Annotated in this window: 104 protein-coding genes and 5 pseudogenes (1 of these 109 only partly in view); 49 read left to right on the forward strand and 60 right to left on the reverse strand. The window is 71.3% G+C overall.

From position 1 onward, the window contains the following. Positions 1–302 precede the first annotated feature (302 nt). Both ABZ396_RS33275 and ABZ396_RS33280 read right to left on the reverse strand, forming a co-directional pair. The gene (locus ABZ396_RS33275) at positions 303–965 is read right to left on the reverse strand and encodes a response regulator transcription factor (RefSeq protein WP_123973178.1); all 663 of its coding nucleotides are present in this window, start codon (positions 963–965) and stop codon (positions 303–305) included. 301 nt (positions 966–1,266) lie between these two features. Further along, a complete protein-coding gene (locus ABZ396_RS33280) occupies positions 1,267–1,938 on the reverse strand; it encodes a DUF3000 domain-containing protein (protein WP_358925919.1) in 672 nt (223 codons plus the stop codon). Between the two features lie 129 nt (positions 1,939–2,067). On the opposite strand from ABZ396_RS33280, the gene hemE reads away from it, so the two are divergent. Continuing rightward, positions 2,068–3,135, forward strand: a complete 1,068-nt coding sequence (gene hemE, locus ABZ396_RS33285; protein ID WP_358925917.1) for a uroporphyrinogen decarboxylase — start codon at positions 2,068–2,070, stop codon at positions 3,133–3,135. A gap of 9 nt (positions 3,136–3,144) precedes the next feature. Here the strand turns inward: hemE and ABZ396_RS33290 are convergent, their stop codons facing one another. After that, positions 3,145–3,969, reverse strand: a complete 825-nt coding sequence (locus ABZ396_RS33290) for a rhomboid family intramembrane serine protease (RefSeq protein ID WP_358925916.1) — start codon at positions 3,967–3,969, stop codon at positions 3,145–3,147. A gap of 118 nt (positions 3,970–4,087) precedes the next feature. Here ABZ396_RS33290 and ABZ396_RS33295 point away from each other — a divergent pair, with 118 nt between their 5' ends. Continuing rightward, positions 4,088–4,396: a hypothetical protein gene (locus ABZ396_RS33295; RefSeq protein WP_358925915.1), complete on the forward strand. Its 309-nt coding sequence runs from the start codon at positions 4,088–4,090 to the stop codon at positions 4,394–4,396. 54 nt (positions 4,397–4,450) lie between these two features. Here the strand turns inward: ABZ396_RS33295 and ABZ396_RS33300 are convergent, their stop codons facing one another. Continuing rightward, entirely contained in the window at positions 4,451–5,842 is a 1,392-nt protein-coding gene (locus ABZ396_RS33300; RefSeq protein ID WP_358925913.1) for an FAD-dependent oxidoreductase, read from the reverse strand. Between the two features lie 37 nt (positions 5,843–5,879). Next, positions 5,880–6,782 carry a DUF4349 domain-containing protein gene (locus ABZ396_RS33305; RefSeq protein WP_358925911.1) on the reverse strand — a complete coding sequence of 301 codons (903 nt, stop codon included), beginning with the start codon at positions 6,780–6,782 and terminating at the stop codon, positions 5,880–5,882. Positions 6,783–6,936: 154 nt separating this feature from the next. Here ABZ396_RS33305 and hemG point away from each other — a divergent pair, with 154 nt between their 5' ends. Then, positions 6,937–8,442 carry a protoporphyrinogen oxidase gene (hemG, locus tag ABZ396_RS33310; protein WP_358925909.1) on the forward strand — a complete coding sequence of 502 codons (1,506 nt, stop codon included), beginning with the start codon at positions 6,937–6,939 and terminating at the stop codon, positions 8,440–8,442. A gap of 5 nt (positions 8,443–8,447) precedes the next feature. Then, entirely contained in the window at positions 8,448–9,179 is a 732-nt protein-coding gene (gene hemQ, locus ABZ396_RS33315) for a hydrogen peroxide-dependent heme synthase (RefSeq protein WP_358925907.1), read from the forward strand. 6 nt (positions 9,180–9,185) lie between these two features. Here hemQ and ABZ396_RS33320 read toward each other — a convergent pair whose 3' ends face one another. The 6 genes from ABZ396_RS33320 to ABZ396_RS33345 all read right to left on the reverse strand — a co-directional run bounded on the left by ABZ396_RS33320 (position 9,186) and on the right by ABZ396_RS33345 (position 15,892). After that, entirely contained in the window at positions 9,186–10,835 is a 1,650-nt protein-coding gene (locus ABZ396_RS33320) for an alpha/beta hydrolase (protein ID WP_358925906.1), read from the reverse strand. Between the two features lie 153 nt (positions 10,836–10,988). After that, complete coding sequence (locus ABZ396_RS33325) at positions 10,989–11,768, reverse strand: TIGR04222 domain-containing membrane protein (RefSeq protein ID WP_358925905.1); 780 nt, start codon at positions 11,766–11,768, stop codon at positions 10,989–10,991. A 96-nt stretch (positions 11,769–11,864) separates the two neighbouring features. Then, positions 11,865–12,653, reverse strand: coding sequence for a DUF4142 domain-containing protein (locus ABZ396_RS33330; RefSeq protein ID WP_358925904.1), 789 nt, complete (start codon positions 12,651–12,653; stop codon positions 11,865–11,867). Positions 12,654–12,883: 230 nt separating this feature from the next. Beyond that, the gene (locus tag ABZ396_RS33335) at positions 12,884–14,167 is read right to left on the reverse strand and encodes a DUF692 domain-containing protein (protein WP_358925902.1); all 1,284 of its coding nucleotides are present in this window, start codon (positions 14,165–14,167) and stop codon (positions 12,884–12,886) included. A 122-nt stretch (positions 14,168–14,289) separates the two neighbouring features. Further along, positions 14,290–15,072, reverse strand: coding sequence for a DUF4142 domain-containing protein (locus tag ABZ396_RS33340; protein WP_358925900.1), 783 nt, complete (start codon positions 15,070–15,072; stop codon positions 14,290–14,292). Positions 15,073–15,175: 103 nt separating this feature from the next. Then, positions 15,176–15,892 carry a peptidyl-tRNA hydrolase gene (locus ABZ396_RS33345; protein ID WP_358925898.1) on the reverse strand — a complete coding sequence of 239 codons (717 nt, stop codon included), beginning with the start codon at positions 15,890–15,892 and terminating at the stop codon, positions 15,176–15,178. A 33-nt stretch (positions 15,893–15,925) separates the two neighbouring features. Here ABZ396_RS33345 and ABZ396_RS33350 point away from each other — a divergent pair. Continuing rightward, a pseudogene (locus ABZ396_RS33350) lies at positions 15,926–16,018 on the forward strand (ABC transporter ATP-binding protein); the annotation flags it as partial. Positions 16,019–16,098: 80 nt separating this feature from the next. On the opposite strand, the gene ABZ396_RS33355 reads toward ABZ396_RS33350, so the two are convergent. The 8 genes and pseudogenes from ABZ396_RS33355 to zapE all read right to left on the reverse strand — a co-directional run bounded on the left by ABZ396_RS33355 (position 16,099) and on the right by zapE (position 22,300). Continuing rightward, positions 16,099–16,281: a hypothetical protein gene (locus ABZ396_RS33355; RefSeq protein ID WP_358925896.1), complete on the reverse strand. Its 183-nt coding sequence runs from the start codon at positions 16,279–16,281 to the stop codon at positions 16,099–16,101. Between the two features lie 18 nt (positions 16,282–16,299). Beyond that, complete coding sequence (locus ABZ396_RS33360; RefSeq protein ID WP_358925894.1) at positions 16,300–17,121, reverse strand: polysaccharide deacetylase family protein; 822 nt, start codon at positions 17,119–17,121, stop codon at positions 16,300–16,302. Between the two features lie 128 nt (positions 17,122–17,249). Then, a pseudogene (locus ABZ396_RS33365) lies at positions 17,250–17,384 on the reverse strand (polyphosphate kinase 2 family protein); the annotation flags it as partial. A 27-nt stretch (positions 17,385–17,411) separates the two neighbouring features. Then, a complete protein-coding gene (locus tag ABZ396_RS33370; protein ID WP_358925892.1) occupies positions 17,412–18,296 on the reverse strand; it encodes a slipin family protein in 885 nt (294 codons plus the stop codon). A gap of 175 nt (positions 18,297–18,471) precedes the next feature. Next, the gene (locus ABZ396_RS33375) at positions 18,472–19,926 is read right to left on the reverse strand and encodes a SulP family inorganic anion transporter (RefSeq protein ID WP_358925890.1); all 1,455 of its coding nucleotides are present in this window, start codon (positions 19,924–19,926) and stop codon (positions 18,472–18,474) included. An 8-nt stretch (positions 19,927–19,934) separates the two neighbouring features. After that, positions 19,935–20,513, reverse strand: a complete 579-nt coding sequence (locus ABZ396_RS33380) for a carbonic anhydrase (RefSeq protein WP_358925888.1) — start codon at positions 20,511–20,513, stop codon at positions 19,935–19,937. A gap of 91 nt (positions 20,514–20,604) precedes the next feature. Continuing rightward, complete coding sequence (locus ABZ396_RS33385) at positions 20,605–21,000, reverse strand: hypothetical protein (RefSeq protein WP_358925886.1); 396 nt, start codon at positions 20,998–21,000, stop codon at positions 20,605–20,607. 193 nt (positions 21,001–21,193) lie between these two features. Beyond that, entirely contained in the window at positions 21,194–22,300 is a 1,107-nt protein-coding gene (gene zapE, locus ABZ396_RS33390; protein ID WP_358925885.1) for a cell division protein ZapE, read from the reverse strand. 37 nt (positions 22,301–22,337) lie between these two features. Here zapE and ABZ396_RS33395 point away from each other — a divergent pair, with 37 nt between their 5' ends. The 5 genes from ABZ396_RS33395 (at position 22,338) to ABZ396_RS33415 (ending at position 27,527) form a co-directional block, all read left to right on the forward strand. After that, complete coding sequence (locus tag ABZ396_RS33395; RefSeq protein ID WP_358925883.1) at positions 22,338–23,204, forward strand: pyrimidine reductase family protein; 867 nt, start codon at positions 22,338–22,340, stop codon at positions 23,202–23,204. A 153-nt stretch (positions 23,205–23,357) separates the two neighbouring features. Then, a complete protein-coding gene (locus ABZ396_RS33400) occupies positions 23,358–23,831 on the forward strand; it encodes an indole-3-glycerol phosphate synthase (RefSeq protein ID WP_358925881.1) in 474 nt (157 codons plus the stop codon). 177 nt (positions 23,832–24,008) lie between these two features. Continuing rightward, positions 24,009–25,397 (forward strand): UDP-N-acetylmuramate--L-alanine ligase, encoded by a 1,389-nt coding sequence (murC, locus tag ABZ396_RS33405; protein WP_358925879.1) that lies wholly within the window; start codon positions 24,009–24,011, stop codon positions 25,395–25,397. A 13-nt stretch (positions 25,398–25,410) separates the two neighbouring features. Then, positions 25,411–25,818, forward strand: a complete 408-nt coding sequence (msrB, locus tag ABZ396_RS33410; RefSeq protein WP_358925877.1) for a peptide-methionine (R)-S-oxide reductase MsrB — start codon at positions 25,411–25,413, stop codon at positions 25,816–25,818. Between the two features lie 422 nt (positions 25,819–26,240). Further along, positions 26,241–27,527, forward strand: coding sequence for a PP2C family protein-serine/threonine phosphatase (locus ABZ396_RS33415; RefSeq protein WP_358925875.1), 1,287 nt, complete (start codon positions 26,241–26,243; stop codon positions 27,525–27,527). Between the two features lie 410 nt (positions 27,528–27,937). Here ABZ396_RS33415 and ABZ396_RS33420 read toward each other — a convergent pair whose 3' ends face one another. Next, positions 27,938–29,350 carry a HAMP domain-containing sensor histidine kinase gene (locus ABZ396_RS33420; protein WP_358925873.1) on the reverse strand — a complete coding sequence of 471 codons (1,413 nt, stop codon included), beginning with the start codon at positions 29,348–29,350 and terminating at the stop codon, positions 27,938–27,940. Between the two features lie 47 nt (positions 29,351–29,397). Next, entirely contained in the window at positions 29,398–30,093 is a 696-nt protein-coding gene (locus tag ABZ396_RS33425) for a response regulator transcription factor (protein ID WP_358925922.1), read from the reverse strand. 108 nt (positions 30,094–30,201) lie between these two features. On the opposite strand from ABZ396_RS33425, the pseudogene ABZ396_RS33430 reads away from it, so the two are divergent. From ABZ396_RS33430 to ABZ396_RS33445, 4 genes and pseudogenes are all read left to right on the forward strand, one after another. After that, positions 30,202–30,432, forward strand: a pseudogene (locus ABZ396_RS33430) (FAD:protein FMN transferase); the annotation flags it as partial. A 218-nt stretch (positions 30,433–30,650) separates the two neighbouring features. Continuing rightward, complete coding sequence (locus ABZ396_RS33435; protein WP_358925872.1) at positions 30,651–31,781, forward strand: ABC transporter ATP-binding protein; 1,131 nt, start codon at positions 30,651–30,653, stop codon at positions 31,779–31,781. Beyond that, positions 31,778–32,428, forward strand: a complete 651-nt coding sequence (locus ABZ396_RS33440; RefSeq protein WP_358925870.1) for an ABC transporter permease subunit — start codon at positions 31,778–31,780, stop codon at positions 32,426–32,428. The genes ABZ396_RS33435 and ABZ396_RS33440 overlap by 4 nt, the downstream gene beginning before the upstream one ends. Further along, positions 32,425–33,093 (forward strand): ABC transporter permease, encoded by a 669-nt coding sequence (locus ABZ396_RS33445; protein ID WP_358925868.1) that lies wholly within the window; start codon positions 32,425–32,427, stop codon positions 33,091–33,093. Before ABZ396_RS33440 ends, ABZ396_RS33445 begins: the two co-directional genes overlap by 4 nt. Before the next feature lie 61 nt (positions 33,094–33,154). Here the strand turns inward: ABZ396_RS33445 and ABZ396_RS33450 are convergent, their stop codons facing one another. From ABZ396_RS33450 to ABZ396_RS33465, 4 genes are read right to left on the reverse strand one after another with little or no spacing between them, the layout of a single operon-like run. Further along, positions 33,155–33,751: an ATP/GTP-binding protein gene (locus ABZ396_RS33450; RefSeq protein WP_358925866.1), complete on the reverse strand. Its 597-nt coding sequence runs from the start codon at positions 33,749–33,751 to the stop codon at positions 33,155–33,157. Then, entirely contained in the window at positions 33,738–34,148 is a 411-nt protein-coding gene (locus ABZ396_RS33455; protein WP_358925864.1) for a DUF742 domain-containing protein, read from the reverse strand. The genes ABZ396_RS33450 and ABZ396_RS33455 overlap by 14 nt, the downstream gene beginning before the upstream one ends. A gap of 34 nt (positions 34,149–34,182) precedes the next feature. Beyond that, positions 34,183–34,662 carry a roadblock/LC7 domain-containing protein gene (locus ABZ396_RS33460; protein ID WP_358925862.1) on the reverse strand — a complete coding sequence of 160 codons (480 nt, stop codon included), beginning with the start codon at positions 34,660–34,662 and terminating at the stop codon, positions 34,183–34,185. Continuing rightward, entirely contained in the window at positions 34,659–37,088 is a 2,430-nt protein-coding gene (locus ABZ396_RS33465; RefSeq protein ID WP_359186588.1) for a sensor histidine kinase, read from the reverse strand. Before ABZ396_RS33465 ends, ABZ396_RS33460 begins: the two co-directional genes overlap by 4 nt. A gap of 321 nt (positions 37,089–37,409) precedes the next feature. Here ABZ396_RS33465 and ABZ396_RS33470 point away from each other — a divergent pair, with 321 nt between their 5' ends. Both ABZ396_RS33470 and ABZ396_RS33475 read left to right on the forward strand, forming a co-directional pair. After that, positions 37,410–38,369 (forward strand): ABC transporter substrate-binding protein, encoded by a 960-nt coding sequence (locus ABZ396_RS33470; protein WP_358923004.1) that lies wholly within the window; start codon positions 37,410–37,412, stop codon positions 38,367–38,369. Positions 38,370–38,437: 68 nt separating this feature from the next. Then, on the forward strand, positions 38,438–39,871 hold the full coding sequence (locus ABZ396_RS33475) for an aromatic amino acid ammonia-lyase (RefSeq protein WP_358923002.1): 1,434 nt from the start codon (positions 38,438–38,440) through the stop codon (positions 39,869–39,871). 68 nt (positions 39,872–39,939) lie between these two features. Here ABZ396_RS33475 and ABZ396_RS33480 read toward each other — a convergent pair whose 3' ends face one another. Further along, positions 39,940–40,395, reverse strand: a complete 456-nt coding sequence (locus ABZ396_RS33480) for a TerB family tellurite resistance protein (protein WP_358923000.1) — start codon at positions 40,393–40,395, stop codon at positions 39,940–39,942. Positions 40,396–40,566: 171 nt separating this feature from the next. Between ABZ396_RS33480 and ABZ396_RS33485 the strand changes: the two genes are divergently transcribed. The 3 genes from ABZ396_RS33485 (at position 40,567) to tatA (ending at position 43,822) form a co-directional block, all read left to right on the forward strand. Then, positions 40,567–40,929 (forward strand): metalloregulator ArsR/SmtB family transcription factor, encoded by a 363-nt coding sequence (locus ABZ396_RS33485; protein ID WP_358922998.1) that lies wholly within the window; start codon positions 40,567–40,569, stop codon positions 40,927–40,929. Next, the gene (gene mgtA / locus ABZ396_RS33490) at positions 40,919–43,417 is read left to right on the forward strand and encodes a magnesium-translocating P-type ATPase (RefSeq protein WP_358922996.1); all 2,499 of its coding nucleotides are present in this window, start codon (positions 40,919–40,921) and stop codon (positions 43,415–43,417) included. Before ABZ396_RS33485 ends, mgtA begins: the two co-directional genes overlap by 11 nt. A 141-nt stretch (positions 43,418–43,558) precedes the next feature. Further along, a complete protein-coding gene (gene tatA, locus ABZ396_RS33495; protein ID WP_358922994.1) occupies positions 43,559–43,822 on the forward strand; it encodes a Sec-independent protein translocase subunit TatA in 264 nt (87 codons plus the stop codon). 8 nt (positions 43,823–43,830) lie between these two features. On the opposite strand, the gene ABZ396_RS33500 is transcribed toward tatA, so the two are convergent. The 3 genes from ABZ396_RS33500 to ABZ396_RS33510 all read right to left on the reverse strand — a co-directional run bounded on the left by ABZ396_RS33500 (position 43,831) and on the right by ABZ396_RS33510 (position 46,124). Continuing rightward, a complete protein-coding gene (locus ABZ396_RS33500; RefSeq protein WP_358922992.1) occupies positions 43,831–44,790 on the reverse strand; it encodes a sporulation protein in 960 nt (319 codons plus the stop codon). 192 nt (positions 44,791–44,982) lie between these two features. Then, the gene (locus ABZ396_RS33505) at positions 44,983–45,423 is read right to left on the reverse strand and encodes a DUF6114 domain-containing protein (RefSeq protein ID WP_358922990.1); all 441 of its coding nucleotides are present in this window, start codon (positions 45,421–45,423) and stop codon (positions 44,983–44,985) included. Continuing rightward, on the reverse strand, positions 45,420–46,124 hold the full coding sequence (locus tag ABZ396_RS33510; protein WP_358922988.1) for a DUF6230 family protein: 705 nt from the start codon (positions 46,122–46,124) through the stop codon (positions 45,420–45,422). Before ABZ396_RS33510 ends, ABZ396_RS33505 begins: the two co-directional genes overlap by 4 nt. Positions 46,125–46,731: 607 nt before the next feature. Here ABZ396_RS33510 and ABZ396_RS33515 point away from each other — a divergent pair. Then, positions 46,732–47,382 carry a Tat pathway signal sequence domain protein gene (locus ABZ396_RS33515; RefSeq protein WP_358922986.1) on the forward strand — a complete coding sequence of 217 codons (651 nt, stop codon included), beginning with the start codon at positions 46,732–46,734 and terminating at the stop codon, positions 47,380–47,382. 17 nt (positions 47,383–47,399) lie between these two features. Here the strand turns inward: ABZ396_RS33515 and ABZ396_RS33520 are convergent, their stop codons facing one another. Continuing rightward, on the reverse strand, positions 47,400–48,326 hold the full coding sequence (locus ABZ396_RS33520; RefSeq protein ID WP_358922985.1) for a lytic polysaccharide monooxygenase: 927 nt from the start codon (positions 48,324–48,326) through the stop codon (positions 47,400–47,402). Between the two features lie 428 nt (positions 48,327–48,754). On the opposite strand from ABZ396_RS33520, the gene ABZ396_RS33525 reads away from it, so the two are divergent. Together ABZ396_RS33525 and ABZ396_RS33530 are read left to right on the forward strand one after the other, a co-directional pair. Next, entirely contained in the window at positions 48,755–49,402 is a 648-nt protein-coding gene (locus ABZ396_RS33525) for a ScbR family autoregulator-binding transcription factor (protein ID WP_358922983.1), read from the forward strand. A gap of 53 nt (positions 49,403–49,455) precedes the next feature. Beyond that, on the forward strand, positions 49,456–50,607 hold the full coding sequence (locus ABZ396_RS33530) for a damage-control phosphatase ARMT1 family protein (RefSeq protein ID WP_358922981.1): 1,152 nt from the start codon (positions 49,456–49,458) through the stop codon (positions 50,605–50,607). On the opposite strand, the pseudogene ABZ396_RS33535 reads toward ABZ396_RS33530, so the two are convergent. Then, positions 50,579–50,938: pseudogene (locus tag ABZ396_RS33535) on the reverse strand (cytochrome P450); the annotation flags it as partial. The gene ABZ396_RS33530 and the pseudogene ABZ396_RS33535 overlap by 29 nt on opposite strands. A gap of 310 nt (positions 50,939–51,248) precedes the next feature. On the opposite strand from ABZ396_RS33535, the gene rox reads away from it, so the two are divergent. The 5 genes from rox (at position 51,249) to ABZ396_RS33560 (ending at position 58,732) form a co-directional block, all read left to right on the forward strand. Further along, the gene (rox, locus tag ABZ396_RS33540) at positions 51,249–52,697 is read left to right on the forward strand and encodes a rifampin monooxygenase (RefSeq protein ID WP_358922980.1); all 1,449 of its coding nucleotides are present in this window, start codon (positions 51,249–51,251) and stop codon (positions 52,695–52,697) included. A gap of 155 nt (positions 52,698–52,852) precedes the next feature. Continuing rightward, positions 52,853–55,015 carry a germacradienol/geosmin synthase Cyc2 gene (gene cyc2 / locus ABZ396_RS33545; protein WP_358922978.1) on the forward strand — a complete coding sequence of 721 codons (2,163 nt, stop codon included), beginning with the start codon at positions 52,853–52,855 and terminating at the stop codon, positions 55,013–55,015. A gap of 810 nt (positions 55,016–55,825) precedes the next feature. Next, positions 55,826–56,380 carry a PDZ domain-containing protein gene (locus ABZ396_RS33550; RefSeq protein ID WP_358922976.1) on the forward strand — a complete coding sequence of 185 codons (555 nt, stop codon included), beginning with the start codon at positions 55,826–55,828 and terminating at the stop codon, positions 56,378–56,380. Between the two features lie 216 nt (positions 56,381–56,596). Beyond that, positions 56,597–57,724, forward strand: a complete 1,128-nt coding sequence (locus tag ABZ396_RS33555) for an aminopeptidase P family protein (protein WP_358922974.1) — start codon at positions 56,597–56,599, stop codon at positions 57,722–57,724. 63 nt (positions 57,725–57,787) lie between these two features. Continuing rightward, on the forward strand, positions 57,788–58,732 hold the full coding sequence (locus tag ABZ396_RS33560; RefSeq protein WP_358922972.1) for an aminoglycoside phosphotransferase family protein: 945 nt from the start codon (positions 57,788–57,790) through the stop codon (positions 58,730–58,732). 114 nt (positions 58,733–58,846) lie between these two features. Here ABZ396_RS33560 and treZ read toward each other — a convergent pair whose 3' ends face one another. After that, positions 58,847–60,592 (reverse strand): malto-oligosyltrehalose trehalohydrolase, encoded by a 1,746-nt coding sequence (gene treZ, locus ABZ396_RS33565; protein WP_358922970.1) that lies wholly within the window; start codon positions 60,590–60,592, stop codon positions 58,847–58,849. Between the two features lie 176 nt (positions 60,593–60,768). On the opposite strand from treZ, the gene ABZ396_RS33570 reads away from it, so the two are divergent. The 3 genes from ABZ396_RS33570 to ABZ396_RS33580 all read left to right on the forward strand — a co-directional run bounded on the left by ABZ396_RS33570 (position 60,769) and on the right by ABZ396_RS33580 (position 63,214). Next, complete coding sequence (locus ABZ396_RS33570; RefSeq protein WP_358922968.1) at positions 60,769–61,320, forward strand: DUF1707 and FHA domain-containing protein; 552 nt, start codon at positions 60,769–60,771, stop codon at positions 61,318–61,320. A gap of 155 nt (positions 61,321–61,475) precedes the next feature. Next, positions 61,476–62,801, forward strand: a complete 1,326-nt coding sequence (locus ABZ396_RS33575; RefSeq protein WP_358922967.1) for a M14 family zinc carboxypeptidase — start codon at positions 61,476–61,478, stop codon at positions 62,799–62,801. Further along, complete coding sequence (locus ABZ396_RS33580; protein WP_358922965.1) at positions 62,798–63,214, forward strand: SSI family serine proteinase inhibitor; 417 nt, start codon at positions 62,798–62,800, stop codon at positions 63,212–63,214. Before ABZ396_RS33575 ends, ABZ396_RS33580 begins: the two co-directional genes overlap by 4 nt. 55 nt (positions 63,215–63,269) lie before the next feature. On the opposite strand, the gene ABZ396_RS33585 is transcribed toward ABZ396_RS33580, so the two are convergent. The 3 genes from ABZ396_RS33585 to glgX all read right to left on the reverse strand — a co-directional run bounded on the left by ABZ396_RS33585 (position 63,270) and on the right by glgX (position 69,421). Next, entirely contained in the window at positions 63,270–64,520 is a 1,251-nt protein-coding gene (locus ABZ396_RS33585; protein WP_358922963.1) for a M14 family zinc carboxypeptidase, read from the reverse strand. Positions 64,521–64,823: 303 nt separating this feature from the next. Next, positions 64,824–67,193 (reverse strand): malto-oligosyltrehalose synthase, encoded by a 2,370-nt coding sequence (gene treY, locus ABZ396_RS33590; protein ID WP_358922962.1) that lies wholly within the window; start codon positions 67,191–67,193, stop codon positions 64,824–64,826. A 119-nt stretch (positions 67,194–67,312) separates the two neighbouring features. Continuing rightward, entirely contained in the window at positions 67,313–69,421 is a 2,109-nt protein-coding gene (glgX, locus tag ABZ396_RS33595) for a glycogen debranching protein GlgX (RefSeq protein ID WP_358922961.1), read from the reverse strand. 196 nt (positions 69,422–69,617) lie between these two features. Here glgX and ABZ396_RS33600 point away from each other — a divergent pair, with 196 nt between their 5' ends. The 4 genes from ABZ396_RS33600 (at position 69,618) to ABZ396_RS33615 (ending at position 73,986) form a co-directional block, all read left to right on the forward strand. Next, positions 69,618–70,433, forward strand: coding sequence for a Tat pathway signal sequence domain protein (locus ABZ396_RS33600; RefSeq protein ID WP_358922959.1), 816 nt, complete (start codon positions 69,618–69,620; stop codon positions 70,431–70,433). Between the two features lie 66 nt (positions 70,434–70,499). Next, the gene (locus ABZ396_RS33605) at positions 70,500–71,816 is read left to right on the forward strand and encodes a copper amine oxidase (protein WP_358922957.1); all 1,317 of its coding nucleotides are present in this window, start codon (positions 70,500–70,502) and stop codon (positions 71,814–71,816) included. Between the two features lie 103 nt (positions 71,817–71,919). After that, positions 71,920–73,161, forward strand: coding sequence for an SAV2148 family HEPN domain-containing protein (locus ABZ396_RS33610; RefSeq protein ID WP_358922955.1), 1,242 nt, complete (start codon positions 71,920–71,922; stop codon positions 73,159–73,161). A 102-nt stretch (positions 73,162–73,263) separates the two neighbouring features. Next, on the forward strand, positions 73,264–73,986 hold the full coding sequence (locus tag ABZ396_RS33615; RefSeq protein ID WP_358922953.1) for a 3'-5' exonuclease: 723 nt from the start codon (positions 73,264–73,266) through the stop codon (positions 73,984–73,986). Between the two features lie 31 nt (positions 73,987–74,017). Here ABZ396_RS33615 and ABZ396_RS33620 read toward each other — a convergent pair whose 3' ends face one another. Further along, on the reverse strand, positions 74,018–74,881 hold the full coding sequence (locus tag ABZ396_RS33620) for an aminoglycoside phosphotransferase family protein (RefSeq protein WP_358922951.1): 864 nt from the start codon (positions 74,879–74,881) through the stop codon (positions 74,018–74,020). A gap of 193 nt (positions 74,882–75,074) precedes the next feature. On the opposite strand from ABZ396_RS33620, the gene ABZ396_RS33625 reads away from it, so the two are divergent. The 3 genes from ABZ396_RS33625 to ABZ396_RS33635 are packed head-to-tail and all read left to right on the forward strand — an operon-like array spanning position 75,075 to position 78,099. Further along, a complete protein-coding gene (locus tag ABZ396_RS33625; RefSeq protein WP_358923007.1) occupies positions 75,075–75,989 on the forward strand; it encodes a sugar ABC transporter permease in 915 nt (304 codons plus the stop codon). Further along, complete coding sequence (locus ABZ396_RS33630; RefSeq protein WP_358922949.1) at positions 75,986–76,819, forward strand: carbohydrate ABC transporter permease; 834 nt, start codon at positions 75,986–75,988, stop codon at positions 76,817–76,819. Before ABZ396_RS33625 ends, ABZ396_RS33630 begins: the two co-directional genes overlap by 4 nt. Further along, a complete protein-coding gene (locus ABZ396_RS33635) occupies positions 76,819–78,099 on the forward strand; it encodes a sugar ABC transporter substrate-binding protein (protein WP_358922948.1) in 1,281 nt (426 codons plus the stop codon). The genes ABZ396_RS33630 and ABZ396_RS33635 overlap by 1 nt, the downstream gene beginning before the upstream one ends. Positions 78,100–78,246: 147 nt before the next feature. Here the strand turns inward: ABZ396_RS33635 and ABZ396_RS33640 are convergent, their stop codons facing one another. Next, entirely contained in the window at positions 78,247–78,420 is a 174-nt protein-coding gene (locus tag ABZ396_RS33640) for a hypothetical protein (RefSeq protein ID WP_358923009.1), read from the reverse strand. 642 nt (positions 78,421–79,062) lie between these two features. Here ABZ396_RS33640 and ABZ396_RS33645 point away from each other — a divergent pair. Continuing rightward, complete coding sequence (locus tag ABZ396_RS33645) at positions 79,063–79,614, forward strand: DUF1697 domain-containing protein (protein ID WP_358922946.1); 552 nt, start codon at positions 79,063–79,065, stop codon at positions 79,612–79,614. 284 nt (positions 79,615–79,898) lie between these two features. On the opposite strand, the gene ABZ396_RS33650 is transcribed toward ABZ396_RS33645, so the two are convergent. The 15 genes from ABZ396_RS33650 to ABZ396_RS33720 form a co-directional block, all read right to left on the reverse strand. After that, complete coding sequence (locus ABZ396_RS33650; RefSeq protein WP_358922944.1) at positions 79,899–80,636, reverse strand: sirohydrochlorin chelatase; 738 nt, start codon at positions 80,634–80,636, stop codon at positions 79,899–79,901. 8 nt (positions 80,637–80,644) lie between these two features. Further along, positions 80,645–81,523: an ABC transporter permease gene (locus tag ABZ396_RS33655; RefSeq protein WP_358922942.1), complete on the reverse strand. Its 879-nt coding sequence runs from the start codon at positions 81,521–81,523 to the stop codon at positions 80,645–80,647. Then, positions 81,510–82,295 carry an ABC transporter ATP-binding protein gene (locus tag ABZ396_RS33660; protein WP_358922940.1) on the reverse strand — a complete coding sequence of 262 codons (786 nt, stop codon included), beginning with the start codon at positions 82,293–82,295 and terminating at the stop codon, positions 81,510–81,512. The genes ABZ396_RS33655 and ABZ396_RS33660 overlap by 14 nt, the downstream gene beginning before the upstream one ends. 35 nt (positions 82,296–82,330) lie before the next feature. Beyond that, positions 82,331–83,434, reverse strand: coding sequence for an aliphatic sulfonate ABC transporter substrate-binding protein (locus tag ABZ396_RS33665; RefSeq protein ID WP_358922938.1), 1,104 nt, complete (start codon positions 83,432–83,434; stop codon positions 82,331–82,333). 222 nt (positions 83,435–83,656) lie between these two features. Next, positions 83,657–84,994 (reverse strand): GTP-binding protein, encoded by a 1,338-nt coding sequence (locus ABZ396_RS33670; protein WP_358922936.1) that lies wholly within the window; start codon positions 84,992–84,994, stop codon positions 83,657–83,659. Between the two features lie 2 nt (positions 84,995–84,996). After that, a complete protein-coding gene (gene cysD, locus ABZ396_RS33675; RefSeq protein WP_358922934.1) occupies positions 84,997–85,935 on the reverse strand; it encodes a sulfate adenylyltransferase subunit CysD in 939 nt (312 codons plus the stop codon). Next, positions 85,932–86,564 carry an adenylyl-sulfate kinase gene (cysC, locus tag ABZ396_RS33680; RefSeq protein ID WP_358922933.1) on the reverse strand — a complete coding sequence of 211 codons (633 nt, stop codon included), beginning with the start codon at positions 86,562–86,564 and terminating at the stop codon, positions 85,932–85,934. Before cysC ends, cysD begins: the two co-directional genes overlap by 4 nt. Continuing rightward, on the reverse strand, positions 86,561–87,280 hold the full coding sequence (locus ABZ396_RS33685) for a phosphoadenylyl-sulfate reductase (RefSeq protein WP_358922931.1): 720 nt from the start codon (positions 87,278–87,280) through the stop codon (positions 86,561–86,563). The genes cysC and ABZ396_RS33685 overlap by 4 nt, the downstream gene beginning before the upstream one ends. Beyond that, positions 87,277–87,456: a hypothetical protein gene (locus ABZ396_RS33690; protein ID WP_358922929.1), complete on the reverse strand. Its 180-nt coding sequence runs from the start codon at positions 87,454–87,456 to the stop codon at positions 87,277–87,279. Before ABZ396_RS33690 ends, ABZ396_RS33685 begins: the two co-directional genes overlap by 4 nt. Further along, positions 87,453–89,150 (reverse strand): nitrite/sulfite reductase, encoded by a 1,698-nt coding sequence (locus ABZ396_RS33695; RefSeq protein WP_358922928.1) that lies wholly within the window; start codon positions 89,148–89,150, stop codon positions 87,453–87,455. Before ABZ396_RS33695 ends, ABZ396_RS33690 begins: the two co-directional genes overlap by 4 nt. A gap of 127 nt (positions 89,151–89,277) precedes the next feature. Beyond that, positions 89,278–89,361 (reverse strand): putative leader peptide, encoded by an 84-nt coding sequence (locus tag ABZ396_RS33700; RefSeq protein ID WP_309500612.1) that lies wholly within the window; start codon positions 89,359–89,361, stop codon positions 89,278–89,280. Positions 89,362–89,453: 92 nt separating this feature from the next. Beyond that, a complete protein-coding gene (locus ABZ396_RS33705; RefSeq protein ID WP_358922926.1) occupies positions 89,454–90,044 on the reverse strand; it encodes a GNAT family N-acetyltransferase in 591 nt (196 codons plus the stop codon). 43 nt (positions 90,045–90,087) lie between these two features. Continuing rightward, on the reverse strand, positions 90,088–91,422 hold the full coding sequence (locus ABZ396_RS33710) for a hypothetical protein (RefSeq protein ID WP_358922924.1): 1,335 nt from the start codon (positions 91,420–91,422) through the stop codon (positions 90,088–90,090). A gap of 184 nt (positions 91,423–91,606) precedes the next feature. Then, entirely contained in the window at positions 91,607–92,884 is a 1,278-nt protein-coding gene (locus ABZ396_RS33715; protein ID WP_358922923.1) for a GAF domain-containing protein, read from the reverse strand. 297 nt (positions 92,885–93,181) lie between these two features. Continuing rightward, positions 93,182–94,825, reverse strand: a complete 1,644-nt coding sequence (locus ABZ396_RS33720) for an acyl-CoA dehydrogenase family protein (protein ID WP_358922922.1) — start codon at positions 94,823–94,825, stop codon at positions 93,182–93,184. 150 nt (positions 94,826–94,975) lie between these two features. On the opposite strand from ABZ396_RS33720, the gene ABZ396_RS33725 reads away from it, so the two are divergent. The 3 genes and pseudogenes from ABZ396_RS33725 to ABZ396_RS33735 all read left to right on the forward strand — a co-directional run bounded on the left by ABZ396_RS33725 (position 94,976) and on the right by ABZ396_RS33735 (position 97,565). Then, positions 94,976–96,112 (forward strand): YihY/virulence factor BrkB family protein, encoded by a 1,137-nt coding sequence (locus tag ABZ396_RS33725; protein WP_358922920.1) that lies wholly within the window; start codon positions 94,976–94,978, stop codon positions 96,110–96,112. Between the two features lie 371 nt (positions 96,113–96,483). Next, a pseudogene (locus ABZ396_RS33730) lies at positions 96,484–96,786 on the forward strand (AraC family transcriptional regulator); the annotation flags it as partial. Positions 96,787–96,893: 107 nt separating this feature from the next. Next, positions 96,894–97,565: a helix-turn-helix domain-containing protein gene (locus ABZ396_RS33735; RefSeq protein ID WP_358922918.1), complete on the forward strand. Its 672-nt coding sequence runs from the start codon at positions 96,894–96,896 to the stop codon at positions 97,563–97,565. Here the strand turns inward: ABZ396_RS33735 and ABZ396_RS33740 are convergent. Both ABZ396_RS33740 and ABZ396_RS33745 read right to left on the reverse strand, forming a co-directional pair. Then, entirely contained in the window at positions 97,554–97,949 is a 396-nt protein-coding gene (locus tag ABZ396_RS33740; RefSeq protein WP_358922916.1) for a VOC family protein, read from the reverse strand. The genes ABZ396_RS33735 and ABZ396_RS33740 overlap by 12 nt on opposite strands. A gap of 51 nt (positions 97,950–98,000) precedes the next feature. Then, positions 98,001–98,633, reverse strand: coding sequence for a VOC family protein (locus tag ABZ396_RS33745; RefSeq protein ID WP_358922914.1), 633 nt, complete (start codon positions 98,631–98,633; stop codon positions 98,001–98,003). Positions 98,634–98,729: 96 nt separating this feature from the next. Between ABZ396_RS33745 and ABZ396_RS33750 the strand changes: the two genes are divergently transcribed. The 3 genes from ABZ396_RS33750 to ABZ396_RS33760 all read left to right on the forward strand — a co-directional run bounded on the left by ABZ396_RS33750 (position 98,730) and on the right by ABZ396_RS33760 (position 100,339). After that, entirely contained in the window at positions 98,730–99,272 is a 543-nt protein-coding gene (locus tag ABZ396_RS33750) for a membrane lipoprotein (RefSeq protein WP_358922913.1), read from the forward strand. A gap of 31 nt (positions 99,273–99,303) precedes the next feature. Then, positions 99,304–99,954, forward strand: coding sequence for a ThuA domain-containing protein (locus ABZ396_RS33755; protein ID WP_358922911.1), 651 nt, complete (start codon positions 99,304–99,306; stop codon positions 99,952–99,954). Positions 99,955–100,030: 76 nt separating this feature from the next. Further along, complete coding sequence (locus tag ABZ396_RS33760; protein ID WP_358922909.1) at positions 100,031–100,339, forward strand: hypothetical protein; 309 nt, start codon at positions 100,031–100,033, stop codon at positions 100,337–100,339. A gap of 62 nt (positions 100,340–100,401) precedes the next feature. Here the strand turns inward: ABZ396_RS33760 and ABZ396_RS33765 are convergent, their stop codons facing one another. The 6 genes from ABZ396_RS33765 to ABZ396_RS33790 all read right to left on the reverse strand — a co-directional run bounded on the left by ABZ396_RS33765 (position 100,402) and on the right by ABZ396_RS33790 (position 106,683). Beyond that, positions 100,402–100,605, reverse strand: a complete 204-nt coding sequence (locus tag ABZ396_RS33765; protein ID WP_358926846.1) for a hypothetical protein — start codon at positions 100,603–100,605, stop codon at positions 100,402–100,404. Positions 100,606–100,634: 29 nt separating this feature from the next. Beyond that, positions 100,635–101,699, reverse strand: coding sequence for a substrate-binding domain-containing protein (locus ABZ396_RS33770; RefSeq protein ID WP_358926847.1), 1,065 nt, complete (start codon positions 101,697–101,699; stop codon positions 100,635–100,637). Between the two features lie 221 nt (positions 101,700–101,920). Then, positions 101,921–103,558, reverse strand: coding sequence for a family 43 glycosylhydrolase (locus ABZ396_RS33775; protein WP_358926848.1), 1,638 nt, complete (start codon positions 103,556–103,558; stop codon positions 101,921–101,923). Beyond that, positions 103,555–104,460 carry a carbohydrate ABC transporter permease gene (locus ABZ396_RS33780; RefSeq protein ID WP_358926849.1) on the reverse strand — a complete coding sequence of 302 codons (906 nt, stop codon included), beginning with the start codon at positions 104,458–104,460 and terminating at the stop codon, positions 103,555–103,557. The genes ABZ396_RS33775 and ABZ396_RS33780 overlap by 4 nt, the downstream gene beginning before the upstream one ends. Further along, on the reverse strand, positions 104,460–105,344 hold the full coding sequence (locus ABZ396_RS33785; protein ID WP_358926850.1) for a sugar ABC transporter permease: 885 nt from the start codon (positions 105,342–105,344) through the stop codon (positions 104,460–104,462). The genes ABZ396_RS33780 and ABZ396_RS33785 overlap by 1 nt, the downstream gene beginning before the upstream one ends. Positions 105,345–105,354: 10 nt before the next feature. Then, the gene (locus tag ABZ396_RS33790) at positions 105,355–106,683 is read right to left on the reverse strand and encodes an extracellular solute-binding protein (protein WP_358926851.1); all 1,329 of its coding nucleotides are present in this window, start codon (positions 106,681–106,683) and stop codon (positions 105,355–105,357) included. A 332-nt stretch (positions 106,684–107,015) separates the two neighbouring features. Here ABZ396_RS33790 and ABZ396_RS33795 point away from each other — a divergent pair, with 332 nt between their 5' ends. The 5 genes in view from ABZ396_RS33795 to ABZ396_RS33815 are tightly spaced (at most 47 nt apart) and all read left to right on the forward strand, a layout consistent with a single transcriptional unit that may run on beyond the window. After that, on the forward strand, positions 107,016–108,359 hold the full coding sequence (locus tag ABZ396_RS33795; RefSeq protein WP_358926852.1) for an extracellular solute-binding protein: 1,344 nt from the start codon (positions 107,016–107,018) through the stop codon (positions 108,357–108,359). After that, positions 108,356–109,336, forward strand: a complete 981-nt coding sequence (locus ABZ396_RS33800; RefSeq protein WP_358926853.1) for a sugar ABC transporter permease — start codon at positions 108,356–108,358, stop codon at positions 109,334–109,336. The genes ABZ396_RS33795 and ABZ396_RS33800 overlap by 4 nt, the downstream gene beginning before the upstream one ends. Next, on the forward strand, positions 109,333–110,184 hold the full coding sequence (locus tag ABZ396_RS33805; RefSeq protein ID WP_358926854.1) for a carbohydrate ABC transporter permease: 852 nt from the start codon (positions 109,333–109,335) through the stop codon (positions 110,182–110,184). The genes ABZ396_RS33800 and ABZ396_RS33805 overlap by 4 nt, the downstream gene beginning before the upstream one ends. 47 nt (positions 110,185–110,231) lie before the next feature. Continuing rightward, positions 110,232–111,755 (forward strand): glycosyl hydrolase family 28 protein, encoded by a 1,524-nt coding sequence (locus ABZ396_RS33810; protein ID WP_358926855.1) that lies wholly within the window; start codon positions 110,232–110,234, stop codon positions 111,753–111,755. Then, on the forward strand, positions 111,752–112,230 hold the 5' end (the start) of the coding sequence (locus ABZ396_RS33815; protein ID WP_358926856.1) for an alginate lyase family protein. It continues 2,635 nt past the right edge of the window; only the first 479 of its 3,114 coding nucleotides appear in the window; its start codon is at positions 111,752–111,754; its stop codon lies beyond the right edge, outside the window. Before ABZ396_RS33810 ends, ABZ396_RS33815 begins: the two co-directional genes overlap by 4 nt.

The following is a 112,230-nucleotide window of genomic DNA, read 5'->3' on the forward strand; positions in this document are numbered from 1 at the left end:
GTGGTGCGATTTCATTTGTGGGCGGCGGTCTGTTGGGGGTCGCCCAACTCTCCGGGTTATCTTGTGGGGCCGGGCGCCCGTCGACGGAACGTTCCGTCGACGGGCGCCGGAGGGTCGTAAACCAGTCAGTTCGGTGAAAGACCAGGTCCACGAACGGGGGACAACCGGGGGATGACGCGACAGTGGACCAGCGGCCGATCCGGTTCACGTCGGTGAACGCACGACCGGTCGGTGACCGACCAGTCAGTAGCCGACGAACGGTGACTGACCGATCGGTGGACGGCCGGTCAGTTGACGACCGGTCAGTGGATGATGCCGGTGCGCAGGGCGACGGCGACCATCCCGGCACGGTCGCCGGTGCCGAGCTTGCGGGCGATACGGGCGAGGTGGCTCTTGACTGTGAGTGCGGACAGACCCATGGAGACGCCGATCGCCTTGTTCGACTGGCCCTCCGCGACCAGCCGGAGCACCTCGACCTCACGGCCGGAGAGCTCGCGGTAGCCGCCCGGGTGACTCGGGGCACCCGGGGGGCGGCGGTGCATACGGGCGGCGGCGGAGCCGATGGGGGCGGCGCCCGGTCGGGTGGGGAGCCCGATGTTGGTGCGGGTGCCGGTGACGACGTAGCCCTTGACCCCGCCGGCCAGGGCGTTGCGCACGGCGCCGATGTCGTCGGCGGCGGACAGCGCCAGGCCGTTGGGCCAGCCCGCGGCGCGGGTCTCCGACAGGAGGGTCAGGCCGGAGCCGTCGGGGAGGTGGACGTCGGCGACGCAGATGTCGCGGGGGTTGCCGATGCGGGGACGAGCCTCCGCGATGGACGAGGCTTCGATGACATCGCGCACGCCGAGCGCCCACAGGTGGCGGGTGACGGTGGAGCGGACACGCGGGTCGGCCACGACCACCATGGCGGTGGGCTTGTTCGGGCGGTAGGCGACCAGGCTTGCGGGCTGCTCGAGGAGAACGGACACCAGGCCTCCTGGGGTGGGGGACGGGGCCGGCTTGTGGGGGAAGAAGCCGGGACGAACCGTGCTTTCAAGGTCACAGTCGTCTTCGGCACCAAACCCGTCCGCCTTTAGAGAATGATCACGATCTGGTGAGTAACAATACGTGCAATTCGGACACGCGATCGATCATCCGAAGATCGAATCGGTTCGGGCCGTTGTCGTACGGGACTGAAAGTGGCCGTATCGACAAAGAGATGGTCAATGAAGGGTGAGTCGACGGGACCCGGGTGGACGGGTCCTCGATCAATGACGGAAGAGAGAGCGCCTAGCGTGCCTGCGGGTCGCGGCGCTGCGGCAGCGTGACCACCGAGGCGTCGCCGGGGGCGGCCGGCGGCAGTCCCGCGATCTGCGCCAGCAGGTCGCACCACGAGGCGAGGTGCCCGGCGGTGTCCGGGACCCCGGCGCGGCCCTCCCGGGGCGTCCAGGAAGCCCGGATCTCGATCTGCGAGGCGGCGGGGCGCTCGGACAGCCCGCCGAAGTAGTGCGAACTCGCCCGTGTGACGGTCCCGCTCGGCTCCCCGTACGACAGGCCGCGCGCCTGGAGTGCGCCGGTGAGCCACGACCAGCAGACCTCCGGCAGCAGCGGATCGGCCGCCATCTCCGGCTCCAGCTCCGCGCGCACCAGCGTGACCAGCCGGAACGTCCCATGCCAGGCGTCGTGCCCGGCCGGGTCGTGCAGCAGTACCAGACGGCCGTCGGCGAGGTCCTGCTCGCCGTCGACCACCGCCGCCTCCACGGCGTACGCGAACGGGGCGAGACGCTGCGGGGCGGGTGTCGGCTCCACCTCGACCTGCGGCCGCAGCCGTGCGCCGCGCAGCGCGTCGACCGCGGCCCGGAAGGCCGGCGGCGCCGTACTCCCCGTATGTCCTTCGCCCTCCCCGGTGCCCTTCTCCTCGCCCATCCCGCCGTCCGACAGTCGTCCCTGAGCCGCAGCCATGCGGGGAAGAGTAAGGGGAACGACGCCTTCGTGCAGGGAGAGACACCACCTACCCCACCCGAGGCCCCGGCCGAGGCGCCACACGGGCCGCGGCCACGCCGGCTTCGGGCGCGTGCGAGACTTGCCGTCGTGAGTGCGAACGGAAGCCCCACGGGCCAGCAGCCGACAGCGACGTACGACAGTGCCTTCCTGAAGGCGTGCAGGCGTGAATCCGTGCCGCACACCCCCGTGTGGTTCATGCGGCAGGCCGGGCGCTCGCTGCCGGAGTACCGCAAGGTGCGCGAGGGCATCCCGATGCTGGAGTCGTGCACGCGACCCGAGCTGGTCGCCGAGATCACGCTCCAGCCCGTCCGTCGGCACAACGTGGACGCGGCGGTCTACTACAGCGACATCGTCGTCCCGCTCAAGGCCATCGGCGTCGAACTCGACATCAAGCCCGGCGTCGGCCCGGTCGTCGAGCACCCGGTCCGCAGTCGCGCCGACCTCGCCCAGCTCCGCGACCTCACCCCCGAGGACGTCTCCTATGTCACCGAGGCGATCGGCCTGCTCACCCGCGAGCTCGGCCCGACCCCGCTGATCGGCTTCGCGGGCGCCCCGTTCACCCTCGCGAGCTATCTCGTCGAGGGCGGCCCCTCGCGCACGTACGAGAACGCCAAGGCGATGATGTTCGGCGACCCCGAGCTCTGGGCCGACCTGCTCGACCGCCTCGCCGACATCACGGCCGCGTTTCTCAGGGTCCAGATCGAGGCCGGCGCCTCGGCCGTCCAGCTCTTCGACTCCTGGGCCGGCGCGCTGGCCCCCGCCGACTACCGGCGCTCGGTGCTGCCCGCCTCCGCGAAGGTCTTCGAGGCCGTCTCCGGGTACGGCGTCCCGCTCATCCACTTCGGCGTCGGCACCGGTGAGCTGCTGAACCTGATGGGCGAGGCCGGCGCGGACGTCGTCGGCGTCGACTGGCGCGTCCCGCTCGACGAGGCCGCCCGGCGCGTCGGCCCCGGCAAGGCGCTCCAGGGCAACCTCGACCCGACCGTCCTGTTCGCCGGCACGGAGGCCGTCGAGGCCAAGACGCGCGAGGTGATCGACGCGGCCGCCGGTCTCGAAGGCCATGTCTTCAACCTCGGCCACGGCGTGATGCCGTCCACCGACCCGGACGCGCTGACCCGGCTGGTCGAGTACGTCCACACCGAGACGGCCCGCTGACCCGGTCCGCTACCAGGTGTGCCGGGGCCGGGCCCGCCTGCCGAACAGCAGGCGGCGCGGTTCCGGCGGCGGGGGGGTGCCCGGCTTGAGCGGCCAGGCCAGCAGCATGCCCACGAGGAAGCCGACGATATGCGCCGCGTACGCCACGGTGCCGGCGTCGGAGACGCCCTCGCCGGACGAGTACACGGCCTGCAGCACGAACCAGAACCCCAGCACCAGCCAGGCCGGCAGCCGCAGCGGCAGGAAGATCAGGAACGGGACCAGTACCCAGACCCTGGCCTTCGGATAGAGGACGAGATAGGCGCCCAGGACGCCGGCGATCGCGCCGGACGCGCCGATCAGCGGGTCCCCCGAGGTGGGGTTGAGGAGCGCGAAGCCGTAGCCGGCCGCGTAGCCGCAGACGACGTAGAAGAGGAAGTACCGGATGTGGCCCATCCGGTCCTCGACGTTGTTGCCGAAGATCAGCAGGAACAGCATGTTGCCCAGCAGGTGCAGCCAGCTGCCGTGCACGAACATCGCCGTGAACACGGAGAGCTCCGGCGACTTGTCGTAGGAGGGCGGGCCGACGACACAGCCGGGGCCGTTCTGGCCGATGCCCACCTGGCCCGTCGGGACCAGCTGAGGTGCCTGATGGTGGATCAGCTCTCGGGGGACCGCGGCGTAGTGCTCCATGAAGGCCTGCAGATGGCACAGCTGCGCCAGGTCGCTGCCGCCCGTCAGGGAACCGGCCATGCCGGGCGTGAGGAGGAACACGAGCACGTTCGCGGCGATGAGCGCGTACGTCACGTACGGCGTGCGACGCACCGGGTTCACGTCATGGACAGGGATGACCACAGCTGACTAGTGCCCAGGGAGGGGGCGGCCGAAGCACGGGCGACCTGGTGAACGTCCGCACGCGCCGGTGCGTATGTCCTTGTGACCGACGAGCTTCAGGCGACGTGAGGATCAGGCGATGAACGAGCGGATTGCTTCTCAGGGAGTCCCTCCCATGCAGGCCCTGCCGGACGGTGAGGCGGAGATCTCCCTTGTCGTGCGTCTTCCCTGGGAGGACGTGGCACGGCTCGGTCAGGAGGCGGGGCGGCTGGCGGCGCAGATGCAGCGGCCGGTGACGCTGGACGAGGCCGTGAGCAACCGGCTGCGGTCGACTCGGCCGGTGGCCGCGCACGCCCGGCCGGGGGCGGAGCAGGCGGCCGTGGCCGCTGCGGCTGCGCCGGGCGGTGCCGGGGTGACCTCGTTGCCGCGGATCAGCGGGACGGCTTGAGAACGCGTCGCGGGGGCGCGGGTGCGGGCGCGCTGTGGCTGGTCGCACCCCCTGTCAGGAAGTCCCGTCGCGTACCTTCGTGGCCGCCTTCCTCGCCGCGACCAGTACCGGGTCCCACACGGGTGAGAACGGCGGTGCGTAACCCAGGTCCAGGGCCGTCATCTGTTCCACCGTCATCTCCGCCGTCAGGGCCACGGCCGCGATGTCGACCCGCTTGCCCGCGCCCTCCCGCCCGACGATCTGCACGCCCAAAAGGCGGCCGGTCCGGCGTTCCGCGAGCATCTTGACCGTCATCGGGTTCGCGCCGGGGTAGTAGCCGGCGCGGCTCGTGGACTCGATGGTGACCGTTTCGAACTGGAGGCCCACGCGCAGGGCGTCCTTCTCGCGCAGGCCGGTGCGGGCGATCTCCAGGTCGCAGACCTTGCTCACCGCCGTGCCGACGACCCCCGGGAAGGTTGCGTATCCGCCGCCCACGTTGGTGCCGATGACCTGGCCGTGCTTGTTGGCGTGGGTGCCCAGCGGGACGTACTGCTCCTGGCCCGAGACCAGGTTCAGGACCTCCACGCAGTCGCCGCCCGCCCAGATGTCCTCGTGACCGCGCACCCGCATCGCCAGGTCGGTCAACAGGCCCCCACGGCGGCCCAGGGGCAGGCCCGCCGCCGCGGCGAGGTGCGTCTCCGGGCGCACGCCGATGCCCAGGACCACCACGTCCGCCGGGTACTCGCCGTCCTCCGTGGCCACCGCGCGGACCCTGCCGTCGTGGCCGGTGAGCAGCTTGGTGACCTCGGCGTCGTTGACCATGGTGATACCGAGGCCCGCCATCGCCTCGTGCACCAGGCGGCCCATGTCCGGGTCGAGCGTGGACATGGGCTCGCTGCCGCGGTTGACGACCGTCACCTCGTAGCCCCGGTTGATCATCGCCTCGGCCATCTCGACGCCGATGTAGCCGGCGCCGACGACCACCGCGCGACGGCCACGCGTGCGTGCCAGCGTGTCGAGCAGGGCCTGACCGTCGTCGAGGGTCTGCACGCCGTGCACCCCCGGCGCGTCCGTGCCCGGCATGTCGGGGCGGATCGGGCGGGCGCCGGTCGCGATGACGAGCTTGTCGTACGACGTCCAGGACTCGGCGCCGGAATCGACGTCACGCGCGCGTACCCGCTTGCCCGCCACGTCGATCTCCATGACCTCCGTGCGCATCCGCAGATCGATCTCCCGCGACCGGTGCTCCTCGGGCGTGCGGGCGATCAGATGGGCCCGTTCCTCCACGTCACCGCCGACCCAGTAGGGGATGCCGCACGCCGAGTAGGAGCTGAAGTGGCCGCGTTCGAAGGCCACGATCTCCAGCTCCTGCGGTCCCCGCAGCCGGCGCGCCTGGGACGCCGCGGACATTCCCGCGGCGTCCCCGCCGATCACGACCAGTCGTTCCCGTCCACCGCTCATGTCCATGCGAACACGCTACGGGGCGACGGAATTTCGGGTTTGCTCAGGTCTCACTGCCAGGTAGACGGCTTTCACCGCCGGGCGTGCGGCGCCGGCGTACCACCCGCCACCACAGGAACGCGACAAGGGCCGCGAGCGCCGCGAACGGCAGGGCCGCGCCCAGCGCCAAGGCGATCCAGCGCAGCATGGTGACGAAGACATGCCAGCCGCCGGACAGCGCGTCCACGAACCCCGGCGTGTCGTCCTTCGCGGCCTTCACCACCGGCGTCTGGGTGAGCGACAGCGTGATGGTGGCCAGGCCGGTGCGGTCCTTCAGGGACGCCTGCTGCGCGAGCAGCGCCTCCAGGTCGGCCTCCCGGCCGCTCAACTCCCCTTCCAGGGTGACCACGTCACTGAGCCTGGTCGCCCGGTCCATCAGCTCGCGGACTCGGGCCACACTGGCCCGCTGCGACTTGATGCGGCTGTCCACGTCCACCACCTGGTCGGTGACGTCCTGTGCCTTCGCGGTGCGGTCGAGCAGCTTGCCCGCTCCCTGGAGGCCGGTGAGCACCTCGTCGTACCTCTCGGTGGGCACACGTAGCACCACCCGGGTGCGCTCGTGGCCCTGGGAGTCGCGGGTGGTGGTCTCGTCACCGACGTAGCCGCCGGCGTTCCCGGCCGTGGTGCGGGCCTCGTCGAGGGCCTTGGGCACGTCCTTGACCTGCACGGTCAGGGAGGCGGTGCGGATGATGTGGCCGGCGGTGAGGTCGGGGGTCTTCTTCTCCGTCCTCCTGCCGCCGCTGTCCTTGGCGCCTGCCGACCCCGCCGCCTCCTGGGCCGCGCCGCCCGCGTTGGCCTGGGCGTCGCCGGCGGAGCTGCTGGAGCTGTCGTCGGCGCTGCATCCGGTGAGGACGAGCGCGGCGGCGAGCAGGACGCCGGCGAGGACGGGTCGTACGGGATGTCGCATGGTTCCCCCCGAGGGTTGTGACGACTGACGCTCCTTCGACGCCGGGGCGGGGCAGGACGTTTGACCGGGACGGTTCCGATGCGGTCACGGTCCGGACGCGCCCCGGTCACCGGGCCGGGGCGGGTGTGTCAGTGGGGTCTGAGAGAGTGGGGTCATGAGCGCAACGGGTGCGGGCACCGGGCAGGTCGTCGTCATCGGAGCCGGGATCGCGGGGCTGGCCGCGGCTCACCGGCTGCTGGAGCGTGGCGTGCGCGTGACCGTGCTGGAGGCCTCGGAGAGAGTCGGCGGCAAGCTGCTGCCCGGCGAGATCGCGGGCGTGCGGGTCGACCTGGGCGCGGAGTCGATGCTGGCCCGCCGGCCCGAGGCGGTCGCCCTCGCGCGCGAGGTGGGGCTGGACGGCCGGCTTCAGCCGCCCGCCACCGCCACGGCCTCGATCTGGACCAGGGGCGCCCTGCGCCCCATGCCCAAGGGCCATGTCATGGGCGTCCCCGGCACCGCCGCCGCCCTGTCCGGCGTGCTGTCCGAGGAGGGCCTCGCCCGCGTCGAGCGCGACGCCGACCTGCCCCGCACGGAGATCGGCGACGACGTGGCGGTGGGGGAGTACGTGGCCGGGCGGCTGGGCCGGGAGGTCGTCGACCGGCTGGTCGAGCCCCTGCTCGGCGGGGTCTACGCGGGCGACGCGTACCGCATCTCGATGCGCTCGGCGGTCCCGCAGCTCTACCAGGCCGCCAGGACGCACGACTCGCTGACGGAGGCCGTCCGCGAGATCCAGGCCAAGGCGGCCGCGAGTCAGCAGACCGGGCCGGTCTTCATGGGCATCGAGGGCGGCGTCGGCACCCTGCCGCTCGCGGTGGCCGAATCGGTGCGGGCGCGCGGGGGCGAGATCGCCACCGGCACGCCCGTGACCGAACTGCGCAGGGTGGGACCGGACCGGGGCGCCGTCGGCGGCCCGAGTTCGGCGGAGCCGGGCCACCCGCACACCGCGTGGCGGGTCGTCGCCGGTGACCGTGTGCTGCGCGCGGACGCCGTGATCGTCGCCGCTCCGGCCCCTGTGGCCGCCGCCCTCCTGCGCGCCGAGGCGCCCGCCGCGGCGGCCGAACTGGCCGCCGTCGAGTACGCCTCGATGGCCCTGATCACCCTGGCCTACCGCCGTGTCGACCTCGCCCTCCCCGAGGGCAGCGGCTTCCTGGTGCCGCCCGTCGACGGCCGCACCATCAAGGCCTCCACCTTCGCCTCCCAGAAGTGGGGCTGGACCGCCGACGAGGACCCGGACGTCGTCGTCCTGCGCACCTCGGTCGGGCGGTACGGCGAGAGCGAGATCCTCCGGCGCGACGACGCCGACCTCGTGGACCTCTCCCGCCACGACCTGCGCGAGGCCACCGGTCTCGACGCGGCGCCCGTCGCCACCCGCGTCACCCGCTGGACCGACGGCCTGCCCCAGTACCCCGTCGGCCACTACGCGCGCGTGGCCCGCGTCCGCGAGCACATCGCCAAGCTCCCGGGCCTGGCGGTCTGCGGCGCGCAGTACGACGGTGTGGGCATCCCCGCCTGCATCGCGAGCGCCTACGCGGCGGTCGACCAGCTGGGCGGTGACCTGGCGGCCGTGCGGGGCCTCACCGCCAACCCGGTGCAGAGCCTGCACGGCGGAGCGGGAGAATAAGGACCATGAGTGACGACGCCCCCACCACCGCCCCCGAGCGGATCCCGAACAAGGGCAAGCTGGCCAAGGACCTCAACGAGGTCATCCGCTACACCCTGTGGTCGGTCTTCAAGCTGAAGGACGTGCTGCCCGAGGACCGCGCGGGCTACGCCGACGAGGTCCAGGCCCTGTTCGACGAGCTCGCCGCCAAGGACGTGACCGTCCGTGGCACCTACGACGTCTCCGGTCTGCGCGCCGACGCCGATGTGATGATCTGGTGGCACGCCGAGGACAGCGACCAGCTCCAGGAGGCGTACAACCTCTTCCGCCGTACCAGGCTGGGCCGCGCCCTCAGCCCGGTCTGGTCGAACATGGCACTGCACCGCCCCGCCGAGTTCAACCGCTCGCACATCCCGGCCTTCCTCGCCGACGAGACGCCGCGCAACTACGTCAGCGTGTATCCGTTCGTGCGCTCGTACGACTGGTACCTGCTGCCCGACGAGGACCGCCGCCGGATGCTCGCCGACCACGGCAAGATGGCCCGCGGCTACCCGGACGTCCGCGCCAACACCGTCGCCTCGTTCTCGCTCGGTGACTACGAGTGGATCCTGGCCTTCGAGGCCGACGAGCTGTACCGCATCGTCGACCTCATGCGCCATCTGCGGGCTTCCGAGGCCCGCCGGCACGTCCGCGAGGAGGTCCCGTTCTTCACGGGCCGCCGCAAGGACGTCGCGGAACTGGTCGCGGGCCTCGCCTGACGAAGCTCAGCGCTGGTCGGCCTTGCCCTTCAGGGAGTCCCGCAGCTTCTTCTTCTGCTGCTGGGCGTGGCCGGCCGGCGCCGCCGGCTTCGGCTCAGGGTGCCCCGCGCAGGACGCCCGCCGCTCCGGGAGCCGGCCCTCCAGCAGGTAGGCGTCCAGATAGCCGTTGACGCACTTGTTGGGGCCGCCCCCGACGCCATGGGTGCCCGCGTCCCGCTCGGTCACGAGCACCGACCCGGCGAGACGCCGGTGCATCTCCAGCGCGCCCGCGTACGGCGTGGCCGCGTCCCGCTCCGCCTGCAGGATCAGCGTCGGCGGCAGCTCGCCTGGCCCGGTCCGCACGTCCAGGGCCTTCTGCCGGGGCACCGGCCAGTAGGCGCACGGCAGGTTCATGAAGGCGTTGTCCCAGGTCTCGAACGGCGCCACCCGCGCGAGCCGGGTGTTGTCCCGGTCCCAGGTCTTCCAGTCCGTGGGCCAGGCCGCGTCGTTGCACTCGACGGCCGTGTAGACCGCGTTGCCGTTCTCCGCGGCGGCGGCCGTCCCCGGCGTGGGCGCCGCCAGCCGGACCAGCGGCTTCGCGTCCCCCTTCAGATACTTCGACAGGGCCTCAGCGCGGCTCGGCCAGTAGTCGTCGTAGTACCCGGCCGTCAGGAACGCGCCCTGCAACTGCCCCGGCCCGACCTTCCCGCCGGCCGCCTTCTTGGCCAGCCGCCTGCTCGCCCGGTCGTAACTCGCCTGCACCTTCGCGGCCGTGGCACCGAGCCCGTACACGTCGTCGTGCCGGGCGATCCACTCCCGGTAGTCCGCCCAGCGGCTCTCGAACGCGGCCGACTGCTCCAGGTTGTCGCGGTACCAGATCTGCGCCGGGTCCGGGTTCACCGCCGAGTCCAGCACCATCCGCCGTACGTGCGAGGGGAACAGGGTGGCGTACAGCGCGCCGAAGTAGGTGCCGTAGGAGGCGCCCATGAAGGTCAGCCGGTTCTCGCCGAGCGCGGCGCGCAGCACGTCCAGGTCACGGGCGTTGTTGAGCGAGGTGTAGTGCCTCAGCCTGTTCCCGGACCGCCTGAGACAGCCGCGCGCGTACGCCTTCGCCTCCGCGATCCGGGCTTTCTTGTACGACGCCGAGGGGTGCAGCGGCGACGGGGAGGGCGCCTTGAAGAAACGCTTCGGTTCCACGCAGGACAGCGGCGCCGAACGGTCCACCCCGCGCGGGGCGTAGCCGACCAGGTCGTAGGCGGCGGCGATGCGCTTCCACTCGGGGAGTACGCCGACCATCGGGAAGTCCATGCCGGAGGCACCGGGTCCGCCCGGGTTGTAGACCAGGCTGCCCTGCCGGGGCACCTTGCGCTTGCTGTTGTGCGGGTCCTTGTGGGTGGCCCGCACCCGGCTGACGGTCAGTCTGATCTGCTTGCCGTCCGGATGCGCGTAGTCCAGCGGGACGCTCAGCGTGCCGCACTGGAAGGAGCTCGGGAAGCCCAGGCCGGCGGCGCACTTGCCGAAGTCGATGCCCTCCGCGCGCGCCCGTGCGGCGGCCACGGCGGTACCGCGAGGTTCGGCCGCCGCGTCCGGGACGCGGGGGGCGCTCCCGGCCGGGGCGGCTGCCAGGGTGGTCAGAATCAGGGACCCGGCTGCCGAATACAGGGCGGGGGCTCTCATGGCGTATCCCTTCGGTGCGGTCGCTGCGTGGCGCGGCAGCAACGGCACCGCAGCGACTGCACGGCAGCAATAAAAGGGATATTTCGACCGGTTGTCGGCGAAGGCAAGCACCAACGGCCGGTGTCGGCGCCAATGCCCCCTATACGCCCCCGTTCACTCCCGCGGGAGCTGGTCCCGGTGTGCGAAGGCCGCACGCAGCTCCGGTTCACCGATCGCACGGATGCCGCGTACGGCGACGGAGGTCAGGAGCGAGTGGTCGTCGGCCGCGCGGTTCGCCCGCCGGTGCAGCACGTCCAGCAGCCGCTGCCCGGCCGGGGAGGCCCAGCGCGCGTACGGGTGCACCTCGACCCGGGCGATGGCCAGACAGCTCAGCGTCAGGGTGAGGGGCAGCGCGAACCACACGGCGACCAGGTCGCGAGACATCTCGGTCGGGGCGGGCAGCACGAGGGCGGCCGCCCCCAGGCCGAACACGGCGAGTGCGGCGCCCCGGACCTGGCGCACGCCCGACGCGACCGTCGTACGCGCCGCCGCGTCCGGCACCGCGAGCCCCGCCCGCACCAGCCCCTCGCCGAGACTCCGCACGGCGTCCGCGTCGGCCGCCGCCGACCGCACCGGCGCTATCCGCGACTGCCCATCGGGCCCGATGGCACCTATCACCGAACGCTCCATCTCGTCCCGCCCGCGTGGGTCCACGACGGTGGCCCAGCCGGTGTGGGCGAGCAGCAGCCGCCGTTGGCGGGCCATGGACACCAGGGTCAGATCGGCGACCCGCGCGGGCCCGCCGGACAGGAACGCGGCCTCGTAGAGCGTCAGATCGTGTCCTCGGCCCGCGTCCGTGTCGGTGGCCGCCGTGCGTACGGCGGCCAGGCACAGCCGAGTGCAGGCGGTGCCGGCGACGGCCCAGGCCAGGAGCAGGAGAAGGACCCAGAACATGACGTGTTTCTATGCCAGGGGCTTGGGAAACGCCATGCCCTGTTCATATTCCGGACCGAGTGTTGTCGGTCTGTGACGTTCCGTTTCCCGCGCAGGTCAAGGGCTGTTGGGCGGCGGCGGGCTGGAAGCGGCGGGCGGCAGCGTGTACGTCAGGGACGGCGACGGTGTCGGTGACGGCAGGACCGGGGTCGCGTCGCTCGGCGCGAAGACCGGCGGCGGGGCGGCGGGGGAGGGGGTGGCCGCCAACTGCTGCGCCAGCGTGGAGAAGTCGACATACCCCGTCGCCTCCAGGACCTTGATGTGGTCCAGGACGGTGGTGTTGGCGTCGTCGGCGAGCTCGCGGACCAGCGTGTTCTGAGTGCCGGCGCGGACCTGGGCGACGACGGAGAAGACCCGGCCGTGGGCCAGCCGTACGAGGTTCGCGAACTGCCGGTCGAAGTCCTGACCCTGGGCCGCGCTCAGCGTGGCGAGCCACTGTTGCTGCTGGTCGTCGGGCTGGTTGGGAAGCGGCACGCCGAGCTGGGTGGCGACGTTGCGGACGTGCGCGTCGAGGGCGGCGTGACCGTCGACGAGGTGCTGTCCGGCGGTCCGTACGGCCTGGGTGGTGCCCTTCTGCTCCGCCATCTCCCCGGCCGGCAGCTCCCAGAGCCCGGCGAGGCGCACCTTGACGATGAAGTCCCGGTCCGGTCCGGACAGCGGGCCGTAGCGGGTCGACACGGTATGGGAGCTCAGCACGTTCACCGCGCCGGTCGGGTCCGAGCGGTCGGCGTACGACCAGATCGGGAAGACCAGGGCGGCGAGGGTCGCCGCGAGACAGGTGATGATCAGCCCGGTACCGCTGAATACGCCTCGGCCTTGGACGGGGGGTCGGGGACGCGCTCGCATGATGCCTCCTGCACCGCACGCCGGGAGGGTACGTTCGGGCGCGGGCTTGGCATATTACCGAGGGCATGTGGCGGGGGGCCGGGCCGAGGGTGTGGTAAGGCTTCGGCCGGATGCCGGATGCCGGATGCCGGATGCCGGATGCCGGATGCCGGATGTGGTGTGTGGGGCGTGTGCGGCTGGTCACGTGGTTCCCCGCGCCCCTTACGGGGTGCCGCCCGGCCGTGTCCCGTTCAACCCCGCCGCAGCAACGCCCTCCGCACGACCGACCGCCGGGGTGCCGGCCCCGCCCGGTCCAGCCACCACTCCTCCAGCCGTCGCTGAGACGTCCTGTCCCCGGGCCGTCCGTCCCTCAGCAACCGCGCCGCGAAGTCCAGCGCGTCCCGCCGATACCCCTCGGCCATCGGCCGCTGCTGGGCGTACGCCAGGAACGCCGGCCGATACGCGTCCCCCAGGATCTCCGGCAACTCCGGCGCCACCTTCGCCACCACATCCGCCCGCTTGGACGCCAGCGCCCGCGCCTGCACCCCCATCCGCACCCGGTCGAACCCCTCCGGCACCGGCGTCCCCGCGACCAGCGACGACAGCACTGCGGCCTGTGCCAACCCGACCCGCTGCCGCGTGGCGTCGGTCACTTCGGAGGTGGCCGGCTCCGCCGAGGGCCGCAATCCGCCGCCGGTCACCGCGCCGCCCGCCGCCACCGCGCCCCGGATCGCCGCCAGCTCCCGCTCCAGTTCGGCCGGTTCGGGGAAGTTGTCGTCCCGCTCCAGCAGCACACCCGGCGGCGTGACCCGGGACGCGAGGTCGGTCAGGATGTCCAGGACCGCCGGGGGCACCGGGTGGGCGTGGCTGTCGTGCCAGACGCCGTCCCGCTCGAAGCCGCCCGCGACATGGACATAGGCGATGGCCTCGACGGGCAGTCCGGCGAGCGCCTTGGCCGGGTCCTCACCGCGGTTGACGTGGTTGGTGTGCAGGTTCGCCACGTCGATCAGCAGCCGTACCCCGGTACGGTCGACGAGGTCGTACAGGAACTGCCCCTCGGTCATCTCCTCGCCCGGCCAGCAGATGAGCGCGGCGATGTTCTCGACGGCGAGCGGCACGGGCAGCGAGGCCTGCGCGATACGGATGTTCTCGCAGAGGACGTCGAGGGCGTCCCGGGTGCGCGGCACGGGGAGGAGATGGCCCGCCTCCATGAGCGGCGAGGCCGTCAGCGGGCCGCCCGCGCGGACGAACGCGATGTGCTCGGTGACCAGCGGCGAGCCGAGGGCCTCCACCCGCTCGGCGAGGGCGGCGAGCCGCCCCTGGTCCGGCCGGCCCGCGTCGCCGAGGCCCAGGGAGACACCGTGCGGTACGACCGTCACCCCGCGCTCGCGCAGCCGCCGAAGCGACTCGGGGAGGTGACCCGGGCAGGTGTTCTCGGCCACGACCTCGACCCAGTCGATACCCGGCATGCGTTCCACGGCGTCCGCGATCTCCGGCCGCCAGCCGATGCCCGTGCCCAGCCGCTCCAGGGTCATGGTCCTCCCCCTCCTTCACCGATTGACGGGGGTATGGCCCCGGGGCGCGTCCGTGAACCGCATTGCCTGCCGCTTCAGAGCAACATTTGAGGTTCGGGCCCGCGCCCCGGGGAGCTGACCGGCTATCCGCCCACCGAGTCCACCGGTTCCGGGCGCGCGGTGTTCACCGTGCCCGGCGCGCCGGGCGAAGGCCTGGACGTGGCCCGCATGTCGCTGTCGGCCTGCGCGGCCGGCGCGGAGGGCGCCACCTGCCCAGGGACCGGGGCGGCCGGGCCGGTCGGGCTCGCCGTGGTGGAGTTGGCGATCTCGTTGGCGATGGCGTCGAAGTCGACCTTCCCGGTCTTCTCCAGGACGGTGATGTGGTCCAGCACGGTCTGGTTGGTGTCCGAGGCCAACTGCCGTACCAGGCTGTTGCGGGTGGTGTTCCGTACGGCCCCGATCGCCGGGAAGATCTTGCCGTGCCCGGCCCGCAGCAGATTCACGAACTTGTACTCGTACTGCGTGCCGGTCGCCGCCGACATCTCCTGGAGCCAGCCCTGCTGCTGCTCGTTGGGCACGTTGGGCAGCTCGACGCCCAGCTGTGCCGCGACGACCCGGACCCGCCTGTCCAGGTCGGTGTGGCCGACGATCAGATGGTCGCCGGCCTCCTTGATCGCCGCGCTCGGCGCCCGCTCGATGGCCTGCTGCCCGGCCGGCAGCTCCCACAGCCCGGCCGGCCGGACCCGCACGACCAGATCGCGGTCGGCGGCGGACAGCGGACCCCACTGGGTGGCCACGGTTCCCGCCGCCAGGTTCGCCTGCCCGGTGCCGGAGCGGTCGGCGTACGACCACACCGGATAGGCGAGCGCGCCGACGGTGGTGGCCAGGGCCACGAGGACCAGGGCCGCACCGTTGAAACGCCGCAAGGGATGCCTCCCCGTGTCGCTGGTTCAGTGCCAGGACGTACGGGTGCGCGGCGGCGGTGTTCAAAAAAAGGCAAAGTTTCCAAGGGAAGGTAAGGAGCCGACGTCAGCGCAGGGCCGGATGGTCGGCGACCACCGTGCAGGACCCCGGCGCGATCTCGGTGAACCCGGCGTCCCGCACCAACGGCAGCCCGCTGCCCGTCAGTTCAGGCCACTCGGCCGGATCGGCGGTCCGCACGGCGAGCGGGAACCCGGCGTCCCGCCACGCCTCCCGCTCCTCCTCCGGCAGCGCCCACCAGGCCAGTTGGGCCCCGTGCCCGGCCTGCGCCATCGTCTTCCCGGCGGACATCTCCAACTCCGGGTTCAGCCACAGCACGGCCTGCGCCCGGTCGGCGTCGGCGGGCGGCTCGGGATCGTCCAACTCGGTCCCCGACACCTGCAATCTCGCCAGATCCCTGGGCCACCCGTCCAGGGGAACCGGCGGAAACACCCGTACCTCGGCGGACTTCCCCGAGACGGTGATTCCCGGCAACGCCTCGGCCCGCCGCCACTCGGCCCCACGAGCCCGCCGCACCACCTTCCGGATCCGGGCGTCCTCCCAGTCCCGGACGGCCTGGGCCCACTCGCCGTCACCGAGAGCCCGCGGATCACTGAGCATCCTGAGCACGGCCCGGGCGGCGGTTTCCAGTGCGTCGGTGCGGGCCGGAGGGGCCGACTTCTCGATCCGTACGACCAGGGGCAACACGAACTGGGGTGCTTCGTCGCGTCCGGTGGGTTCGGTTCGGAAGGGACTGTCGCCGGGTGACTTTGGATCAACGCTCACGACATCACCCTAAGGGGCGGTGAAAATATCCCCATGCGCCGCGATCTTGAACTGGCCCGCGTAGGCCGCCGCTACGGCATACGCGGCCCCTGGGTGTCAAGAGGCGTCGACCTCACCATCACCCCCGCCGCATCCCGGTGTCGCCACTGCCCGTGGCCGCGGCGGCCCTGCTCACCGCCGCGGCCGGTGTCGTCAACGGCCGCCGCTCATCCTGAGCAGGCGGTCCGCTGCGCCTCCTGCCACTCGCACCGGGGGCACATGGTGATGCCCTTGTACGACTCCGGGTACTCGGTCGGCTCCTGGCACAGCACGCACTCGGCGTAAGGCGGACCGTCCGCCTTCGGCGGCTTCGCGGCCTCGGTGATCGAGCAGTAGCCCTCGTCGCTCATATCTCCAGGGTAGGACGGTCAGCGGTGACCGGGCGTCTCCCCGATCAGCTGGGACACCTTCACGAACCGGAAGCCCCGCTTGCGCAACTCGGGCACGACGTTCCGGACCACCTGCTCGGTGGTCGGGGCGGCGCTGCGAGTGCAGTGCATGACGACCACGGAGCCGGGTTTCACCCCGTCCAGCACCTGCTTGGTCACGGCGTCGGCGTCGGTTGCGAAGGCGTCGCCGCTCACCACGTCCCACTGCACCGCGGTGACCCCGAGCGCGCCGATCGCGCGCAACGCCCGCTGGTCGTAACAGCCGCCGGGGAAGCGGAAGTACGGCATCGGGTGCGGCACTCCGGCCCTGAGCAGCGCGGCGTAGGCGCGCTCCACGTCGGACTTCATGTTCGCGGCGGGGACGGTCGGCAGGCCGTAGCAGTCGCCGGTGAACGCGTAGTGGCTGTAGGAGTGGTTGGCGACCTCGAAGCCCGGGTCGCGGCCGAGGGAGCGGGCCTGGTCCGGGTACTCGTCGGCCCAGCGGCCGGTCATGAAGATCGTGGCCGGCACCTTCAGCCCGCGCAGGGTCGCGATCAGCGCCGGGTTGTCGAAGTGCTCGCCCGCGGCCGCGCGCGGCCCCTGGTCGGCGGTCATGTCGGCGTCGAAGGTCAGGGCGACGGTCTTGCCCAGGGTGCGCGGACCGTTCGAGAAGACGGGGGCCTGGCCGCCCGGGCCCGCGGGGAGCGTGGGCGGCTTGGCGGCGGGGGCGGGCCTGGCGGGGGCCGGGTGGCCGGCGTGGGGTGCCTGGGCGGTGCCGCAGGCGACGAGTGCGGCGCACAGGGCGACGCTGGCGGCGGTCATACCGGTAAGACGGCGTACTGGTCGGATCACCGTATGAACGTAGGTCGGATTGTCCGGTTTTTCAGGGTGGCGCGGCGCCGGGACCCGCCGGGGTCACCCGGGCGGCGGCTGGTCCCGTCACGGCGCCCCGCGCGGCGTACGCGCCACAGGAAGTCGTGGCGGCGTTCCTCCTCGGTGGGGTCGGCCTTGAAGGCGTGCACACGGCAGCCGGCCGGGTCGAGGTTGCCGATGACGTGCTTGACCGTGCCGCCCTTGCCGCCGGTCGCTCGCCCGCCGGGTGGCGGAGCAGGTCACGCAGACCGCGGTCCCTGTCGTCCGTGGGCTTCGGGTGCTTCCTCGGCATGGGCGCGCCTGTCGCCCGGGTCCATGTGTTCCGGTTCGGAGAGACCGAGCACGGCGCTGCCGTTCGGCGTGGGCTGCTGGGCCCGCTCCAGGAAGCGCAGCAGCTCCACCGGGAAGGGCAGGACCAGGGTGGAGTTCTTCTCGGCCGCCACCGCCACGATCGTCTGCAGCAGCCGCAGTTGCAGGGCTGCCGGCGTGCTCGCCATCTGCTGAGCCGCCTCGGCCAGCTTCTTGGAGGCCTGGAACTCGGCGTCGGCGTTGATGATCCGGGCCCGGCGCTCCCGGTCGGCCTCGGCCTGGCGGGCCATCGAGCGCTTCATCGTGTCCGGCAGCGACACATCCTTGATCTCGACCCGGTCCACCTGCACGCCCCAGCCCACGGCCGGGCTGTCGATCATCAGCTCCAGGCCCTGGTTGAGCTGCTCGCGGTTGGAGAGCAGATCGTCGAGGTCGCTCTTGCCGATGATCGACCGAAGCGAGGTCTGGGCCATCTGCGAGACGGCGAACTTGTAGTCCTCGACCTTGATCACTGCGCTCACCGCGTCGATCACCCGGAAGTAGACGACCGCGTCCACGCGCACCGTGACGTTGTCGCGGGTGATGCCCTCCTGGGCGGGGATCGGCAGCGTGACGATCTGCATGTTGACCTTCTGCAGCCGGTCCACGAACGGGATCACCAGATTGAAGCCGGGCTGTCGCACGGCACTGGTGACCCGGCCGAGCCGGAACAACACACCCTGTTCGTACTGCTTGACGACCCGCGCGCCCATGGCCAGGTACAGCGCGCCGACGCACAGCGCCGTCACTACCGCGACCAGCAGCTCCTGAACCATCACGACCCCCAGACGGAGAGGTCCGAAATGCCTGATGCTGCAACGATATGCCCGGCGGGCGGTTCGGGGCCATGGTCATCGGGGCGCAGGCCCGGGGCGGGATGCCGAGGAGGGTCGGCATCCCGGCCCGGGAGTGGCCGCGGGTTCAGGCGACCGTGACGCGGGTGGACACGGCTCAGCCGGCCGTGACCCTCACGGGTTCGGTACCGGCGTCGCTGTGCCGCTCGGCCCAGCTCTCCAGCGCGGTCCGGCAGGCGTGATCGAGGTGGTGCAGCCCGGACAGGTCCACCCGGATCGGGCGGTCCTGCGGCAGCGCCTCCAGACTGTCGAGGATCTTGGGCAGGCGCAGGAAGGTCGCGTTGCCCGTCAGATGGGTGTCGATCGGGCCCACGCCCTTGTCGACCACCTCCAGCTTGATGTGCGAGGCCTCCCACGCGGTCTTGACGATGGACAGGGCCAGCCCGATGAGCACGCCCTCGAACATGCTGACCGCCACGATCGACAGCGCCGTGACGACCAGGATGAGCGCCTCGCCCCGGTACTCGCGCCAGAGCGCGGCCAGTGCCCGGACGGGGATCAGCTTGGCGCCCGAATAGACCAGGATTCCGGCGAGCGCCGGGATCGGTATGTAGCTGAGCGCGCCCGGCAGCAGTGCCGCGAACAGCAGCAGCCAGAGGCCGTGCAGCACCCGGGACGCCTTCGTCCGGGCGCCCGCCTGCACATTGGCCGCGCTGCGCACGATCACCGCGGTCATCGGCAGCGCGCCGAGCACTCCGCAGAGCGCGTTGCCCGCGCCCTGGGCGATCAGCTCCCTGTTGTACTGAGTGCGCGGACCGTTGTGCAGCCGGTCCACGGCCGCCGCGCTGAACAGCGACTCGGCGGACGCGATCAGCGTGAACGCGACGATCGTGCCGATTACGCCGAAGCCCGCCAGTTCGCCGAAGGCGCTCAGCGGCGGCGGCTGGACGGAGCCCAGCAGCCCGTGCACCTCGACGGTGGCGACGGGGAGGGTCAGGAAGAACGCGGCCAGGGTGGCGAGGCCGACGGCGGCCAGCGGGCCGGGGACGGCCCGGACCTTCGCCGGGACGTACTTCCACAGCACGAGGATCGCGATGGTGCCCGTGCCGAGGGCCAGCGAGGCCAGTGCCTCCCCGTCCCCGAGGGCGTCCGCGAACGCCCCGGGCAGTCCGGCTATCTTGCCGGGCCCCGACTCGGGGGCCTTGGCGGCGAGCGCCGGGTACAGCTGACCGGCGATCAGGACCAGACCGATTCCGGCCAGCATGCCCTCGACGACCGAGACCGAGATGGCCCGGAAGTAGCGGCCCAGCCTCAGAACACCCATGGCGATCTGGAGCGCGCCGGTGACGAGCACGATCACGCCGAGCACCGGCAGCCCGAACTCGTGCACCGCCTCGAAGACGAGCACGGTCAGGCCGGCGGCCGGCCCCGACACCTGAAGACTGCTGCCTCGCAGCATCCCGGTGACGAGACCGCCCACGATGCCGGTGACCAGGCCGAGTTCGGCCGGGACACCGGAGGCGACGGCCACACCCACGCACAGCGGGAGCGCGACCAGGAAGACGACGAGTGAGGCGGTGAAGTCCTGCTTTATGTAGGGGAGCTTGGTCATCGCGACGCTCACAGGGTCTCGAACGCGTCGGTATCGGCGCGGTGTTCGCGCACGGCACCGGTGTGGACCTCGTAGTACCAGCCGCGCAGGGTCAGTTCGCCCTGCGCAAGCTTCCTGTCGATGAAGGGGTAGGAGCGCAGCCGCAGCAGTTGGGCGAGCACATGGCTCTGCACGCCCTCGGCGACGGCCGGGTCCTCGACGGCCCCGGTCGGGCGCGGCTCGGCACGGGCCAGCCAGGCCCGTACGGCGGGTACGGCGGTCAGGTCGTCGCCGCGCACCAGCGCGCCGACGGCGCCGCAGTGCGAGTGCCCGCAGACGACGATGTCGCGGACGTCGAGCACCTCCACGGCGTATTCGATGGTGGCCGCCTCGCTGGTGGGGTGTTCCGAGGCGTACGGGGGGACGATGTTGCCCGCGGTGCGCAGCTCGAAGAGCTCGCCCGGACGGGCGCCGGTGATCAGGGCCGGGACGACCCGGGAGTCGGAGCAGGTGATGAACAGCACCTGCGGGGACTGGCCTTCGGCGAGCTTGGCGAACTCCTCAGGGCGCTGTCCGAACGTACGGGCGTTGTCGATGAGGGGCTGCATGGTGTGTTGACTCCTCCTGGCGCGCCTGAGCGGCGCGTCGGGCTTGCACGACGGTTGTGGGGGGTGACGAGCCGAGGCAGAACCCCGTCGCTCAGCAGCGGAAGACCTGAAGCGCGGCCGGCGAGTGGGCTCTGGACGCTCTTGAGGTGCGTTGATGCTTGGCTGTGGGACCCACCGAGGTCTGTATCGCCTCGGTGTGCCGGGCGGTGAGCGGACGGTCGTCGGCCCAGCCGGCGGTGGTCGTGCGATGGCGGTCGGCGGTCCTCGGTGGGCCGGCCGGCTCACCGCAGAGGCCGCGGTCGCGAAGGGTGTGCGAGCCGTCGCGCACGACCTTCGCCGAGGGCTTCGGACCGGGCTGGGCCTTGGCCTCGACATGACTGGGCGTGTGCGCGGCTGCGAAGGTTGCCGCAGGTGCGAAGAACTGGACGGCGAGCAGGGCGGCGGCCAGGAGCGAGATCACGGTCCGGGCCGTCGTACCTCGGAACATGAGCCCCCCTCGCGACAGTTCGCACCTCTTGCGTGCACCAAGCGCAGGTCAATTGCTGGTCAAGGAACACGTTAACCCTGCAAAGTTGTTTGCAGGGTTAACTCGGTGTTGCGAGCCGAAGAGAGCGTGAAAAGTGCCGGTGAGGTGGCTCGTTCGGGCTCTTGACCTGGCGAGCATGATCGACTAGAGGAGCCTATTCGGCTGCGACGAGCCCCTTGGCGTCCCGGGCCAGGGCGGTGAGCCGGGATATCGCACGGAAGTACTTCTTCCGGTAGCCGCCGTTCAGCATCTCCTCGCTGAACAGTTTGTCGAACGGCAGCCCGGCGGCCAGCACCGGGACCTCACGGTCGTAGAGCCGGTCCGCGAGGACCACCAGCCGTAGCGCGGTCGACTGGTCCGGCACCGGCCGCACGTCGGTGAGGCAGACCGCCGTCAGGCCGTCGGTCAGCGCGCCGTAGCGGCTGGGGTGCACCTTGGCCAGGTGGTCCAGGAGGTGCGGGAAGTCGTCGAGCGAGGCGCCCGGTGTGGCGTACGCCGCCTTGGCCACCTGCTCCTCGGAGTACGGCGCCGGTGCCTCGGGCAGGCCACGGTGGCGGTAGTCCTCGCCGTCGATGCGCAGGGCGCGGAAGTGGGCGGACAGGCCCTGGATCTCGCGCAGGAAGTCGACCGCCGCGAACCGGCCCTCGCCGAGCTTGCCCGGCAGGGTGTTGGAGGTGGCGGCAAGGGCCACACCGGCGTCGACCAGCCGGCCGAGCAGGGTGGACACCAGGACCGTGTCGCCGGGGTCGTCCAGCTCGAACTCGTCGATGCACAGCAGACGGTGGCCGGAGAGGGTCTGCACGGTCTGCTGGAAGCCGAGGGCGCCGACCAGGTTGGTCAGCTCCACGAACGTGCCGAACGCCTTCAGGGCGGGCTCGGCCGGCGTGGCGTGCCAGAGGGAGGCCAGCAGATGGGTCTTGCCGACGCCGTAACCGCCGTCGAGGTAGACCCCGCGGGGCCCGCCGGCCGGGGTCTTCGGCGCCCTGGCCTTCCCGAGGCCGAAGAAGCCGCGCTTGCCGCCGGCCGCGTGCGCCCCGCCGAGACCGGCCGCGAAGCCTTCGAGGACCCGTACGGCCTCGGTCTGGCTCGGCTGGTTCGGGTCCGGGATGTAGGTGGCGAAACGGACCGAGTCGAAGCGGGGCGGCGGCACCATCTCGGCGACCAGCCGGTCCGCGGGGACGTGCGGCGAGCGGGTGCACAGGGACAGCGGGGCCGCGTCGGCTATGGGGCTGACCTCGGAAGCGGCGGGAGAGGACGACACGGTTCCCCATGGTAGTTGCCGTGCCACACTGCACCACATGCGACGCCTGTTCCCTGTGACCGAAGAGACAGCAGCCCAGGCCTCCGGCGGTGTGACCGAGGGGCAGGGGCCCGGGGATGCAGAGGCAGCCGGAGGGGGCGCTGGGGCGGCCGGTGGTGTGGCCGGTTCCGGTTCGGTCGACCGGGAGTGGAGTCTCGCCGAGCTGGCCCTCGCCTACGCCTATCCGGGGTCCACCGGGCGGGAGCCCTGGCTGCGGGCCAACATGGTGTCCACGCTCGACGGCGCCGCCCAGCACGACGGGCGGTCGCAGCCCATCTCCAGCGAGGCCGACATGCGGATCTTCGGCACCCTGCGGGCGCTCGCGGATGTCGTGGTCGTGGGTGCGGAAACGGTACGGCAGGAGGGGTACCGGCCGGCACGCGCGCGTGCGGAGTTCGCCGGGGCCCGGGCGGCGGCGGGGCAGGGCGCTGCCCCCGCGGTCGCCGTCGTCACCGCGAGCCTGGACCTCGACTTCTCGCTCCCGCTGTTCACCTCGCCCCTCGTCCCCACGCTGATCCTCACCGGCGCGGCGGCCGCCCCCGACCGCGTCGCCGCCGCGGAGAAGACCGGCGCCCGGGTGGTGGTCGCCGGTGACGGCGTCGGCGTCGACCCCGCCCGCGCGGTGAGCGCCCTCGCGGGTCTCGGTCACACCCGGCTGCTCACCGAGGGCGGACCCCGGCTGCTCGGGCAGTTCATCGCCGCCGGTGTCCTCGACGAGCTGTGCCTCACGGTGTCCCCGATGCTCACGGCGGGGGGAGCGCAGCGCATCTCCGGGGGACCCGGTGTAACCGTACCCAGGCGTTTCGAACTAGTGTCCTTGCTGGAGGAGGCCGGATTCCTGTTCAGTCGCTACCAGCGATCCTGATCCGGCGGAACCTGCCGTTCCGCTTAGCTTCCGACGGGCACACTGAATCCGGCAGTACCCGTGCGATCACGGGGCAGGATGGTTTCCGCAGGGCTACTAGGCCCCAGGGAGGACAGAGGGTCCGCGCGGCCCTCTCAGGAGAAGAGGCGCCTGGTGTTCACAAGCGTTCTGATGATCGAGAAGGCCCTTACGTCTGCCGACGTGGAGTTCGTCACCACCTTGCACGGGGACGAGCAGGTCTCCTTCCACGTGCTGCTCCAGCCGCGCGGCGACCAGGCGGACCGCCTGCTGCGGGCCATCGACGACATCGCGCTCGGCGAACTGGACGAAGCCGCTCGCGAGGGCGAGACGCCGGAGGGGGATGCTGCGCAGGCGTTGGCCGTACAGGCGCTGGACGTGTCCCTCACGGCACTGCGGGCGGCGGGGAGTTCGGCGGAGGGCCGGATGGTCGAGGACCATCCGCTGGATGCGCTGAAGACGATCGTCGACGAGGTGGGAGCGGACGAGGTGATCGTGCTGACCGATCCGCACTACGTGGAGGAGTTCTTCCACCGGGACTGGGCGTCTCGGGCGCGGCACAAGGTGGGGGTGCCGGTGCTGAAGTTGTTCTCGCACAGTAAGGCGTAGGGCTGCGCGTGTGCGTAGGGCGTGTGCTGCGTCGGCGGCCGCGGGTATGCGGTGGCTGCTCGCGCGGTTCCCCGCGCCCCTTCGGGCCGGCGGCACCCGCGTCCCTTGCGAAGGCGCCCGTACCTGAGCGCATAGGCTAGGCACGCTTTCGCACGCACCGTCTCTGGGGAGAAACACATGGCACCCGGCCTTCCTTCCGCCATGGACCGACCGCACTTCATCGGCATCGGCGGCGCCGGGATGTCGGGGATCGCCAAGATCCTCGCCCAGCGCGGTGCCAAGGTGGCCGGCAGCGATGCCAAGGAGTCGGCCACCGTCGGGGCGCTGCGGGCGTTCGGCGCCACGGTGCACGTCGGGCACGCGGCCGGGCACCTCGCCGACGACGCCAGCTGTGTCGTCGTGTCGTCGGCGATCCGGAAGGACAACCCCGAGCTGGCGCGCGCGGCCGAGCTGGGCATCCCCGTGGTGCACCGCTCGGACGCCCTCGCCGCCCTGATGGACGGCCTGCGGCCGATCGCCGTCGCGGGTACACACGGCAAGACCACGACCACCTCGATGCTCGCCGTCTCGCTGACCGAGCTGGGCCGCGAGCCCTCTTACGCCATCGGCGGCGACCTGGACGCCCCCGGCTCCAACGCCCTGCACGGCGAGGGCGAGATCTTCGTCGCCGAGGCGGACGAATCGGACCGCAGCTTCCACAAGTACGCGCCCGAGGTCGCCATCGTCCTCAACGTGGAGCTCGACCACCACGCCAACTACGCCTCGATGGACGAGATCTACGAGTCCTTCGAGACCTTCGCCGGCCGGATCGTGCCCGGCGGCACGCTGGTGATCAACGCCGACCACGGGGGGGCACGCGAACTGACCCGGCGGGTGGCCGGCAAGGTGCGGACGGTGACGTACGGCGAGGCCGCCGATGCCGATGTGCGGGTGCTCTCCGTCGTACCGCAGGGCCTGAAGAGCGAAGTCACCGTTCTTCTGGACGGGACCGAGCTGACCTTCACGGTGTCCGTGCCCGGCCGGCACTACGCGCACAACGCCGTCGCAGCGCTCGCCGCGGCCGTGGCCCTCGGGGTCCCGGCCGCCGAACTGGCGCCCGCGCTGGCCGCGTACACGGGCGTCAAGCGCCGCCTGCAGCTCAAGGGCGAAGCGGCGGGCGTCCAGGTGATCGACTCCTACGCCCACCACCCCACCGAGATGACCGCGGACCTGGAGGCCATGCGCGCGGCCGCGGGCGACGCCCGGATCCTGGTCGTCTTCCAGCCGCACCTCTTCTCCCGCACCCAGGAGCTGGGCAAGGAGATGGGCGACGCGCTGGCCCTCGCGGACGCGTCGGTGGTCCTGGACATCTACCCGGCCCGCGAGGACCCGATCCCCGGGGTCACCAGCGAGCTGATCATCGAGGCGGCGCGGGCCGCGGGCGCCGACGTCACCGCCGTGCACGACAAGGACGAGGTCCCCTCCGTGATCGCGGGAATGACGAAGCCCGGTGATCTGGTTCTCACCATGGGCGCGGGCGATGTGACCGACCTGGGCCCGAAGATCCTGGAACGCCTGGCGAAGTAAGGGGCTGAGAGTCATGTCGTACGACGTCGACAAGCCGGACGAGCAGTGGCGGGCGGAGCTGACCCCGGCCGAGTACACCGTGCTGCGTCAGGCGGCGACCGAGCCGGCCTTCACCGGTGAGTACACCGACACCAAGGCCAAGGGCGTCTACTCCTGTCGTGCCTGCGGTGCCGAGCTCTTCACCTCCACCACGAAGTTCGAATCCCACTGCGGCTGGCCGTCCTTCTACGACCCGAAGGACACCGACGCGGTCGAACTCATCGAGGACCGCTCGCACGGGATGGTGCGCACCGAGGTGCGGTGTGCGCGGTGCGGTTCGCACCTCGGGCACGTCTTCGAGGGCGAGGGATACGGGACCCCGACCGACCAGCGGTACTGCATCAACTCGATCTCGCTGCGGCTGACCGCCGACGAGAGCTGAGACAGCGGGAGGTCAGGGGAGCCGGATCGGACTGTGCGGCAAGGGCGGGCAGGCGTCCGCGGTCGGCATCGCGGCGCGGGAGCGGGCCGTGGCGGCCTGAGCGCTGCCGCGGGTCGCGGGAGGACCGCGCCGCCGGGCCCGCCGTTCGGGCGTAACCGGGGGTGCCGGACCGTTGGGTCCCTCCCGAGGCCCGGCAGGCCCGCCCAACGGATCCGTCCGTGGCACTGGGCCCGCCCACCCGATCCGCCCGTGGCCCGCTCGCACACCGGATCCGAACTCCCGGGAGTGAGCCCGCACGGCCGCGGCCGGCGCCGGCGGTCGAAGCCCCCGGCGGCCCGGGAACCATGTCCCGGGAGTGTGCGGCACAAGTGGCTGGTGCCCAGTGCGGCGCTGTTTGAGAGTCTGTGAGGGTGTCGGGTGTCGTGCGATGGTTCCAGTCCCGTAGGGGACCCGCGTCCGCCGACGGCCCGAGCGGACAGGACGGGCCCACCGCGGGCGCCGACCCCTCCGCGCCCTTCAGAGCGTTGCGGACGGCCGCGGCCGGCATCGGCACGACCCTCAACGAGTCGACGACCTGCACGGAACTGACCCGGGCGGCAGTACGGTCGGCCGGTGGCTGCGCGGCCGTGATGCGGCGGGTCGGCGAGGCCATTTCCGGCTATGAGTCGATCACCGGCGACCCCGATCTGCTGCCCGACGCCCGCTGGGCCACCGCGGTGGCCCGGGACGCGGGCTCCCCGGCGGCCGACCACTGGGTGGATCCCTGGCTGTCCCGCCCGGCCGGCAGCCGCACCCGCCCGGCCGTGTGCGTGCCCCTGACCAGCGGCTCCGACCACTACGGCGTCCTGGTCTGCGCCCGCGAGGGGATCGCCTTCGCCCGCGCGGAGGCCGAGCTGCTCGCTCTCCTGGCCGAACGCGCCGCCTCCCATGTCCGGCACGCCCGCGAGTACGAGCACGTCAACCGCACCGCCGGTGACCTGCAGCGTGCCCTGCTGTCCGAGCCGGGCCGGCCGCACCCCAACCTGGACGTGGCGATCCGCTATCTCCCTGCCGGCGGCCGGGTGCTGGTGGGCGGCGACTGGTGCGAGACGGTACGTTTGCATTTCGGCCGCACGTTGCTCGTCGTCGGCGATGTGATGGGCCACGGCCTGGAGGCCGCCGTCGACATGAACGCCTACCGGTCTTCTCTCCGGTACATCGCCTCCTCCGAGTTGCCCCCGCACCGGGTGCTGCGCCAGATGGACGACATCGCCGCCACCGAGGCGGACCGCAGACCCGCCACCTGTCTGCTGGTGCGCGTCGACCCGAGCCGCCACCAGGTCACCCTGGCCAGCGCCGGCCACCTCCCGCCCGCCCTGATCGCCCGGGACGGCGGGACCACCCTCCTGACGGTCCCCGTGGGCCCGCCCCTGGGCACCGGCTTCGGGGGCTACGAATCGGCCACCCACCACCTCGACCCCGACCAGGCCCTCGTCCTGTTCACGGACGGCCTGGTGGAACACCGCGGCGAGGACATCGACCGCTCCCTGAACCGCCTCGCGGAGCTGCACTTCAGCCCTGCCGTCGGTGTGGACGCCCTCCTGGAGTCCATCCTCACCCGCCTCGACGCCCGCAACGCCGAGGACGACGTCGCGGTCCTGGCGGCCCGCCCGCACCCGCGGCAGGGCGGTTTCACCTCTGTGCCGGAGGAGGAGACGACGGGCTCGTGACGGTGAGCCGGAGATACTGCCGGCCTGGATGACCCGGCCGTGGCGATTACCGCCGGTACGGCCAGTGCGGTGCTCAACGCCGGTGCGCGTGACGGTCGTCGGGCGCCTGGGCGAGCGCCGTGAGTTCCCGTTCGGCGGTGCGTACGGCAGATGCGCCGGGCGATCCTGGCGTACTCCGTCGCCCGGTAGGCGGCCCGGGCGCAGGGGAGTTGCTCCGGGAGGGGCGGGACGGGCCAACGCCGGTGCCGCCCCGGCCGGTTCGGCGGCCGGCGAGGCGGGGACCGACGTCGGCGGCGGGGGAGCAGGCCGGCGGAATGGACGCGTCGGCCTGTGGCGGCCGCACGACGACCGTGCTCCTTGAAGGGGCGCCCGGCCGCTGCCCCCGCTCCGGGCCGGGCGGTGACGCCGGCTTACCTGGGCAGGGTCAGGGTGAACACGGTCGTGGTCTTCGGGGCGTCGCCGCCGTCGCCCAGCCGGATGGTCCCACCGTGCGCCTCCACCAGCGCCCGCGCCACCGACAGCCCCAGGCCGCTGCCGCCGCGGTCACGGCTGCGGGCCTTGTCGACGCGGTAGAAGCGGTCGAAGACCCGGGCGCGGTCGGCCGTTGGTATGCCGGGCCCCCGGTCGGTGACGCTCACCGACGCGGAGCCGGGTGCCGCCGTCACCGCCACCGACACCGGGGTGCCGGTGGGTGTGTGGACGGCCGCGTTGGTGAGGAGGTTGTCCAGCACCTGGCGGATGCGGACCGGGTCCAGGCGGAGCGGGACCGGGTCCGGGCCGACGGTCACCGCCAGCGGATGGTCGGGGTGCGCCGCCCGGAACGCGTCCGCGGCCTCCGGCACCAGTTCCGCCAGGTCGGCGTCCTCCAGGCGCAGCGGGGCCTCCATCTCGGCCGCGTCCAGACGGGCGAGGAGCAGCAGGTCGTCGAGGAGGATGCCCATCCGGGCCGCCTCGGCGCGCAGCCGGGCCAGGTGCTTGTCCCGTTCCTCGGGGGCGTTGGCGGCCGCGTACTGGAAGAGGTCGGCGTAGCCGCGCACCGACATCAGCGGGGTGCGCAGCTCGTGCGAGGCGTCCGCGACGAAGCGGCGCAGCCGCTGTTCGGCCTCCGCGCGGACGGCGAGGGAGCGGTCGATGTGTTCGAGCATCGTATTGAACGCGGTGCGCAGCTCCTCGACCTCGGGGCCGCCGCCCCGCTTGGCGGCGCGCAGCGGCAGCCGGGCCGCCGACTCCGTCAGATTGTGCGAGGCGATGCCATGGGCGGTGTGCGCCATGTCGCTCAGCGGCTCCAGGCCGTGCCGCAGCAGCCGGCGGCCGAACACCACCAGCGCCAGCAGCGCCAGCCCGAAGGCCACCACCTGGACCGCGACCAGCTGCCGTACCGTGCCGTTGATGCTGTCCATCGGCGCACCGCTGACCAGCACCACACCCGGCTCCACCTCGCAGCCGCGCAGCCGGTACTCGCCCTGCCCGGTCAGGTTCTTGGTGCGCAGCACCTCGGTGCCCGCGGCGATCTGCGCCTTCGCCACGGAGGTGAGGGCGCCGATGTCCTTGGGCAGGTCGGTGCGCTCCTCCGGCTTGCGCAGCACCGGGGTGCCGTGCGAGATGTCGTACACGGCGTAGTACCAGTGGTAGTACTTCTTGCCCTGCAGGGTGCCGGTCTGCGCGATGCTCTTGGACTGGGCGACCTGGGCGAGCCCGAGCTGGTCGTCCAGCTGGGCCGACAGATAGTCCCGCATGTACGTCGTCAGGGCCGTGCCGACGACCGCGAACGCCACCAGGGCCAGCACGCCGAGCCCCAGCGCCAGCCGGGTGCCCAGGCGCATGTTCCGGTACCGGAGCCTGCTCCGGTACCACCGGCGCAGCCGGCCGATCACTTCGCCGCCTGCTGCCGGACGACGTACCCGAAACCGCGCACGGTGTGGATCAGCGGCTCCCCGCCGGCCTCGTCCAGCTTGCGGCGCAGCCGGCTGACCACCAACTCCACGACGTTCGAGCGGCCGCCGAAGCCGTACTCCCACACATGGTCCAGGATCTGCGCCTTGGTGAGCACGGTGGGCGACTTGCGCATCAGATAACGCAGCACCTCGAACTCGGTCGGGGTCAGCGAGAGCAGCCGCTCACCGCGCCGGACCTCACGGGTGTCCTCGTCCATCGTCAGGTCGGAGACGTGGAGGACCGAGCGCTGGAACCCGGGGCCCGCGGTGCGCCGCAGCACCGTGCGCAGCCGGGCCATCAGCTCCTCCACCGCGAACGGCTTGACCAGGTAGTCGTCCCCGCCCCGGGTCAGCCCCGCGACCCGGTCGGCGACCCCGTCGCGCGCCGTGAGGAACACCACAGGAACCATCGTCCCGGAGCGGCGCAGCCGGTCGAGGACACCGAAGCCGTCGAGATCCGGCAGCATCAGGTCGAGCACGACGATGTCCGGCCGGAACTCGGCGGCCCTGGCCAGCGCGTCCTCGCCGGAGTACGCGGTGACCGCGTCCCAGCCCTCGTACCGTGCGACCGTCGCGACCAGGTCGGCGATCGGCGGGTCGTCGTCCACGACGAGAAGTCGTACTTTTTCCACCTGCTCATACTGCGGCACGCGGTGGTGGGCGCCAGACCCGTGCTCACACAGAGAACACATCGATAACCGGTTGAAAGTCGGCCGACAGGAAAACGACAGCACCCACGGGTCGACGGCCGCACGGGACGTCCGGCGACCGGGCTGCTCAGCCTGACGGTCGTCGCCTCCTCGCTGACCGAGGCGGACTCCGTGGGGACGGCCGCGTTCGCGATGGGCGCCGAGGGCATCGAGTGGGCGGCCTCGCGCCCGGGCTGCGAGGTGTTCGCCGTGGACGCCGGTCGGCGGGTGCTGCGGACGGCGGGCTTCCCGGCCGCGGGGGAGCCGTCGGCGGCCGCGTGAGCACGGAGAGAGGGGCGGGCCGCCGGGAGATATGCAGGCCGGGCTCCGGGGAGACGCCCGGGGGCCGGGTTCCGGCGGGTCACAGCCCGAAGACGAGGAGTCGGTCGCCAAAGTGCTGAAACACTCGCGGTCTAGACTCTCCCCGCAACGGCCTGCGCCACGGCGACCGTGGTCGAGAACCGGGCAGCCTCAGCCAAACCCGAAGGGCATTCGGCGTTTTGATACGGATAGATTCAGTTACCAAGCGGTATGCGGACGGTACGGTCGCCGTCGACCGGCTCTCCCTGGAGATACCGGATCGCTCGATCACCGTCTTCGTCGGCCCCTCGGGCTGCGGGAAGACGACGACCCTGCGGATGATCAACCGGATGATCGAGCCCACCGAGGGCCGTATCCTCCTCGACGGAGCCGACATCCAGGCGCAGCCGGTCAACACCCTGCGCCGGTCGATGGGTTACGTCATCCAGAACGCCGGTCTCTTCCAGCACCGCACGATCATCGACAACATCGCCACCGTGCCCCGGCTGCTCGGTTGGAGCAAGCAGAGGGCCCGCATCCGGGCGGCCGAACTGATGGAGCGGGTGGGCCTGGACTCGGCCCTCGCCAAGCGCTACCCGTACCAGCTCTCCGGCGGCCAGCAGCAGCGCGTCGGCGTGGCCCGGGCGCTCGCCGCCGACCCGCCCGTGCTCCTGATGGACGAGCCGTTCTCCGCCGTCGACCCCGTGGTCCGTAAGGGACTCCAGGATGAACTGCTGCGTATACAGGGCGAGTTGGGCAAGACCATCGTCTTCGTCACCCATGACATCGACGAGGCGATCAAGCTCGGCACGATGGTCGCCGTGATGCGCACCGGCGGCCACCTCGCCCAGTTCGCTCCGCCCGCCGAACTGCTCACCGGCCCCGCCGACGCCTTCGTCGAGGACTTCCTCGGCGCCGACCGGGGCATCCGCCGGCTGTCCTTCTTCCCGTCCGCGGGCCTCGCGCTGCAGACCTCCCCGATCGTCCCGGTCGACGCCGACGCCACCAAGCTCGACGCCCGCACCTCCACGGACGCCCCCTATCTCCTCGTAACGGACCTGGACGGCAGGCCTCTTGGCTGGGGCGAGCCGCGCGACCTCACCGCCGGCTCGATCGACCCGGAGCGGCTGCTGCCGTACGGGCGGCCGTTCTTGCCCGGCAGGGACTCGCTGCGCGCCGCCCTCGACGGCTCCGTGCTCTCACCGACCGGCTGGGCGGTGGCCGTGGACGGCGAGGGACGCGCCGTCGGAGTCGTCTCCCAGCAGGTCATCGGCGCCGCGATCCGCACCGCCCACGCCGAGGGCCGCGACGACGCGAAGGTCGGGGGATGAGCGGCTTCTTCGACATCCCCAGTGACCTCCAGAACACCTACTTCGGGCTGATCGGCCTCCATCTGCGTGAGGCCCTGATCCCGGTGCTGGCCGGCCTGCTGGTGTCCCTCCCGATCGCCCAGTTCTGTGTGCGCTTCCGCTGGCTGTACGCGCCGGTCCTGGGCGTGACCACGATCCTGTACGCCGTTCCCTCCCTGGCCTTCTTCGTCGTCCTCATCGACTACACCGGCCAGACCGAGACGACCGTGATGATCCCGCTCGCGGTGTACAGCCTGGTGGTCCTGGTCCCGGCCATCGTGGACGGCGTCCGCTCGGTCCCGGCCGAGACCCTCGCCGCCGCGACCGCCATGGGCCTCGGTCCCGTACGCCGTTACTTCCAGGTGCAGTTGCCGATCGCCGTCCCCGCGATCATCGCGGGCCTGCGCGTGGCCACCGTCTCCAGCATCTCCCTGGTCAGCGTCGGCATGCTGATCGGCAACCAGGGCGCCCTCGGCAACCTGCTCAACGACGCCAACATCTACCACCGCCCCGAGCTGGCGGTGAACTCCGTGGTCACGACGGCGGTGCTGGCGATCCTGGCCGACGCCCTCCTCGTCCTCGTACGCCGTGTGCTGACGCCCTGGATGCCGAAGGAGAGCACTCGGTGAACGTCCTCAACTTCGTCCACGCCTTCTTCAGCGACAGCTCCCACTGGCACGGCTACGACGGCATCCCCACCCGGGTGTGGGAGCACATCCAGTACTCGCTGGAGGCGCTCGCCTACGCGGCGGTCATCGGTCTGCCCATCGGCCTGATCACCGGCCACTACGGCCGGGGCGGCAACACCCTCGCCCTGATCGCCACGGCCGGCCGGGCACTGCCCAGCTTCGGCCTGCTGGTCCTGATGTTCATCTGGCTCGGCTTCGGCACGCTGCCGGTGATGATCCCGCTGGTGATCCTCGCCGTACCGCCGATCCTGGTCACGACGTACGAGGCGATGCGCTCGGTCGACCCGTCCCCGGTGGACGCGGCGCGGGGCATGGGCATGCCGGAGTCCCGCGTCCTCTTCCAGGTCGAACTCCCGGTCGCCCTCCCGCTGATCTTCAGCGGCCTGCGCTCGGCGGCCATCCAGATCGTCTCGACGGCGACCATCGCGGCGTACGTCAGCCTGGGCGGCCTGGGCCGCTACATCATCGACGGTCTCTACCAGAAGAACTACGAGAAGGTGGTCGGCGGCGCGACGCTGGTGGCGGCGATGGCCCTGGCCACGCTGGGCATCTTCTGGGCGGTGGCGAGACTGACGGTCTCTCCCGGCGTACGCAGGAGCAACTGACCAGGGGCGCGGGGAACTGCGCGACCAGCCACAACCGGTCCGCAGTTCCCACACAACCGGACTACCCCTCGGCGCGACTCAGCGCCAGTTCCAGAACAACGAGCAGCGCATCCCGAACAGAACCCCGTTCACGCGCGTCAAAGACGACCAGTGGAGTCCCCTCGGCGACATCCAGCGCCCACCGCACCTCGTCCAGCGTGTGCTGGACGCGCCCGTCGAACGCGTTGATCGCGACGGCGAACGGAATCCCCTTGTGCTCGAAGTAGTCCACCGCCGCATAGCAGTCGTCGAGCCGCCGCGTGTCCACGATCACGAGCCCGCCGAGCGCCCCCTCGACGATGTCGTCCCACATGAAGCCGAACCGTTCCTGCCCGGGCGTGCCGAACAGATACAGCTTCAGCGTCGGGTCGATGGTGATGCAGCCGAAGTCCATCGCCACGGTCGTGGTCGTCTTGCGCGGGGTGTGCGTGAGGTCGTCCACGCCCGCCGCGACCTCGGTGATCGACGCCTCGGTGGTCAGTGGCTCGATCTCCGAGATCGAGCCGACGGCGGTGGTCTTGCCCACGCCGAAACCGCCCGCGATGACCATCTTCACCGGCAGCGGCGGCCGCACGGCCGTACGCCCGGTCCCCCGGGTCAGCGAGTCAGTCGGTGTCACGGAGTACCCCTCGGGAGTCGGGGATGGCCCGCAGGCCATCGATAACCCTGCGCAGGACGGACGAGTCGTGGGTGGCCTCGAAGTCGGGCACATGCACGGTCAGCTGCCCTGCCTCGCGCAGGTCTTCGGCCAGCACCCGGACCACGTTCAGGTGCAGCCGCAGCCGGGCCGCCAGTTCCGCGAGCGACTGCGGAATCCGGCACGCGGCGACGATGTCGTGCTGCTCGAAGGAGAGCCGGGCGAGCGCGTCGAGTCCGGCCGTGGTCGCCACCACCTGGGTCTCGACGGGCATCGCCGGTCCGGAGGCGCTGTCCGCCACCCGGCCGGCGGTGACCAGGAACGGCCGTACGGCGGGGGCGGGCCCGACCGGGTCCGGGCCCGGGAAGCCGTCCGCCATGGCTGTGTCTTCCTCTCTCGACCGGCGCCGCCGGTCAGCGCGTCTGTTGGACGCCGACGCTGTTCTTCAGTTCCAGGACCAACTGCGGGCTGAGTGCGGCACCGGCGCGGTTGGCGAACAGAGTCATCTCGTAGGCGATGTTGCCGAGCTTGGCCTCCTTGTCGGCGACCACGCCGAGCACGGCGCCGCTGCCGATCGAGGAGACGATGACATGGCCGCCCTCCAGGTCGATGATGACCTTGTTGAGGCCGCCCAGGCCGTAGTTGCCGGAGGCGCCGGCGGCCAGGCTGGTGATGCCGGAGACGATCGCGGCCAGTCGCTCCGAGTGGGCGCGCTCACGCAGCTCCGACACCGCGATCAGCAGACCGTCGGAGGACACGGCGATCGCGTCGACCACGCCGGCGGTCTCGGTCGCGAAGCGGTTCAGCAGCCAGGTGAAGTCGGCTGCGGCCGCCTGCAGGTCGGTCGGCGTGGCGTCGCCGCCCGTCGGGGTGTCACCTGTCGACGTGCTCACTGCTCGGCTCCTTCCGGAAGGTGCATCTGGTGGTGCGGCGGGTTCGTTTCGGGGTGCGGCGCGGGCCGCTCATGACTTCCCGTGTCGCTGTCGCGCCGGGCGCGCTCCACCGCCGCCTCGAACTCCTCCAGCGCGTCCCGCTCGGCGTCGGCGTCACGGCTGCGCGGTGCCCGGGAGAGGGTCTGGGCGGCGCCGACGGTGGTACGGAGGGTCGCGCCGCGTACCCGGCGACGCAGCGGGCGCGGCCCGTCGGCGGAGTCGGCCGGGGGTTCGCCGGAGCGGGCGGCCGGGATCAGCGGGGCCGGCGCGGCCTCCGCCTCGACGGCCGGCTCGCGGCGCGGCACCCGGCGGGGGAGCGGACTCTCGGGCTCGGCGGCGGCCGGTATCGAGGCCGCGGTGGTCGGCCCGGTCGGCTCGGCCGGCGCCGGTTCCACGGCGAGCGGGGTGCCGGGGGTGACGGCCACCGCGCTCATCGTCAGCAACAGCCGGGACGGCAGCGTCACTTCGGCGGTGACACCGCCGCCCGGGGTCCGGGTCAGCTCGACGCCGATCTCCCAGCGCCGGGCCAGCGCACCCACCACGAACAGGCCGAGCACCTTGGTCGGCAGCAGGTCGAGGCGCTCACGGCGGATCAGCCGGGCGTTCTCCTCGGCCAGTCGCTCGGCGCTCATGCCCAGGCCATGGTCGGTGACAACGATGTGCGCGCCGTCGTCGCCGGCGCGCACGGTCACCTCGACCGGGCTGCCCTCCGGCGAGAACGACACCGCGTTCTCCAGGAGTTCGGCCACCATCAGGGTGAGGTCGCCGATGATGTCCGGCGCGATCATGGCGTCCGTGCCGGCGTACAGCCGTACCCGCTGATAGCCCTCGATCTGGCCGAGAGCGGCCCGGACCACGTTGGATACCGGGGTGGGACCGGAGGCCAGCACGGTCTCGCGGATGCCGGCCAGCAGCATCAGGCTGTCGGCGTTGCGGCGCAGGCGGACGGCGATGTGATCGATGGAGTAGAGGCGTTCGAGGAGGGCCGGGTCGGTCTCGGCGCGCTCCACCGCGTCGATGAAAGCCAGCTGACGAGTGGTCAGATTGCTGACGCGGCGGCCGACGTTGCCGAACATCTCGGCGGTGTTGCGGCGGCTGAGCACCTGGCGTTCGAGAAGGGCCGCGGCCGTGGCCTGCACCTGGTTGAACGCCTCGGCCAGGTCACCGATCTCGTCGCGGGCGGTGACCGGCATGTCCCGCAGCCGGGGCGGGCTGTCGTCCTCGGTGTCGTCGTCGGCGACACGGGCGAGTTCGCGGCCCGCCACCTCGGCAACCTCGTGCGCGACCCCGGTCAGCGCCTGCACCGGGCGGATCACCGAGCGGCGCACCAGCGCGGCGAGGGCGATCCACAGCACGAAGCCGAACAGCGAGCCGCTCAGCAGGTAGATGGCGCGCCACTTGGCCGTTTCGGCTGTCGTGTCGGCCCGGTCGGCGATCTGGCCGATGAGCGAGGCGGTGATGTTCAGCCGGGCGGTGGCCTGGTCGAGATAGTTCGGGTACTCGGTCAGCGCGTCCTTGACCGCCCGCCGGATGTCGTCCTGGCTGCCGGCGTCCAGCCGGCTCGGGTCGATCTGCAGCTCGGCGTAGGACGCCGCGATCGTGCCCTGTACCTTGGTGTGCTCCACGGAGGCCAGCTGTGCCGCCTGTCCCTCGGTGGCGAACCGGGTGAAGCGGGCGGCCTGGTGCTGGTAGAGGTCGTAGGCGCCGACCGCGCTGGTGAACTCGATCAGTGCGTTGGTGTCCCCGGTGGTGGCTGCGAGCACGTTGGTCTCGAAGGCGCCGTGGGCGGCGTCCGCGCGCAGCAGCGAGTCCAGCAGGTTGCCGGTGAAGGTGGCGGCGAGGTTGGCGTCGCGGTCCAGACCGAGGCCGTCGATCAGGTCGTTGGCCGCGTTGGAGTAGGCCGGGTCGATGTTGTCCGCCGGCAGATACGACTGCTCGACGGACTCGCGCAGGCTGGACAGGCCCTCGACCTGCCGCAGGGCGGTCGTCTCGGTGTCCGGCAGCCGGTCGCCGAAGGTGTCGCGGACCGCCTTGACCTGGGATGTCACCACTTCCTGGGCCGCGCGGTAGGCGGCCGGCGAGGGAGCGGCGTACCCGGACTCGTACCGCGCGGAGAGCAGGATCGCCTGCTGGTGCTCCGCCTCGACCTTGTCCACCAGCCGCGCCACCTGGGTGCTGTCCCGGACCAGCTGCGCCGCAGAATCGGCGCTGTTGGACTGCTGCACCAGGTCGGTGAAGACATAGGCCAGCAGGACGGCGATGACGGCGAGCGGCACACCGACCAGCAGGTTCAGCTTGCGGCGGAAGGGCCAACGGTCGGCGAAACCCCGAATCCCGCCTCGCGCCTGGGCGGGCCGGACGGGCGCGTCCACCTGGTTCGTGGACACCGGGCCTCCTTCATGAGGGTGTCTCGTCTGTGGGGGGGCGCCTTCACCCCGAACTGTTGCGGAACGACACCGAGTAGCGGGCCCCGTGCACCGCGGTGACTCATATCAACTGCCGTGAGACTACAGCGTTCTTGAAGCGCGATTCCGCTTGGCCTTTGTCAAGAATCCGTTACAAAGAGACCGCTCTCCGTCTACAATTGACCACGGATTGAAGCCAATCGGTGACCCGGAGATACTTGACTGACCGAGAAGCGGCTGGATTGGATCGTGCGGAGTGTTCGCATCACCCCCACCCTGCCCACAGCTCCCGGAACGGCAACCGTGACTTCCAACACCCTTCCCAGCAGGTCAATCCGGACATACCGAGGCGTGGCGGCCGTCGCGCTCGCCGCGACGACGGCCCTGCTGGCGGGCTGTTCCTCCTCCGACGGCAGCAATTCCGACCCGCTGTCCGACAGCAAGGCGAGCGGCGACACCGTCGTCGTCGGCTCGAACAACTTCGCCGAGAGCACCCTGATCGCGGACATCTACGGCGAAGCGCTCAAGGCCAAGGGCGTCAAGGTCACTTACAAGCCGAACATCGGCAGTCGTGAGACGACCTATGGTCTGCTCAAGAACGGTTCGATCTCGGTCCTGCCCGAGTACAACGGCGCTCTGCTCGCCTACCTCGACCCCAAGGCGGCCCCGAAGACCGTCGAGGAGACCACGTCGGCCATCGAGGCCAAGCTGGACTCCAAGCTGACGCTGCTCGACCCGGCGGACGCGCAGGACAAGGACACGGTGACCGTCAATGCGGCCACGGCCGCCAAGTACAACCTCACCGAGAAGTCCTCCATAGCCGACCTCAAGAACATCGCCAAGGACCTGGTCATGGGCGCCTCGCCGGAGTTCCAGACCCGCCAGCAGGGCCTGGTCGGCCTGAAGTCCGTGTACGGCCTGGAGTTCAAGTCCTTCAAGGCGCTCGACGCGGGCGGCGCGCTCACCGAGGCCGCCCTGACGAAGAACTCGGTGCAGGCCGGCGACATCTTCAGCACGGACCCGACCATCACCAAGGAGAAGTTCGTCGTCCTCCAGGACCCCAAGAACCTCTTCGGCTTCGAGAACGTCCAGCCCCTGGTCTACAAGAGCGGCCTGAACCAGACGGCCACCGACGCCCTCAACGCGGTCTCCGCCAAGCTCGACACGACGACCCTGCTGGACCTGGACACCCAGGTGCAGTCGGACAACAAGGACCCGCTGGACGTGGCCCAGGCCTGGCTGAAGAAGGCCGGCCTCAGCTGACCCGCGCCTGACCTTCGTCGGACAGCACCACCGAGGTAGCGAGACAGGTGCCCCCGCACCACTGTGTCGTGCTCGACGGCAACGGCCTCGGCCTGCCCGGACTCGTCCGGCTCGCCGACGCCGTTGCCGCCCCGGTCGTACCGCCCGCGGCCCTCGACCGGGTCCGCCGCGCCCACGGCACCGCCAACCGCCTTGCCGCGCAAGGCCGTTGGTACGGGCGCGGCACCGGAGTCGGCGCCCACCGCTCGATCGCCGTCGACCCCGCCGACGCGGCCGGCCACACCCTGCGCCTGCTGCGCAGCCACGCCGGCGGCGCCGGCCCCCTGCTCCCGCCCCGCCGGGCGCGGGCATTGCTTGCGGTCCGTGCGAACCAGCTGCTGGCCGCCGGCTCCGGCATCCACCCGTCCTTCGTCACGGCCCTGGCCGAGGCCCTGCGCCTCGGCGTCCACCCCGCGATCAACGAGTACGGCGGTGTGGGCACCGGCGACCTGACGGCGCTGGCCCAGACCGGCCTGACCCTGATCGGCGAACGCCCCTGGCTCACCACGTCCCCCGACGCCGAACTGCCCACCTCGGTCACCCTCCGCCCCGGCGACTCGCTCGCCCTGCTGAGCAGCAACGCCCTGGCCCTGGGCCGGGCCGCCCTGGCCTGCCACGACCTGGACGTGCTGCTACGGGCCACGCACGCGGTGGCCGCGCTCTCCCTGGCCGGTGTCTCCGGCTCACCGGAGGCCTACGCGCCCGAGGTGCACGCGCTGCGCCCCTACCCCGGCCCCGCCAGGGCGGCGGCGGAGGTACGACGCCTCCTGGCGGTACCCGACCGCCCCCTCACCACCGGCCGCCGCATCCAGGACCCGTACGCCTTCCGCGCCTTCCCCCAGGTCCACGGCGCGGCCCTGGAGGCCGCCGACGCCCTCCGCCGCATCATCGAGACGGAGATCAACTGCCCCACGGAGAACCCCGTGCTGGCCCCCGACGGCCACGTCTACCACCACGGCGGCTTCTTCGCGGCGCCGCTCGCCCTGGCCCTGGACGGCCTCAACCTGGCCCTCCTGCAGACCGCCCAGCTCTCCGCGGCCCGCCTCCAGGCGCTGAGCCGCGCCGACCTCACGGGCCTCCCCGGGTTCCTGACGGCGGGCCCGGCCGGCAGCTCCGGCACGATGGTCCTGGAGTACACGGCCAACTCGGCCCTGGCAGAGGTGCGTTCGTCCGCGATGCCGGCATCGGCGGGCCACACGGTTCTCTCCCACGGCCTGGAGGAGGCGGCGAGCTTCGCGGGCCAGGCGGCGCGTCAGACGGAACGGGCGGCCGAGGCGTACGGGGTGGTTCTGGCGTGTGAACTGGTGGGCGCGGTGCGGGCGTTGAGGCTTGGGCCGATGGAGCCGTCGGTGCCTGCTTTCAGGGTGGCGGCGGCAGCTCTGCCGGCGGACATGGCGGACCGTGCGCTGACGGGAGACGTGACGGCGGCAATGGAGGTGCTGCCCCTCCTGGCCGACGTCTGAGCAGCCGACGCTTCTTTGGGCGCGCGGCTGCACCCCGTCCTGCGGCCGCCGTCGCGCCCCCGAGGCGGTCAGAGGTCGAACTCGTGCGGCGGCAGGTCGAGCGTGAAGCACGCCTCCCGGACAACGGCCTGCTCGGTCTTGTCGAAGTCGCCGTCCGCGCCACCGATCACGATGCCGATCTGGATGACGGCACGGGCCTCGGCCGGCTTCTTCTTGGCCTTGGCGATCTCCTGGAGCACGCTCACCTTGCCGAAGGCGAAGTCGGTGGTCAGCTTGTTCAGGTTCTCCTCGAAACGACGGCGCAGGTCGTCCGCCGGGAAGTTCTGCAACACCTCGTTGGTGGCGATGAGCTGGGCGACCCGCTGCCGCTCCGACGGATCGATGGTGCCGTCGGCAGCCGCCACGAGCGCGCACATCGCCATGCTCGCATCGCGGAACGCACCGCTCTTCAAGTCGTTCTTCTTCGCCACGAGCTGGGTCTGCATCTGCGTCGCGGAGTCCTTGATGCGGTCCCACAGAGCCATGCGCACTCACTCCTCGATCGGTATGTGCTCGTCAAGAGCCTTGCTTGCCAAGAATTTACTTCTACAACACCGTAGAAACTGACCCGGCGGCCGAGAAGTTCCCGCGTCCTAGACTGGTCCCTTCGATCCGGAACAGGTCCCCTCGACGCGGTGGACAGGAGGAGTACGACGGTGGCGACAGCGCCCGGCAACGGCTACGAGGATCCCTCCGCGGACGTGCTCACGGAGGCGGCCGCGGCCTTCGGGCTGCTCGCCTCGCCCGCCCGGCTGCACATCGTCTGGGCGCTGGCGCAGGGCGAGAGCGATGTCACGGGCCTCGCCGAGCGGGTGGGCGGCGCGCTGCCCGCCGTCAGCCAGCACCTCACCAAGCTGAAGCTCGCCGGCCTCGTCCGCTCCCGCCGGGAGGGCCGCCGTCAGGTGTACTTCCTGGACGCCCCGGACGTCGTCGACGTCGTACGCCTCCTCGTCGGCCGCCTCACCGCCCGCACCACCGGCGCCGAACTCCCGGCCGCCCGCCGCCTCCGTGGTCTCTGAGGGCGCGGCCGCCACCGCGCTGCAGGTGCTGCGCCGGCTGGACACGGGACCGCGCGGACTGACCGAGGCCGAGGCTGGGGCCCGGCTCGCCGTCGCCGGCGAGAACACCCCGCCCCTCCCGCACGCCGTCTCCTGGCCGTCGCGCTGCGCCCGTGCCCTGCGCGACCCCTTCACCGCCGTCCTGCTCACCCTTGGCCTGGTCTCCGCGCTCGTCGCCTCCTGGGGCACGGCCGTCGTGATCCTCGCCCTGGTCACGGTCAGCTGCGGGCTGCGCGCCGCCGGCGAACACCGTGCCGACCGCTCCCTGGCCGCCCTGCGCGAACTCGTCGCCGGTACCGCCACCGTGCTGCGCCGCACCGGGGAGGAGGCGGAGGCGCGGGCCCGGGAGGTCCCCGTCGCCGATCTGGTCCCGGGTGATGTCGTACGGTTCGGTCCCGGCGACCTGGTCCCGGCCGACGTTCGACTGCTGCGCGCCCGCGGGCTGACCGTGCACCAGGCCGTGCTCACCGGCGAGTCGGCGCCCGTCGCCAAGGTTGCCGTCGAGGTCCCCGACGCGGCCGACGCGGGCCCCTTCCAGGAGCAGTACCTCTGTTTCCAGGGCAGCGGGGTCGCCTCGGGCGGTGCCACGGCTGTTGTCGTGGGGACGGGGGAGCGGACCCGGTTCGCCGTCGCGCAGAACGCGGCGGGCGGGCGGCGGCAGGCGAGCGCCTTCGACCGGTCCGTGAACGGTATCTCCTGGGTGCTGATCCGGTTCATGCTGCTGACCCCGCCGCTGGTCCTCATGGCCAACGCCGCCCTGCGCGGCCGGGGCCCGGAGACGCTGCCCTTCGCGGTCGCGGTCGCCGTCGGGCTGACCCCCGAGATGCTCCCGGTGATCGTCACCACCTGCCTGGCCCGGGCCGCCGCCCTGCTCGCGCGCACCCACCAGGTCGTCGTACGACGGCTGCCCGCACTGCACGACGTCGGCGCGGTCGACGTCCTCTGCCTCGACAAGACGGGGACCCTCACCCAGGACCGGCCCGTCGTCGAACGCGCCCTCGGGCCCGACGGCGAGGACGACCCGGACGTGCTGCGGTGGGCGGCCGTGGGCGCCTGGTGGACCCTCCAGCTCGCCGAACTGCCCGCCGCCGACGCCCTGGACGAGGCGCTGCTCACGGCGGCCGGACCGGTGGGCGAGGAGTACGACGGCATCGGCGCCGTCCCCTTCGACCCCGGGCGGCGCACCGCCACCGCCGTGGTCGCCGGCAGCCCCGACACCCACGTCCTCGTCACCAAGGGCGCCGCCGAGGACGTACTGGACCGCTGCGACCTGGACCCCGCCCAGCGCGAGCGCCTGCTCGCCCTCGCCGCCCGCGAGGCCTGCGCCGGGCTGCGCGTCCTCGCCGTCGCCACCGCCGAAGGACCCGCCCGCACGCGCCGCCCTTACACGGCCGCCGACGAACACGGCCTCACCTTCCGGGGTCTGGTCACCTTCCGGGACGCCCTCGCCCCCGGCGCCGCCGATGCGCTGCGCACCCTCACCGGCCTCGGCATCACCGTCCGCGTCCTCACCGGCGACCACCCCGCCACGGCCGCCCGTGCCTGCCGGGACCTCGGCCTGGACACGGGGCGAGTGGCCCTGGCGGGTGACTCCCACGACCTCGACGCCTCCGTGGTGGCCCGCTGCACCCCCGAGGACAAGGCCCGGATCGTCAGCGGGCTGCGCGCCGCCGGGCACACCGTCGGCTTCCTCGGTGACGGGATCAACGACATACCGGCCCTGCGCGCGGCCGACGTCGGCATCGCGCCCCGCACCGCCGTGGACCTCGCCCGTGAGACCGCCGACGTCGTGCTCGCCGAGAAGGACCTCGGAGCGATCGGGCATGCCGTCACCGCCGGCAGGTACAGCAGCGCCAACATCGCCTCCTATCTGCGGGTCACCCTCTCCTCCAACCTCGGCAACGTCATCGCGATGCTCTCCGCCGGCCTGTTGCTCCCCTTCCTGCCGATGCTCCCGGCCCAGGTGCTCGCCCAGAACCTCTGCTTCGACGCCGCCCAGCTCGCCTTCGCCCACGACCGCCCCGGCCCGGCGGCACTGCGCCGCCCGACCGTGCTGCGGCCGCGCGCCTTCCTGCGGTTCATCACCGCCTTCGGTGTGCTCAACGCGGTCGCCGACCTCGCCACCTTCGGGGTCCTGGCGCTCGCCCTGCGCGGCCCCGACGCCCTCGACGACCAGGCCGTCTTCCACTCGGCCTGGTTCACCGAGAACCTGCTCACCCAGGCCCTGGTGATGTTCCTGCTGCGCGGCGGCACCCGGCCCGGACCCATCGGCCGTGCCGCCGCCGCGCTCGCCGTCGTCGGACTGCTGCTCCCGCCCAGTCCGGTGGGCGCGGCCCTCGGCATGACCGGGCTGCCGACCGGCTACCATCCGCTGCTCGCCGCCGTCCTGGCGCTGTACGCCCTGGCGCTGAGGGCGGTGCGGGCACGCCACGACCGGCGCCGGCCGTAGCGATCGCGCGGCCGGGTCAGGGGACCACCTTCCGCGCCGGGTTGTACAGTTGCGCAATGTAGCAATCGTCGCTGCCCGGCCGGGGCGCATGAAGCACCCTCCGTCGGCACGGAACAACGTGAGAAAAGGGAGGGGGCGGTCATGCTCCGCAACGGACTCGAACCCTGGCATCTGCTGGTCGTCGCGATCGTCTTCATCGTGCTCTTCGGCTCCCGGAAGCTGCCCGACACCGCCCGGGCGCTGGGCAAGTCGATGCGCATCCTCAAGAGCGAGGCGAAGGCGATGAAGACGGACGATGCGGCGCCGGTGGAGCCGACGTCGGTACAGATGGCGGCGGAGCCGGCCGCGGCCGCCGCGCACCCGGAGCCCAGGACGGCCGGCGAGCCGACCGCCACCACGAGCTGACGGAGCCGCTACTCCTCGTCCCCCTCGAAGAAGTCCCCGATCTCGTCCACCACCTCGGCTGCCACCATGCCGCCGACCACGCCCAGCGCGAGACCCGCCGCACCGGCGGCGACGGCCGTGCCCAGGCCCGGTCCGGAGTGGTGGTGGCCGTCGTGGTGCCCGCCGTGGCCGTACGCCGCGTGGGCGCCGTACGCCTCGCGGTGGGCGATCAACTGACGGATCCAGCCGTCGACCTCGCTGTTCCAGTCCAGCGCGTGCGCGACTTCGTGGCGCACCGTGAAGCGGGTCACCGCGTCATGCCCGGAGGAGAGCGGCCCGCCGCGCTTGTCCGCCTCCAGGACGACCTCCAGACCGGCGGGGGAGGCGAGAAAGGTCAGCTCGATCTCGGTGACCGCGTGCGCGTACTGCGGCGCCGGGGTCAGCTCGACCTCCTGATAGAACGGCAGCCGCTGGCCCGTCCCGCCGATACGGCCGTACTCCAGATCCGCCGAACGGAAGCCGAACCCCAGCTGTCCGAGGGCCTCCAGGACCGCCTCCTGGACGGGCAGCGGCCGGACGGTGAGCGGGTCCAGGTCGCCCTTGTCCCGGGCGTCGGCCACCCCCACCTCCGTGCGCACCCCGAGCACGATGCCGAGCGGCTGGCCGTACAGCTCGGTGACCGGTGTCTCCCAGGGCAGCGGCACACTGAACGGCACCTCCCGCTCCTCTTCTTCCCCGAGCCGGAACCCACCGCCCACGGTGAACCGCTCGAAGACGACCGCGCCCTCGCTCTCCTCCTCCTCATGCTCCGCCTCGACGCGCGCGAGCAGCTCCAGGCCGATGTGCTCGACCTCAACCGCCGCCGAGCCGCCCTTCAGCCACACCCGCCCCGACAACACCCCGCCGGGCACCACCGCGCCACCGTCCAGCACCGTGTCCACCGAGGGCCCACCGACGCCGATCGCCCCCAGCAGGCGTTTGAACACCATGAAGCCGCCGCTCCTTCGCCGCACTCATCACTCAGACCCCGGACGGCCACACGCCGTCCGGCTGCCCGATGAACTCGTGAGAACGGCAAAGAAGTTCCCAAGTCACCTGTTCGGGGGAGCCTTTCGACGGGGGGCTCCCCGCACATGAAGACGGGGCGGACCGAAACCCACCGGCCCGCCTCTTCCGCGGCTTCAGACCGCTTCCGCGCCTTCACCGAAGCCCTGCGCAGTGGCCCGCGCAGCCTTACGCCGCTTGCGTCGGCTGACGCGAGGTTCCTGGTCCGGCAGCCACCCGAAGGTGAGGCAGCTGCCGATGGCCCCGAGCAGCAGGCCGACCATGAAGCCGCCGAGGTTCGAGGTGAGCCAGGTCCCCAGGGAGAGCAGGATGCCCAGGATGGAGTAGAAGAGGCGCTGGGCAGGGTTGAAGACGATGAGCAACCCGCAGACGAGCATCAGGGTCGGCAGCAGGTAACCCGCCAGGCCCTGCATGCCGATGTGCAGGATGACCGGAAGGGGCGCCTTCATGGTCACCAGGATCTCGGCACCGGCCAGCACGAGCAGCACGCCGCCCGCGAAGGGCCGCTGCCCGCGCCACCGGCGGAGGCGCCCGCTGCGCGTCCCCGGGTCGGTCATCCGGGGCAACCGTCGCTGCTGAAGGACATGTGCAGGTCGGGGAGCTTGAAGACGGCCGCGGTGGCCGCGTAGTTGTGCTGGTAAAGGTGCTCGATGACGACACCGTCGGCCTGCTGGCCGTAGACGCCCTTCGGGCCCTGGACGCCGGCCTTGTCGAAGGTGCTGGCGTCGCGGCCGATCTCGATGTTGTTGAACGAGGCGTCGCCCTTGATGTCGTCGGAGTCGATCGCCAGGTTCGACACGGACACCGGCTTGGAGCCGCCGCCGGCCTTGAGGAGGAGCTGGATGCCGCCGAGGTCGACGCTCTGGCACATTCTGGTGAGCGTGCCGTTCTTCACCACCGACGTGACGACCAGCTGCTGGCCGCCGGTGTCACCGGCGTTGGGGCTGTTCGGGATCATGTTGTCGAGGGCGCCGAACTGCTCGAAGCCGGTGCCGTCGAGCCGGTCGGCGGTGACCACGAACGGCATGCCGGAGATGGCGAACTGCACTCCCAGCACACCCTGCGCGGTGAAGACCGCGAGGCCGGCGGCGGCCAGCGTGGCCGGTACCGCCATCACCGCGGCCCGGCGCGCGCGGACCCGTCCCCGTCTCGGTGTCCCTCCGGTGACCCCGGTGGTGTCTGGTGTATCGGAAAGAGAACCGCTTCCCGGGTTCTCAGGCGTGTGGTCTGCGGACGGAACGTCCGGGGACGGGGCCATGTCTGCTCCCATGCATTGGTCACGCGGGTTGGGCTTCCGTGGCACGTTGTCCTGGCGCGGACAGCGGCTGCCGCGCACGCCTCCTCGCAACTCCCGGCGGACGCAAGGGCTTTCTCGTTACGCAGCAGTAGCCATGCCGCAAGTTACCGGCGGTTACTTTTCAGGGTCAAGGCAGTTGTGAAAAAAGAGTGTTGAATATGCGTCAATTGTGTTCCGACCTTGCATTCCCTTGATCGGTTGCTCAACTCCCGTTCCCAGCCTTGACCTTGACGGTCAATCAGGTCTACAACTCTCCCTGGTTTCCCTCGGATCCGTGGCGCCGGATCCGCCGAGCGGCATCGGCCGCTTCCCGGCCTCCTCGATCACCGCTCCGCTGACGGCGTCGGTACGGTCGCTTCCCCCAGGGGCCGTGCCCGAACGCCCCCAACCGGCCCGGCCGGAGGCCTGACCCCCCCCAGGCTTTCGGCCGGTGTCCGGCTCGGCTGTCGTTGCCGGTCCGTCACGTACGGAGAAGGCGTCACGGGCCGGCAACGGCTGGCGCGGCATACGCGCGCGCCTCCTGCACCCCCCACCCCGCGCAAGCCCCCCAAGGAAAGAGGCAACCCGCATGCGTACGCGATCCCTCCTCGCCCTCGTCGGCGCCGTCGTCGCCCTCTCGGCGGCCGCTACCGTTCCCGCCTCCGCCGACGGCGCGGTGCTCACCACCGGCAGCACCGGCGGCAGCGCCGTCGCCGTCGGCGACGTCCTCAGCGCACCGCTGGCCACCGGCACCAGCGCCACCCTCTACTCCAGCGCCACCGGCACCAGTGGCGTGAAGTGCACGTCCTCGGTCTTCACCGCCACGGTCACCGACAACCCGGCCGCCCCCGGCACCGCCACCGAGTCGGTCAGCGGGCACACCTTCGACGCGAGCAGTTGCACCAGCAACGTCCTCGGCGTCACCGGCGTCTCCGGCATCACCGTCGACAACCTGCCGTACACCACGACGGTCGCCTCGGGCGGCACCCTCACCGTCACCCCAGCGAGCGGCTCCATCATCCAGACCACCGTCAAGCTGACGACCCTGCTGGGCAGCATCACCTGCGTCTACCAGGCGCCGAGCCTGACCGGAACGTCGAGCAACACCGACAACAGCATCAACTTCACCAACCAGGCGTTCACGAAGACCTCCGGCTCCTCGCTCTGCTTCTCAGCCGGCTACTTCACCGCGAAGTACGCCCCGGTCACCGACAACGGCGCCACCGTCTACGTCAACTGACCCTCGCACAAAGGCGGTCAGCGTCGACGCAGACGCGACGCCAGGGCGGCGCCCCCGGTGAGCACCAGCACCGCGGCGGCGCCGCCCGCCAGCAGTGGCGCCGACGGGCCCGAGCCTGAGCCCGTGTCGGAGGCCACGGGAGTGCTGTCGGCGGTAGCGGTTCCGGTCGTTGGGGAGACCGGGGCCGCCGCCGTCTGCCGTGTCGAGGTGGCAACACTCCTGGAGGCGCTGGGAGTCGGGGCGGCTGAGGTGCCGGGAGCCGACGTGGCACTCGCCCGCGGCCGCGGGCTCGCCGTCGCCCCGCCGTCCTTCTTCGTCGGGAACACCACGTCCGAACACGAGTAATAGGTGTCCGTGGTGCTGCTGTTCTGCCAGATCGTGTACACCATCTGACGGCCCGTCCGGTCAGCCGGCAGCGTCGCGCCGAAGTGGTACGCCCCGTTCGTCAGGGGCGGGTCCTTGAACTCCGCGAAGGGCCGCGAAGGCAGATCGGACCACTTCAGCGGCTTCGTCGGGTCGTACCCCTGCTTCGTCAGATACAGCTTGAACGTGCCGGCGTGCGCGATCGTCGACGCGTATGTCATCGTCATCCGGGCGCCCGGGGTCAGTCGGGTCGCGGGCCAGTCCGCGCGCGCCAGGTCGAGCCCCTTGTAGACCGGCAGGTTGCCGCTGCACAGCCTGCCGTCCGGAATCACCTGCCGGTCACGGCCGTTGACCCCCGCCACCCGCAGGTTGTCCCACGCGGCGAAGTTCTGCCCGCTTGCCGCGATAGCCGCCCGGCAGGCCGCCGTCGGCGCGCTGCCACCGCTGGGGGAGCAGGCGTAGACCCGGCTGACGGGGTCGGTGGGCGCGCCGTGCGCCTGGGCGGGCCCCGCCGCCCACGACAGGAGCAGAAGCGGAGCCGCGACGGCGGCTCCCGTCAGACGGGCGGTCGTCCGGGTCATCGGGACGTCTCCTCGGCAGGCGCGGGTACGGGGTCTGCTGAAGTGAGTACGGGAATCGGGCGCGCACCGTTCACCGCGGTTGGTCACGGGGCCAGGTGATGTGTACGGCACCGGCCTGGTCGTCCGTTTTGTGGACTTCGCGAGCGGAATTGAGAACCAACCGTCCGGCTCGTACCGTGGTGATCGCCGATGTGTGCCCGGCCGCCGCAGCGCCCCCGAAACCGGCACGAACGCGAGGGAGGGGCGCGTTCTGATCTCGTGCGTTCGTGCAGTGTGGACGCCGATCGCGTGGTCACGTCGACTTGCACGTGTCCCTCACCAGGTCCGCACAGTTGGACTCCCGTTGCCGCACGGTGAGCTATCGTGTGCACGGGGTAAAAACAAACCGCATGCCCCGTCGGTTTGGAGCTGTGAGGAGTGTCGAGTCGATGGCGAGGCAGTTACGCGCGGAGCAGACCCGCGCCACGATCATCACGGCCGCCGCCGACCTCTTCGACCGGCGCGGCTACGAATCCACCAGTCTGAGTGAGATCGTCGAACACGCGAAGGTCACCAAGGGGGCGCTCTACTTCCACTTCGCCGCCAAGGAGGATCTGGCGCACGCCATCATGGAGCTCCAGTCCCGCACCTCCAGCCAGTTGGTGAGGGAGATGGAAAGCCGCGGCTACTCCTCGCTCGAGGCGCTGATGCGCACCACGTTCGCGATCGCCCGGCTCTCTGTCGACGGCCCGATCCCGCGTGCCGGACTGCGGCTCGCCACCGCGGACGTCAGCGTACGGCCGCCGCTCAGGCATCCGTTCACGGAGTGGATGGAGTTCGCCACGCGTAAACTCCTGGGCGCCGTCAAGGAGTCCGATGTCCACCCGGACCTCGACGTCGGCGCGGTCGCCCACTCCCTGGTCTGCTTCTTCGTCGGCACCCGGGTCGCCGGCCGCAACCTGGAGCCCGTGGGACGACTGCCGCGCAGGGTCGCGGAGATGTGGTATCTGACGATCCGCGGCCTGGTCCCGGTGCACCGGCGGGCCCGTTACATGACCCTCGCCACCCAGTTGGAACGCGAGACGAGAACGGCGTGACAGGCGCCGTGGGTTCGGCGGAGCCGGGCGACCCGCGCGATAGCGTGGCGCCCATGCCCGACTCCGCCGACGCACCGGTGATCCTCGGCACCACCGGCCCGTTCCCGCACAGCGTGCTGGCCGAACGGCACCCCGCGATCATCCGCCAGGTGTGCGACGCCTTCCCGTATGGCCCCGAACAGCACCGCGCCCTCGACGCGCTGCTGCACAACTGCACCGAAGGTGTGATCGAACCCCTGCCCGACGACGACCGGTGGCGGCGGTGGGGCCTGGACATCTACGCCGGACAGTCCTGGTTCGACGTGCCGTGGCTGTGGTCCGAGAGCTACTTCTACCGCCGACTCCTCGACGCCGTGGGCTACTTCGGCCCCGGCCCCTGGCAGGGCATCGACCCCTTCCGCCCCTTCAAGCTCGCCGAACTCGACGCCAAGGAGACCGACGAGGAACTGGCCGCGCTCGACACCCTCGACGACGACCCGGACCGCGCCCTGCTGCACGGCTCCCTCTGGGGCAACCGCGCCGATCTGGGATTCCGTCTCTCCGCAGAGCCGGGTGAAGCCGTCTCCGCCCTGGTCGCCGACGACAGCGCCGAGCTGTGGCGGCTGCTCCGGGGCGGCACCCTGTGCCTCGTCGCCGACAATGCGGGCCGCGAACTCGTCCCCGACCTGCTGCTGATCGCCCACCTCCTGGACACCGGCCGCGCCGACCGCGCCGTCCTGCACATCAAGCCGTACCCCTACTACGTCTCCGACGCCACGACCGCCGATGTGCTCGACGCCCTGCGCAGGCTCACTGCCGCACCGGGTGCGGCCGCAGAGTACGGCCGCAGCCTCTGGTCGGCGATGTCGGACGGCCGGCTCACCGTGCGCGCCCATCCCTTCTCCTGCGCTCCGCTGCCGTACACCGAGATGCCCGGTGACCTGCGCGCCGAGTTCGCCTCCGCCGCCCTCACGATCTTCAAGGGCGACCTCAACTACCGTCGTCTGGTGGGCGATCGGCTCTGGCCGCCGACCACCCCCTTCGCCGAGGTCACCGCCTGGTTCCCGGGCCCGGTGGCCGCGTTGCGCACCCTCAAGTCCGATGTGATCACAGGCCTGGCCGCGGACACCGTGGCGTCCCTCGACGCGGCCGAGGGACAGCGCTGGCGTACGGCCGGAACGCACGCCCTGATCCAGGTCAACCCAGGGCCGTCGGCAGCGACTTGAGCCCGTTGATGAAGTTGGCGACCAGCCGTTCGGCGGGGCCGGCCCGCTCCAGGGCGGGCGCCTCCGTGTAGAGCGTGCGCAGCTGGAGCCGCGCGAAGTGGGCGCCAAGGCAGATGTGCTGCCCTTCCCCGAAGGACACCTGAGGGTTCGGCGTCCGGCCGGGGTCGAGCCGGTCGGGTGCGGCGAAGGCCCGCTCGTCACAGTTGGCCGACGCGTGCGGGACGACGACCTTGTCATCCTCTCTGATCCGCCGGCCGCCCAGCTCGGTGTCCCGCACGGCGGTCCGGCGGAAGGCCGGCACCGGAGGATGCCGGCGCAGCCGGAGCGGATCGAAGACGTCGGGGACGGGCGGGCCGTCACCGCCGCCAACAGAGGTGGTCATACGACCACGGTGACCCGCGCGGCGGGTGCCGGCAAGGGCAGGCAAGGGCAGGCAAGGGCAGGCAAGGGCAGGCAAGGGCAAGGCCGAAAAAGCGAAGGCAAGGAGTTCTTCCGCTCCTTGCCACTCTCAACCTATAGCGCACCTGGGGCCTTGCGGCAAGGCCCGGTCGGTGTTGCAGAATCTCGGGCCGAAGCCAGTACCTGCGGAAATCAGTGATCCGTGACGTGTGCGTGCCTTTCTTTTCCTGTGGGGGATTTCGATGCTCGATGTGATCGTGGTCGGCGCCGGACCGGTGGGATTGATGCTGGCGAGCGAACTGCGGCTGCACGGGGTGCGGGTGCTTGTGGTGGAGAAGGAGGCGGTACCGACCGACCAGTCCCGCGCGCTCGGTCTGCATGCGCGCAGTGTCGAGATAATGGACCAGCGCGGTCTGCTGGAGCGGTTCCTCGCCCTCGGCCAGAAGTTCGCGGCCCCCGGTTTCTTCGCCGGTATTCTCGCGCCGTGGCCCGACCGGCTGGACACCGCGCATTCCTATGTCCTCGGCATTCCGCAGACCACCACCGAGCGCCTGCTGGCCGAGCACGCCGGTGCACTCGGCGTCGAGATCCGGCGCGGCTGTGAACTGGTCGGGCTGAGCCAGGACGAGGACGGGGTGACCGTCGAACTGGCCGATGTCGGCCCAGCCGGCGGGGCAGGCACGCGGCTGCGCTCGCGCTACCTCGTAGGCTGCGACGGCGGCCGCAGCACGGTACGCGGGCTGCTCGGCGTCGGCTTCCCCGGCGAGCCGGCCAGGAGCGAGACATGGCTGGGTGAGCTGGAGGTGGCCGCCGCGCCGGAGGAACTGGCCGCCGTGGTGGCCGAAGTCCGCCGGACCAACGCGCGGTTCGGCGTCATGCCCCGCGACAACGGCGTACACCGCGTCATCGTGCCCGCGGCCGGGGTGTCCGAGGACCGCAGGGTCCCGCCGACCCTCGAGGAGTTCAGGCAGCGGCTGCGGGAGTTCGCGGGCACCGACTTCGGTGTGCACTCCCCGCGCTGGATCTCCCGCTTCGGCGACGCCACCCGGCTGGCCGAGCGCTACCGGGACGGCCGGGTGCTGCTGGCCGGCGACGCGGCGCACATCCACCCGCCGACCGGTGGACAGGGCCTCAACCTCGGCATCCAGGACGCGTTCAACCTCGGCTGGAAACTGGCCGCCGAGGTGTACGGCTGGGCGCCGGAGGGACTGCTGGACAGCTACCACGGCGAACGGCACCCGGTGGCCGCCGCCGTGCTCGACAACACCCGTGCGCAGAGCGAACTGCTGTCCGGCGAACCGGGTGCGCGGGCGGTGCGCCGGCTGGTGACGGAACTGATGGGCTTCGAAGAGGTGAACCGGTACCTCATCGAGAAGATCTCCGCGATCTCCGTGCGCTACGACCTCGACGAGGGGCATGAACTCCTCGGCCGACGGCTCCGGGACGTCCAGCTGAAGCGGGGGCGCCTCTACGCGCTGATGCACGGCGGCCGCGGGCTGCTGCTCGACCAGACCGGCGGGCTCTCGGTCGCCGGCTGGGCGGACCGGGTCGACCACGTCGTCGACGTCAGCGAGGAACTGGACGTGCCCGCCGTACTGCTGCGGCCGGACGGTCATGTGGTGTGGGCCGGCGAGGACCAGCGGGAGCTGCTCGGACCGCTGGCCAAGTGGTTCGGCGCCGCGGCCGGTTGAGCACCCGGTCAGGGTGCTCGGGCGGGGCCGGGGTGTGAGGGGCGGACGCCACCAAGGCCGGCCGAGGTTCCCGGATTCCGCCCCGGTTCACGCGATGGTGTGAGCATGTGCCGCACGGCGGATGGCCGTTGGAGCGCACGGGTAGGGCCTCGGCCATGACGCAGCCGTTCGAACTCCCGCACTTCTACATGCCGTATCCCGCGCGGCTCAACTCGCACCTGGAGGAGGCCCGGGCCCATTCCACCGAGTGGGCCCGTGGGATGGGCATGCTGGAGGGTTCCGGGATCTGGACCCAGGCCGACCTGGAGGCACACGACTACGGCCTGCTGTGTAGCTACACCCACCCCGACTGCGACGGCCCCGCCCTCTCGCTGATCACCGACTGGTACGTGTGGGTGTTCTTCTTCGACGACCACTTCCTCGACATGTACAAGCGCACCCAGGACCGCGCCGCCGGCAAGGCCCATCTCGACCGGCTCCCGCTGTTCATGCCGCTCGACCTCGCCACGCCCGTGCCGGAGCCGCAGAACCCGGTCGAGGCCGGCCTCGCCGACCTGTGGGCACGTACGGTGCCGTCGATGTCGGCCGACTGGCGCCGCCGCTTCTCGGTCGCCACCGAGCATCTGATGAACGAGTCGATGTGGGAGCTGGCCAACATCAACGAGGGGCGGATCGCCAACCCCGTCGAGTACATCGAGATGCGCCGCAAGGTGGGCGGCGCCCCCTGGTCTGCGGGGCTCGTCGAGTACGCGACGGCGGAGGTGCCCGCGGCCGTCGCCGGGACGCGGCCGCTGCGGGTGCTGATGGAGACCTTCGCCGACGCCGTCCATCTGCGCAACGACCTGTTCTCCTACCAGCGCGAGGTGGAGGAGGAGGGCGAGAACAGCAACGGCGTGCTGGTCCTGGAGACCTTCTTCGACTGCACCACCCAGGAGGCCGCCGACACGGTCAACGACATCCTCACCTCCCGCCTCCACCAGTTCGAGCACACCGCCCTCACCGAAGTGCCCGCCCTCACCGTCGAGAAGGGCCTCACGCCCGGCCAGGCCGCCGCGGTCGCCGCCTACACCAAGGGGCTGCAGGACTGGCAGTCGGGCGGCCACGAATGGCACATGCGCTCCAGCCGCTACATGAACCAGGGCGCCACCCCGTCCTCCCCCTGGCAGCACCTCACCGGCCCCGGCACCTCCGCCGCCGACGTCGGCGCCCTGCTCGCCTCGGCCGCCGCCGAACGTCTGCGTGCCTACTCCCACGTGCCGTTCCAACAGGTCGGCCCCTCCCTCCTGCCCGACTTCCACATGCCGTACCAGGTCGAGCTCAGCCCGCACCTCGACGCCGCCCGCACCCGGCTGACCGACTGGGCGCGCGGCACCGGCATGCTCGCCGAGGGCGTCTGGGACGAGGACAAGCTCGCCGCCTGTGACCTCGCGCTCTGCTCCGCCGGCCTCGACCCGGACGCCACCCCCGAGGAACTCGACCTCAGCGCCGACTGGCTGGCCTGGGGTACCTACGGGGACGACTACTACCCCCTGGTCTTCGGCACCCGGCGCGATCTGGCCGGCGCCAAGCTGGCGACGGCTCGCCTCTCCTCCTGCATGGCCGTCGCCGGCGAGCCCGTCCCTGTACCGGTCACCGCCATGGAGCGGGGCCTGATCGACCTCTGGGCCCGCACGACCGCCGGGATGAGCCCCGAAGACCGGCTCGCTCTCAAGCAGTCCGTCGACATGATGACCGAGAGCTGGCTCTGGGAGCTGTCCAACCAGCTCCAGCACCGCATCCCCGACCCCGTCGACTATCTGGAGATGCGCCGGGCCACGTTCGGCTCCGACCTCACCCTGAGTCTGGCCCGCCGCGGCAACGGCCCCGCGATCCCCACGGAGGTCTACCGCAGCGGCCCGGTCCGCTCCCTGGAGAACGCCGCCATCGACTACGGCATGCTCGTCAACGACGTCTTCTCCTACCAGAAGGAGATCCAGTACGAGGGCGAGCTGCACAACGCGATCCTCGTCGTCCAGAACTTCTTCGGTGTCGACTACCCGACCGCGCTCCGCGTCGTGCACGACCTGATGACCCAGCGGATGCAGCAGTTCGAGCATGTCGTCGCCAATGAACTCCCGGTTGTGTACGAGGACTTCGAGCTGTCGGCCGAGGCCCGCGAGGCCATGGACGGCTATGTCCGCGACCTGCAGAACTGGATGGCCGCAATCCTGAACTGGCACCAGCGGGTCGACCGCTACAAGCCGGAGCATCTCGCCCGCCGGGCCCACGGCTTCCTGCCGGACCGTCCGCCCCTCGCCCCGGCACTCCCCCTGAACTGACCAAGCGTATCGCCACCGGTGACGGCGCGGGCCTCTTCCTGGAGGTCCGCGCCGGCTTCGTACCCCCGGTTCCTGCTGGAGGGCGGTGTACAGCCCCCCGGGCGCGCTCAGCCGCACCTTCGCCGCCACCCCGACGGCGCTCGGCCCCGCCGTCCTCCCGCCCTCCCCGCAGCGGGCGTCACCCTGCGTGTCCTGCCCCGCGAAGACACCCCCGCCGCCACCGGCACGCCCACCTGGGTCTGCTCGGCCTCGCCGCTCCCAGCGACCCCCTGCGCGTGCCCGACGAGGTCCCGCTGACCACGCACGGCCTCGGAGCGGAACCCGTCGCCGTCCTGCTCCTCACCGGGCACCCCCGCGACTGCCGCCCGGGCCCGCCTCTCGCCGACCTCGCCGGCGGGCGCCGGCTCGACACACCCGACGCGGGCCTGCCCCTCGCCAGCCGCGTGCCTCGACGGGCGGCGGCGCCTTCCGCCCGGCGCTGCGCTACGACGGCTCCGTCCGCGCCCTCGCCACCCTCACCGCCACCGGTCACGGCGTCACCCTGCTGCCCCGGCGGCGCACGGCAACCGGCATCCCCGGCACGCTCGCCGTCCCCGTCCCCGTCACCGCACCACGGCTCGCTCACCGGGTGGAACCGGTGTACGGCGGGACACCCGCAGGAGCGGCGGCGGACCTTGTGGCGAGCCTTCTCGACGAGGCCCAAGGTGCAGGTGAGGCCTGAGCCTTCCCGCCCCTGACCCAGGGCCAGTCTCACTCGTTCGTGACTCGTCGCCCGCGTGCGCCGGGTAGAGCTGCGGCTGGAGGCGAACCATGGAACAGACCGCTTTGCGTCCCAAGCCGATCCCCGGGCAGGAACGCCGGGAGGGGCCCGAACCCGGCCCGACCCGGCGCCCGCACGCCGCGCGCCGACGCGGCCGGCGGATCAGGTCCCTGCTGTTCGGCCTGGCCGCCGGCACGGTCCTGGTGCTGTCCGGGGTCGGAGTCGGCACGGTCGGCGCCACGGTGATCGGGATGAACAGACTGGCCGAACTACAGCGCCACACCCCACCGAAGCCGCCCGGGCCCACCCCGTCCGCCACCGCCGGCCCCACGCGCATTGCCGCCGCGACTCTCGGCGTGGAGGCGGCGGACGCCGAGAAGGTGGGCGCATTGGTGGTTGCCGTCCATGTGCCTGGACCGGGCTACACGGCGGGCCTGGTGCGCGGCGACGTACTGCTCCAGTTCGGCGACACCCGGATCGACAGCGCGGCAGACCTGGCCCGAGCGGTCGCCGGGGGCCGCCCCGGGAAGGAGGTCAAGCTCAGGGTGCGGCACCAGAGCGGGGGGTACCAGCAATTGACCGTGGTGCCGGCGGTCATCACCTGAGGGCGCCGCCCGCAGGGGCACTCCGAAGGAGAGCGGGGCAGTATCGGTATACGGCTCCGTCGCGTGGGCGCGGCCCGCGACCACGCCGCCGCACCGGGCACACGACCGCAGCCCGCGGTGCCGGCGATCCCCCAACCGGCTCGCGCGGCCACGCCGCACCCGGCAGGATGCTCACCGAGGCCCCCACAGTCCCCTCACCCGCACCGGGAGGATCGGATGACCGGCAGCAAACCCGCGCCCTTCACCGCCGACGACTACCGGGCCCGTATGACGCGCGCGGCGCGCACCGCGGCCGACGCCGGACTGGCCGGGCTCCTGATCGCCCCCGGCCCCGACATGGTGTGGCTCACCGGCTACACCCCCACCGCGGTCACCGAACGGCTCACCCTCCTCGTCCTGAGCCCCGGCAGGGACCCCGTGCTCGTCGTCCCCACCCTGGAGGCCCCCGACGCCGAGAAGGCCGACGGCGCGGCCGCCCTGACCCTGCGGGACTGGACCGACGGCACCGACCCCTACGCCGTCACCGCCGGCCTGCTCGCCAGGGAAGGCCGTTTCGGTATCAGCGACAACGCCTGGGCCATGCACCTGCTGGGCCTGCAGAAGACACTCCCCGGCACCTCCTACGCCTCCCTCACCGACGCGCTGCCCATGCTCCGCGCCGTGAAGGACAAGGCCGAGCTCGAACTCCTCGCCGCCGCCGGAGCGGCTGCCGACGCAACGTTCGAGGAGATCCGCAAGGTTCCCTTCGCCGGCCGCCGGGAGTCCGACGTCGGCCACGACCTCGCCGACCTGCTGCGCCGCTTCGGCCACGACCAGGTCGACTTCACCATCGTCGGCTCCGGCCCCAACGGGGCCAACCCGCACCACGAGGTCGGCGACCGCGTCATCCAGGACGGCGACATGGTGGTCCTCGACTTCGGCGGCCTCAAGGACGGCTACGGCTCCGACACCACCCGAACGGTGCACGTGGGCCCGCCGACCCCCGAGGAGCGCGAGGTGCACGACATCGTGCGCGCCGCCCAGGAGGCCGGATTCCGGGCCGTAAGCCCAGGCGCCGCCTGCCAGGAGGTCGACCGGGCCGCCCGCGCGGTCATCACCGACGCCGGGTACGCCGAGTCCTTCATCCACCGCACCGGCCACGGCATCGGCGTCACCACGCACGAACCGCCGTACATGATCGAGGGCGAGGAACGGCCGCTCGTGCCCGGGATGTGCTTCTCCGTGGAGCCCGGCATCTATCTGCCCGGCCGCTTCGGGGTGCGGATCGAGGACATCGTCACGGTGACCGAGGAGGGCGGGCGTCGTTTCAACAACACCACCCGCGAGATAGTCATAGTGGGCTGACCGACCCGGCCCCGGGAGCACCTTCTCGCCCCCACCCCACCCCGAACGGCAACGGCGCGATCCATGACCCAGGCACCGACACCCAACGCGGACACCGTCCGCCGACTGGTCCGCTCGCTACTCAAGGAGAGCGCGACCGGGACCTCGGGCCCCGACATCCGGCCCGTCGCGGAGGGCGGTGACCACTCCACCTGGTGGGTCGGCAGCCGGTATGTGCTGCGCCTCGCCCCCGACCGCGAGGCCTCCGTGCGCCAGCGCCGCGAACTGCGCCTGCGCGACCTGGTCCGCCCGCACCTGCCCGTCGCCGTCCCGTCCGGCATCGCGCAGGGCGAGTGGGCGCCGGGGCTGTCCTACACGCTGGACACCGCGATCCCCGGTGGTACGGCCGAGGAGCACGACGTCTCCGCGGTCGGCGAGGCGGATCTGGCCGGGCTGCTCACCGGGCTGCGCGAGGTGCCCGTACGGCAGGCCGAGACGCTCGGTGTGCCGCGCACCCCGCCGCGCTCCCTGGAGGCGCTGCGCCGGATGGCCGTGCCCGCCGCCGAACGCCTCGCCTCCGCCGACGAGTTCGACCCCGCGCCCCTGTTCCACTTCACCTCGCCGGGCGCCGCCCAGCTCGCCGCCCAGCCCGGTACGGCCGTGCTGGCCCACCACGACCTCAAGGGCGAGCACCTGGTGGTCAGCGCCGACGGCAGGGTGCGCGGTGTCCTCGACTGGACCGACGCGGCGGTGGGCGACCCCGCCGAGGACATCGCCGGGCTCGCCCTCGCGGTCGGCTCCGGCGCGGCCGTGCGCGCGGCCACCCTCGCCGGCTACGGCGCCCGCCCCTGCCTGCGCGGCCTGTGGCTCGCCCGCTGCGACACCGTCCTCCGCCTCACCGACCGCCTCGAAGGCCGCGACGACAGCCCCCTGCCCCTGCTGCGCACGCAGCTCCGGCGCGCCTGGGAGGCCATCCTGCTGGAGCGCGTGTCGGACCTCCGCGAGGACGACACGGACGAGAAGCCGTAGGACACGCGCGCGTGCACGCCATGCGCACGGAGCAGTACGCGCGCGTGCACCCCGTGCCCACGAAGCAATGGGCGCGCGTGCACGCCATGCCCACGGCCCGGCACGCACGCGTGCTCACGCGCGAGTCAGCACCACGCACGACTGGCCCGGCACCCGCAGCAGCCCGTCGGCGTCCGGTGCCGTCACGGAGTCCCACGCGGCCAGGACCTTCACCCGGCCGGTGCCCAGCGGGATCGCGGCCGGTTCCTCGCCCAGGTTCACCGCGACCCGCACATCACCGCGCCGGAACGCCAGCCAGCGCGCCTCCTCGTCGTACGCCACCTTGGTGTCGGCGAGGTCGGGGCCGGTGAGGTCCGGCTGCTCGTTGCGCAGGGCGATCAGCCGGCGGTACCAGGCCAGCACGCGCGCGTGCGGCTCGCGTTCCGGCTCGGACCAGTCCAGGCAGGACCGCTCCCGGGTCGCCGGGTCCTGCGGATCGGGGATGTCCTCCTCGGCCCATCCGTGCGCCGCGAACTCCCGTCGCCTGCCGCGCCGTACGGCCTCCGCCAGATCCGGGTCCGTGTGGTCGGTGAAGAACTGCCAGGGGGTGCCCGCCGCCCACTCCTCGCCCATGAACAGCATGGGCGTGAAGGGCGCCGTGAGCGTCAGCGTGGCCGCGCAGGCCAGCAGGCCGGGGGAGAGGGTGGCCGAGAGCCGGTCGCCCTGGGCGCGGTTGCCGACCTGGTCGTGGGTCTGGGTGTAGCCGAGCAGCCGGTGCCCGGCCACCCGCGCGCGGTCCAGCGGCCGGCCGTGGCGGCGGCCCCGGAAGCTGGAGTACGTGCCGTCGTGGAAGTAACCGCCGGTGAGGGTCTTGGCGACGGCGGCGAGCGGGGCGCGGGCGAAGTCGGCGTAGTAGCCCTGGGACTCCCCGGTCAGCGCGGTGTGCAGGGCGTGGTGGAAGTCGTCGTTCCACTGGGCGTCCAGGCCGAGCCCGTGCTCCGTGCGTGCGGTGATGACGCGGGGGTCGTTCAGGTCGGACTCGCCGACGAGGAACAACGGCCGGCCCGACTCGGCCGCCAGGCCGGCCACGGCCGACGACAGTTCCTCCAGGAAGTGGCACGCGCGCGTGTCGCACAGGGCGTGCACCGCGTCCAGGCGCAGCCCGTCGATCCGGTAGTCGCGCAGCCAAGCCAGCGCGCTGCCCACCAGGTACGCGCGCACCTCGTCCGAACCGGGCGCGTCCAGGTTGACCGCCGCGCCCCAGGGCGTGTGGTGCGTCTCCGTGAAGTACGGCCCGTACGCGGGCAGGTAATTGCCCGACGGGCCGAGATGGTTGTGGACGACGTCCAGGACGACACCGAGCCCGAGTTCGTGCGCCCGGTCGACAAACCGTTTCAGCGACTCGGGCCCGCCGTACGGCTCGTGCACCGCCCACAGCGAGACCCCCTCGTACCCCCACCCGTGCCGGCCGGGGAACGGGCAGAGCGGCATCAACTCCACGTGGGTGACGCCGAGTTCCAGCAGATGTTCCAGCCGCCCGGCGGCCGCGTCCAGGGTGCCCTCGAGGGTGTACGTGCCCACATGCAGCTCGTAGAGCACCGCGCCCGGCAGCGCGCGGCCCGGCCACGCGGCACGCCACTCGTACCGACCGTGGTCGACGACCGCGCTGAGCCCGTCCGGTCCGTCCGGCTGGCGGCGCGAGCGCGGGTCGGGCAGCACAGGGCCGTCGTCCAGCGCGAACCCGTACCGCGTGCCGCCCTCGGCGTCCGCCTCCCCGGCCCACCAGCCCGGCCGCTGCGCATCGCGCCCCAACGCGCTCGTCGCGCCGTCGCAATGGAGCGTCACACGGTCTGCCTGCGGTGCCCACACCTCGAACTGCACGGACGGTTCCCCTTCGTCTGGCTCATCGTGAGGTAGTCCGTCCATCGTGCCGCGAAAGCGATCAATCCGCTTTTGAATCCCGCCTTTCCCGGCGGGTGTCGCCGTACGTACGCGCGCGTGACGGCCGTTTCCCCGTTTTCTGGACACCCGGGGTTCACTGACCCAGAATCGGCAGCGTGACGTCGTCCTTCGAGTTCAACACCTACCCCGCGCGGCTGTCCGACGCGGAGCGCGACAAGGCGCTGAGTGTGCTGCGCGACGGCGTCGCCATGGGACGGCTGTCGCACGACACGTTCGTGCGCCGCATGGAGTTGGCGCTCGCCGCCCGCCGCGTGGACGAACTCGCGGCGCTCACCGCCGACCTGCCCCAGGAGAGCCGCCTCGCGCGCGTGCTCTTTGGCACCGTGGAGGCCGTCTCCGGGTTCACGGTGCGGCTGCGCCGGGCCTGGCAGGCCGAGCGGCTGCCCAAGCTGCTGCTGCCGCAGCCGGGCAACGGACATCCGCTGCGCATCGGCCGCGACCCCGCCAACGGGCTGCGGCTCAACCACGAGACGGTCTCCCGGGTGCACGCCGAACTGCGCCGCCAGGGCGGCCTGTGGGTCCTCAGGGATCTCGGTTCCACCAACGGCACGACGGTGAACGGCCGACGGGTGATCGGCGCCGCCGTCGTCCGCGAGGGCGACCAGGTCGGCTTCGGCCGGGTGTGCTTCCGGCTCGCGAGCGGCTGAACCGCCCCGCCCGGTGGCCGAAAAGCGTTTGCCCGCCGTGGTGTTGACGTACCCCTCAAGTCGTGACTGACTGTGCGTACACCCTGCACATCATGTGAATTGACGGCACAGCATCGTGGAGGTGTGCCCTGCCGCCCCTCCACCGCTATCCGTCCGTGGACGAGCTGGCCTCGCGGGCGGCCGCGCTGGTCGCCGACCGCCCCCGGGACGCCCGGCTGCGCAGTATCGGGACCTCCCGTGAGGGCACGCCGATATGGCTGCTTTCCATCGGTCACGGCAGCCGGCACACCCTCGTCGTCGCCGGCCCGCACGCCAACGAACCCGTCGGCGGCGCCACCGTGCTCCGCCTCGCCGACCGGGTCCTCGCCGACCCCCGGCTCACCGAGGACGCCGACGTCACCTGGAACCTGCTGCTGTGCCTGGACCCGGACGGCTCGCGCCGCAACGAGGGCTGGCTGGCCGGGCCGTACACGCTGGGCCACTACTTCCGGAACTTCTTCCGGCCCGGCTTCCTGGAGCAGCCCGAGTGGCTGCCCGACGGGGCGGACGCCGTCGTGCTGCCCGAGACCCGGGCACTGCTCGACCTCCAGGACGAGCTGCGGCCCTTCCTCCAGTGCTCACTGCACGGCGTCGAGGTCGGCGGCGGCTTCGTCGAGCTGACCCATGACCTGCCGGGCCTGGCCCAGCGCCTCGCGCACACCGCGAGCCGGCTCGGCATCCCCCGCGAACTCGGCGCCTACGACGCCCTGTACTGGTCCACCCTGGGCCCGGCCGTCTACCGGGTCCCGCCGCCCCGCCGGGGCGACCTGGCCGCCGCCATCACCGAGGCGGCCGTCGAGTCCACCTGGTTCCATCCGCACCGGCACGGCACCCTCACGGCCATCGTCGAGGCGCCCATGTGGGGCGCGGCCGCCGTCCAGGACGGCGCAGCACCCGCCGACCGGGACGCGGCGCTGCACGCCCTCAGCCGGACCCTGCGGCACGACACCGGCCTCCTGGAGGGCGTCCTGGCCCGGATCCGGCCCCAGTTGTCCGCCGCGCCGGACGCGGTCCGGCTGCTCGCGCCGGTGGCCGACTACCTGCTCGTCTGCCCCGGTCTCGCCGACGCCTGGGACCCCGGCACCGACGTCGTCGGCGCCCGCCCGCTGCCCCCGCTCAGCACCGCCCACCTGGCCGCCCTGCGGATCGCCGGGCGCCGGCTGGCCCTGCGCACCGCCGGGCTGCTGCACCGGCTGCTGCGCGGCACCGGCCACGACCCGGCCGGCGCCCTGCCCGACCTGGACCGGCTGATCGACACCTGGTGCGCGGACTACCAAGAGACCTTCGGCGCGCGCTGGATCCCGGTCGCACGCCAGGCCGAGTACCAGACACGGGTGGTCCTGAGCGCTTTCGAACTGGCGCACCGCCACGCGCGCGTGCGTGCTCGTTCGGGTGAGTGGGGCTGGGGCACCGAGGCCGCCGTGCCGATGCACAGGGAATGACCCATCTGAGCAAAGCGACAGCGGCCGGCGGCGCCCTGCTGGCGGCCGCCGCCCTCCTCGCCGCCGGCCCGGCCCAGGCCCTGTCCGGCGCCACGCACGGCGGCGACTACCTCTACCTGACCGTCACCAAGGGCGACAGCCGGTCCAGCGACACGCGCGGCACACTGCTGCTGTGCGACCCGCCCCAGGGGCACTCCCGCGCGGCTGAGGCCTGTACGGAACTCGACACGGTGGGCGGTGACATCGCGCGCATCGCCCCGGCCAAGGACGCGATGTGCCCGATGGTCTACGCCCCCGTGACCGCGCAGGCGCGCGGGACGTGGAACGGCCGGCCGATCGAGTACCGCGAGACGTTCTCGAACGCCTGCGAGATGGCGGTCCGCACCGGACCGGTCTTCGCCCTCGACGACTGAACCCGGCGGCGGCGTGCGGCCCCCGGGGCAAGATCCGCCGGACAGGCCCCAGACCTCACGCCGCCCGCTCACGGGCGTGCTGCGCGGCCGCCAGCACCGTCCGGGACTGATGCTCCACCTGGCGCTCCAACGGCACCCAGCGGGCCCGGAAGCGCTCCCCGTAGGCGTCGCACCAGGAGGCGACCAGCTCTTCCAGTCGTGGCGCCGTGCGGTCGTCCGCCTCCCGCAGCACCCGCAGCAGCATCGACGCCGCCCGCAACGGCAGCCGCCGCCCGAAGGCGTCCACGCTGCCGACGTACGCCATCGTGGTGTCGATCGGCGGCCGGTGGATCCAGTCCTCGGCCAGCCCGGGGATCAGCGCCAGCGCCCAGCGGGCCGCCCGCAGCAGCGGCCCGTCCAGGCCGTCCAGCCGGGGCAGCGCCTCGGCCAGCACCCGCTCCACCTCCCGCGAGTCCCGCAGCAGCCGCCGCGCCAGCCGCCGCATCGCCGCCGCCGGCGCCGGGTGCGGCGCCGGGTCGTCGACCAGGTCGCTCGCCCACATCGGCACCTCGACCACCGCCGTCAGACCGCCGTAGCGGTGTGCGTGGTACCAGGTGCTGTGCCGTGCGTCGTCCGGCATGCTCGGGTAGGCCACCCCCGACTCCGGACCGGGCATCACCCGGACCCCGGGTCCGGACGCCGGCCAGCCCGCGGCGTCCGAGGCACCCGTCTCCACCGGGATGTGCAGCTCCGCCGCGGACTTGGCGAACGGTTCGGCGAGCCCGGGCACGTCCTTCGTCAACTGCACCCAGCTGCCGCCCAGGTCGGTGCCGTGCAGGGTCACCTGGAGGTAGGGGCGCAGCTCGTCGATCACCCCGAGCAGGGCCAGGGTCTCGGGCGGCAGCCGGTCCGGGGGCAGCACCGACGGTGACCACTCCGGCTGTTCGGGGCCCGCCGGGCGGTAGAAGCCGAGGTGGTAGTCGAGCAGGCTGCGCGGCGCCGGGGTGACGTGCAGGCTCGCTCCGTCCGGGTCCGCGCACAGCAGGAAGTGCCAGGAGGTCTCCGCCCGTAGGTCCCGCTCGTTCAGCACCCGTTCGGCCAGCACCTGCAGGGTGCCGCCCCCGGCCGGCTCGTTGGCGTGGGCGCCCGCGACCACCAGCACCGCCCGCCGGGCGTGCCCCACGGACAGCAGGTGCAGCGGTCGGCCCGCGCGGGAGACGCCGATCTGCCGCAACGTACACAGGCCGGGCCGGTGAGCGGCCAACGCCCGTGCGGTCGCGACCAGTTCGGCAACACTGGGGTAACGCAGCTCCGGCAGGAGACTCACCCCCGACTCGTCCGCCCGGCTTCGCATTCCCCAGTCCCGCACGGCATAGGTGAACTGTCAAGAACCTCCCGGGGGAGGCTCCAGGGGGCGCCCAGGGGCATGTGTCGTCGGCCGCCAGGGCGGTCGGCACCGATGGGGTGCGAAGCCATTACGGGGCGCGGAACGGCTCCGCGCGCTTTTACGGACGCGGTCCGCGCCCCGTCAGTTTCGGCAACCCCCCATCCCGACCGCGCATTCACCCGTTCGAGTGAATATGCCCCTCGGGCTCCACCCTCCCCAGTACCTCCAGTCCCCTCGGTCGCCTCAGGCCCCGTCCCCGGCGTCCCCGCCGTCCACTCGCTCCAGCAGCGCCACCGGCAGATCCTCGAAAAGCCCGGCCACGTGTGCGTGCCCCGTGAACTCCCGATGCGGAGCCAGTACGTCCGCCCACCGACCCGGCGGCAGCGGCAGGACCGTGTCCCGCCAGCCGCCCGCCTCTGCCAGCCGCAGCGACAGCCGGGTCACCGCCGTGACCACCTCCCCGGACCGGGCGAACGCCAGACAGTGCGCCGCGGCCGGGCCCTCCGCCGCCAGCGGCGTGTACGTCGCCGCAGCGCCGAAGACGTCCGGGCGCCGTGCCCGCAGCCGCAGCGCCGCCGCCGTCACCGCGTCCTTGTCGCCCGGCCGCTCGGGCGGGAAGGAGACCGGCCGCCGGTTGTCCGGGTCCACCAGCGCCCGGTACTCGCCCTCCGTGCCCTGGTAGACGTCCGGCACACCCGGCATCGTCAGATGGACCAGAGCCGTGCCGAGCACGTTCGCCCGGACGTACGCCGCCAGGGAGGCGCGGAAGACCGCCACAGGCTCTCCTGGCGCCCCGCACGGCCCCGCCGCGACGAACGAGGCCACCGCCTGCTCGTAGGGCGGCTCCTGCTCCGTCCAGCTCGTGTACAGACCCGCCTCCCGCACGTGCTTCAGCAGCGCCCCCTGCACCCGCTCGGGGTCCGCCGGGCCGAGCCCGAACACCGTCTGCCAGGCCGCCCACGCCAGCTGCGCGTCCGGCACGCCCTCCCCCTCCCGCGTCACCTCGGTCAGCACGTCCGCCCAGCGCTCCGGACACTCCGTCAGCACGGCCAGCGCCGCCCGCACATCGGCGCTGCGCTTGGTGTCGTGCGTCGTCACCACCGTCCCCGTGAGCGGCCAGTCGCGCTGCACGCGCGCGCAGTACGCGTGAAAGCCGTCGGGGGAGACGCCCGGGCTGCCGGGAGCACCGCCCACCTCGGTCGCGGACAGCAGCGGCACATAGCGGTAGAACGCCGTGTCCTCCACGGACTTGGCCCGCAGCGCCGAAGACGTCTGCGCGAACCGCGCCCGGAAGTCCGCGGGGCCAGGCCCGTCGTCCCCCGCCAGCAGCAGCCCGCGCACCACGTCCACCGCCCCGCCCTCCTCGGGCACCAAGAACGCCTGCCGCGCCTCCTCGGCGGCCTCTTCGGTGACCACGGCGGCCACGTCATCGGAGGCGTACGGCCGGTACACCCGCATCCGCACCAGCAGCTCCTCCAGCGCGATGCGCAGCGCCCAGGGCGCCCGGTCGCGCAGTGCCGGGTCCGGCGACGTCGCGCACACGCGCGCGGCCACCCGGGTCAGCCGGTCCGTCTCGGCCGCCAGCTCGTGCGTGAGCACCTTGTACGCCGCCCGCCGCGCCGTCGCCTCCCAGTCGCCGCCCCGGTCCGTCTGCGGGGCCGCGAACCGGTGGTACTGGCCCAGCAGTTCAGCGGCGCCGGCGGGATCCGTGAACAGGCCGTCCACCTGCCGCAGCGCGTCGTACCCGGTGGTCCCCGCGACCGGCCAGCCGGCCGGCAGCCGCTCGCCGTCGGCCAGGATCTTCTCCACGACCGTCCAGCGCCCGCCGGTCGCCTCGTGCAGCCGCGCGAGATAGCCGTCGGGGTTTGCGAGCCCGTCGGGATGGTCGACGCGCAGCCCGTCCACCACCCCCTCGTGCAGCAGCTGGAGGATCTTGGCGTGGGTGGCCTCGAACACCTCCGGGTCCTCCACCCGCACGCCGATCAGCTCCGAGATGCTGAAGAACCGCCGGTAGTTCAGCTCGGTCCGGGCCAGCCGCCACCACACCGGGCGGTACCACTGGGCGTCCAGCAACGCCGGCAGCGGCAGGTCCGCGGTGCCCTCCCGGAGCGGGAAGGCGTGCTCGTGATAGCGCAGTACGTCACCGTCGACCACCAGCTGCCCGAGCACCTCGCCGACCGGCCCGCCGAGCACCGGCACCAGCAGCTGCCCGCCCTGCGCCTCCCAGTCGATGTCGAACCAGCGGGCGTACGGCGACTTGGGGCCCTCCCGCAGGACCTCCCACAGGGCGTGGTTGTGCCGGGGGGACATGGCCATGTGGTTCGGCACGATGTCGACGACCAGACCGAGCCCGTGCTCCCGCGCGGTACGCGCGAGCGCGCGCAGCCCCTCCTCGCCGCCGAGTTCCGCACGCACGCGCGCGTGGTCGACGACGTCGTAGCCGTGTGTGGAGCCCGGGACGGCCTCCAGGACGGGGGAGAGGTGCAGGTGGGAGACGCCGAGCGAGGAGATGTACGGCACGGATGCTTCGGCGGCCGGGAAAGGGAAGCTTGGCTGGAGCTGGAGGCGGTAGGTGGCTGTCGGCGCGGCGGAGGCGGTTCGCTCGGCTGTCATGCGGACCTATGTACCCGTCTCGTTGAGTTTTGTGTCACGGCGCGGGCCGGTGGGGGCTTGCAGTGCCCGCGTGGCGGGGCCGCATCCCGGATGCGGCCCCGCCACGCGGGCGGGTCGCCCTAAGCGGGCCTCTTCAGAACAGTCAAGCTCCGCCCCACCAGCGTCAGCCGTGCGCCCCCGTCCACCTTCGGCCCGGGGGGCACCTCCTCGGCCCGTGCCGTGTCCACCACCACCTCCCACTGACGCCCGTGGTTCACCGGCACCAGGAACTCCAGCGGCTCCGGTGAGGCGTTGAACATCAGCAGGAAGGAGTCGTCGGTGATCCGCTCCCCGCGCATGTCCGGCTCCGAGATCGCGTTGCCGTTGAGGAACACCGTCAGGGCCGACGCCTGTGTCGACCCCCAGTCCTGCTGGGCCATCTCGTGGCCCTCCGGAGTGAACCAGGCGATGTCGGAGAGGTCGTCGTGGGTGCCCTCCACCGGGCGGCCGTGGAAGAAGCGGCGGCGCCGGAAGACCGGGTGCTCCTTGCGCAGCCGCGCCATCGCGCGCGTGAAGGCCAGGAGGTCACTGTCGTCCCCGGGCGCCGGCCAGTCCACCCACGACAGCTCGTTGTCCTGGCAGTACGCGTTGTTGTTGCCGTCCTGCGTGCGCGCGAACTCGTCGCCGTGGCCGATCATCGGCACGCCCTGGGAGAGCATCAGCGTGGCGATGAAGTTCCGCATCTGCCGCTCGCGCAGTTCGAGGACCGCGGGGTCGTCGGTGTGTCCCTCGACCCCGCAGTTCCAGGAGCGGTTGTGGCTCTCGCCGTCCCGGTTGTCCTCGCCGTTGGCCTCGTTGTGCTTCTCGTTGTACGCCACCAGGTCGTGCAGCGTGAAGCCGTCGTGGCAGGTCACGAAGTTGATGGAGGCCAGCGGGCGGCGGCCGTCGTCCTGGTAGAGGTCGGAGGAGCCGGTCAGCCGGGACGCGAACTCCGCGAGCGCGCGGGGCTCGCCACGCCACAGGTCGCGCACGGTGTCGCGGTACTTGCCGTTCCACTCGGTCCACAGCGGCGGGAAGTTGCCCACCTGGTAGCCGCCCTCGCCGACGTCCCAGGGCTCGGCGATCAGCTTCACCTGGGAGACCACCGGGTCCTGCTGCACCAGGTCGAAGAACGACGACAGCCGGTCCACCTCGTGGAACTGCCGGGCCAGCGTGGCCGCCAGGTCGAAACGGAAGCCGTCGACATGCATCTCGGTGACCCAGTACCGCAACGAGTCCATGATCATCTGGAGGACGTGCGGGGACTGCATCAGCAGGGAGTTCCCCGTGCCGGTCGTGTCCATGTAATAGCGAGGGTCGTCCGTCAGCCGGTAGTACGACGGATTGTCCAGACCCCGGAAGGACAGCGTCGGGCCCAGGTGGTTGCCCTCGGCGGTGTGGTTGTAGACCACGTCCAGGATCACCTCGATCCCGGCCTCGTGCAGCGCCCGGACCGCCGACTTGAACTCCAGGACCTGCTGGCCGCGGTCGCCCCAGGAGGCGTAGGTGTTGTGCGGGGCGAAGAAGCCGATCGTGTTGTAGCCCCAGTAGTTGTTCAGGCCCATGTCGACCAGCCGGTGGTCGTTGACGAACTGGTGGACCGGCATCAGCTCCAGTGCCGTGACGCCCAACTCCGTCAGGTGTTCGATGACGGCCGGGTGGGCGAGGCCCGCGTAGGTGCCGCGCAGCTCCTCGGGCAGGCCCGGGTGGCGCATGGTCAGGCCCTTCACATGGGCCTCGTAGATCACGGTGTGGTGGTACTCGGTGCGTGGCCGCCGGTCGTCGCCCCAGTCGAAGTACGGGTTGATCACCACCGAGGTCATGGTGTGCGGGGCCGAGTCCAGGTCGTTGCGCTTGTCGGGGTCGCCGAAGTGGTAGCCGTACACCTCCTCGCCCCAGCGCACCGACCCGCTGATGGCCTTCGCGTAGGGGTCGAGCAACAGCTTCGCCGAGTTGCAGCGAAGCCCGCGTCCGGGGTCGTACGGGCCGTGCGCTCTGAAGCCGTAGCGCTGCCCGGGCATCACTCCCGGCAGGTACGCGTGCCGGACGAAGGCGTCGCTCTCGCGCAGCTCCACCGCCGTCTCCGAGCCGTCGTCGTACAGCAGACACAGCTCCACTCGGTCCGCGGTCTCCGTGAACACCGCGAAGTTGGTCCCGGCGCCGTCATACGTGGCGCCGAGCGGATATGCCTCTCCAGGCCAGACCTGCATGAAGTCGACTCTTCCAGGTGTGTCTTGCGCCCGGGGGCGCCTTGGTCATGAGTCTGCCCGAATGTAATGGAACCCCAGGTGACTTGCGGACCTCTTACCCGGCGACCAGTGCACACAGTGGCCCATGTGGCGAAGTGTGCCGAATCAGTGGGGCAATCACGTACTCCCTGTGACCAAGGGGGAGTAGGGGGAAGATGTGCGCAAGATAGTGCACCGCCATCTGGGCAAGGTGGTGGCAGGTGCGGGCCTGGCGGTTGCGGGGACCGCCGTGATGGTCGGGATCACCCTGCCTGGTACGGCGGGGGCGGATGACGGGGGAGGGAGCGACGGGAACGGCACGGCCGCCGCGCAGCAGGCGGGGCAGGGCACGGACGCCGTCAAGCCGGGCGTGGTGGAACAGGCGCCGGCCGACGGGAAGAAGGGCACGGGCAGCGACCCGCTGACCGACGACGAGACCAAACGTGTCGAACGTCTCGCTCTGACCCAGCAGATGTTCGGCGCAGCGGAGAACGTCGAGGGCCGGCATGGCCCGCAACGGATCAGCGTCGACCTCGCCGAGCCGAACGCGAACGAACTGGACGACACGAACGCGCCGCGCCGCGCGGACGTGACGTTCTACGACTACAGGGACGACAGCCTCGTCACCCGGACTGTCAACCTCGGCACCGGCAAGGTCGAGCAGACCACCACCCGGCGGGGTGTCCAGCCGCCGCTCAGCCGCGACGAGAACGTCGAGGCACTCAGGCTGCTCGTCGCCGATCCGCTCGGCGCCGGCCTGAAGGCGGACTTCAAGGACGCCACGGGCGAGGAACTCACCTCTCCGGAGCAGCAGCTGCTGCTCAACAGCGCGGTCTACCGCGCCACTCCGGGCGCCCAGCCGGCCGCGCTCGACAAGTGCGGCGAACAGCGCTGCGTGCGGCTCTTCCCGAAGGTCAAGAACGGGCCCTGGATCGACGCCCGCTCCCTGATCGTCGACCTCAGCGCGCGCAAGGTCGTGAAGCTCGGCCGCTGAGCCGGTCCCGTTCGCGTTTCCCAGCCCGTTCCCGACTGCATCTCCCGCACGAGGAGTCACTTCGTCATGCACCCGAACAGAATCCGCCGTGCCCGCAGGACGGCCGCCGTCGGCCTGTCCGTGGCCGCGCTGGCCGCCGGCGCGACCACCGCGGCCGGACCCGCCGCCGCCCAGCCCAAGCGGGCCGCCACGGCCGCCGCCGACTGCTCCGCCGCCTACCGGATCGAGCAGAAGCTCTCCACCGGCACCACCTGGCGGATGTGCTGGCGTTACGACAGCAAGGCCGGACTGGTCCTGGAGCACATCTCCTACCAGCCCAAGGGCGAGTCGGCCCCGATCAAGGTCCTCTCCAGCGCCCGCCTCGGCCAGATCGACGTCCCCTACGACGACGGCAGTGTCGAGTACGACGACCTGACCGGCTTCGGCTTCGCGCAGGGCCTGGTGCCGCTCGCCGCGGCCGAATGCCCCGGCGGCACCATCAGGACCGTCAAGGTCCCCGACGCCTGGGACCCGGCCCACCCGAACGTCAAGGGTCTGTGCACCACCACCCGTTCGCGAGGCCACGCGTACCGGATGCAGGCGGACACCGGCAACCGGGTGTACCAGCAGCAGGGCAAGGACCTGCTGGTCTACACCGTCAACAAGGTCGGCTGGTACGAGTACATGACCGAGTGGCGGTTCCAGGACGACGGCACGATCAACATGAACGTCGGCGCCACCGGCAGCCTCTCCCCGGGCGACTACGACGCCGGGGACGGCCGCGGCTGGCCGATCGGCAAGGGCGCCCACGCGTACGCCACCAGCCACAGCCACAACGTCTTCTGGAAGCTGGACTTCGGCCTCGACGGCTCCTCCAAGAGCCGTGTCGAGCAGTACGACTCCGTGGTCAGCGCGCCCGCGCACGGCCAGGAGGCGCCCACCAACAAGACCACCCGCACCAACGTCACCAAGGAACTCGCCGGTGACTCCAAGAACATGCGCTGGTGGCGGGTGGTCAGCACGGCCGGCAAGAACAAGGACGGGCACGCCCGTTCGTACGAGATCGTGCCCGGCGCCAGCAACAAGTACCCGGGTCACGGTTTCACCAAGCACGACATCTACTTCACCCAGTACGACAAGTGCGAGCTGTTCGCCAGCAACAACCCGGGCTGCGCGAGCGGTCACCCCAAGAACGTCGACCAGTGGGTGAACGGACAGACCCTCACCAACCCCGTGGTCTGGGTGAACGTAGGTTTCCACCACGTCGCGCGCGACGAGGACCAGCAGCCGATGCCGGTCCACTGGCAGGGCTTCTCCATAGCCCCGCGTGATGTCACCGCCATGAATCCGCTCACTCCGGCCGCCCTCGCTGATCAGAACGGACAGCCCCGAAACGGTAGTTGAGAAACGACACTGTCCATCCGGCTGCACCGCCGACCACTCCCGGAGTACCCTTCCTTGATCGTTGGCACGGGGAAAGTCCGGGGGAGCGGAAGGCGGTGCACGGGTGGGCTCGGGAGGCCTGGAGCTGCCCCCTGGTGACGAGGGTCACGAGGGGAACTCCACAGACGTCCCGCCCGGCGCGGTGTCCCTGGCCCGGCCGATGGACGCCTCGGGCTCCATCGGGCCGGAGCTGGAGTGGGATGCCGACGCCTGGCTGGAGGTGCGTACGCGCGCCCAGCGGGCCGGCCGTGCCTACATCTGGCTGAATCTCGTCGAACAGCGGCTGCGCACGGTCGTGGCAGCCGTGCTGCGCCCCATCTACGAACCCGTCCACGGCGACGAGTGGGTGGTCGCCGCGGCCGGGCCCGCCGGCCAGGAGTGGGTCCAGCGGGCGGTCGCGGTCCGCGAAGTCAGCCGCCGCAAGGGCTACTTGCTCGACCCGGCCGACGACAACGTGATCAGCTTCCTCACGCTGCCACAGATGCGCGAGCTGATGGTGCAGCACTGGCCGTGCTTCGAGCCGTACTTCGACGAACGCCGGGACGTCGAACTCGCCCTCGACGAACTAGAGGTGACCCGCAACGTCGTCTCCCGCAACCGAGCGCTCTCCGAAGCCGTACTCAACCAGGCCGAACGGGCCTCCGCCCGGCTCCTGGAGATGCTCGGCGCGGGCGGTGACGTGCCCTCCGCGCGCCGGCTGCCGGTGGACGCGGTGGAGGACCTGGTGGGCGACCGCTACGCGGACGTCGTCGCCGTCCACCCCGACCGCGTCCGTCTCATGCGCCAGTTCCCGGCCGAGGACCTCTTCGGCGGCGCCCGCCGGCTGGACGCCATCGGCATCGGTCTCAACCTGCTCGTGCAGAACTTTTCCGGCCGCCGCCTGGTCCGTCTCGCCGAGACCGGCTGCCGGGTCCGGCTGCTCTTCCTCAACCCCGCGTCCAGCGCGGTCAAGCGCCGCGAGCGGGAACTCGGGATGAAACGAGGCGAACTGTCCCGCTCGGTCGAGATGAACATCCTCCATATGCGCCGGGTCCGCTCCCGGCTGCGCGACCCGGGCGCCTTCGAGATCCAGGTGTACGAGGACACGCCCCGCTTCTCCGCCTATCTGGTCGACGGCGACGGCGCCGACGGTGTCGCCGTCGTCCAGTCCTACCTGCGCGGGGCGCGGGGCATGGAGTCGCCGGTGCTGGTACTGCGCAACGGCGACAAGGTGGTCAAGTCGAACGACGTCATGGAAGCGGGACTCTTCCCGACATACCGCGAGGAGTTCGACATGGCCTGGGCGGATTCGCGCCCCGTGTCCTGAGGCCGGCGCGACGGTAAGCGGAACGCGGTCCTCTGATTGTCAGTGGCGCATGCGAGGGTGGAGACCACTGGGGGAAAGCACCACCAAGAAGGGGGACCGCCCATGGGCTGGCACCAGGAGCTCCTGATCGGCTTCGACCTGGAGACGACGGGTACGGATCCGCGCGAGGCGCGTATCGTCACGGGGGCCGTGATCGAGGTCAGAGCCGGGCAGGAGCTGGGCCGCCGCGAGTGGCTGGCGGATCCGGGCGTGGAAATCCCGGCCGACGCGGTGGCGGTGCACGGCATCAGCAACGAGCGGGCGGCGGCCGAGGGCCGACCGGCCGACCAGGTCGCCGAAGCCCTCGCGGACGTCCTCACCGGGTACTGGAAGACGGGCGTCCCGGTCGTCGCCTACAACGCGACCTTCGACCTCACCCTCCTCTCGGCGGAACTGCGCCGCCACGGCCTGCCGTCGCTCTCCGACCGCCTCGGCGGTCTCGACCCCGCGCCGGTCATCGACCCGTACACCATCGACCGCTGGGTCGACCGATACCGCCGCGGCAAGCGCAACCTGGAAGCGGTCTGCGCCGAGTACGGCATCACCCTCGCCTCCGCCCACAACGCGTCAGCCGACGCCCTGGCGGCGGCCCGCCTGGCCCGCGCCATAGCCGACCGCCACCCGAAGATCGCCTCCCTCGGCCCGGCACGACTGCACGAGTGCCAGGTGGAGTGGTACGCGGAGTGGGCGGCGGATTTCCAGCGGTTCCTGCGGCGCAAGGGCGAAGCGGACGCGGTGGTGGACGGGGCCTGGCCGCTGCGCGAGTTGGCGGACGAGACGGTCTGAGGCCCAGCAGCGGGCTCAGAGGAGGCAGGGCTCAGAAGGCGTACCACCGCACCGACTCGTCCCCCTCCCGCAGCGACGCCACCCGCCGCTCGAACTCCGCCAGCGCCTTCGGATTGCTCGGCGCGTGCTGCGCGACCCACGCACAGCTGGCCGTCTCCCGAGCGCCGCGCAGCACCGAACAGCCCTCCCACTCCCGGACATCCCACCCATATGCCTCGACGAACGAGTCGTAGGCGTCGGCGGGCAACCCGTACCGGTCCCGTGAGAGCGCCATCACCACCAGGTCGTGCTCGCGCAGGTCGGACGAGAAGGTCTCCAGGTCGACCAGTACCGGTCCGGCCGGACCGACGTGCACATTGCGGGGCAGCGCGTCCCCATGGATCGGCCCCGGGGTCAGACGCGGCGTCAGCGCGGCCGCGGCCGCCGCGAAGCCGTCCCGGCGCTCTCGCAGATACGCGGCGTCCGCGGGGTCGATCGCGTCGCCGGCGAGCCGCAGCCAGCGTTCCACACCGCCCAGCAGTTCGCGGCGCGGCAACCCGAAGGGAGGAGATGGCAGTGCGTGCACGATCCGCAGCAGTTCGGCCAGATCGCGCGGCTCGGCCGGCCGTACCGGATCCGCCAGCCGGTGCCACACGGTCACCGGATGGCCGTCCACGAGCCGCGCCTTCGGCTCGGCGGCCCGTACGGCCGGGACGCCCGCCTCCGCCAGCCACCCGGCGGTCTCCAGCTCACGCCGGGCCCGCTCGAGCAACTCGGCGTCGCGGCCCACCTTGACCACCAGGTCCCCGGCGGCGAACACCGCGTTCTCGCCCAGGGCGAGGAGCGAGGCGTCAGCCGCCGCACCGGGCAGCACAGCCGCCGCGGCCAGTACGTCCCGCGCCCTTGCCTCGTCCATCGTCCGCCTCCGTGTCCGTTCCCGCCAGGCGCCCGCGGCTGTGCCGGCGCACACGGCGTCGTCTTCTCGCCATCCGCCGGTCAGTCTCGCATCCACGGAGGTCGGACCGTGTGCGCGGTGCCTTGACGGGACACCCTGCCTTCACGACCATGACCAGGCCCGACCGGGCCGCGCAAAGGGGGAAGACGTGGCATTGGTGACGAACGTGGCGACCGTGAGGCGGCCGGCCGCCTCACGCGTGACCGGCCACGGCGCCTGGTTCCTGGTCCTGCCCGCCCTGATCCCGATCCTCGTACTGAGCGTCGGCCCGCTGCTCTACGGGATCCTGCTGGCGTTCACCGACGCCCAGTCGGGCCGGACCGCGGCCACCCGGTGGATCGGCGGCCTCAACTTCCAGGACCTTCTGCACGACACGCTCTTCTGGGAGTCGTTCCGGATCGGCCTCGTCTGGGCCTTCGGTGTGACCGTGCCCCAGTTCCTGCTCGCCCTCGGCCTCGCCCTCCTCCTCAACCAGGGGTTACGGCTGCGCTGGCTGGCCCGCGCTCTGGCGATCGTGCCCTGGGCGATGCCCGAGGTGGTCGTCGGCATCATGTGGCGGCTGGTCTACAACCCGGACGCGGGGATCCTCAACGAGACCCTGCGCGACCTGGGCCTCGGCGACGGCCGGGACTGGCTGAGCGGCCTCGGCACCGCGCTGCCCGCCGTGATCGTCGTCGGTGTCTGGGCCGGGATGCCGCAGACCACGGTCGCCCTGCTCGCCGGGCTGCAGAACACCCCGCGCGAACTGCACGAGGCGGCGGCGGTGGACGGCGCGGGCGCCTGGCGCCGCTTCCGCACGGTCACCTGGCCCGCCCTCAGACCCGTCGCCCTGGCCATCACCGCGCTCAACCTGATCTGGAACTTCAACTCCTTCGCCCTGGTCTACGTCCTGACCAGCGGCGGCCCCGGCGGCAGGACCCGGCTGCCGATGCTGTTCGCCTACGAAGAGGCCTTTCGCTACGGCCAGTTCGGCTACGCGGCGGCGATGGGCTGTGTGATGGTCGCGGTGATCGCGGTGCTGCTTGCCGTCTTCCTGGCGGGCCGGCTGCGGGGAGGCGAGGACGCGTGAAGACAAGCACCGGCGCCCGCGTCGCCCAGTACGCGGCCCTGCTCGCCTACCTCGTCTTCCTGGCCTTCCCGCTGCTGTGGCTGCTCTCCACGGCCTTCAAGCCGCCGACCGAGCTGGGCAGTCTGCACCCCACCTGGCTCCCCCGGCATCCGACCCTGGCCAACTTCCGCCAGGCCTTCGACGAACAGCCCCTGCTGCGCGCCGGTCTCAACTCCCTGCTCGCTGCGCTCGGCGCCGCGCTGATCGCCGTACTGCTCGCGACCCCGATGGCGTACGTCATGGCCCGGCGCCGGGGTGCGCTCTCCCGGGCGGCCACCGGGTGGGTGGTGGTCAGCCAGGCCTTCCCGTTCGTACTGGTGATCATCCCGCTGTTCCTGGTGCTGAAGAATCTGCGGCTGATCGACTCCCTGTTCGGGCTGGTGATGGTGTACGTGGTGTGGGCGCTGCCGTTCGCGCTGTGGATGCTCGTCGGATACGTCCGGGCGGTGCCCGTCGAACTGGAGGAGGCGGCGGCCGTGGACGGGGCCGGGCGGCTGCGGACGCTGGTGTCGGTGACGGCACCGCTGCTGGCCCCCGGGATCGTGGCGACCGGGCTGTTCGCCTTCGTCACCGCGTGGAACGAGTTCTTCTTCGCGCTGGTGCTGCTGAAGACACCGGAGAAACAGACCCTGCCGGTCGTCCTCACCCATTTCATCGGCGCGGAGGGCGTGGCCGACCTGGGACCCCTCGCCGCGGCCGCCTTCCTGGCCACGCTGCCCTCGCTGGTCGTCTTCGCGCTCGTCCAGCGGCGGATCACGGGCGGCATGCTCACCGGGGCGGTGAAGAGCTGATGCGGACCAGGGCCACCACGGCACTCGTCGTCCTTCTTCTCCTGCTCGCGGGCTGCTCGGCCGACGGGAAGGGCACCGGCGGTCCGATCACCCTCCGTTTCCAGTCCCTGGCCTGGCAGGAGGAGTCGGTCGCCGCCAACAAGGAGCTGGTGAAGGAGTGGAACGCCACTCACCCGGACGTCAAGGTCGAGTATGTGCAGGGCAGTTGGGACAGCGTCCACGACCAGTTGCTCACCTCCTTCGAGGGCGGTGAGGCCCCGGACATCATCCACGACGCCTCCGACGACCTCGCCGACTTCGCCTACGGCGGCTATCTCGCCGACCTGACCGGCCTGCTGCCCGCCCGCCTCAGGTCCGGCATACCGCAGCGAAGCTGGGAGACGACGGCCTTCGGGGACGGCGTCTACGGCGTGCCGTTCCTCCAGGAACCCCGGGTGCTGATCGCCAACACCACCTGGCTCGCGAAGGCAGGAGTGCGCATACCGACGCCCGAACACCCCTGGAGCTGGGAGGAGTTCCGGCAGATCACCGAGCAGCTCAGCGGCGACGGCAGGTACGGTGTCGCCTGGCCGCTCAAGGAGCCCGTCTCCGCCACGCTCAACCTGTCGTTGTCGGCGGGCGGACAGCTCTTCCACCGGGCCGCGGACGGCAAGGTGACCGTGCGTTTCGAGGCCGCCGACCAAGTCGTGCCGCGCACCGTCCACGACCAGGTCGGCACCGACCACAGCGCACCCGGCTCGACGCTGGGCAGCGGCGGCTCGGACACCCTGCCGGGCCTCTTCGGCGGCAAGTACGCGATGGTCCCCCTCGGCTTCTCCTACCGTCAGCAGATCGTCCAGCAGGCGCCGAAGGGCTTCGACTGGGAGGTGCTGCCCGCCCCGGCCGGCACCGACGGACTCGCCCAGGGCGTCAGCCCGCAGACGCTGTCCATCGCCGAGGACAGCCCGCACAAGAAGGAGGCGGCGGAGTTCATCGACTTCCTGCTCCGGCCGAAGAACATGGTCCGGCTCGCCCTCGGCGACTGGATGCTGCCCACCGGCACCGAGGCCCTGAAGGACCCGGCCCTGCACACCGCCAAGTACGGCTGGGCCACCGGCACTGCCCTGGCCGGCCACCTCAGCCCGGCCCCCGCCCAGACGGTCCGCGGCTACCCGGAGTGGAAGGACAAGGTGGCCACCCCCGCCCTCCAGGAGTACTACAGCGGAGCCATCGGCCTCGACGAACTCCGCCACCGCCTGGAGAAGGACGGCAACCTGGTGCTGGCCCGCTACCAGCGATGAACCGGACAAAGGAACAGGGCCCGTTGGCTCCCCCGGAGACCAACGGACGCTGCGTCAGGGGGTGTTGCCGGAACTCAGACGGGCAGCCGGTCCTGCTCGGCCCGTGTCACCGGCGGCGCCACCGGGGCTCCGGCGACTCGTCGTGGGTCAGGTCCGGCAGCCGGCGCAGCCAGCCGCCGGCACGGCGGAGTACTCGGCCCGATGGAAGTCGTTGCCGAAGGGGTCGTCATACTGCTTGTTCATGCTGGCGCCGCCGATCTCCGCGATCCGCAGCGTGTCGTGCACCTTCTGCACCCCGGCCACCGCGTTCTCGGAGATCACCTCGCCCTACGCCACCGGGACGATCTCGAAGGACGGCCGCAGCGCGCTGGTCCGGCTCGCCGGCCGGCCGGGTCGACGTCGCCGAGAGCGACCAGCTCAAGGGCGAGACCCACACCGCGGCGAAGATCATCGACGACGCGGGGATCAAGAGCCGGCCGCGGAGGCGGTCCTGTGCCGACGGCGGCCCATTCGATGCCGGGCGCTCCAGCCGCCGGCCCGGGCGGCCAGGCCCCGCACCCGCGTCTCTCCGTTCCCCATGACGGGATTGCCCCCTCGTGTGCGGTGACGGCCCCGGCCGCCACGATGTCTTCACGACTTCCTTCGTTCGATTCGAAGCTATGGGCCGGGCAAGACCGACTCCTCGTGCTGTCCGGTGAAGTGCGGCGGCCGGGGCCGTCACCGCCGAGGAGGATGCCGGGCCCCTACATCTATCGACCCATCTCGGGGGTGATGATCAGGGATGCCCCTTCCGACGACGGGGATCCTCTTTGTGATTGCAGAACCTTGTTGAACAAGTCACAGGTGCGTGTAGGAGTTGATCCGGGCCGGTCCGATCGGCCAGAGTTTCGGGCAGCCGGGCATGCCCGGCACGGCCGTCGTGCCCGCCCCCACGGGGCACGACGGCCGTTCTAAGGTGTTCGAATGACGACGTATGCGGCGCTGCTGCGCGGGATCAATGTGGGCGGCAGGAAGAGGCTGCCGATGGCCGAGTTGCGCGGCCTGATGACCGGGCTGGGGTACGACTCCGTACAGACCTATCTCCAGAGCGGACAGGCCGTCTTCGCCGCGGCCCACGGGGACGCCGAGTCCCTGGCCGCGGAGCTGACCAAGGCGATCGAGGAACGGTTCGGCTTCTCCGTGGACGTGCTCGTCCGCGACCACGCCTATCTCAAGGCGATCGCCGAGGCCTGCCCGTTCCCGGCCGCCGAACTGGAGGCCAGGCAACTGCACGTCACCTACTTCTCCGGGCCGGTCACCCCGGAGCGCTTCGCGGCCATGGACCCCGCCGTCCACCTCCCCGAGGAGTTCCGTCTGGGCGACCGCGCGCTGTACCTGTACGCCCCGGACGGCCTCGGCCGCTCCAAGCTGGCGGAGGCGCTGTCCCGGCGGCAGATCAACAAGGGACTGATCGCCACGACCCGGAACTGGAACACGGTCGTCAAACTGGTGGAGCTCACGGCCGGGGGAGCCTGACCTGTCACGAGGGCCACCCGTGATCAGTGGGCCCCGGGCCGGCAGGCACGGGGCACCGCGGCCGCCCGGGTCAACTGCCCAATAGGGGCAAGTCGTTGTGAAACCGAACCGGCAAAGCCCCTGGTGTGACACGTTCGCCGATCGTGACGCTGAAGTAAGGGCCGGCGCCACGGGAGCGACGCTCGTGAGAGCCCGCCGTGGGCCCGCCGTTCGCGGTCCGACGTCACAGGGGAGCGCCGGACCGCGAACCCCGAGGGCGCCCTGCGGACGGAGCGCCGGACGGCTCAGGCGCCCACGGCCGCCAGGGCGGGGGTGCGCGCCGCGTCGTACCGCTCCAGCAGCACCCGCGCCACCTCCGGCGCCGGGCCGAGCACCTCGGCCAGCACGTCAGCTTCCGCCGCGCCCCGCGCGATCCGGTCGGGCAGGAATCCGGGGGCGAGGACGTAGGGAGCCACGGCCACCCGGGTGCAGCCGAGCTCCCGCAGCTCCCGTACCGCGTCCTCGGTGCGCGGGAGGGATGCGGAGGCGAACGCAGGCCGCACGGCGCACCAACCGGTGTGCCGCCACTCCCGCGCGATTTCTGCGATCACTGCGATCGCCTCCGGGTCGCTGGACCCCGCCGAGGCCAGCACGACCCCGGTCGAGGGCTTGTCGGCGGGTGTCAGGCCCGCCTCGTGCAGCCGGCGTTCGAGGGCCGCCAGGAGCAGCGGGGACGGGCCGAGCACCTCCGCCTGCCGGATCCGCAGCTGGGCCGGCGCGTCCCGCAGTACGGCCGGGATGTCCGCCTTCGCGTGGAAGGCGCGGGTCAGCAGCAACGGCAGCGCCACGACGTCACGGACGCCTTCCGCCGCCAGCGACTCCAGTACCCCGTGCACGGACGGGATGTTGAAGTCCAGGAAGCCGGTCTCCACGCGCAGCCCGGGCCGCAGCGACCGTACCCGCCGTACCAGGGCGTGCACGGTCGCCGCATGCCGCGGGTCGCGGCTGCCGTGGGCGATGACGACGAGGACCGGCTTGCGCATGTCAGACCTCAGCTCTTCACCAGCAGACCGCGGCTGCGCAGCACCCAGCGCTCCAGCGGGCTGAAGATCAGCAGATCGATCGCGATACCGACGAACAGGATCAGGATGATGGCCTCGAACACCATGGCCATGTCGCTGGCGGTGCGTGCGTTCTCCAGGAGCTGGCCGAGGCCCACGCCGAGGTCGGGGAAGCTCGCGATGATCTCCGCCGCCATCAGCGAGCGCCACGAGAACGCCCAGCCCTGCTTCAGGCCCGCCACATAGCCGGGCAGCGCCGCCGGGAGGGTGACGTGCCAGATGCCCTTGACGCCCGTCGCGCCCATCGTGCGCCCGGCGCGCAGGAACAGCGGCGGTACCTGGTCGACACCGGAGACGAGTCCGTTGGCGATGGAGGGGACCGCGCCGAGCAGGATCACCGCGTACATCATCGAGTTGTTCAGGCCCAGCCAGATCACGGCCGGCGGCACCCACGCCACCGACGGCAGCGACTGCAGGCCGGACAGGATCGGGCCGATCGCGGCGCGCACGAACCTCACCCGCGCCACCAGCAGACCCAGCGGGGTGCCGATGACGAGAGCGAAGAGGAAACCGAGGAGGCCGCGGCTGACGCTGGTCCAGATGTAGCCGAGCAGCTCGCCCCTCAGCCAGGCGCCCTTGAACGCGCTGCCCACGGCGCCCGGCGAGGGCAGCTTGGTCGGGTCGTCGACGACCGGGTACAGGATGTACCAGGCGACCATCACCACGGCGAGCGCGATGACCGGCGGCAGGACCTTGGTGCCAAGGGTCTGCCGCAAGGTCGGGCGGCCGGTGATCGACGTCTCCAGTGCGTCGAGGCCCGCCTCGACGCTTCCGGCGTCCTTGACCGGCGTCGTCTCAGTGCTGGCCATGACGGCGGATCTCCCCACGCAGTACATCGGTGATCTCGAGGGACAGTTCGGCCACGGGCGCGTCCTCGATCCGGCGCGGCTGCGGGATGCCGACCGTCCACTCGCGCTCTATCCGGCCCGGGCGGGACGACAGCAGGATCACCCGCTGGGCGAGCCGCACCGCCTCGCGCACGTTGTGCGTGACGAACAGGACGGAGACCCCGGTCTCCTGCCAGATACGGGTCAGCTCGTCGTGCAGCACGTCCCGGGTGATGGCGTCCAGGGCCGAGAACGGCTCGTCCATCAACAGCAGGTTGCTCTCCTGGGCGAGTGCGCGGGCCAGTGCCGCACGCTGGCGCATACCGCCCGACAGCTCGTGGACGCGCTTGCCGTACGCGCCCTTCAGCCGGACCAGTTCGAGCAGTTCCTCGGCCTTGGCGCGGCGGTCGTTCTTGGGAACCCCTCTGAGCTTCAGGGCGAGTTCGATGTTCTTGCCCGCGGTAAGCCACGGGAACAGGGCGTGCTCCTGGAACATCAGGGCGGGCCGCCCGTCAGTGGCGATGGAGCCCGCGGTGGGCCGGTCGAGCCCCGCCACCAGGTTCAGCAGCGTGGACTTGCCGCAGCCCGAGGCCCCCAGGAGGGTGACGAACTCGCCCGGGGCGACATCGAGCGTGATGTCGTCCAGGACGAGCTGCTGCCCGCCGGGAGTCGCGAAGGACTTCGAGACATGCTCAATGCGTGCCGCGTGCTCCACCGACTCGCCGGCCTTGGCGAGTGTCGTGGTCGTGGCCATGGTCGTCACCTCCTGGGAACGCGTCGGGACCGTGGTCAGCTGCTGCCGAGACCGGCGGCGTCGACCGTGGTCCCGCCGTCGGCCTTGAGGACCTTGTTGAGGATCGTCAGGTCGTAGATGTTCTTCAGCAGCGGGTCGGTGAGCAGACCGGCCTTGACGGCGTGCTCGGCCTCGGTGTTGAGGGTGGAGGCCAGCGGGTCGTCGGTGAACTGGATCGACTCCCACGCCGGGTTCAGGACGTCGGCGGGCAGCGCCTTGCCGGAGTCGACCTCCAGCTGCTTGTTCGCGGCGGCCTTGGCCTGGTCAGGGTTGGCGTTGATCCACTTGTTGGTCTCGGCCGAGCCCTTCAGCACGGCCTCGACGACCTTCGGGTGCGCCTTGAGGAACTTCTGCGACACGATGATGTTCGTGATCACGAACTTCTTGTCGGGCCACAGCGTGGACTCGTCGAGCAGCACCTTGCCGCCCTGGGCGACCAGCTTGGACGCGGTCGGCTCCGGCACCCAGGCGCCGTCGATGGAGCCGGACTTGAAGGCGTCCGGGGTGATCTTGTTGTCCGTGCGGACGACCGTGACGTCCCCCTTGCCGCTCTGCGCGTCGACCTTCCAGCCCTGGTCGGCGATCCAGTTGAGGAACGCCACGTCCTGCGTGTTGCCCAGCTGAGGCGTCGCGATCCTCTTGCCCTTGACGTCCTTCAGGGACTTGATCTTCTTGGGGTTGACGACGAGCTTGACGCCACCCGACGCCGAACCGCCGATGATCTTCAGGTCGGTGCCGTTGGACTTGGTGTAGCCGTTGACCGCCGGGGAGGGGCCGATCCAGCCGATGTCGATGGAGCCGGAGTTGAGCGCCTCGATCTCCGAGGGGCCGGCGTTGAAGATCGCGTACTTGGCCTGGGTGGCGCCGAGCTCCTTCTGGAAGAAGCCCTTCTGGTTGCCCACCAGCGCGGTCGCGTGGGTCAGGTTGCCGAAGTAGCCGATCTTGACGGTGTCGAGGCCGTCGATCTTCTTGGCCCCGGCGGCGACCTTGGCGGTGTCGCCCTTCTGGGCGTCGGACCCGTAACCGCACGAGGCGAGGGCGAGAAGAGGGAGTGCGACTATCACCGCGAGACTGCGGCGGAGGGCGGTTGTTGCAGGCACGGGAGGTGTTCCTCTCGGAGGCCCGGCGGTCACGGTCTCTCAGGTCGTGGCCGGGAGGTCGGCAGGTCTGCGTCTACGGCGGTGGGGGGTGAGGGCGCGCAAGCAGTGCGCGTACGTCAGCGCACACATCGCGCCACTCCGCCCTGCCCGCTGCCGAGCGCGCCGCTGCCTACGCGGCCGCCCTCCTTCGCGAACGTCGAATAGAAGTCGGTGGAGTTCATGTCAGAAGTCCCACCCGTCGTCCTCGGCCTCGTCCTTGACGGGCTCGGGGGTGGCGAACGACTCGCCGACCATGCCCGCGGTGAGCGTGGTGCCGTCGGCGGGGTCGATCAGGATGAACGAGCCGGTGCGGCGCGAGTCGGCGTAGGAGTCGACGGGCAGCGGCTCGGCGGTACGGATCTTCACCCGGCCGATGTCGTTGGCGACGAGCACCCCCGGATGCGGGTGCAGCGACAGGTCGGCGAGCGTCAGCCGGGACGGGATGTCCTTGACGATCGCCTTGACCGTGCGGGTGCCGTGCTTGAGCAGCACCCGGTGCCCGACGCTCAGCGGCTGGTCGGCCACATGGCAGACGGTCGCCTCGACGTCCTGGGTGGTCGGCGGGGCGTCCTTGGTGGGCACGATCAGATCGCCGCGCGAGACGTCGATGTCGTCGGTGAGCAGGAGGGTCACGGACTGGGTCGTCCAGGCCGAGTCGACCGGCTTGCCGAGCAGATCGATGCCGGAGATCGTCGTCGTACGGCCGGACGGCAGGACCGTGACCGGCTCGCCGACGTGGAAGGTACCGGCGGCGATCTGGCCGGCGTAGCCCCGGTACTCCGGGTGCTCCGCGGTCTGCGGGCGGATCACGTACTGGACGGGCAGCCGGGCGTGGCAGTGCGCCAGGTCGTGACTGACCGGGACGGTCTCCAGGTGCTCCAGGACGGTCGGGCCGCCGTACCAGTCCATGTTCGCGGACGGTTCCACGACGTTGTCGCCGACGAGCGCCGAGATCGGGATCGCGGTGACCTCGGGGACGCCCAGTTCGGTCGCGTACGCCGTGAACTCCTCCGCGATCCCGGCGAAGACCGCCTCCTGGTAGCCGACCAGGTCCATCTTGTTGACGGCGAGGACGACATGCGGGACGCGCAGCAGGGCGGCGATCGCGGCGTGCCGGCGGGTCTGCTCGACGACGCCGTTGCGGGCGTCGACCAGGACCACGGTCAGCTCGGCGGTGGAGGCACCCGTCACCATGTTGCGGGTGTACTGCACATGGCCGGGCGTGTCGGCGAGGATGAACCGCCGCCTGGGTGTGGCGAAGTAGCGGTAGGCCACGTCGATGGTGATGCCCTGTTCGCGCTCGGCGCGCAGCCCGTCGGTGAGCAGCGCCAGGTCGGGTGCGTCCTGCCCGCGCGAGGCCGAGGCGCGCTCCACGGCCTCCAGCTGGTCGGTCAGGACCGACTTGGAGTCGTGCAGCAGCCGTCCGACGAGGGTGGACTTGCCGTCGTCGACCGAGCCCGCGGTCGCGAAACGCAGCAGGGTGGCCTCGGTCAGGCCGAGTTCCGTGGTGGTCGTGCTCATCTTTAGAAGTACCCCTCGCGCTTGCGGTCTTCCATCGCGGCCTCGGAGAGCTTGTCGTCGGCGCGGGTGGCGCCGCGCTCGGTGAGCCGGGAGGCGGCGATCTCGGCGATCACGGCGTCCAGCGTGCCGGCGTCGGAGTCGACGGCGCCGGTGCAGGACATGTCACCGACGGTCCGGTAGCGCACCTGGCGCTTCTCGACGGTCTCGCCGTCCTTCGGGCCGCCCCACTCACCGGCGGTCAGCCACATGCCGCCCCGCTGGAACACCTCACGCTCGTGCGCGAAGTAGATCTGCGGCAGCTCGATGCCCTCGCGGGCGATGTACTGCCAGACGTCCAGCTCGGTCCAGTTGGAGAGCGGGAAGACCCGGACATGCTCGCCGGGCGCGTGCCGCCCGTTGTAGAGGTTCCACAGCTCGGGGCGCTGGCGGCGCGGGTCCCACTGGGAGAACTCGTCCCGCAGCGAGAACACCCGCTCCTTGGCGCGGGCCTTCTCCTCGTCCCGGCGGCCGCCGCCGAACACCGCGTCGAACTTCTCGCTCTGGATCTTCTCCGTCAGCGGCACGGTCTGGAGCGGATTGCGGGTTCCGTCGGGCCGCTCGCGCAGCACGCCCCGGTCGATGTAGTCCTGCACGGAGGCCACGTGCAGCCGCAGCCCGTGCCGCTCGACCGTACGGTCGCGGTACTCCAGAACCTCGCCGAAGTTGTGCCCGGTGTCCACGTGCAGCAGCGAGAAGGGGACCGGCGCCGGCGCGAACGCCTTCAGCGCCAGGTGCAGCATGACGATGGAGTCCTTGCCGCCGGAGAACAGGATCACCGGCCGCTCGAACTCGCCCGCCACCTCGCGGAAAATATGAACCGCCTCGGATTCCAGCGCGTCCAGGTGGGACAGGGCGTACGGGGTGCCGGTGCCCTCCTCATGGGTCACCACGGTCGTCGTCATGCCAGTCCCCTCTCGATGAGCAGGGAGTGCACGGACGCCGCGGACTCCTGCACGGTCTGGTGCTGCGACTCGATCCGCAGATCGGGCGTCTCGGGTTCCTCGTACGGGTCGTCGACCCCGGTGAGCCCGGTCAGCTCACCGGCGGCCTGCTTGGCGTACAGACCCTTCACATCGCGTACGGAGCACACCTCGACCGGCGTCGCCACATGCACCTCGACGTAGGCGGTGCCGTTCTCCTCGTGGCGCTTGCGCACCGCGTCGCGGCTGTCCGCGTAGGGGGCGATCACCGGGACCAGCGCCTTGACGCCGTTGCGGGCCAGCAGTTCGGCGACGAAGCCGATGCGCTGCACATTGGTGTGCCGGTCCTCGCGGCTGAAGCCGAGGCCCGCCGAGATGAACTCGCGGATCTCGTCGCCGTCGAGCACCTCGACGCTGTGGCCCTCCGTGCGCAGCCGGGCCGCCAGCTCGTACGCGATGGTGGTCTTGCCGGCGCTCGGCAGACCCGTGAGCCAGACGGTGGCTCCGGTCGTCACGTGGTTCTCCTGTGTGTCGGTGGTCGTGTCGGTCGTCGTCGTGGTGGTCGTCGCAATGTGCGTCTCGGCGTTCGCCCGGAAGGCCTGCGCGGTCATCCGTGCAGGCCGCATTCGGTCTTGGCCCGCCCCGCCCAGCGGCCGGCGCGCGCGTCCTCGCCCTCCAGCACCCGACGGGTGCAGGGGGCGCAGCCGACGGAGGCGTAGCCGTCCATCAGCAGGGGGTTGGTCAGTACGCCGTGCTCGGCGACGTACGCGTCCACGTCGTCCTGGGTCCAGCGGGCGATCGGGGAGATCTTGACCTTCTGCCGCTTCTCGTCCCAGCCGACGACCGGGGTGTTCGCCCGGGTCTCCGACTCGTCGCGGCGCAGCCCGGTCGCCCAGGCCGAGTAGTTCTCAAGGCCCCGCTCCAGGGGCAGGACCTTGCGGAGCCGGCAGCACAGGTCGGGGTCGCGGTCGTGCAGCTTGGGCCCGTACTCCGCGTCCTGCTCGGCGACCGTCTGGCGCGGGGTGAGCGTGATGACGTTGACGTCCATCACGGCCTCGACCGCGTCCCGGGTGCCGATGGTCTCCGGGAAGTGGTAGCCGGTGTCGAGGAAGACCACATCGACTATGGCGTCCCCCTTCTGGACGCGCGACGCCAGATGGGCCACCACCGCGTCCTCCATCGAGGAGGTCACGCAGAAGCCCTTGCCGAAGGTGTCCACCGCCCACTGGAGGATCTCCAGGGCGGAGGCGTCTTCGAGGTCATGGCCCGCCTGTTCGGCCAGCGCCTTCAACTCGTCGGTGGTGCGGTCTTCCTGAGCTGTGGTCATATGTCTTCCCCTCCAGCATCGGAGTGCTTCAGCCCCCGGGCGAGCAGCCCGAGGAACTTCAGCTGGAATGCGCGGTTGCACGCCGCGCATTCCCAGGCACCGTGGCCCTGCTCGTTCGGACGCAGGTCCTCGTCACCGCAGTAGGGGCAGTAGAAGGGGGCGGCCCGCTCGCTCATGAGAGATCTTCCTCACTGGCGCGGGACGCCCAGGCGGCGAACCGCTCGCCGTCCTCGCGCTCCGCCTGGAAGCGCTTGAGCACCCGCTCCACGTAGTCCGGCAGCTCCTCCGAGGTCACCTTGAGACCGCGGACCTTGCGGCCGAAACCGGCCTCCAGGCCCAGGGCGCCGCCCAGGTGCACCTGGTAGCCCTCGACCTGCTCGCCCTGGTCGTTGAGGACCAGCTGGCCCTTGAGACCGATGTCCGCGACCTGGATGCGGGCGCAGGCGTTCGGGCAGCCGTTGAGGTTGATGGTCAGCGGCTCGTCGAACTCGGGCAGCCGGCGCTCCAGCTCGTCGATGAGCGAGGCGCCCCGCGCCTTCGTCTCGACGATGGCGAGCTTGCAGTACTCGATGCCGGTGCAGGCCATGGTGCCGCGCCGGAACGAGGACGGCCTGGCGGTCAGGTCCAGCGCCCCCAGGGCCTCGACCAGCGAATCGACCTGCGGTTCCGTGACATCGAGGATGATCATCTTCTGCTCGACGGTGGTCCGCACCCGGCCCGAGCCATGGGCCTCGGCGAGGTCGGCGATCTTCGCCAGGGTGGCGCCGTCCACGCGGCCGACGCGCGGGGCGAACCCGACGTAGAAGTTGCCGTCCTGCTGCCGGTGCACACCGACGTGGTCGCGCCAGCGCTGCAGGGGCTCGGCGGGGGCGGGGCCGTCGACGAGCTTCCGCTCGAGGTACTCGTCCTCCAGCACCTGGCGGAACTTCTCCGCGCCCCAGTCGGCGACCAGGAACTTCAGGCGGGCACGGGTGCGCAGCCGCCGGTAGCCGTAGTCCCGGAAGATGCCGATGACACCGGCCCAGACGTCCGGGACCTCGTCCAGCGGCACCCAGGCGCCGAGCCGGACGCCGATCTTCGGGTTGGTGGACAGGCCGCCGCCGACCCACAGGTCGAAGCCGGGGCCGTGCTCGGGGTGCTCGACACCGACGAAGGCGATGTCGTTGATCTCGTGCACCACGTCGAGCACCGGCGATCCGGAGATCGCGGACTTGAACTTGCGCGGCAGGTTGGAGAACTCCTGGCTGCCGATGTAACGCCGGTGGATCTCGTCGATGGCCCAGGTGCCGTCGATGATCTCGTCCTCGGCGATGCCGGCGACCGGCGAGCCGAGGACGACACGCGGGGTGTCGCCGCAGGCCTCGGTGGTGGACAGGCCGACGGCCTCCAGCCGGTTCCAGATCTCCGGCACGTCCTCGATGCGGATCCAGTGCAGCTGGATGTTCTGCCGGTCGGTGATGTCCGCGCTGCCCCGCGCGAACTCCTGCGAGATCTCGCCGATCACCCTCAGCTGCTGGGTGGTGAGCCGGCCGCCGTCGATCCGCACCCGCAGCATGAAGTACTTGTCGTCCAGCTCCTCCGGCTCCAGGATGGCCGTCTTGCCGCCGTCGATGCCGGGCTTGCGCTGCGTGTACAGGCCCCACCAGCGCATACGTCCGCGCAGGTCATTGGGGTCGATCGAGTCGAAGCCGCGCTTGGAGTAGATCGTCTCAATGCGTGTCCGCACATTGAGACCGTCGTCGTCCTTCTTGAACTGTTCGTTGCCGTTGAGCGGGGTGTAGTGACCCATAGCCCACTGACCCTCGCCACGGTGACGGCTCACCTTGCGGCGGGGCGCGGAGGCGGCAGGGTTCTGCGGGGTGGCGGCCATGGTGGATACGTCCTTCGGGACAGGCGGGAAGCGGCTCAGACCTGCGCGGGCGGGCGCATGGGGGCATACCTGCGCAACGTCGCGCAAGGGGGAGGTCTGGACAGGAAAGGGCGGCGGTGCTGTGCTCTCAGCCCGCCGGACAGATGGCGCTGGACATGCGGCCGAGGTCGACGTGCCGCCGACTCACCAAGGCGATCCCAGTTCCAGACATGACGGAAGCGTGTCACGCGGATCTCTGACCAGTCCACCATCGTCCATGATTCGGACGAATCTATTCTGAATACTGAGACGGGGTGGCGTGGGTCACGCGCCCGGGCGTGCCTCCGGGTGGGCACCCGGCCAGGGTCCCGGCGCCGGGACGTCCGGCTCCTCCGCCACCTTCGTGTCGAAGAGCTTGAAGCCCCGCCGCTGATAGTTGTCCATCGCGTGCTCGCCGTCCAGGCTGCAGGTGTGCAGCCACACCCGCTTGGTCGGCGGCCGCTCGGCCCACCGCTCCGCCAGGTCCCAGGCGCGTGCGGTGCCGTACGAGAGCAGGTGACCGCCGATCCGGCGGCCCCGGAACGCCGGGATCAGCCCGAAGTAGAGGATCTCCACGACCCCGTCGTCCTGCGGTCCCAGCTCGACGTAGCCCGCCGGGGTCCCGCGGTCGTATCCGACCCAGGTCTCCACGCCCGGCCGCTCCAGGTGCTCCCGCCACCGGGCGTACGTCCAGCTCAGCCGGTCGGTCCAGCGGATGTCACCGCCGACCGAGGCGTACAGGAAGCGGCTGAACTCGGGGGAGGGGACTTCGGAGCGGACGATCCTGACCGTGTCGCCCTCCGGCGCGGCGGCCGGGAGGAGGTCGGCCGAGGACGTCTGCTCCAGGGACCAGGTGGTCACGACGGCGCTGCTCATGGGGGCCAGGCAATCATCCCGGCCCCGGCCGTGTCGATGTCCGTTATCCGAGTGACGCGTCGATCGAGCGCAGCTGCACCGAGAACAGCATCCGGTCCGTGACCGACCACACCCGGCCCGTGTCGGGGGCGTAGGAGAGCGAGCCGGTGCCCTCCGCCCAGCAGCGGTGCGAGGTGTCCGAGCCGCAACGGGCCGCCCGGGCGCCCTGAGCGTCCTGCCGCCACAGGCTGCCGTGGCCGGCCATGGCGCCGGGGAGGTGGCCGACGTACCACTCCGGGGCGGTCGCACCCGGCGGGCGGTACGACAGGACGCCCCGGATCTCGGAGGCCTCGGTCCGGTATGCCTCGACCGCGTCCGCCCGGCCCGGGACACCGGTGGCGAGCGGTCCGGCATGCTGCGGGTTCTCGTCGAACGCGTACCGCCACAGCCTGGCCCGCTGATCGCCGCCGGCGGGCGTCCACTCGCCGAGGACCAGACTGTCCGGGGCCGTCCCGCGGTCCACGGAGAGCGCGCTCGGACAGGGCGCCCCGGCCTCGGAGCAGGCTCCGGCGGTGTACCGGTACGAGGCCACGGCGGGCATCACGTACCGGAGGCCGCCGGCCGACCAGCCGCCGGGCACCCGGCCGATCGCCTCGGTCATCACGGAGGTGCGCTGGATGCGGTTGAGGTCGTAGACGTAGAGCGCGTCGGCGCTGCCCGGGGCGGTGGTGACCAGCAGCTTGTCCTCGTACCAGGCCATGCCGGCGATCTGCGACGTCAGGCCCCGGTAAGTACTGCCTTCGGCGCTGGGCACGGTCAGCAGAACCCAGGAGTAGGTGGGGTGGGCCGGGTCGTTCGCGTTCACGACCGCGACCCTGGCCAGGCCCCGGGAGGCGGCGGGGCCGGAGGAGGTGCTGTGCGTCCAGCCTGCCAGGACGACCCGGTTGGCGCCCCACAGGCCGTCGTCGTCCGCGTCGGAGGAGGTCGTCACCGAGGCCGGCCGCCAGTCGTCGGTGAGGGTGTCGGCGGGGTCCCAGCAGTACGCCTGGGTGGGCGCCGGGGTGACCGGCAGCGACTCCCGGTCCCCGGAGTCGCAGTCGGCCGCCTCGCGCAGACTGTGGTCGGCGCTGGCCAGGACGTCGGCGACCCCGACCGTGCCGCCCATCGCCGAGGCGAGCCGGTCCAGCGAGCGGCTCGGCACGAGGTGTTCCCGAAGCCGCAGCCGGGCGGTGTCGGCGGTGGAGGTGAGTGGCTTCAGTGCGCCCGGGTCCTCGGCGACCGTGGCCTGCGAGGCGCTGACGATCGCGGCGGTCGCGGTGAGCGCCAGCGCGGTCCCGGCCAGGGCGGCGCGCAGTGCCGCGCCGTGCCTGCGTCGCCGGTGTCTGCCGCGATGCTTCATGTCTCCTCCCGAGGCGGGCCAACTGCGGCTCGTGGTCCGTACGTTGACCGAGGAGCAGATGGGGATGCCCGCACCGGGATGCTACGGCAGTCGGGGCGGCCGCACCGCGAAGACCCCGCAAATGTGCGGAAGATACGTCCCTTGGCGCCCCGGATGAGTTAAATAAGCCCGGAGGTGCGGACGTTCACCTGGACCGGGGTCCCGGCACTCTGCCCGCCGCCACCGCGGGGGCGGTCGAGCAGGGCAGCAGGTCGCGCGGGTCGGCGGGGAGCAGCACCTCGACCTCCGCGTCCTCCCGGAAGCGGTAGGGCCGGTGTTCGAGCAGGGCCCCGAGGTACCGCCGGATCCTGGACATCTCGGCGCGCACCGTCACCGTCCGTGAGGCGTCCCCGAAGACGTCCTCGGCGAGCCCGGCCGCGCTGCGCCCGGCGCGTCGTACGGCCAGCACATACAGCAACTCGGCGTGCCGGGGGCTCAGTTCACGGGACCAGGAGCCGGCGCCGCCGCCCACCGTCACCGAGGGCCGGCGCGGCCGGGCCAGGTCGAGCACCACCTGGCCCCCGCCCACCGGTACCGGCTCGTCCACCGCCCGCAGCAGCCAGCCCCCGGCCAGCGGCTCCACCGAGCACAGCCCGAGCGCCGGGAACCAGCGACGGCCCGGCGAAAGGGACTTGGGCAGCGCGAGCCGCCGTGGGTACGGCATGCCGTTGACCGCCGCCGTCCAGCCGTCGGCGTCCACGACCAGCGCCCGCCCGCCCAGCCGGGCCAGCACCGGCGCCGCGACCGCACGCAGCCGCTCCAGCCCGTCCAGATGCAGCTCCCGCAGCCGCGCCTCGGCGAGTTTCGCCACCGAGTTCACCCAGGTCAGGGTGGCCGGATGCATGGTCTCCAGAGGGCCGCTGACGTCCACCACACCGAGCAGCGTGCCGTCCCGGGGGTCGGTGATCGGGGCGCCGGAACAGGTCCAGGAGGCGTGCGAGCGGACGAAGTGCTCGGCGGCGAACACCTGCACGGGGCGGCGCACCACCGCCGGGGTGCCGATCCCGTTGGTGCCGACGACGTCTTCGCGCCAGTCGGCACCGAGTTCGAAGCCCAGCCCGTCCGCCTTGCGCAGCACCGGCGAGGAACCCTCGCGCCACAGCACCCGGCCGTCGGCGTCGGCCACCACCATGATGTGCTGGGAGATGTCCGCGACCGAAAGCAGCCCCTCGCGCAGCACCGGCAGCACGTCCTTGAGCGGTGACTCCTCACGTCTGCGCCGGACTTCGTCGGCGGACAGCAGCCCCGAACGGAAGTCGTGGTCGGGGTCGACGCCGCTGCGCAGCATCCGCCCCCAGGACTGCTCGATCACCGGCCGGGGCGCGATCCGCCCACGCAGTCCGGCGAGTCTGGCCTCGCGTACCTCGCTCAGTACCCGCGCCGCCTGCGTCGCGTCCACCGCGGCGAGTCGCGCCACGTCCATCGACGGGTTCCCCACTGAGGTCCTCCCGGATAGGCCTCGGAAAAGGCATGGCAGAGTCTTGTCAAGCCGTCCGGGCGGCGGTTTCCGGACCGACTGCGTGACTCATACTGCCGTTCTCCGGTGCCGGAGGCACACAGTCCGCACACAGACGCCGATATGTTGCAACCCCTTGCAACCCTGGTGAACGGACAGGGGCTGGCCGAAAATTGAGCCGACGCTTCGGCGTCACTGGCCTGACATGGGCCGAAGAGGCGGGGGTGGTGCCGTGTCGGCGCAGCACCACCCCCGCGTCGCTCTTCAGGCAGGGATGGGCACCCGGGCACGATCCGTTACCGCTGCCAGATCAAGTCCTGACGGCAGCGTGCCGAAGGATGAACCCCAGTCGTGGCCCAGCCTTGACGCGCAGAAGGCGTCGGACACCTCCGAGGGTGCGAAGCGGACCAGCAGCGAGCCCTGGAGCACCGTCGCCAGGCGTTCCACGAGACGTCGGGCCCGGCCCTCCATGCCCTCCAGGTCGGCCAGTTCGGAGAAGAGATCCTTGACCGCGCGGTCCAGACGGTGGTCGGCGCCGTGGGCGCGCCCGATCTCCTGGAGGTAGGCGTCCAGCGCGCCCGGCTCGTGTCGCAACGCCCGCAGGACGTCCAGCGCCTGGACGTTTCCGGCGCCCTCCCAGATCGAGTTGAGCGGGGACTCGCGCACCAGCCGGGGCAGCCCCCACTCCTCCACATAGCCGTTGCCGCCCAGGCACTCGGCGGCCTCCACGGCGACCGGTGCGCAACGTTTGGTCACCCAGTACTTGGCAGCGGGCAACACCAGCCGCAACAGGGCCTGTTCGGCCTCGCTCCCGTCGTCGTAGGCGGCGGCCAGCCTGAACGCGAGCGTCGTCGCGGCCTCCGACTCGATCGCGAGGTCGGCCAGGACGTTGCGCATCAGCGGCTTGTCGGCGAGCTTCCCGCCGAACGCCTCGCGGTAGGTGCAGTGGTGCACGGCCTGCGCCACCGCCTGCCGCATCAGCCCCGCCGAGCCCAGCACACAGTCGAGCCGGGTCGCGGCGACCATCTCGATGATGGTCCGCACCCCGCGCCCCTCCTCGCCCACGCGTCGCGCCCAGGTGCCGTCGAACTCGACCTCGCTCGACGCGTTCGACCGGTTGCCGAGCTTGTCCTTGAGGCGCTGGAGGAGGAAGACGTTGCGGGTGCCGTCCTCCAGTACGCGTGGCAGGAGAAAACAGGTGAGTCCGCCGGGTGCCTGGGCCAGCACCAGGAACCCGTCCGACATCGGTGCCGAGCAGAACCACTTGTGTCCGGTGAGTGTGTACGTCCCGGACTCGGCGAGCGGGACGGCGGTGGTCGTATTCGCGCGTACGTCGCTGCCGCCCTGTTTCTCCGTCATGCCCATGCCGAAGAGGGCGCCGGCCTTCCGGGCGGCGGGCCGCAGCTCACGGTCGTAGATCGTGGACGTCAGCAGCGGCTCCCACGCGGCGGCCAGCTCCGGGTCGGTGCGCAGCGCGGGCACCGCCGCGTTCGTCATCGACAGCGGGCAGCAGTTGCCGGCCTCGACCTGGGTCCAGACCAGGAAGGCGGCGGCCCGGCGGACGTGCCCGGACGGCCGTACCCAGCCGGTGGTCAGGCCCGCGCTCACGCCCTTGCCGAGCAGCCGGTGCCAGGCGGGATGGAAATCGACCTCGTCGAGGCGGCGGCCGTAGCGGTCGTGGGTGCGCAGCCGCGGTGGGTGCTCGTTGGCCTGCACCCCCCACTCCTGCACCTGCGCCGAACCGGCCGAGAGGCCGAGGCCCGACAGGTCGGCGCGCACCTCGTCGAGCAGCTCCGGGCCGGTGTGCCGCTCGACGGCCTCGACGAGGGCGCGGTCGGTGGCGAAGAGGTCGTATCCGACCAACGGGGGCGGCTGGTTGGTCACGGTGTGGGTGGTGGTGCCTGCCATGTCTGCGAACCTACCCGGGGCGACGGTGGTGGTTTCCAGCCTGACACAGCGGCACCCCCGGTCGCGTCGCAGGATTCCTCCGGGTCCCGGAAGATCACTCCGGGCCCCCGGAAGATGAGTACCGCCCCGGACGGCGGATACCGTAAGGGCGTGCAGCCAGCAAGCGATACCTCCGAGCGGCCCTCCGGCCGGCTCCACCGGGCCAGGGCCCTCTACCGGAACGTCTCCAAGCGCAGGACGGCCTGGCTGCTGCTCAAGGACACCGTCAATTCCTGCTTGGAGTACCGCATCCTCGGCCTCGCCGCCGAGGCCGCCTTCTTCACCCTGCTGTCCGTCCCGCCGCTGCTGCTCAGCCTCATCGGGCTGCTCGGCTACGTCGACGACTGGACCGGCGCCGACACCATCGCCAGCCTGGAGACCAACCTCCTGGAGGCCTCCCGCACCGTCCTGTCCGACAGGGGCGTGAAGGAGATCTCCGAGCCGATCCTGCACGACGTGATGCGCGGCGGCCGCCCCGACGTCATCTCCATCGGTTTCCTGTTCGCCCTGTGGTCGGGCTCCCGCGCGGTGAACGTCTTCATCGACACGATCACCGTGATGTACGGCCTCGACGGCGTCCGGGGCATCGTGAAGACCCGGGTGGTGTCCTTCCTGCTCTTCATCGCGGCCCTGCTGATCGGCTCGGTGGCGCTGCCGCTGATGGTGGCCGGGCCGGACGCGGTGGTCCGGATCGTGCCGTGGTCGGAGACGGTCGTACAGGTCCTGTACTGGCCGGTCGTGATCGTCCTGTCCATCGTCTTCCTGACCACGCTGTACCACGTGTCCGTGCCGGTCCGCTCCCCGTGGATCGAGGACGTGCCGGGCGCCCTGGTCGCGCTCGCCATGTGGGTCCTCGGCAGCTTCCTGCTGCGCATCTACCTGACCAACACCATCGAGGGCGCGACGATCTACGGCTCGCTCGCCGCCGCCGTCGCGGTGCTCCTGTGGATCGGCGTGTCCGCCTTCGCCGTGCTGGTCGGCGCCGCCGTGAACGCGGCCATCGACCGGGTCTGGCCGGCCGCCGCCACGGCCGCGGCCCGCGCCGCCAACGAACGGCTGCGCGAGGCCCAGGTCGCCGACTACGTCGCCCGCGCCGCCGCGGCCCGCGATGCCGACCCCGACGACCCCGACATGCCCTCCGAGTTCCCGGAACGCTGGTCCCGCTTCCTGCCCCCCGAGGACGTCACGGCCCGCCTGCGCACCCATGTGAGGAGCAGCCACCCGCCGCACAAGCCGGAGAACAACTGAGCCGTCAGAACCTCCACACGCCCGTCACCGCGGCCTCCCGCGCGGGGTCGCCGAAGTCCCGGAGCGCCCGGCCCAGTACCTCCTGGAGCCCGTCCGGGAGGCGGAGCTCCCGCAGTTCCCGCCACTCGAAGCCCTGCGCCCGCTCGGCCAGCGCCGCCGCCCGCGCCGCCTCGGCGACCCGGGCTCCCCGTATGACCGGTCACGCCGGTCACCGCCACCGTCATGTCCCGCCTGCCGAGCGCTTTCGAGGTCACGTCAGCCAGTGAAGCGCCGTGCCATGGCAGCCGCGTGGCGCCTTTATGATCCGCGCCTGCTTCGACCCGCCGTGGAGCATGTGAGTCGAGGACCGCGCCCGGCTCACCGTGACGCTCATGGTCCGCGGCGACGCCTGGATCCTCCCGGATGCGGGAGATCCGGCACGACCTCGCAGGCGCTGGTCCTGCCCGGTGCGGAGTGCGTCCACCCCGGCGGGCGGTGGCTCCGGGGCTCGATGGATCTGGGCGTCCGCACCCGGCGCGACAGCCCGACCGGTGCCACGGCGCCGCTGACCGGCACGTGTCTGATGCGGGCGAGGTCGGCGGACGGCTGCTGGACGCACTGCCCCCGCTGCCGGCGCTCACCGCCGACGCACGGGAGTGCCCGCGCCGCCGCTGGTGGCCGAGATCGTCCGCGACGCCCGGCCGGAGGGGGAGGCACCCGGCTGTGGTGCTCGCGCCCGCGCGGCGGCAGCCGCATCGATACAGTCCCGCGCCCGTGGTGGGGCGCGTCTAGGCTGGACCGCGTGTACAGGGAAAGGGCGTCCCGGCTCGCCGGTGCGGTCGTCTGGACGAAGACCCCTTCTGCCGACGGCCCGGGGCGTGTGCTGCCCGACGGGTGTATGGACCTGCTCTGGCACGACGGGCGGCTGCTGGTCGCCGGGCCCGATACGCGCGCGTACCTCACCGAGGGGGTCCCGCATACCTGGGTGGGGTTCCGCTTCTGTCCCGGTACCGCGCCCGCCTTCCTCGGTGTACCGGCCCACGAACTCCTCAATCGGCGCGTGGAGTTGAGTGATCTGTGGCCGGCCTCGGTCGTACGGCGGCTGTGTGCCCGCGTCGACGCGGCCGACGACCCCGCCGCCGCGCTGGAGGAGATCGCGCTGGAACGGGCGGCCGCCCCAGACCCGTTGCTGTCGCGGCTCGTCGAGGCCCTTGACGCGGGGCGGCCGGTGGGTGAGGTCGCCGATGAACTGGACATCGGTGCCAGGCAGTTGCACCGACGTTCCCTGGCTTCCTTCGGCTACGGGCCAAAAACGCTCGCCCGTGTGCTCCGGATGCAGCGGGCGCTCTCGCTCGCCCGGCGCGGGGTGCCGCTCGCGGAGACGGCCGTCCGGGCCGGGTATGCGGATCAGCCTCATCTCTCCCGTGACGTAAGGGAGCTCACCGGGCTGCCGCTGACCGGGCTACTCCGGTAGCGGGGCGAACAGGTCGACGCCGTTGCCGTCGGGGTCGTGCACCGTGGCGTAGCGCTGGCCCCAGAAGGCGTCCCACGGCTTGAGCTCGCCGTGGTACCCGGCGCCGACCAGGTCCTCGTAAACCTCGTCCACCTCGGCGGGTGACCCGCAGCGGAAGGCGAGCCCCACACGGCCGCCACCGGCCGGCGGGCGCCAGGCAGGGTGGAAGGAGCGGACCGTCTCCTCGGTGTCCAGGGCGAGGGTGAGACCGCCGGGCAACTCGGCCTCGACATGCGGCTGTTCCTCGGCGCCGGGCGGAAAGTCCAGGCCGAGACGACGGTAGAACGCGAGGGACGCGGTCAGGTCGGAGGCGACCAGACCGATCACGGAGAAACGTGGAGTCATGGCGCCACCGTAGGCAGGGGACCGAGCACCGGTCTTGAAGGAATCGGACACTCAGGTGAAGGTCACCGCTCCCCGCGGGGTGTCGATGGTGAAGGAGAACGCCACCGGCCCCTCGGCCAGGGGCAGGTCCGTGCCCAGGGCCCTCAGCAGGGGGCGGAGCTCCGCGGGGTCCGGGGCGGTCGCGGACACCGCGAGCAGCGGGGTGACCGGCAGACCGGAGGCCGTCGGGTGGAGCGAGGAACCCCAGTCGATCAGGAACGGCACCAGGCCGGAGGGGTGCGCGGTGGTGCTGTCGGTCAGGCGCCACTCCAGGAGCGTGTCGTCGGGGCGGCGCCGGCTCATCGGACGCGGGGCACCGGGGTCGTAGCCCCGGGCCCGCGCGGCCGTGATCGCCGCGTCCAGGTCCGGTGGGCTGATCGCCCAGGTCACCGTGCGGGCCGTGGTGAGTCCGTCGATACCGAAGGGGCGGGCGCCGGGCGGTACCGGCTGTTCCGGGTCCGGGCCGATGATCTCCAGGTAGCCGGTGCCGCCGAGGGACACCAGATGGTTGCGGGTGCCGAGGCCCGGGTGGGCACCGCCGGCGGCGGGGGTCACACCGGTCCGCCGGGCGAAGTCGGCGACCGTCGCGGCGAGGTCGGGCGTCGCCAGCACCAGGTGGTCGAGGAAGGCAGGGGTGGCATTCATCGAGGCCGAGGCTAGGCGTGGCCGGAAGGACGGACAAGCGGCGGGGCAACCAGAAAACCCGATGTCCGGGGAACAGCTGTGCGGCACGATAGGCGCATGATCCGTGCCGTGCGCGTCCTGCCGCCCCTGCTCCTCGCCACCGCTCTGCTCACCGGATGCGGTACCGAGAAGGCGGGCTCCGGAGGCTCCGGTTCGCCCGCCGACCCCGGCGAACTCGCCTCCAGGGAAAAGGCGTTGGGCATGGCCCCGGAGCTGGTCTATGTCACCGGGGCACCGGGGTTCACCCTTGCCCAGCAGTCCGTCGGAGTGCAGGGCGACGACGGCTTCTCCGCCGCCTACACGGATAAGACCGGCGCCGTCATCCACCTCTACACCGACCGGCCGCGTCACGCCGGGCATCACAAGTACGAGGTGACGAAGAAGGACTGCGTGGTGTGGCTCGAAGGCGAGGGCGGGGTCTCCGACGCCGTGCTGGGCAAGGCGGTGCGCGCGATCCACCGCCCCTCCGCCGGCGAGCTCGACGTCCTGCTGCCCACGCCCGACCCGGCCTTCACCGACAGCGAGCCGGTACAGCGCGGCGACCTGCCGTCCAACGGCGACGGCGCACCCGACAACAGCGTGCCGACGCCCGGCCTTTGAGCCGCCGGCGTCCATGGGCGACCATGCGGCCATGGCCCCTCGACTGCTCCTCCACACCCGCACCACCGACTACCGCCACGACTCGATTCCCGACGGCATCGCCGCCGTACGGGAGTTCACCGATTTCGACGTCGACGCCACCGAGGACCCGGCCGCCCTCGAACAGCCGCTGGACGGATACGCGGCCGTCGTCTTCCTCTCCACCAGCGGCGAGATCCTGACCCCGGCCGGCCGCGCACGGCTGGCCGCCTACGTCGAGGCGGGCGGCGGCTTCGCCGGTGTGCACGCGGCGGCCTGCACCGAGTACGACTGGCCGTACTACGGCGAACTCCTCGGCGCCCGCTTCGACCGCCACCCGGAGTACCAGCCCGGCAGGGCGCTCGTCGAGGACCCCGGCCATCCGGCGACCCGGCACCTGCCCACGGTCTGGGAGTTCACCGACGAGTGGTACGACTTCCGTGACAACCCGCGAGGCCGGGTACGGGTGCTGCTGCGTGCCGACGAGTCGTCGTACGACGGGGGCGGGATGCGGCACGACCATCCGCTGGCCTGGTGCCGTGAGCAGGGGGCCGGACGGGTGTTCTACACAGCCCTCGGGCACGCCCGGGAGGCCTACCGGGATCCCGACTTCCTGGCGCATCTGCACGGGGGTCTGGCCTGGGCCGCAGGGCTCGGCCAGTGACGTTTCTCCGGCGAACCCTTGTCCGCCATTGGAGTGGGCAAAGCCAGCGCACGGAGATAGTCACGTGTATCTAGAGATGCTCTTGTCTTGGCATAGGGCCGTCGAGACGCGAGGGCCCAGCCGTGCCCTCGCGCCACCCACCCAGCGGCTGCGGGCGGCCGCGGTGGTCGCGGCGGCCCTGCTGGGCGGGGCCGCGGTACCGGCCCACGCGGGCGGGAGCCTGGTCACCGTGATCGACAACTCCCACGCGGACTCCATCCTGGAGGTGGACCGCACGGGGAACATCCAGGTGGGGCGGGGAACGGCCGGGAGCGACCATGACGGAAGCGCCGTGGACGCGATCCAGGCGTTGCTCGGCGAGGGTCCCCCGCCCGACGACGACTGAGCACCGCGGCTGAGAGGGCGGCCGGACACACGTCCGGCCGCCCTCGCATTCGCCGGCCGCGCTCAGCCCTCGTTCAGATGCGGCCGGCCGTTCTCGTCCAGCTCCACGTCCTCCTTCGGGTCGTGCTCGTCGGCCGCGGCGGCCACCGTGGCGTGGTGCACGGCCGGGGCGACGGTGCGGGTCGTGGCCTGGGCGGTGCCCAGGGCCGTGGACACGGCGGCCGCGGCCAGGGCACCGGCCGCCGCGGTGCGCAGGGTGAGATTCATGCACGGGAAACGATCTTGACGCGGTCCGGTCACCCTCGTACGGCCGAACGGGCAGGCGGGGCGGCCGTACTGGCCCGCTCCACCAGCCGCGTCGACAGCTCGGTCCGGGTGCCCTCCGGACGGTCCCCGTGCATCAGCCGCACCAGCAGCCGCAGCGCGGTCGCCGCCATCTCCGAGAGCGGCTGGCGGACCGTGGTCAGCGCCGGGGTGCCCCAGCGTGCCTCGGGCAGGTCGTCGAAGCCGACCACGCTGATGTCCTCCGGAACCCGCAGCCCGCGCTCGGCCAGCGCCGTGTACACCCCGAGCGCCATCCGGTCCGAGCAGACGAACACGGCGGTCGGCGGCTGCGGCAGGTCGAGCAGCTCGTGCATACGCTGCCGGGCCGTGCCCTCGTCGAAGCTCGCGTGCCGGAGGTACTCGCCGCGATGGCGCAGCCCGGCCGAGGAGAGCGCCGAACGGTATCCGGCCACCCGGGCTCCGCTGCACATCCTGCGCCGGTTGCCCGCGACCACCGCGATCCGGTCATGGCCGAGCGTGAGCAGATGCTCGGTCGCGGACACCCCGCCCTGCCAGTTCGCGGCCCCGACCGAGACGACTCCGGCCGGGGGTTCATGGACGGGGTCGATCAGCACGTACGGGATGCGGTGGTGGTCAAGCCAGGCGTACTGCGCCTGTGTCAGCTCGGCCAGGTTGAACAGCACCCCGGAGGAGCCACGCGCGGTGAGTTTGTCCAGCCAGTCCCGATCCGATCGGCCGGCCCGCGTCCGGGCCAGCCCCGCCGACACCACGACCTCAAGACCCGCCTCGTACGCCGCCTCCTCCGCCCCGTGCAGTACCGCGCCCGACCACGAACTGTCCAGCGAGTGCACGACCAGGTCGATCAGGGCGGGTGCCTTCGCCGCGTCGAAACGCGGTCTGCGGACGTAGCCGAGCCGTTCGAGGGCCTCGGTGACCCGGCGTCGGGTCTCGGGGGCCACGTCCTCACGGCCGTTGACCACCTTCGACGCGGTCGGTACGGAGACGCCGGCTTCGCGGGCCACCACCGCCAGCGTCGGACCGGCCGCCGCCACGCTCGTACCCCCGGCACGGACCATGGGGAACCCGCCTCTCCGGCCCGCCTTTGGGCCAACGAAAGTAACGAAAGTTGCGACCAACGCTGCTTCCGCGGTCTGCGTGCAAGCCGTGCAGTATGCGCTTCCTGCGATAGGTGCGCGGTCAATACGGCGTGAGGATCTGGGAACTCGCGGGATCGACGGCGAGGAGACTTTCGAAACTTCGAACAGCGGCGGTCGGATTCAGGCGGGTGTGGATCGCACTACCCGGGTGTGCAAGTGACCCGGAAATCCGTGAAGTCCGCGGTGAAGGAGGCGTCTACGAGGTCGACCGTGTGGATCGCCGCCATCGCCCCGGTGAAACGGAGACGGGACCCGTGGTCGTCGGAGAGGCGGGTGAAGTCGAGGGGTGGGCCGACGGGGCGGCGGATGTTGTCGGTGAGGTGCCAGAAGCGGGCCTCTGCGTGGTCGATGGTGGCGCCGAGGGTGAGAGGGGCGACCGCGTCGATGTCCACGACCGCCAGTCCGCGGGTTTCGTCCTGGTCGCGGGAGGTGAGGGCCAGCACTGTCCGTCCGGTGTTCTGCCATTGCTGGCCGCTTTGTCTCTCGCCTTCCGGCTCGGCCCAGGTCAGGTCCAGGGCGAAGTAGGCCGAGGTGTTGTACCAGAGGAGCAGTCCGGCGGACTCGGTGAAGGTGGATGGGCTTGCGTGGACGGTGACTTGGGCTTCGGCGTGGTGTTCGGTGATGCGGCGGGCGAGGAGGTTGTGGGCCCAGAGGGAGTCGGGGCCGTGGTGGCCGCGGAGGCGTAGCCAGCCGGGGCGGGCGGATCTGTCGATCCAGGTGGGGGATACGGGGGAGCGAAGGGTGTACCAGGGTTGTTCGCCGGGTGCGGGTGGTGTGTGGCTTGACGCGCCCATGCGGCGGTAGCCGCATGTCGAAGACAGCCCGGCGCCCCTCAACGGCCGCGGCGGCTGAGCCGTCTCGATCGTGATCGCCGGACGTGTGTCTCCGTGCCGGAGCCTCGGCCAGCCCTCCGCGTCCCATGTCACCGCCTGGATCGCCGTCTCCCGGCCGAGGGGGCACCTTGGGCCCTCCGGCGTCTTCAGTGGTCTTGCCGTCAGGTGGCTCAAGTACCACTCGCCCTCCGGCGTCTCCACCAACTCCGCATGCCCCGCCTTCTGCAACGGCCACCCGGGGTCGTCCCGCGCCGTCAGCAGCGGCCGTTCGTCGAGTTCGTACGGGCCGGTCAGGTTCCGGCCGCGTGCCACCCGTACCCCGTGCTCGAAACCCGTCCCGCCCTCCGCCACCACCAGGACGTACCAGCCGCCCCGCCTCAGCAGCTTAGGGCCCTCGATCAACCGGTCGTGCTGGAGCAGGAGGTGAGTGGGGCCGACGACGGTGAGTGTCTCCCGGTCCAGTTCCGTGGCGACGATGCCCGCGAAGCGCCGGCCGCCCGGGCGGTGGTCGTTCTGGAGGTTGAGGAGCCAGAGGCGGCCCTCCTCGTGGTAGAGCGCGGGGTCGAAGCCATGGCTCGGGATCCGTTGCGGGGGGCTCCACCTGCCGGACGCATCCATGGCCGTACTGACGTATGTGTCCAGGTCGAAGTAAGGGGTGCCGACCGAGCGGACGATCGAGTAGGCCACCCAGAAGCGCTCCCCGTCCCAGCTGAGGGACGGGGCCCAGATGCCGCCCGAGTCGGGGACGCCGGCCAGGGTGCCGCCGGGGGCCGCGCCCTCGACGTGGCCCGCGTACTCCCAGTGGACCAGGTCGCGGGAGCGGTGGATCGGGATCGTCGGGAACCACTCGAAGGAGCTGGTCGCCAGGTAGTACCAGTCGCCGGCCCGGACCAGGGAGGGGTCGGGGGCGAAGCCGCGGATCACCGGGTTGTGGAGCGCGGTCACTTGAGGGCTCCCAGGGTGACGCCCGTGCGCCAGTAGCGGCGCATCGCGATCATCATGACGGCCATCGGGACGATGGAGAGCAGGGCGCCGGTGAGGACCAGGCCGGTCAGGTCGACCCCGGATTCGAGGCGTTTGCCGGACCAGTTGTACAGGCCCAGGTTCAGGGTCCAGTTCTCCTCGCCGCGCAGGACGGTGAGGGGGAGGAAGAAGGCGTTCCAGGTGTTGACGAAGGCCAGGAGGAAGACCGTGGCCCCTCCTGTCGTCATCATCCGCAGGACGATCGAGAAGAAGATGCGCAGTTCGCCCGCTCCGTCGATGCGGGCCGCCTCGAGGAGTTCGAAGGGGACCGTCGCCTCCGTGTAGACCTTCGCCAGGTAGACGCTGAACGGGTTGATCAGGCAGGGGATCAGCATCGCCCAGGGTGTGTCCACCAGGCCGAGCTTCGAGAAGAGGAGGTAGAGGGGGAGGGTGAGCAGGGCGATGGGGACCAGGAAGGAGCCGACCACGCAGGCGAACACCAGGCTGCGGCCGGGGAATTGGAAGCGGGCCAGGCCGTAGCCCGTGGCGAGCGCGATGAGCGTGCCGCCGAGCGAGCCGACTCCCGCGTACAGGAAGGAGTTGGCCGTCCAGCGCAGGAAGATGCCGTCCTCGTAGGTGAACAGCTGGTGCAGGTTGTCCCACAGGTGCCAGCCGGAGAACCAGAGGCCGTTGCTCTGGTAGAGGGCGGTACGGTCCTTTGTCGCGGCGACCATCAGCCACCACACCGGGAAGAGGCTGTACGCGCCGGCCAGGACCAGGCCGGCGAGGAGGAACCGCTGGCCGCCCCGGGAGCGGGACGCCGGATCGGGTGTGGCCATGCGCCGGACGGGGTTCGTCCGTGTGCGCTCCCCGGTGAGTGACATCAGTCGGCCTCCTTCGCGGTCAGCCGGTAGAAGAGGAAGGAGGCGACGCCGAGGATCAGGGCCAGCAGCACCGAAAGGGCGGCCGCGTAGTGGTAGTTGCCCGCGTTGAAGGCCTGGTTGTAGATCACCATGATCGGGGTGAAGCTGTCGCTGACCGTCTGGGGAGTGACATTGCGGAACAGGGCCGGCTCGTTGAAGATCTGGAGCATCTGGATGATCGACAGCATGCCGGTGAGCACCAACGCGCCGCGCACGTAAGGGACTTTGATGCTCAGGGCGATACGGCGCTCCGAGGCGCCGTCCAGCCGTGCCGCCTCGAACAGTTCGCGTGGCACACCCTGCAGCGCCGCGTAGATGATCACCATGTTGTAGCCGATGCCGTGCCAGGTCAGCAGGTTGCCGATGGACGGCCACACCATCGATGGCGCGAAGAAGTTCCAGGTCAGCCCGAACGCCCTGCCCAGCGGGGCTAGGGGGCCGACGTCGGGGCTGTAGAGGTTGATCCAGACGATCGCCGCGACCACACCGGGGATCATGTACGGCACCAGCAGCAGGACCCGGAAGCGGCCCGCCACCCGGGAGGTGAGCGCGTCCAACGAGAGCGCGAGCAGCAGGCTGACCAGCAGCATCACCGGGATCTGCACGCAGGCGAAAAGGAGCACGCGGAGCACGGAGTCGAGGAACGCCGGATCCGTGAGCCCCTGCCGGTAGTTGGCGAGGCCGGAGAACTTCTCCGTGGTGCCGCCGAGGCCGAGTCCCGAGGAGCGCGAACGGTACAGCGACTGGTAGACGGCGTAACCGATAGGGACCAAGTAGAGGAAGACGAAGCCTAGCTGGAAGGGCACCGTGAAGGCGGCGCCCTTCCAGCGCTGGGAGCGGACCATCCGTGCCGCCTCAGCCCTTGACGCTGATGCCGCGGGACTTCAGGTCGCCCACCGTCCACTGCTGCATATGGGCGAGGAGGTCGGTGACCTTCTGCTGCTTGCTGACCACCTTCGCCCAGCCGTTCTGCAGCTCGGTGAACATGGCTGTCCAGTCGGGGCCGAAGGTCCAGTCGGTGGTGACGTGGTCCAGGCTGTCGGTGACGACCTTCTTCGCCGGGCCGTAGTGGGAGCCGAGCAGCTTCTGCGAGATCGCCTCGTCGACGTAGGCGCTGCTGTCGGCCAGCGCGGGCATCACACCGTTGCCGGTGGTGGGGCTCGCCATCGTCCTCACCGCGCCCCGATCGGTCGACATCCACAACGCGGCCTCGGCGGCCTGCTGTTGGTGTGCGCACTGCTTCGGGACGAGGGTGACGCTGCCGGTGAGGTTGGTGCCGGCCGGGGTCTTCGCGGCCTCGCCGGTGAAGGCCGGCCAGGGGGCGAGGGCCCACTTGCCGAAGGACTTGGTGAAGTTCTGCACCATACCGGCCATCTGCCAGGTGGAGATCTGGCGGGTCGCGGTGCCACCGTTGTCGTAGTTGCGCTGTACGGCCGCGTAGTCGGCGAACGACAGCTTGGAGTCCAGGTCGTTGTCGATGATCTGCTGGATCACGTCGGCGGCCTTGAGGGTGCCCGCGTCCTGGAAGTCGACCTTCCAGGAGTTGCCGTCGATCGAGTACCAGTGGGCACCTGCCTGCATGGCCATCACTTCGAGGGTGCTGGGGTCCTCACCGGCATAGTTGGTGACCTTGATGCCGTGCTTCTTGAGCACCTTGCCGGCCGCGATGAACTCGTCCCAGGTGGTGGGGGCGCTGAGGCCGTACTTCTGGAAGATGTCGGCGCGGTAGATGGTGAAGTTCGGCGAGGAACTGGTGGGGACGCCATAGAGCTTGCCCTGCACCTGGCCGGCCGACCAGGAGCCGGAGTTGAACTTGTCCCTGGCCGGGTCGACGTACTTCGTGATGTCGGCGAGGGCGCCCTGGGCGACCCAACTCGTCACGTACTCGGCGGTGTTCTGCACCAGACAGGGGGCGTTGCCCGCCTTCACCGCGTTGGTGAGCTGCTTCTGCATGGTCAGCTGGTCGGTGACCTTCGAGTACTTCAGCTGGACGTCCTTGTGGGAGGCGTTGAACGCCTTCACCACCGCCTCCTGGCCGTTCGCCCAGCCCCAGAAGGGCAGGGTGACCGGACCGGAGGCCGAGTCGGAGCCGCCGGAGCCGGAGCCCGATCCGCCGCAGGCGGAGAGCAGACCTGTCAGCGCGAGGCCCGCGATCGCGCCGCGGACCAACCTGGTGGAGTTCATCTGACCGTGTTCCTTCGGAAGTGGGCGCTCTCGGAGAGGAGGGCGGCGGCTCGGCAGTGCCTTAGAAACCGGTTTCCACGAGACGGTAGGACGGTTCGGCCGCACCCAGCAAGGGGTATGAGTCGGAATCTTTCGATGTGCGGTCGGCCGAACAGCCCGTGAGCAGCAACCGGTACACCGGAGCAACCGGTTGCCGCCGAACGCTTTTCGAAAGTTCGTCACCCCCCTTGACGACGCTCTCGTACGGGTCGAAGCTCCCCTCACCGCCCATAGCAACCGGTTGCCTAACCGAGCCGACGCCCTGTCACCTCGCCGCAGAGAGTGGGTAGTCCATGCAGACGCACGCCCGAGCCCCGGTCAGCCGGCGCCGCTTCCTGGCGCTCGGCGGCACCGCCGCCGCCACGGCCTCCCTCGGCGGCTGTGCCCTGCCGGTCTCCGGCAGCGCCGGCGGCTCGGGCGAGACCGTCACCCTCATGGTCAACCCCGACGACATATCCACGGACCTCATCAAGCAGGCCCAGAAGGACATCGGGATCGGCATCAACACGGTCCGCTACGACATCACCAAGCTGATCGCGATGATGACCAGCGGCAACCCGCCCGACCTGGTACGCGGGGTCGGCGCCGTCGACACCCCGTACCTCGCGGCCCGGGGCATCGCCGAGGACCTGGACCCCTACTTCGCTCGCAGCACCGTCCTCAAGGTGTCCGACCTCGACCCGGTCAACGACCTGTGGCGCTACGACGGCCGCACCCAGGGCAAGGGCCCGCGTTACGGCATGGCCAAGGACTTCTCCCAGGACTCGATGTACTGGTACGACACAGCCCTGTTCGACAGTTCCCGCGTCGACTACCCGCCGGAGACCGAGCCGATCACCTACGAGGAGTGGCTCGACAAGGCGAAACGGCTCACCCGTACCAGCATGGGACAGACCACCGTCTTCGGCGGCACCTACAACGGCCTCGGCGCCTCCATCCTGCTGGCCGGACTCACCGCGTCGGCCGGCGGCAGCATGTTCAGTGACGACTTCACCGGCGTCGACTTCACCGCCCCCGAGGCCCACAAGGCACTGAACTGGTACATCGAAGTGTGCCGGGCCAGGGTCGGCACGAGTCTGATCCAGCCCAACCCCAACGCCTGGGACGGGCCCACCTACCAGGCCCGCCGGCTGGCGATGTACAACGCGGGCTACTGGGTGGGCGGCCTGATCAACACCGACAAGAAGCTCGCCGCCGTCTCCCGGCTGGCCCCGGCGCCGGTCTTCGCGGGCGGCCCCCGCGTCAGTCCCTGCCAGGGCGGCACCGGGCTGTGGATGCCGAAGAAGGCCAGGAAGAAGGACGAGGCCTGGCGGGTCTTCGAGTGGTTCTTCGGCGAGACACCGGCCAAGGCCCGCGCCTCCGGCGGTTGGGGGATACCCACCCTCAAGTCGCTCCGTCCTCTGATGCCGAATCAGGAGGGCTATCAGAAGGAGGTGCTGAAGGTGCAGGAGGCCGAGCTGAAGCACTTCTCGGTGATCTCCTTCACCCCGTACGCCCGGACGGACGCCCTCGACGCCGTCTTCAACCAGGAGGCCCCGGCCGCGATGCGCGGCGGGATGTCCGTCGACACCCTCGCCCGGCGACTCAACTCGGCCATCAACGAGCAGCTCAAGCGCGGGAAGGAGCAGGTCGGATGAGCGTAGACCAGATGACCGCGGTACGCGCCGGAACCGAGGGGGCCGCCGACCGGGAGCGCCCCCGCTCCTCCATGACCGCACGCCGACACCGCGCCTTCTACCTCTTCACCGCGCCCTGGATCATCGGCTTCCTGCTGCTGACCATCGCGCCCATGACCTACGCCCTGTGGCTGAGCCTCACCACCTTCGACGGTCTCTCACCCCGCTGGCGCTACGTCGGACTCGCCAACTACCGCGAGTTGCTGGGCGATTCGGTCACCTGGCAGGCCCTCGGCCGCACCGGCCTGTTCGCCGTCACCTCGGTCCCGCTGTCCATCCTCGCCGGCCTCGGGCTCGCGGTACTGGTCAACCGGCCCTTGAAGGCGCGCGGGTTGTTCCGCACCCTGCTGTATCTGCCGGCCGTGGTACCCCCGGTGGGCGCGGGCCTGGCCTTCAAATGGCTCTTCGACCAGAACTCCGGCGCCGCGAACGGGGTGTTGACCGGCCTGGGCTTCGATGCCCTCAACTGGCTCAACGACCCCTACGCCAGGTACGTCCTGCTGATGAACGTGATGTGGGCCGCCGGAAACATCATGATCATCTCGCTGGCGGGGCTCCAGGACATCCCCCGGGAACTCCTCGAAGCCGCCCGCATCGACGGCGCGAGCGCCTGGCGCAGTTTCCGCAGCATCACCGTACCGCTGCTGTCTCCGGTGCTGCTCTTCCAGACCGTGACCGGGATGATCGCCTCGGTACAGACCATCATGCCGCTGCTGCTGGCCCCCGACGCCACCACCGCGGGCGTCACCGCCATCCCGCACTCCAACTACCTGTACATGATGCACGTCTTCGCCGAGTACTTCGCGCTCGGCCGCTACGGCTACGCCTCGGCGCTGCTGTGGGTGCTCTTCGTGCTGATCCTGCTGCTGACCGCAGTCATCTTCAAGGCCACGTCCGGCGTGGTGTTCTACAACGTCGACCCGGAGGCGAAGAAGTGACCGCCACCCAGCCCATCCCCCGGGCCCGGATACACGGCCGCCGCCTGGTCCTCTACACCGTCCTGGTGGTGATCACCGGCCTGTTCCTCGGTCCCTTCGGCTGGCTGGTCGTCACCGGCCTCAAGACCCCAGCCGAACTCGCCGCGTCTCCCGTCCACTGGCTGCCCGCCCACATCCAGTGGCACAACTTCACCGACGCCTACCGCCTGATCGACTTCCTGGGCTACGCCCGCAACTCCCTGATCATCGCCACGATCTACGCCACGCTGGTCACCCTCAGTTCCGCCTGGGTCGGCTTCGGCTTCGCCCGGCTCTCCGCGCCCGGCAGGAAGACGTTGTTCGGCATCCTGCTGGGCTCGATGATGCTGCCTCAGATGATCACCCTGCTGCCGACCTACCTGATCTTCGCCAAGCTCGGCATGGTCGACACCTACTGGCCCTGGGTGCTGTGGGGACTGGCCGCCACTCCCTATCTCGTCTTCCTCTTCCGGCAGTTCTTCGCCGGGCTGCCCCGGGAGCTGGAGGAGGCCGCGATCGTCGACGGCTGCGGCTACGCCGGGATCTTCTGGCGGATCTTCCTGCCCCAGTCCTGGCCGGTCCTGGCCGCGAGCTTCGTGATCGCCTTCACCTGGACCTGGGGCGACTACATCGCACCCCAACTCCTGCTCTCCACCGACCGCACCACCCTCGCCGTCGCCGTCATGACCACCTATGTCACCGAGGCCGGCCAGCCGGTCACCCATCTCCAGGCCGCCGCCTCCGTCATGTACGTCGTCCCGATCCTGCTGGTCTTCCTCGTCGCCCAGCGCGGCTTCGTCGCCGGCATGTCGACGTCCGGCCTCAAATAGTCCCCCTCAAGTAGCCCTCCGGGCCGACCTGTTGCAAGGAGTCCGAGTTGAACACGCCCTTCTCACGCCGTACCGCGCTGCAAGCCGCCGGAGCCACCGCGCTCGCCACCGGACTGTCCGGCGCCCTGACCGCCACCGCCGCTCAGGCGAGTGCCGACAACTCCGCACCCAAGCTGGTCACTTACCCCCGCCCGTCCGGCGTACCGGCCAACACCAGCTTCCAGGTGCGGGTGCGCACCGCCCCCGACGGCGACTGGCAGACGCTGGACATCTACCGGCCGCAGTTGGAGGAGATCAACGCGACCACCGGCTCAGGCAAGGTCTACAACTCCTCGTTGGCGTACTTCGACTTCCAGTGCTCCGTCCAAGTCGAGGTGACCTACCTCAAGGGCGGCACCACCAAGGCCCGGGTGAGACCGGACTCGTACGGCATCAAGCCCGAACTCCTCGGCGACACCCTGCGGTTCACCCTTGACGAGCCGAAGGACCTCGTCGTCCAGATCAACGACGAGATCTTCGACTGCCTGCACATCATCACCAACCGCGTGGAACACCACCCGCCGGCCGCCGACGACCCCGACGTCATCTACTTCGGCCCCGGCGTGCAGACCGTCACCGGCGGAGTCCTCACCGTCCCCAGCGGCAAGACCGTCTACCTCGCCGGTGGCGCCGTCCTCAAGGCGACCGTCTACTTCAAGGGCGTCGAGAAGGCCGCCCTCAAGGGCCACGGCATGATCTGGGCGGGCTCCGGCCAGGGCGTGCTGTGCGAGGGCAGCAAGAACATCCGGGTCGAGGACGTCATCATCATGAACCCCGGCAACTACATCGCCACCCTCGGCGAAGCCCAGAACGTCCACATCAAGAAGGTCCGCGGTTTCAGCTCACGCGGCAACGGCGACGGCATCGACATCTTCTCCTCCAGTGACGTCCTCATCGACGGCTGCTTCCTGCGCAACTCCGACGACTGCATCGCCATCTACGCCCACCGCTGGGACTACTACGGCGACACCCGCAACATCACCGTGCAGAACTGCTCCCTGTGGGCCGACGTCGCCCATCCCGTCAACATCGGTACGCACGGCAACACCGACGCCCCGGAGACGATCGAGAACCTGGTCATCAGGAACATCGACATCCTCGACCACCGCGAACCCCAGATGAACTATCAGGGCTGCATCGCCCTCAACCCGGGCGACTCCAACCTCATCAGAAACGTGCGCATCGAGGACGTACGGATCGAGGACTTCCGCTGGGGCCAGGTCATCTACATGAAGGTCATGTACAACACGAAGTACAACACCTCGGTCGGCCGCGGTATCGAGGACGTCTACGTCAGGAACCTCACCTACACGGGCACCCACGCCAACCCGTCGCTCCTCCTCGGCTACGACGCCGACCACGCCATCAAGAACGTCACCTTCGAGAACCTGGTCATCAACGGTGTCGTCGTCGCCGACTCGATGAAGAAGCCGAGCTGGTACTACACCACCGACGCCGTCCAGTGGTTCTCCAACGAGCACGTGACGAACCTGAGGTTCCTCACGACCGCCGAGGCGGCGGCCGCCCAGTGAACCCGGTCAGCCGCCGCGGCCTGCTGAAGTCCTCCGGTGCGCTGCTGCTCGCCGCGGGCACGAACACGCTGTTCGGGCCCGCGGGCGAAGCGGCCGCGGCCCCCGACGGCTCGCAGGCCTTCGCCTTCACCCACCCCGGCATCCTGCACACGGCCGGCGACCTGGCCCGTATCCGATCCGCGGTCGAGAGCCGGCAGTCGCCCGTGTACGACGGCTATCTCGCCCTCGCCGCCCACCCGCGCTCGCAGAGCGCATACAGCATCCAGAACACCGGGCAGATCACCTCCTGGGGCCGCGGCCCCGCCAACTTCCAGAACCAGGCCGTCGCCGACTCGGCCGCCGCCTACCAGAACGCCCTCATCTGGGCCGTCACCGGTGACCGCGCGCACGCCGACAAGGCCCGCGACATCCTCAACGCCTGGGCGAAGACGCTCACCATCGTCACCGGCGCCGACGGCCCGCTCGGGGCGGGTCT

It is taken from the genome of Streptomyces sp. NPDC005866 (assembly GCF_040629895.1).
In the GTDB taxonomy this organism is placed as follows: Bacteria; Actinomycetota; Actinomycetes; order Streptomycetales; family Streptomycetaceae; genus Streptomyces.

Bases quoted from the DNA above. Each gene is read 5' to 3' on its own strand.
- ABZ396_RS33280 (WP_358925919.1), bottom strand. From the start codon at position 1,938: ATGGCTGCGGCTCAGGGACGACTGTCGGACGGCGGGATGGGCGAGGAG.
- ABZ396_RS33295 (WP_358925915.1), top strand. From the start codon at position 4,088: ATGAACGAGCGGATTGCTTCTCAGGGAGTCCCTCCCATGCAGGCCCTG.
- ABZ396_RS33300 (WP_358925913.1), bottom strand. From the start codon at position 5,842: ATGGACATGAGCGGTGGACGGGAACGACTGGTCGTGATCGGCGGGGAC.
- ABZ396_RS33305 (WP_358925911.1), bottom strand. From the start codon at position 6,782: ATGCGACATCCCGTACGACCCGTCCTCGCCGGCGTCCTGCTCGCCGCC.
- hemG (WP_358925909.1), top strand. From the start codon at position 6,937: ATGAGCGCAACGGGTGCGGGCACCGGGCAGGTCGTCGTCATCGGAGCC.
- hemQ (WP_358925907.1), top strand. From the start codon at position 8,448: ATGAGTGACGACGCCCCCACCACCGCCCCCGAGCGGATCCCGAACAAG.
- ABZ396_RS33320 (WP_358925906.1), bottom strand. From the start codon at position 10,835: ATGAGAGCCCCCGCCCTGTATTCGGCAGCCGGGTCCCTGATTCTGACC.
- ABZ396_RS33325 (WP_358925905.1), bottom strand. From the start codon at position 11,768: ATGTTCTGGGTCCTTCTCCTGCTCCTGGCCTGGGCCGTCGCCGGCACC.
- ABZ396_RS33330 (WP_358925904.1), bottom strand. From the start codon at position 12,653: ATGCGAGCGCGTCCCCGACCCCCCGTCCAAGGCCGAGGCGTATTCAGC.
- ABZ396_RS33335 (WP_358925902.1), bottom strand. From the start codon at position 14,167: ATGACCCTGGAGCGGCTGGGCACGGGCATCGGCTGGCGGCCGGAGATC.
- ABZ396_RS33355 (WP_358925896.1), bottom strand. From the start codon at position 16,281: ATGAGCGACGAGGGCTACTGCTCGATCACCGAGGCCGCGAAGCCGCCG.
- ABZ396_RS33360 (WP_358925894.1), bottom strand. From the start codon at position 17,121: ATGACCGCCGCCAGCGTCGCCCTGTGCGCCGCACTCGTCGCCTGCGGC.
- ABZ396_RS33370 (WP_358925892.1), bottom strand. From the start codon at position 18,296: ATGGTTCAGGAGCTGCTGGTCGCGGTAGTGACGGCGCTGTGCGTCGGC.
- ABZ396_RS33375 (WP_358925890.1), bottom strand. From the start codon at position 19,926: ATGACCAAGCTCCCCTACATAAAGCAGGACTTCACCGCCTCACTCGTC.
- ABZ396_RS33380 (WP_358925888.1), bottom strand. From the start codon at position 20,513: ATGCAGCCCCTCATCGACAACGCCCGTACGTTCGGACAGCGCCCTGAG.
- ABZ396_RS33385 (WP_358925886.1), bottom strand. From the start codon at position 21,000: ATGTTCCGAGGTACGACGGCCCGGACCGTGATCTCGCTCCTGGCCGCC.
- ABZ396_RS33395 (WP_358925883.1), top strand. From the start codon at position 22,338: ATGCGACGCCTGTTCCCTGTGACCGAAGAGACAGCAGCCCAGGCCTCC.
- murC (WP_358925879.1), top strand. From the start codon at position 24,009: ATGGCACCCGGCCTTCCTTCCGCCATGGACCGACCGCACTTCATCGGC.
- msrB (WP_358925877.1), top strand. From the start codon at position 25,411: ATGTCGTACGACGTCGACAAGCCGGACGAGCAGTGGCGGGCGGAGCTG.
- ABZ396_RS33420 (WP_358925873.1), bottom strand. From the start codon at position 29,350: ATGCGCCTGGGCACCCGGCTGGCGCTGGGGCTCGGCGTGCTGGCCCTG.
- ABZ396_RS33440 (WP_358925870.1), top strand. From the start codon at position 31,778: ATGAGCGGCTTCTTCGACATCCCCAGTGACCTCCAGAACACCTACTTC.
- ABZ396_RS33455 (WP_358925864.1), bottom strand. From the start codon at position 34,148: ATGGCGGACGGCTTCCCGGGCCCGGACCCGGTCGGGCCCGCCCCCGCC.
- ABZ396_RS33480 (WP_358923000.1), bottom strand. From the start codon at position 40,395: ATGGCTCTGTGGGACCGCATCAAGGACTCCGCGACGCAGATGCAGACC.
- tatA (WP_358922994.1), top strand. From the start codon at position 43,559: ATGCTCCGCAACGGACTCGAACCCTGGCATCTGCTGGTCGTCGCGATC.
- ABZ396_RS33500 (WP_358922992.1), bottom strand. From the start codon at position 44,790: ATGGTGTTCAAACGCCTGCTGGGGGCGATCGGCGTCGGTGGGCCCTCG.
- ABZ396_RS33505 (WP_358922990.1), bottom strand. From the start codon at position 45,423: ATGACCGACCCGGGGACGCGCAGCGGGCGCCTCCGCCGGTGGCGCGGG.
- ABZ396_RS33510 (WP_358922988.1), bottom strand. From the start codon at position 46,124: ATGGCCCCGTCCCCGGACGTTCCGTCCGCAGACCACACGCCTGAGAAC.
- ABZ396_RS33515 (WP_358922986.1), top strand. From the start codon at position 46,732: ATGCGTACGCGATCCCTCCTCGCCCTCGTCGGCGCCGTCGTCGCCCTC.
- ABZ396_RS33520 (WP_358922985.1), bottom strand. From the start codon at position 48,326: ATGACCCGGACGACCGCCCGTCTGACGGGAGCCGCCGTCGCGGCTCCG.
- ABZ396_RS33525 (WP_358922983.1), top strand. From the start codon at position 48,755: ATGGCGAGGCAGTTACGCGCGGAGCAGACCCGCGCCACGATCATCACG.
- ABZ396_RS33530 (WP_358922981.1), top strand. From the start codon at position 49,456: ATGCCCGACTCCGCCGACGCACCGGTGATCCTCGGCACCACCGGCCCG.
- rox (WP_358922980.1), top strand. From the start codon at position 51,249: ATGCTCGATGTGATCGTGGTCGGCGCCGGACCGGTGGGATTGATGCTG.
- cyc2 (WP_358922978.1), top strand. From the start codon at position 52,853: ATGACGCAGCCGTTCGAACTCCCGCACTTCTACATGCCGTATCCCGCG.
- ABZ396_RS33550 (WP_358922976.1), top strand. From the start codon at position 55,826: ATGGAACAGACCGCTTTGCGTCCCAAGCCGATCCCCGGGCAGGAACGC.
- ABZ396_RS33555 (WP_358922974.1), top strand. From the start codon at position 56,597: ATGACCGGCAGCAAACCCGCGCCCTTCACCGCCGACGACTACCGGGCC.
- ABZ396_RS33560 (WP_358922972.1), top strand. From the start codon at position 57,788: ATGACCCAGGCACCGACACCCAACGCGGACACCGTCCGCCGACTGGTC.
- ABZ396_RS33580 (WP_358922965.1), top strand. From the start codon at position 62,798: ATGACCCATCTGAGCAAAGCGACAGCGGCCGGCGGCGCCCTGCTGGCG.
- treY (WP_358922962.1), bottom strand. From the start codon at position 67,193: ATGACAGCCGAGCGAACCGCCTCCGCCGCGCCGACAGCCACCTACCGC.
- glgX (WP_358922961.1), bottom strand. From the start codon at position 69,421: ATGCAGGTCTGGCCTGGAGAGGCATATCCGCTCGGCGCCACGTATGAC.
- ABZ396_RS33605 (WP_358922957.1), top strand. From the start codon at position 70,500: ATGCACCCGAACAGAATCCGCCGTGCCCGCAGGACGGCCGCCGTCGGC.
- ABZ396_RS33615 (WP_358922953.1), top strand. From the start codon at position 73,264: ATGGGCTGGCACCAGGAGCTCCTGATCGGCTTCGACCTGGAGACGACG.
- ABZ396_RS33620 (WP_358922951.1), bottom strand. From the start codon at position 74,881: ATGGACGAGGCAAGGGCGCGGGACGTACTGGCCGCGGCGGCTGTGCTG.
- ABZ396_RS33635 (WP_358922948.1), top strand. From the start codon at position 76,819: ATGCGGACCAGGGCCACCACGGCACTCGTCGTCCTTCTTCTCCTGCTC.
- ABZ396_RS33645 (WP_358922946.1), top strand. From the start codon at position 79,063: ATGACGACGTATGCGGCGCTGCTGCGCGGGATCAATGTGGGCGGCAGG.
- ABZ396_RS33650 (WP_358922944.1), bottom strand. From the start codon at position 80,636: ATGCGCAAGCCGGTCCTCGTCGTCATCGCCCACGGCAGCCGCGACCCG.
- ABZ396_RS33655 (WP_358922942.1), bottom strand. From the start codon at position 81,523: ATGGCCAGCACTGAGACGACGCCGGTCAAGGACGCCGGAAGCGTCGAG.
- ABZ396_RS33660 (WP_358922940.1), bottom strand. From the start codon at position 82,295: ATGGCCACGACCACGACACTCGCCAAGGCCGGCGAGTCGGTGGAGCAC.
- ABZ396_RS33670 (WP_358922936.1), bottom strand. From the start codon at position 84,994: ATGAGCACGACCACCACGGAACTCGGCCTGACCGAGGCCACCCTGCTG.
- cysD (WP_358922934.1), bottom strand. From the start codon at position 85,935: ATGACGACGACCGTGGTGACCCATGAGGAGGGCACCGGCACCCCGTAC.
- cysC (WP_358922933.1), bottom strand. From the start codon at position 86,564: ATGACCGCGCAGGCCTTCCGGGCGAACGCCGAGACGCACATTGCGACG.
- ABZ396_RS33685 (WP_358922931.1), bottom strand. From the start codon at position 87,280: ATGACCACAGCTCAGGAAGACCGCACCACCGACGAGTTGAAGGCGCTG.
- ABZ396_RS33690 (WP_358922929.1), bottom strand. From the start codon at position 87,456: ATGAGCGAGCGGGCCGCCCCCTTCTACTGCCCCTACTGCGGTGACGAG.
- ABZ396_RS33695 (WP_358922928.1), bottom strand. From the start codon at position 89,150: ATGGCCGCCACCCCGCAGAACCCTGCCGCCTCCGCGCCCCGCCGCAAG.
- ABZ396_RS33700 (WP_309500612.1), bottom strand. From the start codon at position 89,361: ATGTCTGGAACTGGGATCGCCTTGGTGAGTCGGCGGCACGTCGACCTC.
- ABZ396_RS33705 (WP_358922926.1), bottom strand. From the start codon at position 90,044: ATGAGCAGCGCCGTCGTGACCACCTGGTCCCTGGAGCAGACGTCCTCG.
- ABZ396_RS33710 (WP_358922924.1), bottom strand. From the start codon at position 91,422: ATGAAGCATCGCGGCAGACACCGGCGACGCAGGCACGGCGCGGCACTG.
- ABZ396_RS33715 (WP_358922923.1), bottom strand. From the start codon at position 92,884: ATGGACGTGGCGCGACTCGCCGCGGTGGACGCGACGCAGGCGGCGCGG.
- ABZ396_RS33720 (WP_358922922.1), bottom strand. From the start codon at position 94,825: ATGGCAGGCACCACCACCCACACCGTGACCAACCAGCCGCCCCCGTTG.
- ABZ396_RS33740 (WP_358922916.1), bottom strand. From the start codon at position 97,949: ATGACTCCACGTTTCTCCGTGATCGGTCTGGTCGCCTCCGACCTGACC.
- ABZ396_RS33745 (WP_358922914.1), bottom strand. From the start codon at position 98,633: ATGAATGCCACCCCTGCCTTCCTCGACCACCTGGTGCTGGCGACGCCC.
- ABZ396_RS33750 (WP_358922913.1), top strand. From the start codon at position 98,730: ATGATCCGTGCCGTGCGCGTCCTGCCGCCCCTGCTCCTCGCCACCGCT.
- ABZ396_RS33755 (WP_358922911.1), top strand. From the start codon at position 99,304: ATGGCCCCTCGACTGCTCCTCCACACCCGCACCACCGACTACCGCCAC.
- ABZ396_RS33760 (WP_358922909.1), top strand. From the start codon at position 100,031: ATGCTCTTGTCTTGGCATAGGGCCGTCGAGACGCGAGGGCCCAGCCGT.
- ABZ396_RS33765 (WP_358926846.1), bottom strand. From the start codon at position 100,605: ATGAATCTCACCCTGCGCACCGCGGCGGCCGGTGCCCTGGCCGCGGCC.
- ABZ396_RS33770 (WP_358926847.1), bottom strand. From the start codon at position 101,699: ATGGTCCGTGCCGGGGGTACGAGCGTGGCGGCGGCCGGTCCGACGCTG.
- ABZ396_RS33780 (WP_358926849.1), bottom strand. From the start codon at position 104,460: ATGTCACTCACCGGGGAGCGCACACGGACGAACCCCGTCCGGCGCATG.
- ABZ396_RS33785 (WP_358926850.1), bottom strand. From the start codon at position 105,344: ATGGTCCGCTCCCAGCGCTGGAAGGGCGCCGCCTTCACGGTGCCCTTC.
- ABZ396_RS33790 (WP_358926851.1), bottom strand. From the start codon at position 106,683: ATGAACTCCACCAGGTTGGTCCGCGGCGCGATCGCGGGCCTCGCGCTG.
- ABZ396_RS33795 (WP_358926852.1), top strand. From the start codon at position 107,016: ATGCAGACGCACGCCCGAGCCCCGGTCAGCCGGCGCCGCTTCCTGGCG.
- ABZ396_RS33800 (WP_358926853.1), top strand. From the start codon at position 108,356: ATGAGCGTAGACCAGATGACCGCGGTACGCGCCGGAACCGAGGGGGCC.